At 62.1% G+C, this 114102-nt stretch carries 102 protein-coding genes and 5 pseudogenes (1 of these 107 only partly in view); 41 read left to right on the forward strand and 66 right to left on the reverse strand.

Annotated features, from left to right (window positions below; genetic code table 11):
* Both earP and efp read left to right on the forward strand, forming a co-directional pair.
* A partial coding sequence (gene earP / locus QZ613_RS07205; protein WP_291981895.1) for an elongation factor P maturation arginine rhamnosyltransferase EarP occupies positions 1-334 on the forward strand: 334 nt, incomplete at its 5' end.
* 36 nt (positions 335-370) lie between these two features.
* A complete protein-coding gene (efp, locus tag QZ613_RS07210) occupies positions 371-928 on the forward strand; it encodes an elongation factor P (protein ID WP_043568628.1) in 558 nt (185 codons plus the stop codon).
* Positions 929-995: 67 nt separating this feature from the next.
* Here the strand turns inward: efp and nagZ are convergent.
* From nagZ to rpoE, 13 genes and pseudogenes are all read right to left on the reverse strand, one after another.
* Positions 996-2033: pseudogene (gene nagZ, locus QZ613_RS07215) on the reverse strand (beta-N-acetylhexosaminidase).
* Positions 2030-2415, reverse strand: a pseudogene (gene acpS / locus QZ613_RS07220) (holo-ACP synthase). Before acpS ends, nagZ begins: the two co-directional pseudogenes overlap by 4 nt.
* Positions 2412-3171, reverse strand: a pseudogene (locus tag QZ613_RS07225) (pyridoxine 5'-phosphate synthase). Before QZ613_RS07225 ends, acpS begins: the two co-directional pseudogenes overlap by 4 nt.
* Positions 3168-3884 carry a DNA repair protein RecO gene (recO, locus tag QZ613_RS07230; RefSeq protein WP_043568618.1) on the reverse strand — a complete coding sequence of 239 codons (717 nt, stop codon included), beginning with the start codon at positions 3882-3884 and terminating at the stop codon, positions 3168-3170. The pseudogene QZ613_RS07225 and the gene recO overlap by 4 nt, the downstream one beginning before the upstream one ends.
* A 66-nt stretch (positions 3885-3950) precedes the next feature.
* On the reverse strand, positions 3951-4835 hold the full coding sequence (gene era, locus QZ613_RS07235; RefSeq protein WP_043568616.1) for a GTPase Era: 885 nt from the start codon (positions 4833-4835) through the stop codon (positions 3951-3953).
* On the reverse strand, positions 4832-5503 hold the full coding sequence (rnc, locus tag QZ613_RS07240; protein ID WP_043568611.1) for a ribonuclease III: 672 nt from the start codon (positions 5501-5503) through the stop codon (positions 4832-4834). Before rnc ends, era begins: the two co-directional genes overlap by 4 nt.
* Entirely contained in the window at positions 5500-5871 is a 372-nt protein-coding gene (locus tag QZ613_RS07245; RefSeq protein WP_043568607.1) for a DUF4845 domain-containing protein, read from the reverse strand. Before QZ613_RS07245 ends, rnc begins: the two co-directional genes overlap by 4 nt.
* An 11-nt stretch (positions 5872-5882) precedes the next feature.
* Positions 5883-6671: a signal peptidase I gene (gene lepB, locus QZ613_RS07250; RefSeq protein ID WP_043568603.1), complete on the reverse strand. Its 789-nt coding sequence runs from the start codon at positions 6669-6671 to the stop codon at positions 5883-5885.
* Between the two features lie 14 nt (positions 6672-6685).
* Complete coding sequence (gene lepA, locus QZ613_RS07255) at positions 6686-8476, reverse strand: translation elongation factor 4 (RefSeq protein WP_043568600.1); 1791 nt, start codon at positions 8474-8476, stop codon at positions 6686-6688.
* A gap of 92 nt (positions 8477-8568) precedes the next feature.
* Positions 8569-8820, reverse strand: a complete 252-nt coding sequence (locus QZ613_RS07260) for a glutaredoxin family protein (protein WP_291866513.1) — start codon at positions 8818-8820, stop codon at positions 8569-8571.
* A complete protein-coding gene (locus tag QZ613_RS07265) occupies positions 8817-10277 on the reverse strand; it encodes a DegQ family serine endoprotease (RefSeq protein WP_291866517.1) in 1461 nt (486 codons plus the stop codon). The genes QZ613_RS07260 and QZ613_RS07265 overlap by 4 nt, the downstream gene beginning before the upstream one ends.
* 79 nt (positions 10278-10356) lie before the next feature.
* Complete coding sequence (locus QZ613_RS07270) at positions 10357-10773, reverse strand: SoxR reducing system RseC family protein (RefSeq protein ID WP_291903433.1); 417 nt, start codon at positions 10771-10773, stop codon at positions 10357-10359.
* A gap of 135 nt (positions 10774-10908) precedes the next feature.
* The gene (gene rpoE, locus QZ613_RS07275; RefSeq protein ID WP_291866523.1) at positions 10909-11508 is read right to left on the reverse strand and encodes an RNA polymerase sigma factor RpoE; all 600 of its coding nucleotides are present in this window, start codon (positions 11506-11508) and stop codon (positions 10909-10911) included.
* 194 nt (positions 11509-11702) lie between these two features.
* Between rpoE and nadB the strand changes: the two genes are divergently transcribed.
* Positions 11703-13286, forward strand: coding sequence for an L-aspartate oxidase (gene nadB, locus QZ613_RS07280; RefSeq protein WP_291866526.1), 1584 nt, complete (start codon positions 11703-11705; stop codon positions 13284-13286).
* Here the strand turns inward: nadB and QZ613_RS07285 are convergent.
* The 9 genes from QZ613_RS07285 to QZ613_RS07325 form a co-directional block, all read right to left on the reverse strand.
* Complete coding sequence (locus QZ613_RS07285) at positions 13258-13695, reverse strand: protein YgfX (RefSeq protein ID WP_291922507.1); 438 nt, start codon at positions 13693-13695, stop codon at positions 13258-13260. The two genes, nadB and QZ613_RS07285, sit on opposite strands and share 29 nt — an antisense overlap.
* Before the next feature lie 35 nt (positions 13696-13730).
* Positions 13731-14969, reverse strand: coding sequence for a beta-ketoacyl-ACP synthase II (fabF, locus tag QZ613_RS07290; protein WP_291903427.1), 1239 nt, complete (start codon positions 14967-14969; stop codon positions 13731-13733).
* A gap of 115 nt (positions 14970-15084) precedes the next feature.
* On the reverse strand, positions 15085-15321 hold the full coding sequence (acpP, locus tag QZ613_RS07295; protein WP_042331107.1) for an acyl carrier protein: 237 nt from the start codon (positions 15319-15321) through the stop codon (positions 15085-15087).
* 118 nt (positions 15322-15439) lie between these two features.
* Positions 15440-16186, reverse strand: a complete 747-nt coding sequence (gene fabG / locus QZ613_RS07300) for a 3-oxoacyl-ACP reductase FabG (RefSeq protein ID WP_043568582.1) — start codon at positions 16184-16186, stop codon at positions 15440-15442.
* A gap of 5 nt (positions 16187-16191) precedes the next feature.
* Positions 16192-17133 carry an ACP S-malonyltransferase gene (gene fabD, locus QZ613_RS07305; RefSeq protein ID WP_043568580.1) on the reverse strand — a complete coding sequence of 314 codons (942 nt, stop codon included), beginning with the start codon at positions 17131-17133 and terminating at the stop codon, positions 16192-16194.
* Between the two features lie 17 nt (positions 17134-17150).
* Positions 17151-18110 carry a beta-ketoacyl-ACP synthase III gene (locus QZ613_RS07310; protein WP_043568579.1) on the reverse strand — a complete coding sequence of 320 codons (960 nt, stop codon included), beginning with the start codon at positions 18108-18110 and terminating at the stop codon, positions 17151-17153.
* Position 18111: 1 nt separating this feature from the next.
* The gene (plsX, locus tag QZ613_RS07315; RefSeq protein ID WP_043568886.1) at positions 18112-19128 is read right to left on the reverse strand and encodes a phosphate acyltransferase PlsX; all 1017 of its coding nucleotides are present in this window, start codon (positions 19126-19128) and stop codon (positions 18112-18114) included.
* A 69-nt stretch (positions 19129-19197) separates the two neighbouring features.
* Positions 19198-19377: a 50S ribosomal protein L32 gene (gene rpmF, locus QZ613_RS07320; RefSeq protein ID WP_043568578.1), complete on the reverse strand. Its 180-nt coding sequence runs from the start codon at positions 19375-19377 to the stop codon at positions 19198-19200.
* A 24-nt stretch (positions 19378-19401) separates the two neighbouring features.
* Positions 19402-19893 (reverse strand): YceD family protein, encoded by a 492-nt coding sequence (locus QZ613_RS07325; protein ID WP_043568577.1) that lies wholly within the window; start codon positions 19891-19893, stop codon positions 19402-19404.
* 116 nt (positions 19894-20009) lie between these two features.
* On the opposite strand from QZ613_RS07325, the gene QZ613_RS07330 reads away from it, so the two are divergent.
* Positions 20010-20594, forward strand: a complete 585-nt coding sequence (locus QZ613_RS07330; protein WP_291866540.1) for a Maf family nucleotide pyrophosphatase — start codon at positions 20010-20012, stop codon at positions 20592-20594.
* A 33-nt stretch (positions 20595-20627) separates the two neighbouring features.
* On the forward strand, positions 20628-21338 hold the full coding sequence (locus QZ613_RS07335) for an SAM-dependent methyltransferase (RefSeq protein ID WP_291866542.1): 711 nt from the start codon (positions 20628-20630) through the stop codon (positions 21336-21338).
* 10 nt (positions 21339-21348) lie between these two features.
* Here QZ613_RS07335 and QZ613_RS07340 read toward each other — a convergent pair whose 3' ends face one another.
* From QZ613_RS07340 to QZ613_RS07355, 4 genes are read right to left on the reverse strand one after another with little or no spacing between them, the layout of a single operon-like run.
* The gene (locus tag QZ613_RS07340) at positions 21349-22242 is read right to left on the reverse strand and encodes a S49 family peptidase (RefSeq protein ID WP_291866579.1); all 894 of its coding nucleotides are present in this window, start codon (positions 22240-22242) and stop codon (positions 21349-21351) included.
* Between the two features lie 59 nt (positions 22243-22301).
* A complete protein-coding gene (locus QZ613_RS07345; protein WP_291866545.1) occupies positions 22302-22661 on the reverse strand; it encodes a Rieske 2Fe-2S domain-containing protein in 360 nt (119 codons plus the stop codon).
* Complete coding sequence (locus QZ613_RS07350) at positions 22640-23296, reverse strand: HAD-IA family hydrolase (RefSeq protein ID WP_291866548.1); 657 nt, start codon at positions 23294-23296, stop codon at positions 22640-22642. The genes QZ613_RS07345 and QZ613_RS07350 overlap by 22 nt, the downstream gene beginning before the upstream one ends.
* Positions 23280-24272, reverse strand: coding sequence for an RluA family pseudouridine synthase (locus QZ613_RS07355; RefSeq protein WP_291866551.1), 993 nt, complete (start codon positions 24270-24272; stop codon positions 23280-23282). The genes QZ613_RS07350 and QZ613_RS07355 overlap by 17 nt, the downstream gene beginning before the upstream one ends.
* 407 nt (positions 24273-24679) lie before the next feature.
* Between QZ613_RS07355 and QZ613_RS07360 the strand changes: the two genes are divergently transcribed.
* The 5 genes from QZ613_RS07360 to ppk2 all read left to right on the forward strand — a co-directional run bounded on the left by QZ613_RS07360 (position 24680) and on the right by ppk2 (position 34810).
* A complete protein-coding gene (locus QZ613_RS07360) occupies positions 24680-27526 on the forward strand; it encodes an Rne/Rng family ribonuclease (RefSeq protein ID WP_291981897.1) in 2847 nt (948 codons plus the stop codon).
* 434 nt (positions 27527-27960) lie between these two features.
* A complete protein-coding gene (locus QZ613_RS07365; protein ID WP_291981899.1) occupies positions 27961-29193 on the forward strand; it encodes an efflux RND transporter periplasmic adaptor subunit in 1233 nt (410 codons plus the stop codon).
* A 6-nt stretch (positions 29194-29199) separates the two neighbouring features.
* The gene (locus QZ613_RS07370; RefSeq protein WP_291866560.1) at positions 29200-32418 is read left to right on the forward strand and encodes a multidrug efflux RND transporter permease subunit; all 3219 of its coding nucleotides are present in this window, start codon (positions 29200-29202) and stop codon (positions 32416-32418) included.
* Entirely contained in the window at positions 32411-33853 is a 1443-nt protein-coding gene (locus tag QZ613_RS07375; RefSeq protein ID WP_291866563.1) for an efflux transporter outer membrane subunit, read from the forward strand. The genes QZ613_RS07370 and QZ613_RS07375 overlap by 8 nt, the downstream gene beginning before the upstream one ends.
* A gap of 138 nt (positions 33854-33991) precedes the next feature.
* Positions 33992-34810, forward strand: coding sequence for a polyphosphate kinase 2 (gene ppk2 / locus QZ613_RS07380; RefSeq protein ID WP_291866581.1), 819 nt, complete (start codon positions 33992-33994; stop codon positions 34808-34810).
* A gap of 91 nt (positions 34811-34901) precedes the next feature.
* On the opposite strand, the gene QZ613_RS07385 is transcribed toward ppk2, so the two are convergent.
* Complete coding sequence (locus QZ613_RS07385; protein WP_043568553.1) at positions 34902-35930, reverse strand: hypothetical protein; 1029 nt, start codon at positions 35928-35930, stop codon at positions 34902-34904.
* 347 nt (positions 35931-36277) lie between these two features.
* Between QZ613_RS07385 and QZ613_RS07390 the strand changes: the two genes are divergently transcribed.
* The 3 genes from QZ613_RS07390 (at position 36278) to QZ613_RS07400 (ending at position 39174) form a co-directional block, all read left to right on the forward strand.
* Entirely contained in the window at positions 36278-36769 is a 492-nt protein-coding gene (locus QZ613_RS07390) for a hypothetical protein (RefSeq protein WP_043568549.1), read from the forward strand.
* On the forward strand, positions 36766-38178 hold the full coding sequence (locus QZ613_RS07395; RefSeq protein ID WP_291866567.1) for a DASS family sodium-coupled anion symporter: 1413 nt from the start codon (positions 36766-36768) through the stop codon (positions 38176-38178). The genes QZ613_RS07390 and QZ613_RS07395 overlap by 4 nt, the downstream gene beginning before the upstream one ends.
* 90 nt (positions 38179-38268) lie before the next feature.
* A complete protein-coding gene (locus tag QZ613_RS07400; protein WP_291866571.1) occupies positions 38269-39174 on the forward strand; it encodes a glutamate/aspartate ABC transporter substrate-binding protein in 906 nt (301 codons plus the stop codon).
* A gap of 129 nt (positions 39175-39303) precedes the next feature.
* Here the strand turns inward: QZ613_RS07400 and QZ613_RS07405 are convergent, their stop codons facing one another.
* Positions 39304-39747: a universal stress protein gene (locus tag QZ613_RS07405; protein ID WP_043568546.1), complete on the reverse strand. Its 444-nt coding sequence runs from the start codon at positions 39745-39747 to the stop codon at positions 39304-39306.
* A 642-nt stretch (positions 39748-40389) separates the two neighbouring features.
* Here QZ613_RS07405 and QZ613_RS07410 point away from each other — a divergent pair.
* Positions 40390-41637: a cation:proton antiporter gene (locus QZ613_RS07410; protein ID WP_291981902.1), complete on the forward strand. Its 1248-nt coding sequence runs from the start codon at positions 40390-40392 to the stop codon at positions 41635-41637.
* Between the two features lie 57 nt (positions 41638-41694).
* Here the strand turns inward: QZ613_RS07410 and QZ613_RS07415 are convergent, their stop codons facing one another.
* On the reverse strand, positions 41695-42879 hold the full coding sequence (locus QZ613_RS07415; protein ID WP_291981904.1) for an acetate kinase: 1185 nt from the start codon (positions 42877-42879) through the stop codon (positions 41695-41697).
* 421 nt (positions 42880-43300) lie between these two features.
* Between QZ613_RS07415 and QZ613_RS07420 the strand changes: the two genes are divergently transcribed.
* The 5 genes from QZ613_RS07420 to QZ613_RS07440 all read left to right on the forward strand — a co-directional run bounded on the left by QZ613_RS07420 (position 43301) and on the right by QZ613_RS07440 (position 48030).
* Positions 43301-43870 (forward strand): lipid-binding SYLF domain-containing protein, encoded by a 570-nt coding sequence (locus QZ613_RS07420; RefSeq protein ID WP_291863551.1) that lies wholly within the window; start codon positions 43301-43303, stop codon positions 43868-43870.
* A 121-nt stretch (positions 43871-43991) separates the two neighbouring features.
* A complete protein-coding gene (gene malQ / locus QZ613_RS07425; protein ID WP_043568532.1) occupies positions 43992-45551 on the forward strand; it encodes a 4-alpha-glucanotransferase in 1560 nt (519 codons plus the stop codon).
* Positions 45552-45590: 39 nt separating this feature from the next.
* Positions 45591-46373, forward strand: coding sequence for an EAL domain-containing protein (locus QZ613_RS07430; protein WP_043568528.1), 783 nt, complete (start codon positions 45591-45593; stop codon positions 46371-46373).
* Positions 46374-46472: 99 nt separating this feature from the next.
* Positions 46473-47003: a GNAT family N-acetyltransferase gene (locus tag QZ613_RS07435; protein WP_291981906.1), complete on the forward strand. Its 531-nt coding sequence runs from the start codon at positions 46473-46475 to the stop codon at positions 47001-47003.
* An 85-nt stretch (positions 47004-47088) separates the two neighbouring features.
* Positions 47089-48030, forward strand: a complete 942-nt coding sequence (locus QZ613_RS07440) for a phosphate acetyltransferase (protein WP_291863550.1) — start codon at positions 47089-47091, stop codon at positions 48028-48030.
* 88 nt (positions 48031-48118) lie between these two features.
* Here QZ613_RS07440 and QZ613_RS07445 read toward each other — a convergent pair whose 3' ends face one another.
* From QZ613_RS07445 to QZ613_RS07475, 7 genes are all read right to left on the reverse strand, one after another.
* Positions 48119-50011: a DUF4914 family protein gene (locus tag QZ613_RS07445; RefSeq protein WP_291903399.1), complete on the reverse strand. Its 1893-nt coding sequence runs from the start codon at positions 50009-50011 to the stop codon at positions 48119-48121.
* A gap of 266 nt (positions 50012-50277) precedes the next feature.
* Complete coding sequence (gene trxC, locus QZ613_RS07450; protein ID WP_043568520.1) at positions 50278-50712, reverse strand: thioredoxin TrxC; 435 nt, start codon at positions 50710-50712, stop codon at positions 50278-50280.
* A 127-nt stretch (positions 50713-50839) separates the two neighbouring features.
* Entirely contained in the window at positions 50840-51817 is a 978-nt protein-coding gene (locus QZ613_RS07455) for an MBL fold metallo-hydrolase (protein ID WP_291903396.1), read from the reverse strand.
* 163 nt (positions 51818-51980) lie between these two features.
* Positions 51981-52412 carry an MAPEG family protein gene (locus tag QZ613_RS07460; protein WP_291981909.1) on the reverse strand — a complete coding sequence of 144 codons (432 nt, stop codon included), beginning with the start codon at positions 52410-52412 and terminating at the stop codon, positions 51981-51983.
* 82 nt (positions 52413-52494) lie between these two features.
* A complete protein-coding gene (locus tag QZ613_RS07465; protein ID WP_291981911.1) occupies positions 52495-53367 on the reverse strand; it encodes a methyltransferase domain-containing protein in 873 nt (290 codons plus the stop codon).
* Entirely contained in the window at positions 53367-53888 is a 522-nt protein-coding gene (locus tag QZ613_RS07470; protein ID WP_291981913.1) for an OsmC family protein, read from the reverse strand. The genes QZ613_RS07465 and QZ613_RS07470 overlap by 1 nt, the downstream gene beginning before the upstream one ends.
* A gap of 147 nt (positions 53889-54035) precedes the next feature.
* Positions 54036-55946: a BTAD domain-containing putative transcriptional regulator gene (locus tag QZ613_RS07475; protein ID WP_291981915.1), complete on the reverse strand. Its 1911-nt coding sequence runs from the start codon at positions 55944-55946 to the stop codon at positions 54036-54038.
* Positions 55947-56440: 494 nt separating this feature from the next.
* On the opposite strand from QZ613_RS07475, the gene QZ613_RS07480 reads away from it, so the two are divergent.
* Positions 56441-56719 carry a hypothetical protein gene (locus tag QZ613_RS07480; protein ID WP_291981917.1) on the forward strand — a complete coding sequence of 93 codons (279 nt, stop codon included), beginning with the start codon at positions 56441-56443 and terminating at the stop codon, positions 56717-56719.
* A gap of 233 nt (positions 56720-56952) precedes the next feature.
* Here QZ613_RS07480 and QZ613_RS07485 read toward each other — a convergent pair whose 3' ends face one another.
* Together QZ613_RS07485 and QZ613_RS07490 are read right to left on the reverse strand one after the other, a co-directional pair.
* Positions 56953-58416 carry a PEP-CTERM sorting domain-containing protein gene (locus QZ613_RS07485; protein ID WP_291981919.1) on the reverse strand — a complete coding sequence of 488 codons (1464 nt, stop codon included), beginning with the start codon at positions 58414-58416 and terminating at the stop codon, positions 56953-56955.
* A gap of 408 nt (positions 58417-58824) precedes the next feature.
* Positions 58825-59721 carry a LysR family transcriptional regulator gene (locus QZ613_RS07490; protein WP_043568512.1) on the reverse strand — a complete coding sequence of 299 codons (897 nt, stop codon included), beginning with the start codon at positions 59719-59721 and terminating at the stop codon, positions 58825-58827.
* A gap of 98 nt (positions 59722-59819) precedes the next feature.
* Here QZ613_RS07490 and QZ613_RS07495 point away from each other — a divergent pair, with 98 nt between their 5' ends.
* The 4 genes from QZ613_RS07495 (at position 59820) to QZ613_RS07510 (ending at position 64600) form a co-directional block, all read left to right on the forward strand.
* A complete protein-coding gene (locus QZ613_RS07495) occupies positions 59820-60110 on the forward strand; it encodes a putative quinol monooxygenase (protein WP_291903388.1) in 291 nt (96 codons plus the stop codon).
* Positions 60111-60140: 30 nt separating this feature from the next.
* The gene (locus QZ613_RS07500) at positions 60141-61151 is read left to right on the forward strand and encodes a zinc-binding alcohol dehydrogenase family protein (RefSeq protein ID WP_291981921.1); all 1011 of its coding nucleotides are present in this window, start codon (positions 60141-60143) and stop codon (positions 61149-61151) included.
* A gap of 320 nt (positions 61152-61471) precedes the next feature.
* Positions 61472-62305, forward strand: coding sequence for an enoyl-ACP reductase FabI (gene fabI, locus QZ613_RS07505; protein ID WP_291867936.1), 834 nt, complete (start codon positions 61472-61474; stop codon positions 62303-62305).
* A 15-nt stretch (positions 62306-62320) separates the two neighbouring features.
* Positions 62321-64600, forward strand: coding sequence for an AsmA family protein (locus QZ613_RS07510; protein ID WP_291981923.1), 2280 nt, complete (start codon positions 62321-62323; stop codon positions 64598-64600).
* Between the two features lie 36 nt (positions 64601-64636).
* Here the strand turns inward: QZ613_RS07510 and QZ613_RS07515 are convergent, their stop codons facing one another.
* The 15 genes from QZ613_RS07515 to nosZ form a co-directional block, all read right to left on the reverse strand.
* A complete protein-coding gene (locus QZ613_RS07515) occupies positions 64637-65134 on the reverse strand; it encodes an AsnC family transcriptional regulator (RefSeq protein WP_291862697.1) in 498 nt (165 codons plus the stop codon).
* Positions 65131-65610 carry an AsnC family transcriptional regulator gene (locus QZ613_RS07520; protein ID WP_043568500.1) on the reverse strand — a complete coding sequence of 160 codons (480 nt, stop codon included), beginning with the start codon at positions 65608-65610 and terminating at the stop codon, positions 65131-65133. Before QZ613_RS07520 ends, QZ613_RS07515 begins: the two co-directional genes overlap by 4 nt.
* A complete protein-coding gene (locus QZ613_RS07525) occupies positions 65603-66583 on the reverse strand; it encodes an Lrp/AsnC family transcriptional regulator (RefSeq protein ID WP_291862692.1) in 981 nt (326 codons plus the stop codon). The genes QZ613_RS07520 and QZ613_RS07525 overlap by 8 nt, the downstream gene beginning before the upstream one ends.
* 7 nt (positions 66584-66590) lie before the next feature.
* Complete coding sequence (locus QZ613_RS07530) at positions 66591-67754, reverse strand: cytochrome D1 domain-containing protein (RefSeq protein WP_291982120.1); 1164 nt, start codon at positions 67752-67754, stop codon at positions 66591-66593.
* A gap of 65 nt (positions 67755-67819) precedes the next feature.
* Positions 67820-68320 (reverse strand): TlpA disulfide reductase family protein, encoded by a 501-nt coding sequence (locus QZ613_RS07535; RefSeq protein WP_291862689.1) that lies wholly within the window; start codon positions 68318-68320, stop codon positions 67820-67822.
* 13 nt (positions 68321-68333) lie between these two features.
* Positions 68334-69161 carry an ABC transporter permease subunit gene (locus QZ613_RS07540; RefSeq protein ID WP_291862686.1) on the reverse strand — a complete coding sequence of 276 codons (828 nt, stop codon included), beginning with the start codon at positions 69159-69161 and terminating at the stop codon, positions 68334-68336.
* 10 nt (positions 69162-69171) lie between these two features.
* A complete protein-coding gene (locus QZ613_RS07545; protein ID WP_043568487.1) occupies positions 69172-69645 on the reverse strand; it encodes a protein NosL in 474 nt (157 codons plus the stop codon).
* 13 nt (positions 69646-69658) lie between these two features.
* Entirely contained in the window at positions 69659-70531 is an 873-nt protein-coding gene (locus QZ613_RS07550) for an ABC transporter ATP-binding protein (protein ID WP_291862681.1), read from the reverse strand.
* A gap of 9 nt (positions 70532-70540) precedes the next feature.
* A complete protein-coding gene (locus tag QZ613_RS07555) occupies positions 70541-71503 on the reverse strand; it encodes a NapH/MauN family ferredoxin-type protein (protein WP_291862678.1) in 963 nt (320 codons plus the stop codon).
* Positions 71503-72405 carry a 4Fe-4S dicluster domain-containing protein gene (locus tag QZ613_RS07560; protein ID WP_291862675.1) on the reverse strand — a complete coding sequence of 301 codons (903 nt, stop codon included), beginning with the start codon at positions 72403-72405 and terminating at the stop codon, positions 71503-71505. The genes QZ613_RS07555 and QZ613_RS07560 overlap by 1 nt, the downstream gene beginning before the upstream one ends.
* Positions 72402-73826 carry a nitrous oxide reductase family maturation protein NosD gene (nosD, locus tag QZ613_RS07565; RefSeq protein ID WP_291862672.1) on the reverse strand — a complete coding sequence of 475 codons (1425 nt, stop codon included), beginning with the start codon at positions 73824-73826 and terminating at the stop codon, positions 72402-72404. Before nosD ends, QZ613_RS07560 begins: the two co-directional genes overlap by 4 nt.
* 3 nt (positions 73827-73829) lie before the next feature.
* The gene (locus tag QZ613_RS07570; RefSeq protein ID WP_043568475.1) at positions 73830-74819 is read right to left on the reverse strand and encodes a hypothetical protein; all 990 of its coding nucleotides are present in this window, start codon (positions 74817-74819) and stop codon (positions 73830-73832) included.
* Between the two features lie 194 nt (positions 74820-75013).
* Positions 75014-75745, reverse strand: a complete 732-nt coding sequence (locus QZ613_RS07575) for a c-type cytochrome (RefSeq protein WP_291981926.1) — start codon at positions 75743-75745, stop codon at positions 75014-75016.
* 153 nt (positions 75746-75898) lie between these two features.
* Complete coding sequence (locus tag QZ613_RS07580) at positions 75899-76213, reverse strand: cytochrome c (protein WP_043568870.1); 315 nt, start codon at positions 76211-76213, stop codon at positions 75899-75901.
* A 91-nt stretch (positions 76214-76304) separates the two neighbouring features.
* The gene (gene nosZ / locus QZ613_RS07585; protein ID WP_291862658.1) at positions 76305-78602 is read right to left on the reverse strand and encodes a Sec-dependent nitrous-oxide reductase; all 2298 of its coding nucleotides are present in this window, start codon (positions 78600-78602) and stop codon (positions 76305-76307) included.
* Positions 78603-78878: 276 nt separating this feature from the next.
* Between nosZ and QZ613_RS07590 the strand changes: the two genes are divergently transcribed.
* Genes QZ613_RS07590 through QZ613_RS07600 form a run of 3 tightly spaced genes read left to right on the forward strand, consistent with a single transcriptional unit; the run spans position 78879 to position 80530 of the window.
* A complete protein-coding gene (locus tag QZ613_RS07590) occupies positions 78879-79346 on the forward strand; it encodes a hypothetical protein (RefSeq protein WP_291862655.1) in 468 nt (155 codons plus the stop codon).
* A 13-nt stretch (positions 79347-79359) separates the two neighbouring features.
* The gene (locus QZ613_RS07595; protein ID WP_291862652.1) at positions 79360-79989 is read left to right on the forward strand and encodes an SCO family protein; all 630 of its coding nucleotides are present in this window, start codon (positions 79360-79362) and stop codon (positions 79987-79989) included.
* Between the two features lie 55 nt (positions 79990-80044).
* Positions 80045-80530 carry a copper chaperone PCu(A)C gene (locus QZ613_RS07600; RefSeq protein WP_043570061.1) on the forward strand — a complete coding sequence of 162 codons (486 nt, stop codon included), beginning with the start codon at positions 80045-80047 and terminating at the stop codon, positions 80528-80530.
* Between the two features lie 132 nt (positions 80531-80662).
* On the opposite strand, the gene QZ613_RS07605 is transcribed toward QZ613_RS07600, so the two are convergent.
* From QZ613_RS07605 to QZ613_RS07650, 10 genes are all read right to left on the reverse strand, one after another.
* Complete coding sequence (locus tag QZ613_RS07605; protein WP_291862648.1) at positions 80663-80833, reverse strand: hypothetical protein; 171 nt, start codon at positions 80831-80833, stop codon at positions 80663-80665.
* Between the two features lie 679 nt (positions 80834-81512).
* The gene (locus QZ613_RS07610; RefSeq protein WP_043570059.1) at positions 81513-83021 is read right to left on the reverse strand and encodes an NYN domain-containing protein; all 1509 of its coding nucleotides are present in this window, start codon (positions 83019-83021) and stop codon (positions 81513-81515) included.
* 24 nt (positions 83022-83045) lie between these two features.
* Positions 83046-85088, reverse strand: coding sequence for a protease Lon-related BREX system protein BrxL (gene brxL / locus QZ613_RS07615; protein WP_291982123.1), 2043 nt, complete (start codon positions 85086-85088; stop codon positions 83046-83048).
* A gap of 8 nt (positions 85089-85096) precedes the next feature.
* Positions 85097-87709, reverse strand: a complete 2613-nt coding sequence (gene pglZ / locus QZ613_RS07620; RefSeq protein WP_291981928.1) for a BREX-1 system phosphatase PglZ type A — start codon at positions 87707-87709, stop codon at positions 85097-85099.
* Entirely contained in the window at positions 87706-87915 is a 210-nt protein-coding gene (locus QZ613_RS07625; protein ID WP_291981931.1) for a hypothetical protein, read from the reverse strand. Before QZ613_RS07625 ends, pglZ begins: the two co-directional genes overlap by 4 nt.
* Positions 87912-89060: a PDDEXK nuclease domain-containing protein gene (locus QZ613_RS07630; protein WP_366144434.1), complete on the reverse strand. Its 1149-nt coding sequence runs from the start codon at positions 89058-89060 to the stop codon at positions 87912-87914. Before QZ613_RS07630 ends, QZ613_RS07625 begins: the two co-directional genes overlap by 4 nt.
* Complete coding sequence (gene pglX, locus QZ613_RS07635) at positions 89050-92577, reverse strand: BREX-1 system adenine-specific DNA-methyltransferase PglX (protein WP_291981933.1); 3528 nt, start codon at positions 92575-92577, stop codon at positions 89050-89052. Before pglX ends, QZ613_RS07630 begins: the two co-directional genes overlap by 11 nt.
* 9 nt (positions 92578-92586) lie before the next feature.
* Positions 92587-96201, reverse strand: coding sequence for a BREX system P-loop protein BrxC (brxC, locus tag QZ613_RS07640; RefSeq protein ID WP_291981935.1), 3615 nt, complete (start codon positions 96199-96201; stop codon positions 92587-92589).
* Between the two features lie 25 nt (positions 96202-96226).
* Positions 96227-96805, reverse strand: a complete 579-nt coding sequence (locus tag QZ613_RS07645) for a DUF1788 domain-containing protein (RefSeq protein WP_291981937.1) — start codon at positions 96803-96805, stop codon at positions 96227-96229.
* Positions 96802-97398, reverse strand: coding sequence for a DUF1819 family protein (locus tag QZ613_RS07650; protein WP_291981939.1), 597 nt, complete (start codon positions 97396-97398; stop codon positions 96802-96804). The genes QZ613_RS07645 and QZ613_RS07650 overlap by 4 nt, the downstream gene beginning before the upstream one ends.
* A gap of 1134 nt (positions 97399-98532) precedes the next feature.
* Between QZ613_RS07650 and QZ613_RS07655 the strand changes: the two genes are divergently transcribed.
* The 5 genes from QZ613_RS07655 to QZ613_RS07675 all read left to right on the forward strand — a co-directional run bounded on the left by QZ613_RS07655 (position 98533) and on the right by QZ613_RS07675 (position 101425).
* Entirely contained in the window at positions 98533-99753 is a 1221-nt protein-coding gene (locus QZ613_RS07655; protein ID WP_291981941.1) for a site-specific integrase, read from the forward strand.
* A gap of 2 nt (positions 99754-99755) precedes the next feature.
* A complete protein-coding gene (locus QZ613_RS07660) occupies positions 99756-100013 on the forward strand; it encodes a DUF4160 domain-containing protein (RefSeq protein ID WP_043570042.1) in 258 nt (85 codons plus the stop codon).
* A gap of 4 nt (positions 100014-100017) precedes the next feature.
* Positions 100018-100278 carry a DUF2442 domain-containing protein gene (locus tag QZ613_RS07665; RefSeq protein ID WP_291981944.1) on the forward strand — a complete coding sequence of 87 codons (261 nt, stop codon included), beginning with the start codon at positions 100018-100020 and terminating at the stop codon, positions 100276-100278.
* Positions 100279-100350: 72 nt separating this feature from the next.
* Entirely contained in the window at positions 100351-100581 is a 231-nt protein-coding gene (locus QZ613_RS07670) for a type II toxin-antitoxin system MqsA family antitoxin (protein ID WP_291981946.1), read from the forward strand.
* Positions 100582-100696: 115 nt separating this feature from the next.
* Complete coding sequence (locus QZ613_RS07675; protein WP_291981948.1) at positions 100697-101425, forward strand: hypothetical protein; 729 nt, start codon at positions 100697-100699, stop codon at positions 101423-101425.
* A gap of 99 nt (positions 101426-101524) precedes the next feature.
* Here QZ613_RS07675 and QZ613_RS07680 read toward each other — a convergent pair whose 3' ends face one another.
* From QZ613_RS07680 to istA, 3 genes are all read right to left on the reverse strand, one after another.
* On the reverse strand, positions 101525-101806 hold the full coding sequence (locus QZ613_RS07680; RefSeq protein WP_291866376.1) for a hypothetical protein: 282 nt from the start codon (positions 101804-101806) through the stop codon (positions 101525-101527).
* Between the two features lie 214 nt (positions 101807-102020).
* The gene (istB, locus tag QZ613_RS07685) at positions 102021-102755 is read right to left on the reverse strand and encodes an IS21-like element helper ATPase IstB (protein ID WP_291921499.1); all 735 of its coding nucleotides are present in this window, start codon (positions 102753-102755) and stop codon (positions 102021-102023) included.
* 12 nt (positions 102756-102767) lie between these two features.
* The gene (istA, locus tag QZ613_RS07690; RefSeq protein WP_291981950.1) at positions 102768-104306 is read right to left on the reverse strand and encodes an IS21 family transposase; all 1539 of its coding nucleotides are present in this window, start codon (positions 104304-104306) and stop codon (positions 102768-102770) included.
* 60 nt (positions 104307-104366) lie between these two features.
* On the opposite strand from istA, the gene QZ613_RS07695 reads away from it, so the two are divergent.
* From QZ613_RS07695 to QZ613_RS07735, 9 genes and pseudogenes are all read left to right on the forward strand, one after another.
* On the forward strand, positions 104367-104684 hold the full coding sequence (locus tag QZ613_RS07695; protein ID WP_291981951.1) for a hypothetical protein: 318 nt from the start codon (positions 104367-104369) through the stop codon (positions 104682-104684).
* Between the two features lie 165 nt (positions 104685-104849).
* The gene (locus QZ613_RS07700; RefSeq protein WP_291981953.1) at positions 104850-105068 is read left to right on the forward strand and encodes a helix-turn-helix domain-containing protein; all 219 of its coding nucleotides are present in this window, start codon (positions 104850-104852) and stop codon (positions 105066-105068) included.
* Positions 105069-105078: 10 nt separating this feature from the next.
* The gene (locus tag QZ613_RS07705) at positions 105079-108036 is read left to right on the forward strand and encodes a DUF3987 domain-containing protein (RefSeq protein WP_291981957.1); all 2958 of its coding nucleotides are present in this window, start codon (positions 105079-105081) and stop codon (positions 108034-108036) included.
* A complete protein-coding gene (locus QZ613_RS07710) occupies positions 108033-108674 on the forward strand; it encodes a hypothetical protein (protein WP_291981959.1) in 642 nt (213 codons plus the stop codon). Before QZ613_RS07705 ends, QZ613_RS07710 begins: the two co-directional genes overlap by 4 nt.
* The gene (locus QZ613_RS07715; RefSeq protein WP_291981960.1) at positions 108671-108988 is read left to right on the forward strand and encodes an HGGxSTG domain-containing protein; all 318 of its coding nucleotides are present in this window, start codon (positions 108671-108673) and stop codon (positions 108986-108988) included. Before QZ613_RS07710 ends, QZ613_RS07715 begins: the two co-directional genes overlap by 4 nt.
* A 1349-nt stretch (positions 108989-110337) precedes the next feature.
* Positions 110338-111003, forward strand: a pseudogene (locus tag QZ613_RS07720) (IS5 family transposase); the annotation flags it as partial.
* Positions 111004-111421: 418 nt separating this feature from the next.
* Positions 111422-112624, forward strand: a complete 1203-nt coding sequence (locus QZ613_RS07725) for an IS4 family transposase (protein WP_291982127.1) — start codon at positions 111422-111424, stop codon at positions 112622-112624.
* Between the two features lie 12 nt (positions 112625-112636).
* Positions 112637-113749 carry an IS4 family transposase gene (locus tag QZ613_RS07730; RefSeq protein WP_291981962.1) on the forward strand — a complete coding sequence of 371 codons (1113 nt, stop codon included), beginning with the start codon at positions 112637-112639 and terminating at the stop codon, positions 113747-113749.
* Positions 113750-113774: 25 nt separating this feature from the next.
* Positions 113775-114102, forward strand: a pseudogene (locus QZ613_RS07735) (transposase) (its annotated part continues 2 nt past the right edge of the window); the annotation flags it as partial.

The raw sequence follows: 114102 nt of genomic DNA on the forward strand, positions 1-114102 counted from the left end.
CAACTTCGTCCGCGGCGAGGATTCCTTCGTGCGGGCGCAATGGGCAGCGCGGTCAATGGTCTGGCACATCTACCCGCAGCACGAGAGCGCCCATCTTGCCAAGCTCGACGCTTTCCTGGACCTCTACTGCACCGACCTGCCCGCAGTGAGCGCGACCGCCGTGCGCGAATTCTGGCAGGCGTGGAACGTGGGGCACGTCGACGGCGCGCACTGGCAGAACTTCGCGTTGTGTCTGCCGACGCTGCGCGAGCACGCGCGACGGTGGCAAAAGGCACTCGCCAGAGAGGATGATTTGAGCACTCGCCTGCTGCGCTTTGCCCGTTCCAGGCTATAATTTTGGGTTTTCCCCAACCGTTTTCTGGAATGCGCTATGAAAACAGCACAAGAGCTTCGCGCCGGCAATGTCTTCATGGTCGGCAATGACCCGATGGTGGTTCTGAAGACCGAGTACGTCAAATCCGGTCGCAACGCATCGGTGGTCAAGATGAAGATGAAGAATCTGCTCACCGACTCCCCCAGCGAAACCGTCTATCGCGCCGACGACAAGTTCGACGTCATCCAGCTCGAGCGCAAGGAAGTCAGCTACTCGTACTTCGCCGATCCGCTCTACGTTTTCATGGACGCCGAGTACAACCAGTATGAAATCGAAGCCGACTGCATGAGCGACGCGCTCAACTATCTCGAAGATGGTATGGCCTGCGAGGCAGTCTTCTACAACAACAAGGCGATCTCGGTCGACCTGCCGAGCAGCGTCGTTCGCGAAGTCGTGTATACCGAGCCGGCAGTGAAAGGTGACACCTCGGGGAAGGTCATGAAACCGGCCCGTCTGGCCACCGGTTTCGAGCTGCCGGTCCCCGCTTTCGTCGAGATCGGCGACAAGATCGATATCGACACCCGCTCCAACGAATACCGCTCGCGCGTTCGCTAGCCATCCGCCACGCGGCGACCGCTTGCCATCGGCGAGAGGCCCCCGCCTCGGCTGCCCGTTCTCTTCCTCAGGCCGACAGTTCTCGCGCGGCCTTGATCCCGGCCTGATAAACGTCTTCCTGCTGCAGGCTGGTCCAATCGACGGCCCGGGTCAGCGGGGACAGGCGCTCGACCCGTGCGGCGCGCTGCGGGTCGGCGACCGGTCGCCAGCGGGCCAGCAGGTCGCCGACCGATTCCGGCGTATTGCACACCAGCAACATGTCGCAACCGGCGTCCCAGGCGGCCGTGCAACGCGCGACGATGTCGCCAGCGACGCTGGCCCCGGCCATCGACAGATCATCGCTGAAGATCACCCCGTCGAAACCCAGTTCCTCGCGTAGCAGACGTATCCAGACCGGCGAGAAGCCCGCCGGGCGGGAATCGACCTGCGGGTAGATCACGTGCGCCGGCATCACCGCATCGAGCGGCAAGCGCCGGTACGGTTCGAGGTCGGGCGCCAGCTCGTCCAGCCGACGCGTGTCACGGGCAGGTCGACGTGCGAATCGGCCTCGACCCAGCCGTGCCCGGAAAGTTGCTTGCCACAGGCGGCCATGCCGGCACTGCGCAATCCGGCGATGAACGCCGCCGCCAGCTCGACAACAACCGCCGGGTCGCCATGCAGGGAACGATCACCGATGACGCTGCTTCTCCCCCAGTCGAGATCGAGTACCGGCGTAAACGACAGATCGACGCCGCGCGCACGCAGTTCGCCAGCGAGAACATAAGCCCAGCTCGCCGGCTGCCGTCAGCGCAGCCCGCGGGTCGCGCTCCCACAACTCGCCGAGACGGCGCATCGCCGGCAGGGGCGTGAAGCCGTGCCGGCAGCGCTGCACCCGGCCCCCTTCGTGGTCGATGGCGATCGGCAGTGCCGGTTCGCGCAGGGCGTGGACTTCGCTGGTCAGCTGTTCGAGCTGCTCTGGCGATTGGTAGTTGCGGGAAAAAAGAATCAGACCGCCGACCAGTGGATGACAGAGACGCTGGCGTTCGAGCTCTGACAGGCCAAGCCCGGCAATGTCGATCATCAACGGGCCGAGCGGCCGTTGGATGGGTGAGTTCGTCTCATTCATGGTGTACCCGCCTGCTCCATGATCACAAAGGCAACAGCATAGTCGTTCTCGTCGCTTATCGAGAGGTGGGCGACCAGCCCACGCTGGGCGAGAAGCGTGGCCAGCGGTGCTGCGTACTCGAACAGGGGGCGGCCCAGTGAATCATGAACGACCGCGATGTTCGGCAGCGTCACCGGCGACCTCAGACCGATCCCGAGCGCCTTGGCGAATGCTTCCTTGGCGGCGAAGCGCTTGGCGAGGAAGCGCGCCGGCTGGTGGCACGCGCGAATTCCGTGCATTCCCGCGCCGACAAGAGCTTGGCCAGCGCGCGCTGGCCGTGTCGCTCGTAGAGCCCACCCAGGCGCGCCACGGCGACGATGTCGGTGCCGATACCCGCGATCATGTGGCCGTTGCCTGCGCCTGCGCCTCGCGCAGCAGGCGTTTCATCTCCCGGACCGCCTCGCGCAATCCGACGAAAATCGCCCGGCTGATGATCGCGTGGCCGATGTGCAGCTCGCGGATGCCGACCAACTGCGCCACCGGCTGGACGTTAAAGTAGTTGAGCGCGTGCCCGGCATTGAAACGCATGCCGAGCTCGCGCGCCACCGCCCCGGCGACGCTGATCTTTTCGATCTCGGCCAGGACCGCAGGGCTTCGGGGTCTCGCCCCTGGGTATAGAAAGCGTGTGCATAAGGGCCGGTGTGGATCTCGCAGACGCGCGCACCGATGCGTGCGGCGGCTTCCACCTGCGCCGGGTCGGCGTCGATAAAGACGCTGCTGATGATGCCGGCGTCCGCCAAACGGGCCACCGTCCGGCGCAGCGCGGCTCTTGCGAGAGGACGTCGAGCCCGCCTTCGGTCGTCACTTCGTGCCGACCTTCCGGCACCAGCATCGCCATCTGCGGCTTGACGCGACAGGCGATGGCGATCATTTCCTCGGTCGCCGCCAGTTCAAGGTTGAGCTTGATCTGCGCCAGCTCACGTAGCTTCTCGACGTCGGCGTCCTGGATGTGTCGCCTATCCTCGCGCAGGTGGATGGTGATCCCATCGGCCCCACCGAGGTGCGCTTCGACCGCCGCCCAGACCGGATCGGGCTCGTAGGTACAGCGCGCCTGCCGGATCGTCGCCACGTGGTCGATATTGACGCCAAGTTCGATCATAGTTCCTGTAGCTCCCTGAAGATCCGGCGGCTTGCCAGGGGCCTGCCTCCGGTATAGTGGCCAATCAGCGTGCGCATCAGCTGCTTGGCTTCGGCCAGCGAGCGAGGATCGGAAAAATCCTCCCGCGCCAGGTCGAGCAGCGTCCTGCCGCTCACCGCGAGCAGCGAGTCGCCCGGCCCGGCAAGGCGTACCGGGCCGCGCTCTATCTCGTAGCCGTAGTGCGCGTTGCCCTCTACCATGACACCGTCGGCGTCGGTGTCGAGCATCAGCCCGTAGCCGAGTTCCTGCAGGAGCGCCCGTTCGAAGCAGCGCAGGTCCGCTTCCTGCGCGCCAGCGGCAAAACGGCGCAAAGTCTCCGCATAGACCGAGAAAAGGCGAGCATGCGCATCCTCTCGCGGCAGCAGGTGCATCAATAGTTCGTTGAGGTAGTAGCCGCAAAACAGCGCTTTTCCCGCCAACAGGGGCTGTCCGCCCCGCCACTCGGCTTTCATCAGCGTCAGCACCTCGCCCCGACCCGCCCAGCCGACTTCAAGCGGCTGGAAAGCCAACAACACGCCACGCAAGGCCGAGCGCGGCCGGCGCGCGCCACGCGCGAGCAGCGCCACACGCCCGAAGTCGCGCGAAAAGACATCGACGATGAGGCTCGTTTCGCTGTAAGGGTAGGCATGCAGCACAAACGCCGGCTGTCCATCGACCTTGTGCCGCGGATTCACGTCCCGGCCTGCTCGCCGGCCAGCATCGAGCTCTTCGGCGCGTCTTGCCGCGAGGCACGATGCTTCCTATTCGTAGCCCAGGCTCTTGAGCAATTGCGCATCGTCGGCCCAACCCGAGTTGACCTTGACAAAAACTTCCAGAAAGACTGGCCCGCCAAACATCCGCTCCATGTCCTGTCTCGCCTCGGAGGCAATTCGCTTGACCACTTCGCCACCCTTGCCGATGACAATTGACTTGTGTCCGGCACGGTCGACGACAATCGCCGCGCTGATGCGGCGCAGCTCACCGTCGACGACGAAGCGCTCGACCTCGACGGTGGCGCCGTACGGAAGTTCGTCGCCAATCAGGCGAAAGAGCTTTTCACGAATATACTCGGCAGCCAGGAATTTCTCGCTGCGGTCGGTAATCTCGTCCTCAGCGAAGAGCAGCTCGTCGTTCGGCAAGTGCTTGCGCACTTCGCCAAGCAGCGCATCGAGCTGCGCGCGGCGCGTCGCGCTGACCGGAACGATGGCCGTAAACTCAGCCTCGCCAGCCAGTTGCGTGAGATAAGGCAAGAGCTCGGCCTTGTTCTTGATCTGGTCGATCTTGTTCACCACGATGATCACCGGACAGCCTTCGGGCAGCAGTTTGCGTACCGCGCGATCACGGTCGTCTAAGCGGCAGGCTTCGACGACAAACAGGATGACGTCCACTTCGGCAAGCGCCTGCCTGACGCCACGGTTCATCGCCTGGTTGAGCGCGTTGACGTGCCGGGTCTGGAAACCTGGTGTATCGACGAAGACATACTGCGCATCTGCCGCGGTGAGGATGCCCATAATGCGATGGCGAGTGGTCTGCGCGCGGCGCGAGACGATGCTCACCTTTTCGCCGATCAAAGCGTTGAGCAGCGTCGACTTGCCGACGTTTGGGCGACCGACGATGGCGATCCGTCCGGAGCGGATTTCACTCATCCGCCGGTCACCGCGTCGAGCGCTCGTTCAGCAGCCACCTGTTCTGCCGCACGGCGCGTGCTGCCGCTGCCTTCGCTGCAGACACGCAGGGCGTCGATGGTGCACGTAACCGTGAAGTGCTGCGCGTGCGCTTCGCCCGCAGTATTGGTCAGCGCGTACTGTGGCAAAGCCAGGCGTCGGCCCTGCAGGTACTCCTGCAAGCGCGTCTTGGCATCCTTGATCCCTTCTCCTGGCGCCAGTTGCGCGAGCATGTCCTGGTACAGGCGAAGGATCACTTCGCTGGCCGCGGCGAAACCGGCGTCCAGCCACACGGCGCCAAACAGCGCCTCGAGGGCATCGGCCAGGATCGACGGGCGTCGATGCCCGCCGCTCTTCTGCTCACCCTCTCCAAGCAGCAGGTAGTCGCCCAATGAGAGCGCCAGCGCTTGCTGGTGCAAGCTGTCCTGCCGTACGAGATTGGCCCGCAGCCGCGACAGATCGCCTTCGGGAAGCGTCGGGAATTGTTCGAACAAGCGCCGTGCGATAACCGCATTGAGAACGGCATCACCGAGAAATTCGAAGCGCTCGTTATGCGGAGAAGAGTAGCTGCGATGCGTCAGGGCCGTCTGCAGGAGTTCGCCATCCCGGAAGCTGTAACCGAACGCCTTTTCGAATCCGCGCTCGGTCATTGTCCGGAGTCGCGTGCCGACGACGAGCCGGAGAAATCGATCAGAAGGCTGACATTGCCTACGAGCGGGATACGCCTCTCGTAGGCAAAGCCAACGACCACCTGGTTGTCCTCCTTGAAGACATCCAGATCAGCCGGGCCGAAGGTCTTGATATGCTCGACTTCAGCATAGCGGCCATACGCCTGCCGAATCTCGGGGACGGTCTTACCCGACGACTCAGCGGCTACTACCTTGACCGCGTGCCTAATCTTGAAATACTCGATCACGTCGGGAAGTACTCGGATGACGAGGATGGCGACCAGGCCAATAACGATGCCCCACAGCAGGAGAGCGGAAAGTGCCAAACCACGCTGACGCTTGATAGTCATAGTGTGAGTCCTCAACCGAACGAGCCAATCCGTTTGAAATCACTGAAATTCAACCAGATAAAGAAAGCCTTGCCGACAATATTCTCTTCGGGCACGAAGCCCCAGAAGCGGCTGTCACGACTGTTGTCGCGATTGTCGCCCATCACGAAATACTCGCCCGGCGGCACGGTACAGATCACGCCGACGCTATTGTAGGTGCAATTCCCGCGGTTCGGGAACTGCGCGGGATGGGGAATGAACGCCGGCGCATCCCGATCATTGAGCACTCGATGTCCCTCGTCGCCCAGTTTCTCGATGAATTGCTCCGAGTAGTACAGCCGTTCCGGATGCAGATAATCCTCAACCTCCTCCAGCGGTACGGGCAAACCATTGATCGTCAGCTTCTTGTTCTGGTAGGCGACTTTGTCTCCGGGGATACCGATCACGCGCTTGATGTAGTCGAGCGAGGGATCCTCCGGATAACGAAAGACCATCACGTCACCCCGCTGCGGACTGTTAATGTCGATGATCTTCAGGTTGGCAACCGGCAGACGAATTCCGTACGTATATTTGTTGACGAGAATGAAATCACCGACCAGCAGCGTCGGAATCATCGAGCCGGACGGGATCTTGAATGGCTCGACGATGAACGAGCGCAGCACGAAGACGACCAGAATGACCGGAAAGAAACTTGCCCCATACTCGACCCACCACGGCTCGCTGGCGTCGACCGCCCGGCGCTTGCGAAAAAAGAAGGCATCCGCCGCCCAGACAGCACCGCTGACCAGCAACAGGATCAACAGGATCAATGCAAAATTCACTGGTTCACTCCCCTCTACTTGCCGACACGCAACACAGCAAGGAAAGCCTCCTGTGGAATCTCGACTGACCCGACCTGTTTCATGCGCTTCTTGCCTGCCTTCTGCTTCTCGAGCAGTTTCCTCTTGCGCGAGATATCGCCGCCATAACACTTGGCGGTGACATCCTTGCGCATCGCCTTGACGTTCTCACGGGCAATGATGTTGGCGCCGATGGTGGCCTGAATGGCGACATCGTACATCTGCCGCGGGATCAGCTCACGCATCTTGGCCGCCAGTTCACGCCCGCGATAGATGGCGTTGCTGCGATGCAGAATCACCGACAGGGCGTCGACTTTTTCACCGTTGATCAGAATGTCGAGCTTGACCACGTCGGCCGCACGATACTCTTTGAACTCGTAGTCGAGCGAAGCGTAGCCACGCGAAACCGACTTCAGGCGGTCGAAGAAATCCATCACCACTTCGGCCATCGGCATCTCGTAAACCAGTTGCACCTGACGACCGTGATAGGTCATGTCGACCTGGTTGCCGCGTTTCTGGTTGCACAGCGTAATGACATTGCCCAGGTAGTCCTGCGGCACGAAGACGGTAATGGTGATGATCGGTTCGCGGACTTCCTCGGTCTTCGACAGATCCGGCAGCTTGGCCGGGTTCTCCACCTGAACGACGCCGCCGTCACGCAGCAGTACTTCATAGACGACCGTTGGTGCCGTGGTGATCAGGTCCTGGTCGAACTCGCGCTCAAGACGTTCCTGGACGATCTCCATGTGCAGCAGGCCGAGAAAGCCACAACGAAAACCAAAGCCGAGCGCCTGCGAGACCTCGGGTTCGTAATGCAGCGAGGCATCGTTGAGCGTCAGCTTCTCGAGGGCGTCGCGTAGCGAGTCGTACTGATTGGACTCGACCGGATAGAGGCCGGCGAAGACCTGCGACTTGATTTCCTTGAATCCCGGAAAGGCCTTGGCCGTCGGCCGATCAAACAGGGTCACCGTATCGCCGACCTTGGCGGCCTGCAGTTCCTTGATCCCGGAGATGATGTAGCCGACCTCGCCGGCGCGCAGCGCGTCACGGGGCACCGCTTTCGGGGTGAACACGCCGACCTGATCGCAGAGGTGCGTCGACCCGGTGGCCATCAGGCGTATCCTCTCCTTCGGTCGCAGCGTACCGTCGAAGACGCGCACCAGCATCACCACGCCGACGTAGTTGTCGAACCAAGCGTCGATCAGCAGTGCCTTGAGCGGCGCCTCCGGGTCACCCTTGGGTGCGGGAATGCGCGCAATGATCGCTTCCAGGACGTCTTCGACGCCCTGGCCCGTTTTTGCCGAGGTCAATACCGCTTCGCTGGCGTCGATGCCGATCACATCCTCGATTTCCTGACGCGCCTTGTCCGGCGTCGCTGAAGGCAGATCGATCTTGTTCAGAACCGGCATGACATCGACGCCAAGCTCGATCGCCGTGTAGCAGTTGGCGACGGTCTGGGCTTCGACGCCTTGTGAGGCATCGACGACCAGCAAGGCTCCCTCACAGGCGGAGAGCGAGCGTGACACTTCGTAGGAGAAGTCAACGTGCCCCGGGGTGTCAATGAGGTTCAGGTTGTAGATCTCACCACTGCGCGCCTGGTACTGCAGCGCTGCGGTCTGGGCCTTGATGGTGATCCCGCGCTCGCGTTCGATGGCCATCGAGTCCAGCACCTGCGCCTCCATCTCGCGATCGGAAAGTCCGCCGCAAAGGTGGATGATGCGATCGGCGAGCGTCGACTTGCCATGATCGATGTGGGCGATGATGGAGAAATTGCGGATGTGTTGCATGGACCTCGTGTCGGCGCCGTCTCGGCCGCGCCGCCCCTGAAAAAAAGGGTGCCGGTGGGCACCCTTGGTCGAACTGCCTGAAGGCGCGGATTCTAGCCGATTTCGCTCAAATAATCACGGACTTTGCTGACCTCGAGGAAGTAGTGGCAAAGCTCGCGGCCATCGTGCAGAAGGACCGGCACCAATTCGTCGTAGCGCTTTTCCAGCGCCACGTCGGCGTCGACATCGAGCACCTCGACGGCAAAATCCAACTCCTCCGCAAGGACTGCCAGGGCCGCTTCCATGTCCTGACAAAGATGGCAGTAGCGCCGCGATATCAGCGTCAGGCGGGTCGTCGGCTTCACTCGGCGCGCCTGTCGCTGAGGCCCTTGATGGTGACGAAAGTCTGCATCTCACCGCGCCGCACCAGCAGGGTGACGTTGGCCGATTTGTCAAGCGCTGCCAACAGCTTGTTGAACTGCTCGACGCCGGTCAACTCGGTACTCGTGCCGCGCGAGATGATGGCCAGGATGACGTCGCCGGGCCGTAACTCGGCGCGCGCCGAATTTCCGCGGACATCGTCGATCAACAGGCCGTGGTTGAGCTTGAGCTCGCGCTTCTGCTCCGCGGTCAGTTCGGAGACCAGCAGGCCGAGCCGATTGGCAGCGCGCTCGGCCGGCTTGCCACTTCTGGTCGCGCGACCGGCAAGCTTTTCCTCAGGAATCTCACCGACCACCACGGTCACCTCACGGCTGGCCCCCTTGCGCCACAGCTGAATCTTGACCTTGCTACCCGGCGCGGTCGCGGCGACGATGCGTGGCAGATCGCTGGAGCTATTGACGGTTTTGCCGTCGAATTTCAGGATCACGTCGCCCGCGGCGACACCTGCCTTGTCCGCCGGCCCGCCGCTCTCGACGGCGTTGACCGCGGCGCCCATCGCCTGATTCAAACCGAAGGACTCGGCCAGCTCCTTGCTCACTTCCTGGATGACAACCCCGATGCGGCCGCGGCTGACCTTGCCGGCCGTGCGCAGCTGGGCCTGCACATCCATCGCCACGTCGATCGGAATGGCAAACGAAATGCCCATGAAGCCCCCGGAACGGCTGTAGATCTGGGAGTTGATGCCGACCACCTCGCCCTGGAGATTGAACAGCGGTCCGCCGGAATTGCCCGGATTGACCGCCACATCGGTCTGGATGAAGGGCACGTAGTTCTCCTGTGGCAGCGAGCGCCCCTTGGCACTGACGATTCCGGCAGTCACGCTATTGTCAAAGCCGAACGGCGAACCAATGGCCACGACCCACTCGCCGACCTTGAGCACATTCGGGTCACCAAGACGGACCGTCGGCAGCGATGTCGCCTCAATCTTTATCAGCGCCACGTCGCTACGCTTGTCGGCACCAATGACTCTGGCCTTCAGCTCGCGTTTGTCGGTCAAGCGAACGAGGATCTCGTCTGCGGCATCGACAACGTGCGCATTGGTCAGGATGTAACCATCGGCGCTGACAATGAACCCGGAGCCAAGAGAACGACTCTGGAACTCGCGCGGCTCACCCGGAACGCCCGGCATACCCGGGAAACCGGGCACTCCCGGCTGGCGGGGAATGAAGCGCCGAAAGAACTCGAACATGGGGTCGTCTTCATCAAACGGGAACGGCTGCGCGCCGCGCCCGTTGCTACGTGCCGTCTGGGTGGTACTGATATTCACCACCGCCGGCCCCTGTTTCTCGACCAACTCGGTGAAGTCGGGCAAGCCGCGACTCTGGGCTTGCCCAAACAGCGAAAAAACGCTCAACAAGAAAGCCGCAAACAACTGTTTCATGGCACCAAATACCTCCTGAGTGTCATTGCCGATCAAACCGGCAGCAATACAACGGATCTGGGGACGGCGGAAAGGAAGATCAAGATGTGATCGATGGCTGGCAGCGCGGGTCGGCAGCATCACGCCGTTGCGCACGGCGCAAGCCCAGCCAGCCGACCAGCAAACCGGCAAGCGCACCACCGATGGCACCCAGCTCGCCTGCCCAGGCCGAACCGGCCAGCGCCCCGATCAACAGCGCCAGCAAGGGGAAGACATAGGCAGCAAGGGCACTGCGGCGAAGCGAGCCGGCGCCGATACGCACGCGAACGTGCTCACCCACCGCGCGCCGTTCAGGGTTGGGTACCCGGAAAGTGCGCGGCGTGGCGCAAAACAGCTTGGCAAGATGGTTGCCACCGCAACCGCCGACTTCGCGGCAGCGACCGCAGCCGCTCTCGTCCATGCGTACCAAGGCGTGCTCGCCCTCTACCGCAGACACCGTCCCCCACGCAGCGGCCATTGTCCAATCACCTCCCGCTCACGATGATGCCCGGCACACGTCCACGCTGCCGCCGGGCATCGGGCAAAACGCAATGCACGCAAGATCCGTCGCCAGGCACCCGCGAAAGCCCCGTAAAATGTCTGTTGCGCATGACTACCACCTGCGGTCGGCAGCGGTATCGAGCAGCGGTCGCAACTTCTCGGCTACCGCCTCGCGAGCACGGAAGATACGTGAGCGCACGGTGCCGATCGGACAGCTCATCGCCACCGCAATTTCCTCATAACTCAAGCCGTCGATCTCGCGCAGGACGATCGCACTGCGCAATTCGTCGGGGAGACCGTCCATTGCAGCATTGATCGTCGCGCCGATCTGCTTCGACTGCAAGAGGCTTTCCGGCGTGTTGATGTCGCGCAACTGGCTGGCATCCTCGAAATTTTCGGCGTCCTGGACATCAAATTCGGTCGATGTCGGTGCGCGCCGCCCTTGGGCGACCAGATAGTTCTTCGCCGTATTGATGCCAATTCGATAAAGCCAGGTGTAGAACGCACTATCACCGCGAAACGACGGCAAAGCGCGATAAGCTTTGATGAACGCCTCCTGCGCAACATCGTCGACCTCAGCCGCGTCACGTACGAAACGCGACAACAAGCGTGCGAGCTTGCGCTGGTATTTCGCGACCAAAAGCTCGAAAGCGTGCTTATCGCCGGCCTGTGCGCGTTCGACCAGCAACTGGTCAATCTCGCGTTCACTCATGCTCTCTGCTTATCCTGTCGAAGACAATATCGTTATTTGCGCAAAAGTATAGCGCAAGCGTTCAATTGTCATCGTAACAGTGCGTGAGCAGCGACAGCCGCCCGCGCCTGCCTGGAAATGGCCGGGATGCGCGGAGTTATTGCACCACCACGCACATGCTATAGTTGCACCCCCTTACTGGCAGGATCTCCAGCGTGGCGCTTTGCTCCGACGTTCTCATCATTGGCAGTGGCCTGGCTGGGCAGGCGGCTGCCCTACGGCTGGCACCGTCGCGCAAGGTCACGCTGATCAGCAAGCGCGCACTGGAAGACAGCGCTTCGAGTTGGGCACAGGGCGGAATCGCAGCCGTGCTCGACAATCGCGACTCGATCGAAGCGCACATCCGCGACACGATTACCGCCGGCGCGCTGCTCAACGACCCCCGGGCGACGCGCTTCGTGATCGAGAACGGGCGCCGGTCGGTCGACTGGCTGATCGAACAGGGAGTCCCTTTCACCCGCGACCAGGATGGCTACCACCTGGCCCAGGAGGGCGGCCACAGTGCCCGCCGGGTGATCCACGTCGCCGACGCCACCGGCCTGGCCGTTCAGACCACCCTGACGCACAAGGTTCGTCAACATCCCAATATCACGATTCTCGAACAGCACATCGCCGTCGATCTGATTACCGGTGAAAAACTGGGGCTCAGCGAACGGCGCTGCTACGGCGCCTATGTGCTGGATACCGCCAACGGCGACGTACTGACACTGGCCGCCCGACACACCCTGATCGCCACCGGCGGTGCCGGCAAGGTCTACCTTTATACGACCAATCCAGACACTTCCACCGGCGACGGTATCGCCATGGCCTGGCGTGCCGGCTGCCGCGTCGCAAACATGGAGTTCATCCAGTTTCATCCGACCTGCCTTTACCATCCGCAGGCCAAGTCCTTCCTGATTTCGGAAGCCGTTCGTGGTGAAGGCGGACGGCTGCTGCTCCCTGACGGCAGGCGCTTCATGCCCAGACACGATGCACGCGCCGAACTCGCACCACGTGACGTGGTCGCGCGAGCGATTGATTTCGAAATGAAGAAGCGCGGCCTGGACTGTGTCTATCTCGACATTTCGCACAAGCCAGCCGCCTTCCTCGCCGAGCATTTCCCGAACATCATGGCCCGCTGCCAGGAACTGGGTATAGACATTACCCGCCAGCCAATTCCGGTGGTTCCGGCAGCGCACTATACTTGCGGCGGAGTGCTTACCGACCTGCGCGCACGCACCGATGTCGCCGGCCTGTATGTCGCCGGAGAAGCCTCCTGCACCGGCCTGCACGGCGCCAATCGCCTGGCCAGCAACTCGCTACTCGAATGCCTGGTGTTCGCGGAAGCGGCGGCCAATGACATTCTTGAACAAGCCGAAGCCCCGCTGCCGGAGCTGCCGCCCTGGGACGATAGCCGGGTCAGCGATCCCGATGAAGAAATCGTCATCGCCCACAACTGGTACGAGCTGCGGCGCTTCATGTGGGACTACGTCGGGATCGTGCGGACGACCAAACGCCTGCAGCGCGCCCAGAACCGAATCCGCCTGCTGATCCGGGAAATCGACGATTTCTACTCGCTTTTCCGGGTCAGTCACGATTTGATCGAGTTGCGCAACCTGGTGGTGACCGCTGACCTGATCATTCGCTGCGCCCTGCGGCGGCACGAAAGCCGAGGATTGCACTCCAGCCGCAATTATCCCGCCACGCTGGAGCGCGCGCGCAACACGGTGCTCAGACGCCGCCTTCGGACTGACCGCTAGCGTCCGCCCGCCAACGTAGCCACAGACGCAGCAGACGAAACTGCGCGGCCGGCATGCTGTCCGGCAACAGCACCAGCGTATCAAGCCGATCCGTATCGCTGTCGCGAACGCGCAAGACAACCAACTGGCTGAAGACAACGGTGTCGGGCTGCACGCGTACGGAGTTCTGCTCACCGTTGGCGAATCCACAGGCCAATGCACCGCTTTCCGCCAGACTCAGGCCGATGACTCTCGACGGCCGCCATACCTGCTGCCACAGCGACCAGGCGAGCGGCGCCAACAGCAGCAAACGGACGCTCGGCGGCCACGGCAAGAGCAACACAGAAGCCGCAGCCAGGGCATGCAGCACAAGATTCAGGACAAACAGGAGCCGCGAACGGCGCAAAGCGATGAGCACCGGAAAATGCATGCCATGCGCACGCCGCCCGTCAGGACGCCAGAATCCTAGATCCGCTTGAAGACGACGGTGGCGTTTGTACCGCCGAAGCCGAAGGAGTTCGAAATTGCCGCATCGATCTTGAGTTGACGCGCCTCATTGGCGCAATAGTCGAGATCGCACCCTTCTCCGGGACTGAAGAGGTTGATGGTCGGCGGCGAAATCTGATGGTAGACCGCAAGCACCGAAAACAGCGCCTCGACGCCGCCCGCAGCGCCGAGAAGATGGCCGGTCATCGACTTGGTGGAATTGACGACCAGCTTCTTCGCGTGTTCGCCGAAAGCGCGCTTGACGGCAATGGTTTCCGCCTTGTCGCCCAACGGCGTCGAAGTTCCGTGTGCATTGACGTACTGCACATCATCGGCATTCAGCCCCGCGCTACGCAAGGCATTGGTCATGCAACGCGCTGCGCCCTCACCGTCTTCGCACGGTGCAGTGATGTGGTTGGCATCGGCGCTCATGCCGAAGCCCGCCAGCTCGCAATAAATTCGGGCACCGCGTGCCTTGGCGTGCTCGTATTCTTCCAGCACCACGACGCCCGCGCCTTCACTGAGAACGAAGCCGTCACGGTCCCTGTCCCACGGACGGCTGGCAGTCTGGGGATCGTCGTTGCGCGTGGACAAGGCGCGTGGAGCGCAAAACCCCCCCAGGCCAAGCTTCGACAGGCAACCTTCGGCGCCACCGGCAATCATCACGTCGGCATCGCCGTACTCGATCAGACGGCCAGCATCGCCGATGCTGTGCGTCCCCGTCGAACACGCGCTGACCAGCGAGATGTTGGGGCCCTTGTAGCCATACATGATCGACAGGTTACCGGAGATCATGTTGATGATCGAGCCAGGCACGAAGAACGGCGACACCTTGCGCACGCCACCGGCGGCAAAGTCGTCGCAGGTTCCTTCGATCATCGGCAACCCGCCAATCCCGGAACCAATCGACACCCCAACGCGCTCGGCTTGCGCCGGCTGCGCCTCCAGCCCGGCGTCGCGGATCGCCTGAATGCCGGCCGCCATACCGTAATGGATGAAAACGTCCATGCGCCGCGCTTCCTTGACCGAGAGGTACTGGCCAATGTCGAAGTCGCGCACTTCGCCGGCGATCTGCACGGGAAAGCTGGAAACATCAAAACGGGTGATCCGGTCAATGCCAGAGCGTCCAGCAATGATGTTCTGCCAGGCCGTTTCAACGGAATTGCCAACCGGAGAAAGAATTCCAAGGCCAGTGATAACGACTCTGCGACGTGCCAACTTATGCTCCGAGAGTAGAAAATGCGGAAGCGGGAACGCTCGCCATCGCTCCCTGCCGAGGGAGCCCTTTGCAGAGCCTGACCGCAGGGATCGTGGGTAGCGTCGAGCGGGAGACTTACTTCTTGTGCGAAGTCACGTAGTCGATGGCCTGCTGAACGGTGGTGATCTTCTCGGCTTCGTCATCCGGAATCTCGCACTCGAACTCTTCTTCCAGAGCCATCACCAGTTCGACTGTATCGAGCGAATCAGCGCCAAGATCATCGACGAACGACGATTCATTCTTGATGTCCGCTTCATTGACCCCGAGTTGTTCGGCGACGATCTTCTTGACACGCTGCTCAATATTTTCCATAAAAGTGCTCCTTCTCAGAGTTCATAAGTGAAACAGAAATGCGCCATTCTAGCAAAATGGCCCAAACTTACCAATCATCAGTCCGTCCCACAGGACGCTGTCTCGTCCACAAGCGATATCAGCCGGTGAACATGCCGCCGTTGACGTGAATTGTCGTGCCGGTAACGTAGGCAGCCCCTGCCGACGCCAGGAAACAGACCGCCGCCGCAACTTCCTGCGGCGAGCCAAGTCGACCGAGCGGAACGCCACTGAGCAGCGACGCTTTCTGCTTGTCGTCCAGCGCGCGCGTCATGTCGGTATCGATAAGACCTGGCGCAACGCAATTGACGGTAATGTTGCGACTACCCAACTCGCGCGCCAGTGAGCGGCTCAAGCCAGCGACGCCGGCCTTGGCCGCGCAGTAATTGGCCTGCCCCGGATTGCCGGCATGACCGACGACCGAGGTGACATTGATGATTCGGCCATGCCGGGCCTTCATCATTCCGCGCATCACTGCCCGGCAAAGGCGGAAAACCGCTTTCAGGTTGGTATCGAGCACGCTTTCCCACTCGTCGTCCTTGAGACGCATCGACAGGTTGTCGCGCGTAATTCCCGCGTTATTGACCAGCACCGAAACCGCTCCGTGGGTCTTCTCGACCTGCCTGATCAGCGCCTCGATCTGCTCGCCATCGCGGACCTCAAGGACAGCGCCCTCCCCCTTGCAGCCGGCAGCCGCGAGGGCCGCGGAAATTCTCGCAGCCCCTTCGCCAGTGGTTGCCGTACCGATAACGGTGGCGCCAAGCCGCCCCAGTTCGAGCGCAATCGCCTCGCCGATGCCGCGTGAGGCGCCGGTCACCAGCGCCACTTCCCCGTTGAGCATTGCCATCGTGCCTATCCCAGGTTTTCGACGGCCGCTTCGACAGCCGTCAGATCAGCCAGAGCGACGCCCGCCAGCGTGGCTGCGCAGCGCTTGGTCAAGCCCGCAAGAACCTTGCCAGGCCCACATTCGGCGACCGTCGTCACGTCCATTCCGGCCATTTTCTGGATGGTCTCAACCCAGCGCACGGGCGAGTATGCCTGCCGAACCAGAGCATCCTTGATGCGGACAGGATCCGACTCGATTGCCACATCGACGTTGTTGATCAGCGGAATCTGTGGCGTCGCGAACTCCACTTCGGCGAGCCGGGCTGACAACTTGTCGGCTGCCGGTCGCATCAGCGACGAGTGAAACGGCGCCGAAACCGGCAGCAACAGCGCACGCTTGGCGCCACGCGCCTTGCAGCCTTCGCAGGCAAGCTCGACCGCAGCCTTGCTGCCGGCGATGACCGTCTGTCCCGGGCCATTGAAATTGACCGGTTCGACGACCTGACCACCGCCTGCCGCGGCGACTGCCTCGACGCAGGCCTCGGCAATCTTGTCGTCGTCGAGACCGAGAATCGCAGCCATCGCTCCGGCGCCCACCGGCACGGCTTCCTGCATCGCGGCTGCACGCAGCCGAACCAGCGGTACAGCATCCTTGAAGGCGATGACTCCGGCAGCGACCAGCGCCGAATACTCGCCAAGGCTGTGCCCGGCGACGACGGTCGGCAACTTGCCACCACGGTCGAGCCACAGACGATAGACGGCGATCCCGGCGGTGAGCATCACCGGCTGCGTGTTGACCGTCTGCGCCAAGGCTTCGCTCGGACCATCGGCGAGCAATTGCCAGAGGTCCTGCGAAAGCGCCGCCGATGCTTCGTCGAACGTCGCCCGCAGCACCGGCGAGTCGCCATAGGCGGCCATCATCCCGACCGATTGCGAGCCCTGGCCCGGAAAAACAAACGCAAAACCCATCTTGTACGGTTCCTCTTCTAGAGTTCGAGCAGCACGGCGCCCCAGGTGAAGCCGCCACCGACGCCTTCGAGCATGATTTTCTGGCCCGCCTTGATGCGCCCGTCTCGAACCGCTTCATCGAGGGCCAGTGGAACGGACGCCGCCGAGGTATTGCCATGCCGATCGACGGTGACCACCACCTTGTCCATCGGCATCTTGACGCGTTTCGCGGTCGCTTCGAGGATGCGAACGTTGGCCTGATGAGGAATCAGCCAGTCGATCTCCGACGGCGCGATGCCGGCGGCCTGGCAACACTCGTCCGCGACTTCCGCGAGCACGCGCACGGCAAATTTGAAGACCGCCTGCCCATCCATGCGCAGGAAGGGATCGCCGGTCACCTTGCCACCGCAGACGCTACCGGGAACCGACAGGATCCCGTGATGGGCACCGTCGGCATGCAAGGCAGTGGCCAGAATTCCCGGCTTGTCCGAAGCTTCGAGCACGACCGCCCCGGCACCATCACCGAAGAGCACGCAGGTGCCCCGATCAGACCAATCGAGAATGCGCGAAAACACTTCCGCGCCGACCACCAGAGCCCGTCGATGACTTCCCGAACGAATGAACTTCTCGGCCACCGTCAATCCATACACGAAACCGCTGCAAACCGCCTGGACATCAAACGCGGTCGCGCCACGATTGCCCAGTTTGCCCTGCAGCAAGCACGCCGTGCTCGGGAAAATGAAGTCCGGGGTCGAAGTCGCGACAATGATCAAGTCCAGATCGGTGGCATCCAGGCCGGCGGCGAGAAGCGCCCGTCGACTCGCCTCAAGGGCAAGGTCGCTGGCGTTCTCGCCGTTCGCGGCGAGATGACGAGACTTGATTCCGGTTCGACTGACAATCCACTCATCGCTGGTATCGATACCCCGACCCGCGAGATCGTCGTTGCTGACCGGCGGACCCGGCAGAAAGCTGCCGATACCGGTAATGCGGGAGAACATTCTATGCGATCTCCAGAAGCGGTTGTTGTTGTTGCGCGACGCGCTCACTGATCCGTAGCAGAACGCCACTGCGCGCCTCTTCCGCGGCACGCTGCAGCGCCTGCCCGAAGCTGAAAGCATCGGCCGAACCGTGACTCTTGACGACAATGCCCTTCAAACCGAGCAAGGTGGCGCCGTTGTACTTGCGATGGTCGACGCGGTTCTTGAAGCGGTTGACCACCGGCAAGGCGATCACCGCCGCCAGCTTGGTCAACAGATTGCGGCGGAACTCCTGGCGCAGGAAGGTTGCCAGCAACTGCGCCAGACCTTCCGAGGACTTCAATGCAACATTGCCCACAAAGCCATCGCAGACAACCACGTCAGCCTGTCCCTTGTAGAGACCGTCGCCTTCGATATTTCCAACGAAATTCAGCCCGGAATCCCAGAGTAGTTCGGCTGCGCGCTTGACGACATCGTTACCCTTGATCTCTTCCTGGCCGATGTTCAGGATGCCGACCGTTGGTCGATCGCGATGCTCGACCGCCGAAACCAGCGAAGCGCCCATGATTCCGAACTGCAGCAGGTGTTCAGGGCTGCAATCGACGTTCGCACCAAGGTCAAGCACATGCGTATGCCCATTCATGGTCGGCAGAATGCCGCAGATCGCCGGCCGATCGATGCCGGGCAACATCTTGAGCACGAAACGGGAAATGCCCATCAAGGCGCCGGTGTTGCCCGCCGACACGCAGGCATCGGCCTCGCCGCTCTTGACCAGACTGACCGCCACGCGCATCGACGAATCCTTCTTGGTGCGCAGCGCCACCGATGGCGCCTCGTCCATGGCGACGACCTCACTGGCATGATGAATGACCACACGACCGATGGCCACATCGCCGATCAGAGGGCAGATACGCTCGGCAAGACCGACCAGGATCACACGCACGTCTGGCTGATCACGAACGAACTCGAGCGCTGCAGGAACAGTGACTTGAGGGCCGTGATCCCCGCCCATGCAGTCGATGGCGACGGTAATGGTCATCAGAAGACAGACGAAAGAAAAGGCAGGCAGCTTCCCATCACGGGAACCTGCCTGCCCCATCCGATGGCATCACTCGCCCGCGCCCTTGCCGACTTTCTTGCCGCGATAGTGGCCCGATGGGCTGACGTGGTGGCGCAAATGCACTTCGCCGGTGGTCGGCTCGACGGCCAGCGGCGGGCTGCCCAGGGAGTCGTGCGCGCGATGCATGCCGCGCTTGGACGGGGATTTCTTGTTCTGCTGAACAGCCATGACAAACTCCTAAAATCAAACTCACTAAGCGCGGCCCTTGAGGCCGGCCAAAACTGAAAATGGCGACTCTTTCGTCAACTCGCGCGCACCACCGGGCGGCACACAATCGTCGTGGCGAGGCACCGAGGGAAGCCCAAGAAGAATTTCATCCTCGATCAGAGCGAGCACATCAAGCTCCTTCTCGGCCGGAAGAAAGTCCCTGGAGTCATCCTCCAGTTCCTCCTGCGACAGGTCGCCGTCACTCGCGACAAATTCGAGCAAACTACGCAACGCCAGCGGGTACCGCAACGGCTCCAGACAGCGCTGGCAGCACAGCGACAGCACGCCGTCTACCTGAAGCACCAGCAGCGAGCGGCCACGAGACCCCATACCACCTTCGACCCGATACCTCAGACAACCCGTCGAGTCCGCCAGCAAGTCAGTCAAACGTGCCAGCTTCGCCACGGGCACTTCGCCCTGCAAAGAACCTTTCTCGAGCCCGAAGGCCAGGCTATCAATGAGTACGCGTCGCGACATAAGGGCGGCATGATATTATTTTCGGCTTTTGAAGTCAAAGCGGTGGCGCCGGAAAACAGGCTATTTCGCGATTTCTTCGGTGGCGCCCCGGATTTCATGCCGCGATCGGCCTTCAGATGCCCGGAAAACAGCTCATTCTCGCCTCCACCTCGCCCTTCAGACGCGAACTACTGACTCGCCTCGGAGTGTCATTCGAAAGCGCCGACCCGGCCGTCGACGAAACGCCACTGCCAGGCGAGGCGCCTGAAGCCAGCGCTTTGCGCCTGTCCGAAGCGAAGGCGCGAGCAGTCTGCGCGCTTTTTCCCGACGCCCTGATCATCGGCAGCGACCAGGTAGCGCACCGTGACGGCCAGGTCTTCGGTAAACCGGGAAGCCACGCCAACGCCGTACGGCAGTTGCGAGCCATGCGCGGCCGCAGCGTCAACTTCTTTACCGGCCTCTGCCTCCTGGACGCCAACAGCGGCCGAGCACGGCTGCGCGGCGTAAACACAGTGGTCAGCTTTCGCGAGCTGACAGATGAGGAAATCGAAAACTACCTGCGCAAGGAGCAACCCTACAATTGTGCGGGCAGCGCCAAGTCGGAAGGGCTGGGAATCGCCTTGATCGCCAGGATCGACGGCCACGACCCCAACGCGCTGATCGGCCTGCCCCTGATAGCCCTTTGCGATCTATTGCGCGAAGAGAACATATCTATATTATAATCAGCGTTTTATACGTAAAATGTAAGGTGATCTATGAACATGGGGCGGCTCTATCTGATCCCTGTTCCGCTCGGCCCCACCGCCGTCGCTGCGGTCCTGCCACAATCCGTACTTGCCCGCGCACAAGGACTTCGTCACTTCGTTGCCGAGAACGCCAAATCGGGGCGCGCCTTCCTCAAACTGCTGCCGTCCGACCTGCCAGTGCAGCAGATCTCGATTCAGGAACTCAACGAGCACACGCCGGCCAGCGAGCTGACCGCCCTTCTGGCACCGTTGCTCAACGGCAACGACGTCGGTCTGATCTCTGAAGCGGGATGCCCGGCGGTCGCCGACCCGGGAGCCGCACTGGTCGCCCTGGCGCAACGGGAAGGCATCCAGGTCGTGCCGATGGTCGGTCCGTCATCGATCCTGCTCGCCTTGATGGGCTCCGGGCTGAGCGGCCAGAGCTTCGTCTTTCACGGCTACCTACCGAGCACGCCTGGCGAACGAGAAAAGCGCCTACGCGAACTGGAGAAGGAATCGCGACGGGGGCAGCAGACGCAGATCTTCATCGAAACGCCTTACCGCAACCAGCAATTGCTTGAATCGGTACTCAAGACCTGCGCCCGCGAGACGCGCGTCTGCATCGCCACCGACCTCACGCTGGAAAGCGAGCAGATCACCACCCGCCGGGTCGGCGCGTGGCAGCGCCAGTCGCTACCGAAGATCAATCGCCGACCGACGGTATTCCTGCTGCAGGCCTAGACGCTGCGTGTCAACGCAAGTCCGGCATGCCGATCGCGCCAAGCATAGATCCCACGCCCAGCGTGGCGTCGGCACGCAGGCGCTTGGCGAAACGCTCGGCGATATTTTCCTTGATCGTGAAGTCGACGATTCGCTCGGCCTTGATCACGTCTCGGGCCACCGAGCCGACGGTACCGAAACCGTCTGCCAGCCCCAGTTGAACGCTCTGCGTACCGGTCCACATCAGGCCAGTAAACATCTCCGGCGTTTCCTTCAGCCGCGTACCGCGCCCCTTGCGCACGACCTCGATGAACTGACTGTGGATCTCCCCCAGCAAGACCTGCGCGTGTCGCTTTTGCTCCGCATCCTGCGGCGAGAACGGGTCGAGGAAGCCCTTGTTCACCCCGGCCGTCAGCAAGCGACGCTCGACCCCAAGCTTGTCCATCGTCCCGGTGAAGCCGAAGCCGTCCATGAGCACGCCGATAGACCCGACGATGCTGGCCTTGTCGACGAAGATCTGGTCCGCTGCCACAGCCACGTAATAGCCACCTGAAGCACAAAGATCTTCGACCACTGCGTAAAGCGAAATCTGCGGATGCTTGGTGCGCAGGCGACGAATTTCGTCGTGGACAATTCCCGCCTGCACCGGGCTGCCGCCCGGACTGTTGACGCGCAGCACGACGCCGGCAGTTCCTTTGTCGCCAAACGCAAAGCGCAAAGCTTCGGTGATGCTCTCGGCGCTGGCTTCACCGCCGCTGGCGATCGTGCCACTGAGATTCACGACCGCCGTATGCCGCCGGCCATCGGTAAGCGTCTCGGTATCACCCCAGTCAACCAGCAGGACCAGCACGGCAACCAGATAGGACAAGCCAGCCAATTTGAAGAAAATTCCCCAGCGCCGTTTCACTCGCTGCTCCTGCAGCATCGCCAAGGCCAATTTCTCCAACAACTGCCGCTCCCATTGGGGTTCGTTTTCAGGACTCGTCACGATTCTTGCTCGCTTGGGGTGTAGTAGATGGCGCCATTGCGCTCTTCGATGGGTAGCGGTGTCAGGCCCCTACCGTTACAGCGGCCGCCCAGACAGCGACCGTCTTGCGGTGCGTACAGCGCGCCATGGGTGGCGCAGATCAAGTATAGCTTGGAATCATCGAAGAATTCGCCGGGCTGCCAGTCCAGTTCGACGGCTACGTGGCCACAGCGATTGAGGTAGGCGGCAACACGACCGCGAAAGCGCACGGCAAACGCCGGTTCTTCGACACCCTGCACCGAAACGGTGAAACGAACGCCAGGGCCAGCGTCGATCAAATCGGCAGACCGGCAGATCAGGCGTTCATTCGCAGCCATTGCGCCACCTCCTCTATCGCCTGCAAGCGAGCCAACGGTCCGAGCGCATCCAGCGCCGCCGCCGGGTGCGCGCCGTAGCCCGCGGCCAGGCTGGCTACGCCGGCATTCCTTGCCATCAGCAGGTCGTGTGTCGTATCGCCGATCATCAACGTTCGCTCCGGGTCGACGGACAGCTCAGCCATCAACTCGTCGAGCATCTGTGGATGCGGCTTGGAGAAACACTCGTCGGCGCAGCGCGAGGCATGAAAATAGCCGCCCAAGCCACTGCTTCGCAAGGCGCGATCGAGCCCCAGCCTGCTCTTCCCGGTCGCCACGGCAAGCAGGAAGCCGGCCGTGGCAAGTTCGCAAATCAAGGCTGCCGCACCGTCGAACAACTGCAACTCGTGATCATGCTGGAGATAGTGGTGGCGATAGCGTTCAACCATCAAGGGATAGCGCTCCTCGGGCAGATTCGGCACCGCGTAGCGTAGCGCATCGTGTAGACCGAGCCCGATTACGTGCCGTGCCCGTTCGTCGGCCGGGGTTGGCAGGCCCAGGTCAGAGCACGCCGCCTGGATGGCGGCGACGATGGCCGCGGCCGAATCGAGCAGGGTGCCGTCCCAGTCGAAGACCAGCAGCTCAAATCTGCTCGCCATAGTCCTGCCTCTCCTTTTTTGCAACGCTGCCAATGAACTGCGCCAGTGCGCTCGGCAGGGCGGCTTCGAGTATCAGTTCGCGACCGTCCTGCGGATGCGCCATGGTCATTTTCGCGGCGTGCAGAAACATGCGCCTGAGCCCCTCCCTGGCCAGCGTTCGATTGCGCGCAAAATCGCCGTATTTCTCGTCACCAGCGATGGGAAAGCCGAGGTGCGCGAGATGAACGCGAATCTGGTGCGTCCGCCCCGTTTTCAGTTCTGCCTCGAGAAGACTGAAATGCTCCCAGCGCGCCAGGAGCCGAAACACGGTATGTGCTGCCTTGCCGTCCTCGGCGACACGCACCCGACGTTCGCCCGACGGCAACAGATACTTGAGCAAGGGCAAGCGGACGTTGCGCAAGGGGTCCATCCAGCGCCCGATGACCAATACCTGATAGCGTTTGTCGGCGCCACGCTCGCTGCCCCCGCGGGCACCGGCGCGGAACATCTCGTGCAGGACCAGCAACACTGAACGCTTCTTTCCGATCAGCAGCAAGCCGGAAGTCTCGCGGTCCAAACGGTGTGCCAGCTCGAGGAAGCGTGCCTGTGGCCGCTGCCGGCGCAGCGCCTCGATTACGCCGAAGCTCTCCCCACTCCCCCCGTGCACGGCAAGACCCGCCGGCTTGTCTACGATCAGCAAGCCCTCGTCTTCATAGACCACCGGCAGCTGCGCCTTGAGCGCTGCCCCGTCCACCACTTCCTGCTCGACCTGGGCCGTGCGCATCGGCGGAATGCGCACCACGTCGCCGATTTGCAAGCGATAGGAGACCGCCGTCCGCCGCCCGTTCACGCGTACCTCGCCGCTGCGCACGATCCTGTACACGTGGCTCTTGGGCACCCCCTTGCACTTCTTCAGCAGCAGGTTGTCCAAACGCTGTCCGTGTTCGTTCTCGGTGATCAGCTCCTGAATCACGGAGCTTTTGCTAACTTCGGCCATTTTGAATATACTTCTCTCGTTTTGCGTCTAGAGTTGAAAGAGGCGCTGACCCGTGAGACCGTCCAGCGGCGCCGATTCTAAAGCAATTGCGACGCACTTTCCGGCAGGCAGCAGCCGCCTCGCTTGCGCCAATCTGCGCAAGATCACTCAACGCGATTCACCTGGTTAAGTACGCTCACCACTAAGTAGCGATACTACTTGAACTGCGCGCGCCCAGCACCTGCGAACCGCCCCAGGCAGATTCCGGAGTCCTTGAATTTCAAAGGCCAGACGACTAAGCAAGTCGGCGAGCTAGCCCTATTAGTTGCCCTATCGGAGAGCCCCTCAAGCAACCCACCAAACAACTAATCCGTCGCTGCCTGGAGCAGGCAATTCCCCCGTGAGAGCGCGTGGGAGCCCAATTTATTATGAAACGCATGCTTTTTAACGCGACACAGGCCGAGGAACTGCGTGTCGCCATTGTCGACGGTCAGAAACTCATTGATCTGGACATTGAATCGGCCGCCAAGGAACAGAAAAAGAGCAACATTTATAAAGCAGTCATTACCCGCATCGAGCCCAGCCTGGAAGCGGCGTTTGTCGATTACGGCTCCGAACGGCACGGCTTTCTGTCGTTCAAGGAAGTATCCCGCGCCTTCTTCCAGCCGGGTGTCGAAGCAAGCCGCGCGACAATCAAGGAAGCGCTTCGCGAAGGCCAGGAGCTGATCGTCCAGGTCGACAAGGACGAGCGCGGCAACAAGGGTGCGGCGCTGACGACCTTCGTCAGTCTCGCCGGCCGCTATCTGGTCCTGATGCCGAACAACCCCCGCGGCGGCGGCGTCTCGCGCCGTGTCGAGGGTAACGAGCGCGCCGAGCTGCGCGAGGTAATGGATCAGCTGGAAGTTCCGCCCGGCATGAGCCTGATTGCCCGTACGGCGGCAATCGGCCGTAACGCCGAAGAACTGCAATGGGATCTCAACTACCTGTTGCAGCTGTGGAAAGCGATCGAAGGCGCCGCTCAACAGCAGAAGGGAGCCTTCCTGATCTATCAGGAGGGCAGCCTGGTGATCCGCGCCATTCGCGACTACTTCCAGCCGGATATCGGCGAAATCCTGATCGATACCGACGACGTATTCGAACAGGCGGGTCAGTTCATGGCCCACGTGATGCCCGGGACGGTCAACCGCATCAAGCGCTATCACGACGACGTGCCGCTCTTCTCGCGCTTCCAGATCGAGCATCAGATCGAATCCGCCTACTCGCGCCAGGTCAGCCTGCCGTCAGGTGGCGCCATCGTCATCGACCATACCGAAGCGCTGGTGTCCATCGACGTCAACTCCGGACGCTCGACGCGCGGCGCCGACATCGAAGAAACCGCGCTGAAGACCAACCTCGAAGCCGCAGAAGAAGTGGCCCGCCAGCTGCGCCTGCGCGATCTCGGTGGCCTGATCATTATTGACTTCATCGACATGGAAAGTCAGCGCAATCAGCGTGACGTCGAAAACCGCGTCCGCGAAGCGCTGCGCTTTGACCGTGCGCGCGTTCAAACGGGCAAGATCAGCCGCTTCGGCCTGCTCGAACTGTCGCGCCAGCGCCTGCGCCCGGCACTCGCCGAAACCAGCTACATCGCCTGCCCGCGCTGCTCGGGGACTGGGCACATCCGCAGTACCGAATCAGCGGCCCTGCACATTCTGCGCATCCTCGAAGAAGAGGCGATGAAGGACAACACGGCGGCGGTGCACACACAGGTACCGGTTGACGTCGCCACCTTCCTGCTCAACGAGAAGCGCACCGACGTCCAGGCGGTCGAGCAGCGGCACAAGGTCAGTATCCTGCTGATTCCCAACATGCACCTCGAAACGCCACAGCACACCATCGTCCGCGTTCGCCAGGACGAACTGGTCAACGACGAACAGCAGCAGCCTTCGTACCGCATGGTCGAAATGCCAACGGTTGACGACGGTAGCGCGACGGCCATCGCCGACGCCCGGGCGACCCGCCCTGAGGCGGCGATCAAGGGCATTACGGCGGCGCAGCCAGCACCGATGCGCGCTGAACTACCAACGCCCGTGGCCGAGAAGCCGGCCGGCCCGGCGAGCGGCTTCCTGAACAGAATCATTTCCTGGTTCCAGCACAAGCCTGCACCGGCGGCAGCCGAACCGGCACCTGCACCGGCAAGACCGGCTCGTTCCGGCAGCTCGCCGCGTGACCCGCAGCGCGACCCCCGTCGCGGCAACGCTCGCAACAATCGCCGCGACGAGACGCGTGAAGCGCCTGCCCCGCGCGGCACTCGCGAGCAGAACGAAGCGACGACGCAACAGAACGCGCCACAGCCCCGCCCGGAACCCCCGCGAACGCGCGAACCGAGAGAACCGCGCGAGCCCCGTCGCGGGCGCAACGAAGCACGCGGCGAGCGCAAGGACCAGACCACCGCACCAGCCGCAGAAGCCAGCAACGCGCTTGCGCCAACGCCCCCGCAACAGACCAACGGCCCGGCACCCGAACAGGCAGCAGGCGAGAACACCAACGCCCCTCGTCGTCGTGGGCGTCGTGGTGGTCGACGCGAACGCGGCGAGAAAACCGAGAACCAGCTCGACCTTCTGAGTACTGAAGGGTCAGCAAACGGCGCGCCGACGGCAAGCACCGCGCCCGCGTCAACCGAGGAGCGGCAGGCCACAAGCGTGCCGGTCGTCACCGAGCCGACACCGCAGACGCCTGCCGACGTCGCCACTCCACCGCTGACGACCACCGAGATCGCCACCCCGCCGGCTGCCCCGGCCCTGGTTACCGAGCTTGTAGAAACGCCTGCGCCGACTAGTTCCGGTCCGGCCGAGGTCGCTGCCATCGTTGCCCCGCCTGCGCCGGTCGAGGCCCCAGGCACAGGCCAGGACGGAGCGCCTGCGGTGCAAGCGGCGAGCGAAGTCGCAATGGCAAACGCAGCCGAATCACCCGTGCCGGCCAAAACGCCAGCCGCGACCGAAGCGCCGATCGTGATCGAAACGGCTGCCGTCGCTGAAGTGCCAGCGGACGCCGAGCCCGCCCCGGCAATCGCTAGCCCGGCGGCAGATGTCGTTGAGTCAGTGGCGCAGGCACCCGCCGCACCGGCAGCGGACCAGCGTAGTGAGCTGGTGATGATCGAAACGAGCACCGACAAGGTCCAGTCGCGGCAAACCGAAGACGTGACCGAAACGGCACCGGCCAGCACGCCACGCCGCAAGCGCGCGTCCGTGGTCGTTGCCGACGAGCCGCTGGTGATGGTCGAAACCCAGAAGTAAACGCGTCGTCGGACAGCGCTTACCGTTAAGGGCCGGCGCTTCTCTTGGCCAGGGTACACCAACCCTGCTTTGAGGAGGGCCGGCCCGAACCTCGCACGAAGCAAGCCAGACCCAAACAAGCAGGCACTCGCCTGGCCAACGCTCTCGGGAACCGCCGCCTGGACCAAAGCTTCCTCGCTCCCCCATCTGGCTGGGCAACACCCCCCTCCCCATCACCCCCACCGCTTCGGAGGTCAAGAGACTACTGGAGCGCATTGGCAAGCCCGCATTCGGCATAATTTGTCACTTATACTGACGCCTTTCTCGCGCCCTTACCCTTTCCCCCAACAGGAAGGAGAAGTAGACGCGTCTGGCCCTATCGATCACTCTCGTCGACTTCGGGAAGTTCCTGAGCAGCAGCACACCACTCCAACTGTTCCCACGCAGGAGCCGTCATGACCTTTTTTACCCCATCGCTCTTTTCGTCCGCACGTCGTCGTGCACTCGGCTACACAGCTGCCGGCCTGGCCAGCGCGGCACTGCTGCTCAGCGCCGGCTGTGGCAAGAAAGGAGAGACCGCGCCGCCAGGGCCACCGACCGTTGAAGTGACTACCGTGATCCAGAAGGACGTACCGATCTACCGGGAGTGGATCGGCTCGCTGGACGGCGATGTCAATGCCGTCATCCGTCCTCAGGTCACCGGCTACCTCGTCAAGCAAAACTACACCGAAGGCGACTGGGTCAAGAAGGGGCAGTTGCTTTTCCAGATCGACCCGCGCACTTTCGAAGCTGCGGTCGATCAGGCGCAGGGGATGCGTGCCCAACAAAGGGCTCTCTACCAGACCGCGAAGGCGAATCTGGCGCGGGTCAAGCCTCTGGCTGCCAAGAACGCCCTCAGCCAGAAGGATCTGGACGATACCACCGGCGCCGAGTTGTCGGCCAAGGCCTCGCTCGAGGCCGCCGAGGCGTCGCTGCAGACCGCCAAACTGAACCTCAGCTTCACCCGCATCACGTCCCCCATCGACGGCATTGCCGGCATCGCCAAGGCTCAGATCGGCGATCTGCTCAGCCCGAGCATGGCAACGGAACTGACCACGGTCTCGACCGTCGATCCGATCAAGGTGTATTTCAATATCAGCGAGCGCGAGTATCTTCCCCTTGCCCGAGCAGTCATCGCCAACGACGGAAAGCGCCAGGTGGTACCCCTCGAGCTGATCCTGGTAGACGGCTCTGCCTACCCGCACAACGGTGAGTTCTCGCTCCTCGACCGACAGGTCGACCCGACAACCGGCACCTTCAAAGGTGCCGCCGTCTTTCCGAACCCTGACCGACTGCTCCGCCCCGGCCAGTACGGCCGCATCAGGGCGACGATGTCGGTCCAGAAAGGAGCGCTGCTGGTGCCGCAGCGAGCGGTCACCGAAATTCAGGGCAAATACCTGCTGGCCGTCGTCGGCGCCGACAACAAGGTCGCCATACGTCCGGTGACGGTTGGCGAGCGAATCGGTTCGGACTGGATCATCGCCAGTGGCCTGCAGCCTGGCGAAAAGGTGATCGCCGAAGGCACCCAGAAGGTCAAGGACGGGAGCATGGTCAATCCGAAGCCCTTCGAGCCGGCGCCGCCGGCTGCCGGCAAGGCAGCCACGTCAGGGGACAAACCCGCGGCGCCTGCGCCCGAAAGCAAGAGGTAAGCCGCCATGGCCAAGTTCTTCATCAATCGGCCAATCGTCGCCATGGTCCTCTCGATCCTGATGACCTTGATCGGTCTGGTCGCCATGGCCGGGCTTCCCGTTGCGCAGTTCCCGAATATCGTGCCACCGGAAATCAAGGTCAACGCCACCTACACCGGCGCCGACGCGCTGACCGTCGAACAGGCGGTGTCAACCCCGATCGAGCAGCAGATGTCGGGCGTGGACAACATGAACTACATGTACTCGATCAACGCCAACAACGGCCAGGCGTCGCTCACCGTCAACTTCGACATTGCCACCGACGTCAACACCGACCAGATTCTGACCCAGATGCGGTCAAACCAAGCCGACTCGCAACTGCCGGCGGACGTGCGCAACTTCGGCGTCACTGTGCAGAAGTCGACCGCCTCGCCGCTGGTGATGTTCGCGCTCTACTCGCCGAACGACACCTACGACGGCGTCTTCCTTTCCAACTACGCGTTCATCAACATCAACGACCAGATGACGCGCGTCAAGGGCATCGCCAGCGTCACCGTCTTCGGTGCCGGCCAGTATGCCATGCGCCTGTGGGTCAAGCCCGACCAGCTGGCCAAGCTGAACATCACCATTCCCGAAATCATCAACGCGGTCAAAGCGCAGAACACCGTCAATCCGGCGGGAACGGTCGGTGCCGAACCGGCCCCGGCGGGGCAGGAATTCACCTACGCGGTACGTGCACAGGGGCGGCTGGAAAATGAAGAGCAGTTCGGCAACGTCGTGCTGCGCGCCAACCCGGACGGCTCGATCGTCCGCGTTCGCGATGTCGCACGCATCGAACTCGGCGCCCAGACCTACAACATGGAAGGCCGGCTCAACGGCAAGGCGGCGACGCTGATCGCACTCTACCAGATGCCCGGCGCAAACGCTCTCGAAGCGGCAGACGGCGCCAAGGCACTGATGGAAACCATCAAGAAGAGTTTCCCTCCTGACCTCGATTACGTCGTCGCCCTCGATACCACGCTCTCGGTCACCGAAGGCATCACCGCCATCCAGCACACGCTGTTCGAGGCCATCGTCCTGGTGATCATCGTCGTCTTCGCCTTCCTGCAAGGCTGGCGCGCGACGCTGATCCCGCTGCTCGCCGTGCCGGTCTCGCTGGTCGGCACCTTCATGCTCTTTCCGGTCTTCGGATTCTCGATCAACACGCTGTCGCTGTTCGGTCTGGTCCTGGCCATCGGTCTGGTCGTCGACGACGCGATCGTCGTCGTCGAAGCCGTCGAGCACCATATCGAGAAAGGCTTGTCGCCCAAGGAGGCGACGATGAAGGCGATGGACGAAGTCACCGGGCCGGTGATCGCCATCGCCGTCATCCTGTCGGCGGTGTTCGTACCGACAGCGATGATTCCCGGTATCACCGGCCAGCTCTATCAGCAGTTTGCGGTCACCATTGCGCTGTCGGTGATCATTTCCGCGTTCAACGCACTGACGCTCAGTCCGGCGCTCTGCGCGCTGCTTCTCAAACCAAAGGTCAGGGGAACGGGCCCGGTCCAGAAGTTCTACGACTGGTTCAACAACGGCTTCAACCGGCTGACCGGCGGCTACGTCGGAACCTGCCGGCTGGCCATCCGCAAGAGCGCGGTCAGCCTTTTCTTTCTCCTTGCCATCGCCGTCGCGGCCGGGTTCCTCGGCAAGATGACCCCCGTCGGCTTCCTTCCCGATGAAGATCAGGGCTACGTCTACGCCGGCATCCAGCTCCCCGACGCGGCTTCCCTGCAGCGCACCCGGGAAATCGCCAAACAGGCCGAAGAACTGATCATGGCGGTTCCGGGCGTCAAGTACACGACGACGGTCATCGGCTACAACATGCTCAGCCAGGTACAGAACACCTACAGTGCCTTCTTCTTCATCACCCTCGAGGAATGGGCCGAACGCAAGACGCCGGAACTGCAATACGAAGCGATCAAGGCGGCGCTGACGAAGAAGCTCGGCGGCCTTCCCGGGGCCATCGGCTTCTCGTTCCCGCCGCCGGCAATTCCCGGCGTGGGAACCTCGGGCGGCGCGACGTTCATCCTCCAGGACCGCGCAGGAAAGGACATCGCCTTCCTCGCCGAGAACACCACCAAGTTCGTCGAAGCGGCCAGAAAGCGTCCCGAACTGGCGAGCGTGTCGACCACATTCCGGCCCACCGTGCCGCAGCTCTTCGTCGACGTCGACCGCGACAAGGTCCTCAAGCAAGGGGTCAATATCGACGATGTGTACAAGACGCTGCAAAGCTTCCTGGGTAGCGGCTTCATCAATTACTTCAACCGCTTTGGGCGCCAGTGGCAGGTCTATCTGCAGGCCGAGGGCGATTACCGTACCAATATCGACGGCATCGGCCAGTTCTATGTGCGCAACAAGGACGGACAACCCGTACCGCTGTCGGCGCTGACCTCGGTGCGCAACATCGCCGGACCGGAGTTCACGATGCGCTACAACCTCTACCGGAGCGCCCAGATCAACGCCTCGCCGGCCCCCGGCTACAGCTCCGATCAGGTCATGAAGGCACTCGAGGAAGTGTTCGCCCAGACCATGCCCAGCGACATGGGCTACGACTACATGGGCATGTCCTACCAGGAGAAGCGCGCACAGCAAGGGGTCTCGCCAATGGTCATCTTCGGCTTCTCGCTGCTCTGCGTCTTCCTGATCCTGGCAGCACAATACGAGAGCTGGTCGCTGCCGTTTTCGGTCCTTCTCGGTACACCGATCGCCGTCGCCGGCGCGTTCGCAGCACTGCTGCTGCGCGGCCAGGAGAACAACATCTATGCACAGATCGGCCTGGTGATGCTCATCGGCCTGGCCGCCAAGAACGCCATCCTGATCGTCGAATTTGCCAAGATGGAGTACGAAAAAGGCGAGCTGTCGCTGGCCGACGCGACGCTCAAGGGCGCGCAGCTCCGCCTTCGGCCAATCCTGATGACCTCCTTCGCCTTCATCTTCGGCCTCGTGCCGCTGGCCCTGTCGACCGGTGCCGGTGCGATTTCACGGCAGGTCATGGGTGGAGCGGTAATCGGCGGCATGCTGGCGGCGACCTGCATTGCCATCTTCATCGTCCCGGTGTGCTTCTACGTCGTCGAGAAGCTCGCGCACAAGGGCCATACGGGCCCCTATCAACACCCTGACGGCGATGCTGGCGGGCATGGCCACGCTCCTGCGGCCAAGCTCCCGCCGCCCAGCGCAGGAAAGGAGGGCGAGAATCATGCGTAAATCCCTGCTCGCGGCCCTGCTGGCGCTGCTCGCCAGCGGCTGCATGATCGGCCCCGACTACCTTCGCCCACAGGTCGAGACACCGCCCGCCTGGCGCCTCAGCGACACGGCCGCCAATGACCTCGCCAACACCGCCTGGTGGAAGCAGTTCGATGACCCGGTACTCGACGACCTGGTGAACACCGCCTTGCGCAACAACCACGATCTGCTGATCGCCACCGCGCGCATCGACGAGTTCGCCGGACGCTACGGCATCGTCCGCGCCGAGCTTTTCCCGCAGGTGGGCGCCGGCTACGAGGCCAGTCGACAGCGCAATACACTTCCCGGCGCGAGCAGCGCGTCCACCTACAACAGTTACCAGGCAGTGATCGCCGCCAGCTGGGAAATCGACATCTGGGGGAGAATCCGCCGCCTCAACGAAGCCGCCAAGGCACAGTTGCTGGCCAGTGAAGATGCCCGCCGGGCGGTGGTTCTGTCGCTGGTCGGCCGCGTCGCCGCCGCCTACATCAACCTTCGCGACCTCGATCGCCAGCTGGAAATTGCGCAGGCGACGGCACGAAGCCGCGGCGAGTCCTACGACGTTTTCCAGGAGCGCTACCTGGGCGGCGTCATTTCGACGCTCGAACTGAGCCAGAACAAGTCGCAGTACGACGAAGCGCTGGCCAGCATCCCGCCGATCGAAAAGGCGATCGCCCAGCAAGAGAACGGCCTCAGCGTCTTGCTCGGTCGCAATCCCGGGCCCATCGCCCGGGGCAAGGACATCGATCAACTCACGCTGCCGACGATCCCCGCCGGCCTGCCCTCCGATCTACTCGAACGCCGGCCCGACATCCAGTTGGCCGAGCAGAACCTGATCGCCGCCAACGCGTTGATCGGCGCCGCCAAGGCCGCCTACTTCCCCACCATCTCGCTGACCGGTCTCCTCGGCTATGCCAGCAACGGACTGAGCCAGCTGTTCAACAGCCAATCGAAGGTCTGGCAATACTCGGCGCCGATCACCATGCCTATTTTCACGGCCGGCGCCATCGCCGGTCAGGTACAGGAAGCCGAGGCGGCACAGAAGCAAGCGCTGTTCGCCTACCAGCGAACGATCCAGGAAGCTTTTCGGGAGGTCAACGACGCGCTGATCAACCAGGACCGCACACGCCAACAGCTGCGCGCTCAGAAGCAGCAGGTGCAAGCGCTGCAGCAGTATTCAGCGACCGCCCGGCTGCGCTACGACAACGGCTACACCAGCTACATCGAAGTGCTCGACGCCGAGCGCAGCCTGTTCAACGTTCAGCTGCAATACACGCAGACGCAGCAGACGCAGTTCCAGGCGATGATCAACCTCTACCTGGCAATGGGCGGCGGCTGGGTGAACGAGGCTGCAGGAGTGGCCGATGCCGTGACCGCCGGCGATGCTGCGCAAGATCCGGGCGCCACGACTCGTTAGGCCGTTCCCGGCGCCACCCACCCTTGCAGCATTGACCCCGGGCACAACCGCCCCACTGACAACCACCAGGAGAAACCGATGAGCAAGAAATCCAAATCAGCAAAGAAAACCAAGTCCGCGCAAGCCTCCAACCCGGCGATGCAGGCACAACCGGCCGGCGGCGAAACCGCGGCGCCGGCGAAAAAGATGTCCAACAAGACCTACCTGAAGGAGCTCGAGAAGCTCGAGGCCGAGTTGGTCCACCTCCAGCAATGGGTGGTCAGCAAGGGACTCAAGGTGATCATCGTCTTCGAAGGCCGCGACGGAGCCGGCAAGGGCGGGACGATCAAGGCGATCACCGGCCGCGTCAGCCCGCGCGTTTTTCGTGTCGTCGCCCTGCCCGCACCGACGGAACGCGAGAAGAGCCAGATGTACCTGCAACGCTACCTGCCGCACTTTCCGGCGGCCGGCGAAGTGGTGATCTTCGACCGCAGCTGGTACAACCGTGCGGGTGTCGAACGCGTCATGGGTTTCGCCAGCGACGAGCAGGTGCAGGACTTCCTCAAGGGGGCTCCGCTGTTCGAAAAACTCATGGTCAGCAAGAACGACATCATCCTGCTCAAGTACTGGCTGGAAGTCGACATGGACGAGCAGACACGCCGCCTCGAAGCGCGCATCACCGACCCGCGCAAACATTGGAAGCTGTCCCCGATGGACCTCAAGTCGTACAGCCGCTGGTACGACTACTCGCAAGCGCGCGACGACATGTTCGCGGCAACCGATAGCGAGTGGGCGCCATGGTTCGCGGCGCGTTCGGACGACAAGAAGCGCGTGCGGCTGAACATCATCAGGCACCTCCTGAAGAGCATCCCCTACGAAGTTCCGAAGCCGCCGAAAGTCACCCTGCCCAAACGGCAAAGCGCCGGAAAGTACCAGGAAAGCGACCATCCCGTGAAGTACGTTCCGGAGGTGTTCTGAAGCATCGCTCGGCGGCCCGGTTCCCGACCGGAAACCGGCTCCGTCTTTTCCCTGCCCACCGGCACACAGCCCCCCGGGGACGCTCTACCCGTCAGAGGTAGCGGCTCGCATCGGCAAAATTGATCGTCTGCGGCGGGGGCACTTCGCTGCGCGCGACGCGCGCCAGGACGAAGGCTCTCTGCATTGGCGGCGAGCCGCGCAGCTCCGCAAAGCAAAAATCGACGTCAGCAGCAGCCTCCGTACTCGCCTCATCGAGCACGACGTTCATCTTGCTGAGCCGCAAGTGCCGCGGCTCGACGTGCAGATAGCGCTGCGGGTTGTCGAGTAGCGCCTTCAGGCATTCGAGTTCCGCTTCCAGGACTGACTCACTGCCCCCCATCACCTCGAGTTGTCGCTCGTTTTCCAGCAGCTGAGCCTGCAGGCCGGCCTGCTCGCTGGCTGCGGCCGGAGCATCGCCGAACATCGACCCCAGGCCCGGACCGTGTTGCTGAAGCAATCTCAGGCGTGCCCGGATCAGCGAACGACTTGCCTGCAGTTCCTGCCTTTCGACACGCTCCTCGCCGATCTCCGACAGGGCCTGGGCAAGCAGGTATTCGTAAACCCCGACCCCCACGACGCGGCGCAGGCGCGAATCGTCGCCACCGCAGAAGCGTGCCCGGTGATCAGAGAAGCTGACACTGGTCTGAGCCACGTCGCGCTGCACCATCCCTCCGTGCAGCGCGATTCCGAAGACCCGCTGTTCCTTGAGCGCCATGCCGAGGACGAGATAGGCTTCGTCAAGGCCCGGAAACTTGTCGAACAGCGTGCGCAGATTGTCCGAACTGCCAAGCACGGCCGGAATATCCGACGGCGAGACGAAGAACGCCCGCAAAGCCGGATCGGAAGCCCAGACGGCCGACGAAAGCGGTCGCGCGGCCGGCAGCGACTGGACCAGCGCGCGCAGAAATTCGATGGTCGTCTCGACCGACGGCGTCAGGCGCTTGTGGCAATGCGGCAGCAGCTTGAGACGCGGGTTGGTCAAGGCGATCGCCTTGTCCACTGCCCCACGAATCATCTCGTCAGACACGCGGTCTGGGTCGAATTGGGCCGGTCGGTTCTTGAACCAGTCGAGAATACCCATGGCATTTCACTCCGTCACTGCGATGAACGCATCTTACGACATCAGCACCTCCTCGACGCAGTCAAGGGCGCCACAAGAAAACTTCGCCGTGCACAAAGCAAAGTGCTAATCTCGGATCCAGAATCCCGAAGGCGCGGGGCCACCTGCCGACGTGTTGGCGAAGCGAAGGCCTGCCTTTTGCCGCTTCTTTTTTCTTAGGAGGCACGATCATGCGTTTACCCGGCGGATCATCGACACGCCATTGCGGGCGAAGTATCGCCTTGCTCAGCATTCTCCTGGTAACAGCCTGTGGCCAGGCGGACGCTCCGCCTGCGGCAACTGCGACCACAGCGACGACTACGCCTGCGATGACTGCGACGACTGCGGCGCCGATGGCGACAGACGACAAGCGCACCTTCACCGGCACCTGGACCACCATAGGCAGTCGCCATGCGCTAGACCTCGGACCGGGCCAGCAGGCCAGCGTCTTCCAGCTCAGCGGGTCGCTGTTACTGAGCGGCAAGGAGCGAATAAATCGCGGTTTTCAAGCCCAGGTCATCGCCTTTTCCGACACCACCACCGGCATGCAGGGGCGCAGTGTATGGACTGACGAGCATGGCGAAAAGGTCTTCAGCGAGTTGAGCGGAGAAGGCCTGGGCCCCGGCCAGCTGATCGAAGGAAAATTCATTGGCGGCACCGGTCGCTACGCCGGGATAAGCGGCGAATACAACTTCAAATGGAAGCGCCTCGGTGCTATCGAAGGCAACGAACTGACCGGTCGGGTCGTCGGTCTGAATGGCTGGGCGCGCCTTGGCTCGCCCCATGCGGTTGCTCCCACCCCTGCAGGAGGTCAAAAATGAGTACAGCCGCTTTCGCAACGGGAAAGATCGTGAAGTTGGCGGGTCTGCTGATCCTCTTCTTTGGCCTCTGGTTCGCGCCGGTTCCCGAAGGGCTGACCGTTGAGGCCTGGCACCTCTTTGCCATCTTCGCCTCGGCGATCACCTCCGTGGTCCTCAATGTTTTCCCGCTGTTCACCTCGGCTCTGCTCGCCTGTTCGATCGTGGTGTTGACCAACACGCTGACTCCGGCCAAGGCCTACGGCGCCTTCGCCAACGCCATCGTCCTTCTGGTGGTGACGGCTTTCCTGGTTTCACAAGCGGTGGTCAAGAGCGGACTCGGCAAGCGGATCAGTCTGCGGGTGATCACGGTATTCGGGAAATCTACCCTCGGTCTGGCGTGCAGCATCTTCATCACCGATACCCTCATTGCTCCCGGCTTCCCGAGCAATACCGCGCGCGGCGGTGTTCTTTTCCCGATCATCCTGGCGCTGGCGCAGAACAGCGGCTCGACCCCCGATGACGAGAACAAGCGCCGCCTCGGCGGCTACCTGATGTTCTGCGGCATGGCCAGCCTGGCCATCACGTCGGCGCTGTGGTTCACCGCCACCTCGGGCAATCCGGTCGGAGCGTCGCTGGCCGCCGAACAGGGGCTTAAAGTCGACTTTGGCTCGTGGCTGCTCGCCTCCTCCGTGCCGTGTCTGCTGGTGATCGCCCTGCTGCCGCTGCTGCTCTATCGCCTGTTCCCGCCCGGAATCACCAGCACCCCGGACGCGCCAGAGCACGCACGCAAGGAGCTGCAGGCAATGGGACCGATGTCACGCCACGAGTGGATCACGGCGATCACCTTCGCGATCATGGTCACCGGCTGGATACTGGCCGCTCCCTACAAGCTGAACCTGACGGCAATTGCCCTCGCCGGTCTGGCCACGCTGATGATCACCGGCGTTCTGACCATGGATGACATGAGCAAGCAGGGCGGCACACTGGTTACTTTCATCTGGCTGGCGGTGCTTTTTGGCATGAGCGGGCAACTCAACGAAATGGGCTTCATGGGCTACGTCGGCGAGCGCCTGGCCGTCGGGCTCGAAGGCCTCGCCTGGCCGGTCGCCTACGTCGCCTTGCTGGTCATCTACGTCTTGCTGCACTTTGGTTTCGTCAGTCAGAATGCGCAGGTTCTGGCACTGCTCGGGGTTTTTCTCGACGTCGGGGTGAAGTCAGGTGTTCCGGTCGCCCTGATGGCCTATGCGCTCCTCTTCGCGAGCAGCTACTTTTCGGTGATCACTCCGCAAGGCGGCAGCCAGAACATCATCTTCGTCGCCAGCGGTTATCTCAAGCAGAGCGAACTCTATCGCCTGGGCTTGGCGACAACCGGTTTCTGCACCCTGGTGTTTCTGGTCATTGGCACCCCGTGGATTCTCTGGGTCGGCTAGCCAGGACACCGCGAGACGCTCCGCACACGCTCGCCGCCGTCGTTCCGACCAACGGCGACCAATTTTCCGATAGCAAAGGAGACAGAGACGATGTTCACCATTTCGCGGCGCTTCGCCATTGCGGCAACGCTTGCCACTTCCCTGATGTCGGCGCCGGTCCTGGCGCAGGAATTGACCGGGACGCTGAAGAAAATCAAGGATAGCGGAGTCATCACTCTCGGCCATCGCGAGTCGTCGATCCCCTTCTCCTACTACGACGACAAGCAGCAGGTGGTCGGCTACTCGCAGGACATGATGCTCAAGGCGGTGGCGGCAATCAAGGCCGAATTGAAGCTCACCAAGCTCGACATCAAGCTGCTGCCGGTGACCTCCGAGAATCGCATCACGCTCGTCGAAAACGGATCGGTCGACCTGGAATGCGGTTCAACGACGAACACCAGCGAACGGCAGAAACAGGTCGCCTTCTCGAACAGCATCTTCGTCGTCGGGACCCGCCTGATGACCAGGACCAACTCGGCGATCAAGGATTTCCCCGACCTGGCCGGCAAGACTGTCGTGACCACGGCCGGCACGACGTCCGAAAGCCTGCTGCGCAAGATGAACGAAAGCAGCAACATGAAGATGAAGATCATCAGCGCGAAGGATCACGGGGAAGCGTTCCTGACCCTGGAAAGCGGCCGCGCGGCGGCCTTTGTAATGGACGAGGTGCTGCTCTACGGGGAACTGGCAAAAGCCAGGAACGCCCGCGACTGGGCGGTGGTCGGAACGCCGCAATCGTATGAAGCCTACGGCTGCATGTTGCGCAAGGACGACCCGGCGTTCAAGAAAGTCGTCGATGAGGCGCTGGCCAAGGTGATGACCTCGGGCGAAGCGGAGAAGCTCTACGCCAGGTGGTTCCTGCAACCGATCCCGCCGAAGGGCCTGAACCTCAACTTCGCCCTCTCGTATGCGCTCAAGAAGCTGTACAAATCGCCCAACGACAGGGCCTACGATTAGGTACGAACTAGCTACGATCAGGCTTCGAGCCAGGGGGAAAAGCGCTCCGGCAGGCTGTGGTCATCCGACGCCCAGGCGTAGACGCAAACGCTGCCGGGACGAGGCAGCCTCCGCGACGGATCGTCGCCGTTAGCGGTAGACGATCACCGGCACCGTCGAGTGTGACAGCACCTTGTGCGTGACGCTGCCGAGGAGCAGTTTCTTGAATTCGCTGCGCCCGCGCGAGGCCATGAAGACAGCGTCGCAGTGCTTCTTCTTCGTTGCCTCGATGATCCCCTCGTACGCCGACGCCGGCTTGCTGATCAGCCCCGTGTACTCGACCCCGGCAGCCGCAGCGGCCTGAGCGATCTCGTCGAGGTACTTCTCGCCCGTGGCCCGGGCCAGCCGGTCAAGCGTTTTCACCACATTCTTCTCGATGAGATCGCCGTCGCCGTAGACAGACGGCGGCAACATCACGATCCCGTAGTAACCGGTGACCTTCGCGCCGAGCGCCTGCGCCAGCTTGATGCCCGCCTTGATGGCCTTGCGTGACACCGCCGAACCATCGGTGGGAATGAGAATATTCTTGAACATCTTGTGTTCTCCGAGTAATTGGCACACTGCGAGGGGACGTACCCCGCCTCTCTTGCAGGAGCGGGGAAACCGCCAAACCACCACCTTGACGCCAGCCCTCCCGATAGCGAACGGAAGAAGAAACCGTGCCCTCAGGCACCTTCCCTCCACCTCAGAGATCCCGGCCGTCCGGCAGGCATGCGCCACGCCAAGGGGATCCGCAAGCCCACGATTTTGAAAGCAGTATATGGGCGTCGATGAATCGCGGTCAATCGCGTGGACGAGCGACCCTCCCCGCCTTGTTCGGCAAGGGCAAACGCAGGATCGGTGTTGGTCGCCAAGGCCGCTGATTGCCGTAGCGGTAGCCGTCGCCAAGGCTGCCCGCGTTCGACCATGATGATTTCCGCATCCTCGTCCAGCGTGCGCAGGCGTGCTGCACACGACGCGCCGCCTGACTGACCCCGTGCGGCCTCAGTGCCGCCGCCAAAACGAGCGTGCACCGCTGAGCGGAGAAGCGCTTCCGGCCCGGCGCGGACCGTGACAAATGAATGCCAATCGCTGCTTGACGGCCACGAACGGGCAGATCAGAATCAATCCCGTTTTACGTCGCGTGCAGACCGTCAGCGCCCGCTTGATGGCTGTTCGCCTCGACAATACGCCCACATGTCGATCGCCGCTGCCTTCATCGTCCTGGTCTTCAGCTACAGTCTGATATCGCGCAAGCTGGCGAGCACGCTGATCACCGCGCCAATACTCTTCACCGCCGCCGGCGCGCTGATGCTGCTCTTCCCCGAAGCGTCCAGGGAACTGTCCCTCGACCGCAAGGCCCTCCTCTTGATCGCGGAAGTGGGGCTGGTAATGACCCTGTTTACCGATGCTTCGCACATCAGCCGGCGAGCGTTGCAGGACAACCACAGCTTGCCGGTGCGCCTGCTCAGCGCCGGCATGCTGCTCACCATCCTGCTCGGGGCAGCGACGGCGATGGCCTGCTTTACCGACCTTTCGTGGTGGGAGGCCGGCATCCTCGCAGCGATCCTCGCGCCGACCGACGCCGGCCTGGGGCAGGTCATCGTCAACAGCCCGCAGGTACCGGCGCGCATACGCCAGGCACTGAACGTCGAGGCCGGGCTCAACGACGGGCTGGCCGTTCCCTTCCTGATGCTCTTCATCGCTCTCGCCGCAGCGATCGAGGAAGGCGCCGGTACGCGTGGCGTACTCGCGCATTTTCTCGTCGAACAGATTGGCTACGGAACGGCCATCGGGCTGGCCATCGGGCTCGGCGGCGGCCTGCTCATGGGACTCGCACAACGCCGACAGTGGATGACGCCCGAGCTTGGCCAGCTTGGCGTGGTGGCGATGCCGCTGCTGTGCATACTCGCCGCCGAGGAGTCCGGAGCGAGCATGTTCATCGCCGCCTTCGTCTCCGGGCTGGCGGCGCAGGTCGGCTTCCCGAAGGTCGGGCGGCACAGCGTCGAATTCACCGAAGGCTGGGGACAGCTGTTCAACTTCTTTGTGTTTTTCCTGTTCGGTTTGCTCTTCGCGCGCAGCTGGCACGATTTCACGCCGGCCATCATGCTCTATGCGCTGCTCAGCCTGACGGTGGTGCGCATGCTGCCCGTAAGCGTCGCGGTTGCCGGCATCGGACTCAGTCGAGCGAGCGTACTCTTCCTCGGCTGGTTCGGCCCGCGCGGCCTGGCGTCGATCGTGCTGGGCCTGGTGTACCTGGAGCAGCAGCCCAACCTTCCGGGCGAAACCACCATCCGTCTGGCGGTCATGGCCACGGTGCTGATGAGCATCGTCGCGCATGGTCTGAGTGCCAAGCCGGGCATCGAACGCTACGCGCGCAGCAACGAAGCGCTGCCACCCGACGCACCGGAACACGCGGCCGTCGTGGTCCCCGCGACGCACTAGGCATCGCCACCCGGACGGCTCTCGCAGCGCCCGGCGCCCGCTGGCTTGCGGCCGTGATTACAAGCCGAGCAGCTGCCGCGTGTGACGCGCAATCATCAATTCCTCGTTGGTCGGCACCACCCACGCCGATACCCTGCTGCCGACGCTGCTGATGCGCGCAACGGACTGCTCGTTGGCCAGCGGGTCGAGGTCGATTCCCAGCCATTGCGCCTGTTGGCAAACCAGTCGGCGAATCAAGGCGCTGTTTTCGCCGATCCCGGCGGTGAACACGAGGGCGTCGAGGCCGCCGAGCACGGCCGCCAGCCCGCCGAGTTCGCGGCTGATGCGATAGACAAAGTGATCGATCGCCAGCCGAGCGCGCGGCGAGTCACTTTCCTGCAGGACGCGCATGTCGTTACCGATACCGGACAGGCCGAGTAGACCGGAACGCTTGTAGAGCAGGTCCTCGATCTCTTTCGCGCTCATGCCCTCCTGCTGCAACAGGTAGAGGACGATGCCCGGATCCAGGTTGCCCGGTCGCGTGCCCATCATCAGCCCGTCGAGCGCGGTAAAGCCCATCGAACTGCCGACGCTGCGGCCGTTGTGCATCGCGCACATGCTGGCGCCGCTGCCGAGATGGGCGACTACGACACGCCCGCCGGCAATTTCCGGAGCGACCTCGGGAAGGGTCGCAGCGATGTACTCGTACGAGAGCCCGTGGAAACCGTAGCGTCGGATACCGCGTTCGTAGAACTCGTAGGGCAAGCCATAGAGCTGCGCGACCTCGTTCTGGGTGCGATGAAAAGCGGTATCGAAGCAGGCGACTTGCGGCAAGCCGGGTCTCGCCTGCTCGACGGCGCGGATGGCCGCGAGATTGTGCGGCTGATGCAGCGGCGCCAGCGGCACGAAAGCCGCAAGCTCTTGCATGGCCTGGGGCGTGATCAGCAACGGCGCGGAATACTCCGGACCACCGTGCACCACGCGATGGCCGACCCCCACCAGCTTCGTGCCGACGAAGCGGGAACCCAGGAGCGCGGCGATATCCTGCAATGCCTGCGCGTGATTGCCGATTTCCGTCGTGCTCCGTCGCTCATCAAGAATTACTTGGCCATCGGGGCCCTTGGCCTTGAGGCGCGGTGCCGTTCCAAGTCCCTCGACCTGGCCGACGGCGACGGCGCTGAGGACGCCAGGAGCGCCGGCGTCAAAAAGCGAGAATTTCAGGCTCGATGAACCGGCATTGAGGACCAGAATCGCGCTCCCCATCTCAGCCTCCCGCTCGCGTCGCGCGCGACGCCGTGGCGACAATGGCCCTTGGCAAGGCGGCCACAGCGGGTGAAGGAAGATTGGCGCGCCGGCTTTCGGCACAGCTGGCAAGGGTGATCGAAACGGTCATGATGTAGTCGTGCACTCGTTATGGTCGGACAGTGGCGTTGCAGCGGCGAAAAAACTACGCTCGCGTCGAAGTTCACGCGAAAACCGCGGCGACAGCGGCTTGGCTCGGCGTCGCACGCGAATAGCCATTCTAGCGTATCGTTGCGCAACCGCGAACGGCTTGGGCAAGCCATGGCGGCGGGACGAGATCGCGTCGTCGCGGCAAGCCGCAAGGGCAGACTTTGGCTTATGATCACGCTTCGACACGCCGCGTACACGAACTTTCCACAACCACCTCCGCCGGGATAGCGCCATGAACAGAACATTTTTGTCACAATTCTCGTCATCATGCCGTTGGCTGCTGCTTGCCGCCATGAGCGCGACGCTGGCCTCCACGGTCACCCTCGCCGCAGACCATTCGGCACTCGAACGAGACGCGCGCAAGGCCTATCAGAAGCTGATCGCCAAGCAGCCCGTCGCCAAGGCCTTGTCCAGGGACGCGGTCGCCGTCCTCGTCTTTCCGAAGATCACCAAGGCTGGTCTCATCGTCGGCGGGCAATACGGAGACGGCGTGCTTTTCACAGACGGCAAAGCCACTGGCTACTACAACACATCCGGCGCATCGTATGGACTGCAAGCTGGAGCGCAGCAGTACGGTTATGCCATGTTCTTCATGAACGACCGCGCGCTCAAGGCCCTCGGCGAGAACGAAGGCTTCGAAGTCGGCGTCGGCCCCTCCATTGTGGTGGTCGACCAGGGCATGGCCAAATCACTGACCTCGACAACGGCCAGGGACGACATCTACGCGCTGATCTTTGGCCAAAGCGGGCTGATGGCCGGGATTGGCCTGCAGGGAAACAAGATTACGCGACTGCCCGATTGATCATCGTCTTTTCTGCCCATCTCGGCCGCCAGAAGACCGCGGCACCGACCAACGCACCCAATGGCCGTCATCGGTCGCTCACCAGAGCGCAACGGCCCTCGCCTAGATAAAAAGGACCCGGATGAACTCACCCCCCCGCCAAAGCGGCATTCTCCTGCACCCGACGTCTCTCCCCGGAGAGCACGGCTCAGGCGACCTTGGCGCTGCGGCATTTCACTTCGTCGACTGGCTGGTCGCCGGTGGGCAGACTTTGTGGCAGCTGCTGCCGCTGACCGGCCTCGGGCCGGGAAACTCGCCCTATTCCAGCCCGTCGGCTTTCGCCGGTAACGAACTGCTGATCAACCTCGAAAGCCTGCGGGAAGCCGGCTGGCTGAGCGCAGCCGACCTCGCCGAAGCGCCGGCTTTTCCCGAGCAGCGCATCGATTATGCCGGCGTACGGCCGTTCCGGATGGGCCAGTTGCGGCGTGCCGCCGGCCGCTTCTTCGCCGGCAGCAAGACGCGCGAGCACGCGGCTTACGACAGGTTCTGCACCGATTCGCGCGCCTGGCTCGACGACTACGCACTGTTCATGGCCCTGGATATCGCCCACCAGGGCGAAAATGGCACTCTGTGGCAGGAATGGCCGGCAGCGCTCGCGCACCGCGAAGCGGCTGCGCTGCGCGAAGCGGAAGTCACGCACGGCGAAGAGATCAACTTCTGGAAATTCTCGCAGTGGTGCTTTTTCACGCAGTGGGCGAAGCTCAAGGCCTACGCCAACGCCAATCGCGTCGAGATCGTCGGCGACCTGCCGATCTTCGTCGCCGGGCACAGCGCCGATGTTTGGGCCAACCCGGGGCTCTTCGACCTCGACCAGAGCGGTCATCCGCGCGTCGTCGCCGGCGTACCGCCGGACTACTTCAGCGAAACCGGGCAGCGCTGGGGCAACCCGCTCTACCTCTGGTCGGCGCATGCTGCCGAGGGCTACCGCTGGTGGATAGAACGCATGCGGCAGACGATGAAGCTGTGCGACATCGTGCGCATCGACCATTTCCGCGGCTTCGAATCGTACTGGGAAATCCCGGCCGCCGCCGAAACGGCGATCGACGGCGTCTGGCAACCGGCGCCAGGCGAAGCGGTCTTCGCCGCCATGCGTCGCGAACTGGCCGACGAGAACGGCAGGCTGAAGATCATCGCCGAAGACCTCGGCATCATCACCGACAAGGTCAGAAAGCTGCGCCAGGACGTCGGCCTGCCAGGCATGCGCATCCTCCACTTCGCCTTCGGTGACGATGCAAGGAACCCCTACCTGCCGCACAATTACGACGCCAATACCGTCGTCTACACCGGCACGCACGACAACGACACCACCTGCGGCTGGTGGGAATCGCTCGAACAGAAGGAGAAGGAGCGCGTGCACGCCTATCTCGGCGTGGGCAGTGAAAACAGCGAAGAGCTGTGCTGGTATCTGATCCGTCTCGCTTTCTCCTCGGTGGCCCAGTTCTGCGTCATACCGATGCAGGATGCGCTGGCCCTCGATACCGCGCACCGCATGAACCAGCCGAGTGTCGGCGAGGGATCGTGGGAATGGCGTTATCGCTGGGATCAGGTCAAGGCATGGCACGCCGAACGCCTGGCCGATCTGACCGTCCTCTACGGCCGCGACTACGAGAGCCAACACCCCGTTGAAGAGGACGAAAGCTGATCGCCGCCGGAACATGACCCCTGCCAGGACCGTCAGCGCATGACCCTAGCCTCGACCGAGCTGAACGCGATTCGCGATGGCCTGAACAAGGGGGAGTTCTTCATCGAGTACCTGCCCATCGTTTGCCTCGGCGATCAGACCTGCCTCGGGGCGGAGGCGCTCATCCGCTGGCGGCGCCCTGATGGCGCCGTCGTCCTTCCCGCCGGTTTCATCCCGCAGGCGGAGAACACCCCGCTCTCCGGGCTGATCACCTACTGGCTGATCGACACCCTGGCCGTGGAAGTCGGTGGCTGGCTACGAACACACCCCGAGGCACACCTCAGCCTCAATGTACCGCCCGAAATCCTCGGTCGCGGCGGCCTGGAGTACGCCGCCGGCAAGTCCGGTCTCGGCGAGTTTCGCTCGCAGCTGATTCTCGAAGTGACCGAGCGCGGAATTCCCGACCGACTCGGTTTGATGGCCCTGAACAGCATGCATCGCGGCGGCATCCAGCTGGCCCTCGACGACGTGACGATGAGCGGCACCAATCTGGCGCTCATTTCGCGCTGCGACTTCCATATCATCAAGCTTGACCGCCTGCTGACCGCCCAGGTTACCGCCGAGTGCCCGCACCCGGACTGGTTGCGCAGCCTGGCCGGACTCCTGCAGGCCAGCGATCTGGTCGTCGTCGCCGAAGGCATCGAAACCGACGCCCAGTTGCAGGCGCTGCGCGCCGCCGGCGTGCAATGGGGTCAGGGCTACCACTTCTCGCCGCCGCTGGCCGTCGGCGACTTCATCGCCTGGTACGCGAGAACCGGAAAAACCGGCACCGGGCAGCGCTGACCCCTTGCCGCCGATGGTATGATGCGCCTGGGCACGCAAGCGGCCGGATGACGCCGCCGCTGGCTGCAGCACGTCCGCCTGGATCGGGAGCTTGCGACGATGAACGACACTTTCGCCCCCTTCGACGCCACCCTGCGCGACGGACGCAGCGTGCACCTGCGTGCCATCAGCCCCTCCGACGAATCGGAACTCCTGCAGGCCTTCGCGCGCATGAGCGCGGATGCCCGCTACATGCGCTTCATGCGCAGCGTGAGTGAACCGAATGTCGAGCGGTTGCGCAAGGCGCTCGCCACAATCCCGGAGCATGGGATCGGCATCGTGGCGACGGTTCGGGCGCCCGACGGGATCGACATCGTTGGAACCTGCATCGCCATGATCGGGAACGATCCATCGCGCTGCGAGTTCGCCATCACCGTTGCCGCCGACCACGGCCGCAGCGGGCTCGGGCGCGTGCTGATGACCGCGCTGATCGAGGCGGCCAGACGACGCGGGCTGTACGAGATGGAAGGCTTCGTACTCGCCGTTAACCAGCCGATGCTGCGGCTCGCGGCCGGCCTCGGTTTCACGATCAGCAACGACCCGGACGACTTCAGCGTTCGCCTTTGCCGGCTGCGCCTAGCAGCGAGCTGAGCGACGCTGGCCAGTGCTTGGCGGCGGCGAGCAATCCGACTGACACCAGCCAGCCAACGACCAACATCGCAGGGGAGAACCCACCATGGAACATAAGCACGAGAAGTACCAGCGCCTGATCGACGCATGCAAGGCGCTGCCGCCGACGCCGACGGCGGTCGCCCACCCTTGCGACGAGAGCTCGCTACGGGGCGCCATCGACGCGGCACAGATGGGCTTGATCGCGCCGATCCTGGTCGGCCCACAGGCGCGGATCGAAGCCATCGCCAGGGGACATGGCATCGACATTTCTGGGCTGCCGATCGTTGACACCCCGCACAGCGAGGCCTCCGCCGAAATGGCCGTGGCGCTGGTTCGCGAGGGCAAGGCCGAGGCGCTGATGAAAGGCAGCCTGCACACCGACGAACTGATGGCTGCCGTCGTCGCGCGCAACATCGGGCTGCGCACGGCGAGCCGGGTCAGTCATTGCTTCGTCATGGATGTTCCGAGCTACGCGGAAACCCTGATTGTCACTGACGCCGCCATCAACATCGCGCCGAGCATGGAAGACAAGGTACACATCATCCAGAATGCCATCGACCTCGCGCACGCGCTGTACATTCCCGAGGTGCGCGTGGCCATTCTGTCGGCGATGGAGACGGTCAACCCGAAGGTGCCGTCGACCGTCGAAGCTGGCGCGCTGTGCAAGATGGCAGATCGGGGCCAGATCACCGGAGCCATCCTCGATGGTCCATTGGCGCTCGACAACGCCATCAGCCTGGAATCGGTCGCCATCAAGAAGATCAAGTCGCCGGTGGCCGGCCGTGCCAATGTGCTCGTGGTCCCCGATCTCGAAGCAGGCAACATGCTCGCCAAGAGCCTGTCCTTCCTCGCCGGTGCCGACGCAGCCGGCATCGTGCTCGGCGCGAAGGTGCCGATCATCCTGACCAGCCGCGCGGACTCGGTGATGACCCGGCTGGCCTCGTGCGCCGTGGCGGTAATGGTCGCCGCTGCCCGGCGCGAGAGCGTCGGCATGGCGGTTAGCTGAAACAAGCGACGGCGCGTGCGGTCGTGAGACTGCACGCGCGCCCAGGGGTCGGAATCTTCAGCTTCGTCGGATTTTCCGGACTCCTGCGTCAATCGTCCTCTTCGAGAACCTGGATCGGCAACAGGGCCACGTAGTCTTCGACCGAACCGCCCGCCAGGCAACACTCGATAATCTTGCGGCCCAGAGGATTGATGTCGTCTTGCAGGAACTGCCTCAGCTCATCATGAAAGAAGTCGGTCAGTTGCTTGGCGCCCGCATCATAAGTCTCGTTGCCGACCTCCGGCTGTTTCTCGACCTGCAGCATGATCCCGGGAATGGTCTGTCCCTCGACCACCACGCTCTTCATCGCAAAGCCGAGCAGCGGACAGCGCGACGGAGTGACCTGCTCTGGCGCGAAGCGCGCGCCACCGCGACGAGCGAGATATTCGCGGGCGATCCATTGCGGCATGAAACCGGTCTCCCACGCGCCAACGTGCTGATTCGGGCACAGGATGTACTTCATGCGCGGGGTGGCGACGATCTGGTCGAGCAGCAGGTTGGCCTGGTCCACCATGCGTCCGGTAGCGAAGGGCCAGTACGAACCCACGCCCTCAGAAGTCATGCCTTCGGTGGCCACGATGCTCGGATTGGCATGCCCACGCGGTGCGACCAGCCGCCACAACCACGCCAGCGCCGGTGGCAGCAGATGGAACATGCCAACGATACCGTAGGTCGGGTTTTCGCTGGTGTTCGGCGGACAGCGCACACCGAAGCTGCGAATGTCTACACTGACGGCGCCTTGATAGACGCCCGGCACCGCCTTGCGCGGAATGACGACGCGCGGGTTTGGACACGGCTTGCCGGGCTCGTCCTCGATATGCTCCCAGATCAGCGCCGTGCTACCCGGGTGGGCGTCGATGTTGAGAAACAACATCGGCTCGCTGGGATGGATGGTCATCTTCTCGAGGTTGGGGTCGGTGCCGTAGCGGGTAATGTGATTGACGCGCACAAACCAGCCCTGTTCGGCATCGATCAACGCCAGGCGCCCGTCGTTCTTGCCCAGCGAGGGATGGCACAATGCCATATCGTCGGTCACCGCGCGCAGTTCGCAGTTGTGCGGCAGCACCAGGGTGCGGCGTTCGCCCGACAGGACGTTGGTGCCGAGCAACAGCGCCCCGTCCTTCTGGCGATGCACCTGCTCCAATATTTCGCTCTTGCCACCGCCGCTGGCACCCTCGTGCATGATGCACAGCTTGTTCGCATAGGGGGTGATGACCTGCACCGTCGCACAGTGCGCGGTCAGCCAGTGCTCGCGTTCACCGAGGGCGAGCAGTACGCCGTAGATGCCTTTCTTGGCACTCGGGCCCGGATAGAGATTGTAGCTGAACAATTCGTGCCGACCGGGACGGCGGTTGTGCACCACCATCTGCTTGCCCTTGAAATGGGTATGGCGGAACGGCGGCGCGACGAAGATCACGGCCTTCGGGTCAAAGTCCGCCGACAAGGCCTTCTCGTCCATGATCCCCTGCAGCAAGGCCAGCCCGAGGGCGAAGAAGCCGGCGTTGGCCGGAGCCACCACCAGAGCATCCATACCCATGCCGGGAACTCCCGCGATAAACGGAAACAGCGCCAGCTCCTGGGTCTTCAGCCAGGCAAAGGTTTCGCCGCGCAGTGGCTCGAAAGATTCGCCGTACTGGTCCTCGAAGCGCGGCTTGTCGGTCGGCAGGTCGTCGGCGATGACCATGCAATCGGGATCGCGGCGGCGCATGTAGGGCTCGACGTAATTGGCCGCAATGCCGTTCTTGACCCGGCACACGTTGGCCTCTAGCACCCGGCCCCGGCCAGGCACTTCGTAGGCCACCTCATGGACGCCGTTCACGGCGTCGCGCGTCGCCAGCTCGTACAACTCCTGCCAGGTACTGGCCACGGTAAATTTCGGACATGCTTCCAGAATTTCCTGCACCGACAAGGGGATCTGAAAGCCCACATCAACTTCGTTCATGACAACCTGCTCCCGGTAAAAAAATCCAACAAACGCAACAGAACGGGAACGATTGTAGCAGGCCGACCACCCGGGAAATATGTCAGACAACCAGTAAAAACTTGCTTTTGTTCAAAGCTTTATCTGATTGACGAAAGGCATCGGCGGGGCTTGCCGAAAGGCGCGCCGCAGCGCTTGCAGGCGGTCGGCGCGATGCGCCAGGCAGGCAAGCGCATGCTTGGCCGAAGACCGCGGAAATGCTTCTTACCCGGGCAAGAGAACAGCCGTCAGTGCAGCGACCGCAACCAGCGAACAATGCTCGCCGTATCCATCGCCCCGGCCTGACGGGCGATTTCCCGGCCGTTCCGGAAAACGACCAGCGTCGGAATCGAACGGATGCCAAAGCGGGCGGCAAGCCCCTGCTCTTCCTCGGTATTGACCTTGGCCAGGCGCGCGGCGGGTTCGAGTTGCCTTGCAGCCGCCGCGAACGCCGGCGCCATGGCCCGACAGGGGCCGCACCACGGTGCCCAGAAGTCGACCAGGATCGGCAGTTCCGAGCGTTCGACATGGCGGTCGAAACTGGCTGCATTCAGCGCGGTTGGCGTCCCGTCAAAGAGCGGCGATTGACAGTGACCGCATTGGCCGCCATCGCCTAGACGCTCTTCAGGCACCCGGTTCGGGCGGTGGCAATGCGGGCAGACAACTATTTTCGGGGTACTCATGGCGGCAGCGGAGGCTCCAGGATCGATATCACCTACATGGTGCCATTGGCCCCGCCTTCAAGCCTCCGTTCGGTCGCCGCGACAAGCTTTTCTCCAGCACTTGGCGAGCAAGCACGGGCAACTCCGCTCAACAGCCCGCCACGCACGTTCCCTTGCCGTCGAAGGCCATCGTCACCCCGCTAAGCGGCAGGTGCGTCGGCACTTTGCTCGCCGTCCTGAACGCCGCGGCCTTGGTGTCCGGCCGCAGCTTGCCATCCCGGGTCGACGCCTCGTTGGCGTGTGAGACGATGACCGAGTTCGGCTTGACGAGTTCATTGATGACGTGCGCGGCCTCCATCGGGCCCGTGGTAAACACGTCGCCGATGTTGATCACCACAAGATTCGCCTTGTAGTAGCCGCGCACCACCAGATCCTGCTCGGCGGTGATTCCAGTGTCGCCGGAGAGATAGGCGACGAGACCGTTGCTGAAGCGCAGCACGTAGCCGGTCGGCGGCCCGACGTAGGCGGTAAGCCCGTTCCTGCTCAGCGCGTCGCGATGCGCCGGGTCAAGGAATGCCGGCTGCAGGCCGTTGCTGTGCGCGGCCGGAACCGTCGTCACCTGCACGCCGCCGACCTTCGCGCTGGCGCCGAAGCGCACCAGTTGCACCTGCTTCGGGTCGCCGCCCAATTCCTTTATCCGGCTGGCGAAAAAACTGCCCATCTCCGAACCGACCAGCAGGCTGGCCTTCTTCGCCACGACGATGTTCGCCGTATTCGAATTCGGTGTGACCTTGACCGAGAAATCCGGCTTGCCGCATTCCCCCGCGTTCGCAGACGGCTGGATCAAGTCGCCCAGATGGTCGCCATGGACATGGCTCAGGAGCAGTGCATCGATCCTGCCGAGGCGTGGATCGTCGGGACCGCGAACGGTGCGCCCGGCGTCATAAAGGATGCGCGTTCCGTCCGGATCTTCGAAGACGATCGCCCGGTCCAGGCTGCAGAACTCGCCGTCGTGACTGCCCAGGGGCGTCACTTTCACCACTCCGCCCGCTGCCTGCGCCAAGCCAACCGTGCTGACCACGGTGGCGAGCGTCAGCGCAGCACGCACAAGACCTGCCTTTCTCATTCTCCTCTCCTCATTCCGGGTGGGTGACGCGACCCTGCCGTGCCGGCCGCAGCCTGTCCGACTCTCAGCGCGTGAATTCGTTGCGCGCGGCAAAAACTCCTCGCGGCACTGCTCGGCCGGGTGCCAGACAGCTTCGCGCCCCGACCTGCGCCGCAGGCGCCGGTTACACGCCCCCGCCCAGCCTGGCGACGAGGATCCCAATCAACGCCAGATAGCCGACAATCTGCACCAGAAAGAAGGCGAAGCGGAGCGCTGTCACGGTGTCGGTCTGGACGAAACAGACGTGCACCAGCGATTGCATCACGCGGGCCACGAGAATCGCCGCTGCCAGCCCATCGACAAGCGTGCCGCCGACGTTACCAACGTGCAGCGCAACGACGATGGCGCCGAAAACCGGAAGATTCTCGATGCAGTTTGCGTGTGCCCGCATCGCGCGTTTGTAGCGATCTGATCCCTCGACCTGATCGGCCCGGAAACTGCTTATCGGTACGCGACCCGCCAGAATCAGACTCCAGCGATAGACGCCAACCGTGCTCAACAACAACAGCACGGTCCACGCGGCAAATCCAAGCAACATCCACACGGGTAGGCTCATGGCGCTGGCTCCCAACGCAAGCGCTCTGACCTGTCGGCCTTGTTTTCCCCGGTGATCCGGCAAGCGGAAATTGTCTTCGCGGTCATGGCGTCGCCCCCTTCCGGCGAACTTTCAGCACTGGCTGACTTCCGGCCGCCGCCGCTTTGACACCGTAGCCGATAAGAAACTCGCCTGGAATCGCATAGCCCTCGCCGAGTCTGCAGGATTCGAGCGAGCGCAGATACTCGGCGCGTACCGCTGCGCGGGTCGGCGCATCGAAGCGCGAGTAGGCCAGGGCGACCGGCCCCCCGAGAAAGGCCGCGTCGCAGGCTTCGGCGGCGCTGCCATAGCGCAGAAGCACGGATAGACGTTCGCTCGCCACCCCGCTCAGGCCGGCAGCGTGGAGCGCGTGATGCAGGGTATCGCCGCTGCCGGTGCGAAAGAACAGTGGGCAAACCTCGGACTCGACGCGCGCGTCGACGATGGAAAAGATCTCCGCCCAGGCGCAATGACTGCGTTGCCCCCAGACCGATACCGCCAGCTGGGCGCCGGGCGCGAGCCTCCGTGCCATCACCGCGAGCGCTTGCTCCGGATCCGGCATGTACATCAGCCCGAGACCGCACAGGATGACGTCGAAACCACCCTCCGGATCGGGTGGCGCCTCGCCGTCACCGCGTTCGAAGCGACAGTTGTCGAGACCGAGAGCCGAAGCGGCGGCACGCGCGGCGTCTACCATCTTCCCCGACAGATCGATTCCGATCACTGAGCCATCGTTGCCGACCGCGGTCGCCGCCGCAATCGCCAGGACGCCCGTTCCGCACGCCACGTCGAGGACGCGATCGCCCGGCTCGATGGCTGCGCGCTCGAGCACGCCCTGCGTCGCGGGCAGCACCTGGCTCATCCAGTGCTGGTCATAGAAATCGACGGCGTGGTCCCAGCCGTAGCGCTGGATACGGCGTTGCAGGCGCGCGTCCATCACGCGACCGCCGTCGTCCGCAGGACGCGCATCTCGCGGCTCAGACTCTGGGCTTTTCTGAACAGCTGCAGGTCCGGACTGCGCGCGTCGGCCTCGTCGATAACCCGCTGCAGGTCGCTTTCAGGCGCGTCGCTGTCGAAGGTGACGAGATAGGCGAGAGAACGATAGTTCGGCACTTCGGCCTGACCGCAAAACAGGCCGCGAATGTCCGCCTCGGCGCGCAGCTCGACCTCGACGCCGCGAATCGGGACGCCGAGGTAGGCGGCGCGCATCGAATAGCCGATCGCCAGGCAGGTGCTCAGCGCGGCGCGCACAAAGGTGCTCGGCGTCGGTCCGCTGGCGGTGCCGCCAATGGGCTCGGGCATGTCGGCGACGAAGGTCCAGTCGTCTTCGCTGAATTCACAGCGCATGCCGTCGCGGACGGTCGCCCGCGCAATCGTGCTCATCTGCGCCGTTGCCGGATGTTTCGAAAAAACGTGCTCGGCGCGTTGCAGCGCGACTTGCATGGCTTGCTGGTTCATTTGTCTTCTCCTTACGGGTTGTCGATCGACCGGTGAGCGCTTGCTGCCGGTCCGGGGCTCGTAAGGAGTTTCTTGCGGGGGCGTCAATCGCGCGTCCCGGAAAGCGTCAAACGGTCGTCAATTCGCCGTCAAATGCCGCGCGATCTTTCAGCATCCGGACGAGATGGCGAGGCGGTCGAGGGCGCTGCCGACAAAGCGCCGCATTTCGGCCGGCGTGAGTTGCGGACGTATGCGCCTTGCCTCGGCGAGCGCCCTGACCGCCTCGCCATCCTTGCCGAGCTTGCTCAGGACCATGGCCAGGACAATTCGCGCCGGATAGAATCTTGCGTCCGCCCGGCAAGCGCCATTCGCCGCATCGAGCGCTTCGTCGAGCCGGTTGAGGCGGACCAGGCCACTGGCCAGCGCCGTCAGCCAAACCGAGCGACGGTAGTCGGTCGGACTGGTGCGCAGACCGCGGCGCAGTGCCTCGACGGCAGTTTCGAACTGCATTTGCAGCAGCCGCGTCGCGCCGAGCGCTGCCCAGGCCTGCGCATTGTTCGGGTTCTCCTCGATCGCCCGCTCCAGCAACGGCACCGCGCGCGCCGGATCGCCGAGGTGGGCAATGGCGCATGCCGCCATGCCGAGAACTTCGGAGCGCGTCGGTTCCAGCTCCAGCGCCTTTTCCGCGGCGGCGAACGCCTCCTCCCGGGCCTGCACGCCGTGCAGCAATCCCCAGTCGTGGGCGAAGGCGATGATCATCGCCTTGTGCGCACGCGCCAGCGCAAGTCCGGGATCGAGCGCGATCGCCTCCCGATAGAAGCGCACGGCGGCGTCCACCGCGGCTTCCGACCACCCGGCCGAGAACAGGGCACTCGCCCCCTGGTGCGTCTTGTGCCAGGCCTCCTGCCGGTCGCCGTGAGCAGCGCCCGCTGCGGCCTCGGCGAGGCTGAGCTGCTGTTCGATCCTGGCCGCGGTCGCGGCAACGAAGTCGTCGACCTCGGAACTGGTCCCGCACGACGCCAGATCGTGTTGCAGGCTCCACAGGTACTGAGCCTTTTCCCCGTCGACGATCTGCAGCGCAACGCGCAGACACCCGCTCTCGGGCCGGCGCAGGCTGCCGGTGACCAGATAGCTTGCACCCAAGACCCGCGCGAGTTGAACCAGATCGTCCGGATTCGGCTGCATCGCCGCAACGACCGCTGGCTGCACGACGACCCTGAACCCCGGTGTGCGCGACAGCTGTCGGCTCAGCTCATCGGCCATCGACGCGGCAAGCGACTCGAGTTCGGGCGCGCGCGCGACATTGGCAAACGGCAGGACGGCAAGGACCGGTTGCCCGCGGCCTTCGCCGCCGCGCAACGTGCCGCTGTCCTGACGCATGGCCTCGTGCAGCGCCTGCGTTGCGTCGTCGGGTTCGATCTGCAGTTCCTTCCGCAACAGATCCCTGCACAGCTTGTACTGGGAAAGTGCTTCGCTGCGCCTGCCCAGGGCATCCAGCGCGCGCATCAGGGCGCGCTGGGCGCCCTCGTTCACGGGATCGTCGGCGAGCAGCCGGCGCAGCAGCCGTACGGCGTTCTCATGCTCCATTTTCCCCGCATGGTGTGCGGCCAGCCGCATCATCGCGTCCGCCGCCACCTTCGCCAGCCGCGTGCGCTCGGCGCACAGCCAGTCCTCGAACGCCTCCTCTTTCGTCGCCAGTCCGTCGACAAGAGGCCCGCCGTGGAGCGTCAACGCTTGCGCAAGTTCCGCGCCGTCCGTACTCACCGCGAGCGCCGCGAATTCGGCCAGGTCGGACGAGCACACACGCGTATCCAGGCGGAGTGTCTCGCCGCCGGCCTCGACAATCGGCGCATCCCGCCGCAGGGCCGTAAGCACCTGACGCAGGCTGTGACGAGCGCGCTCTTCCGCGAGATCACCCCAGAAGATCGCCGCGATGCGTTCGCGCGTGACGGCAGCAGGACTGTGGGCGGCGAGAACGGCAAGCATGCCCTGCGCCTTGCGCGAGGCGACGGCCATTTCCCGGCCGTCCTCGTCGTCGAGGCGAAAGCCGCCGAGCAGCGTCAGACGGAATTTCGGCATGGCCCTGGACGCCTTGGCAATTGAATGGGACGCTCAATGATAGGCCAAGGCCCGGCCGACCGTGGAAAACCTGGCTGCCGGTGCGTAGCGGCGGGCGCCAGCCGCTGCTTGTGCGAGGCTTCCCAAGGCGGCGGCAAATCTTGACGGCCGCCCCGTGCCTTCCCTCCCCTGGACGGCTGCGCCAGACCTGGATCCCGGTGCAGTCCGGGCCAGCCCCTCACGCCCACAGACAGCGGCCATTTTCCGCACCCGTCTTGGCCGCGATCGTCCGACCAATCGCGACGCAGGAAAAGTACGCGCAACTCCTCCCGGTAGGAGCCCGATTCATCGGGCGATGGCGAGCCTGTGTACTGTTGCACGCAGTATGGAACTTGTTAACTCCAGCGACGACATGGTTTCAAATTGCCGTCCAGCTTGCTGAAAGTGTCGTCGGAAAGGCGCATGATCGGCCTGTGTCCGTGCGTGGGCGGCGGGCGGTCCAGAAGGGAGCGGGTATGACCACCAGAATCAAGATAGCCGCGGCCGAAGTCCGGCTCGGCGATTTAATCTACAACGGTCTCGGCACCAGCAAACACCCCACCGATACTTGGGAAACGATCACCCAGGTTAATGTGGTGGAGGGTCTGATCTTGCTGATTACCGGCCGTCTCAGTGGTCCCCATGGCGAGTTCTGGTACGAGCCTGACGAACTCGTGGCGGTGGTTCGCCACCCGCCCGCGGAGCCCGAGCCGATGGTTGCCAAGCCCCACAACAAGCGCTCGCGCGGACGCTAAACTGCGGTTGCGTCGGGAAGCATTTTCAGCCACTGGCCACTACCGCCTGGTTGAACATCCGGGCAACTGCTGCTCAGGCGCAAATCGCGACTTCACGGTCAACCGGCGACAGAGCACGTGAACAGTCTGCCGCGGGCCATGCTCCGGATGGGGGCGGGCTTGACACGCGCCCCGCCCGACCTTTGCTCGGCTCTGCTGCAGACCATCAGCGCACAACGAAGGGAAGCCGCCGATCACCCATGGTGCAGCGCGGCGCGGCGCCGCACAGCGAACCCGGACAGTCCGGCGAGCAGCAGCGCCAGTGTCCCCGGCTCAGGGACAGCGACGCCATTGTTCCGTGCAACGAGCGTCATGGCGCCATTGTCGCTGGTAACGGCATATTCGAACCCGGGCTGCAGTCCCGAATATTGATAAGTCGCACCGACGTTGGTCAGGAGGCTACCCGGACCCACCTGAAGGAAGTTGAACGACGTCCCGGCCGTCGGGGCGTAGCCATCGATAAACAGAAACTCGATCAAGACGTTATTCAGCGACGCAAAGCCGTCCACGTCGACGATGTCGAAGTCTGTTGCATTCGCGATCTGTATCTCTAACACGCCTCCGGTCTGGGTGAAATCACCGGCAATTTTCAGCGTACCGGGACTGTTGCCCGGGGCCACGGTGCCCGTGCTCGTCACATTGCCGGTAATGGTTCCGTTACCCCGGAGCGTGCCACCGGCACCCATGGACACATTCGCCACGACCTCGCCACCATTGCGCACGTTGAGCGTTCCAGTACCGTGGTTGGGGCTATTGAAGTCCGGCACGGGCAGGGCGCCAAAGTCGCCACCGGGGAAAGGTCCCAATCCCACACCCAGCAAGATCTGGTTTGCCGTGAGCTTGGACCCAGCGCCGTCTACCAGGATGCTGGAAGTTCCGGCGGGATCTGACGTCGAGCCGAAGATGGTACTCAAAGCCCTCGATCCAAGCACCTGCCCGCCGTCCAGAACGCTGAGGCTTCCCGAGCCGCTCCTTCCCACACTGATGTGGCCACCGTTACTCGTCTGAATCGCGCCATTGCCCGCATTCACATTCAACTCGGACCCTGCGCCAGCCACCGTAACCGTCCCCGTGCTGCCAGCCCCGCGCCCGATGTTGACTGCAGCATAACCAGGTATTGGCCCACTGGAACCACTGTCAAGCGTCGCGGTGACCTTGCCTCCGCCGGAAATGCTCGCCGTGCCGGTCGAGGCGGGGCGCCCGAAATCGTTGCCCACGATGAGGATTGGGGTGGTGACCGAGCCGCCATTGACGTTCAGCGTTCCCGCGGAACCTCCCGATACCCCGAGCAGTACGCTGTTGTCCACCGGCCGGAAAGTGGGTGCACCAATCGTACCGGGGAGATAGTTGAGGGAAATCGACCCCCCGGCGTTCACATTGAGCGTACCGCTCACTGGCCCGGTGTTCGGTGGTGAGGGCGGCGTAATACCCGGCTCTGAGGCGACAACGCCGAGACCGACGAAGTTGTACGGCCCCGCGGTCGTGTTCAACGTCTGCGTGTCCGTTCCGTCAACACCGATGTAGCAGGAATTGAATGCGGCCACCGTGCAAGGATCCGTGACTACCACCACAGCACCGACGGTGGAAGCGAAGCCGGTGGCAAGACCTGCGGCAGCCAGCATCGCAGCGCGACGCAAAAACCTATTCGTTATGGTCATTGGGGTTCCCAGAAGTGAAGATCTGAACTGAAAAAAGGGGGACGCCAGAGTTTGCAAACCGCACGAGGGAAAGCATGCGTCTGCCTACCCATCGCCACCCAATCTTCTGGCAACCACGAAATTGCATTGCGCACGAGCCAGGCCGGCTGTCGCCGGCCACGAATCACAAAAGCAAAATTTATGCCGATATTTTTAATGTTCTAATTTATATACGTTTTCGTTCGCCGGACGCGCCGCCGACTGGCCTGGCGCGACGACAACTGTAAAATGTTTCGACACGCCGTAGCCGGCGCGAAAAAATTGCGCTGCCCGAACGGCAGGTAACTCCTCAGAGACCGGCCGCTCGGCCCGACTCCCGGAATACCCTGTCCTGGTAACCGACGCCGACCACACGCGGGAAGCCATGGCTCAGCTTTCCCACGCTCCCTGCAGCCTTAGGGCGAGCCGGTCGGCAAGTGCGCGCACGCGCCTTGGCTGAGCCCGGCTGGGGGGAAACAGCATTTGCAGGGGTGAGGCGGGCTGAGCGTGGTCGGCAAGAAGCTCGAGCAGCCTGCCAGCCCTGATATCCGGCACGACATCGAGTTCCGACTTGAGCATGATCCCGTGACCCGCAAGGCACCACTGGCGCACGAGCGCCCCGTCATTGGCCACCCGGTCGCCGCGCACCGTGACGAACTGCGGCTTCGTGTCGGGACCGAAGCGCCAGACGTTGTCGAGATTCTGGCCAAATCGCATGACAAGACAATTGTGATCCTTCAGGTCTACGGGTTTTTGCGGGATACCCCGTGCTGCAAGATAGGTCGGCGCGGCGCAAAGAACGCGCCGTTTCTGACCCAGGCTCCGAACGCGCAACGAGCTGTCGGTGACCGACCCGAAGCGCAGTGCCATATCAAAACCCTGGCCCACAATATCGACGTAGGCGTCGGAAAGCAGAAGCTCGATCGAGATGGCCGGGTGTTCTGCCAGGAAGCGGCTGATCTCGGCCGCAACCAGGGTCCGCCCGACATCGCTTGGAGCGCTGATGCGGATCGGACCGGAGAGGGTTTGCGCACCCAGGCGGATGCGCGCTCCCAGATCCTCGAGCTCCTCGAGAACCCGTTTGCCGCCGTCGACCAGCGTGCGCCCCTCCTCGGTCAGGCTGATCGCGCGTGTCGTGCGGTTCAGGAGGACAACGCCAAAATGAGCCTCGAGGGCAGAAAGCCGCTCGGATACGGTGGTCGACGAAAGCCCGGCTTCACGACCAGCGGCGGCCAGGCCACCCTTCTCGACGATTTGCAGGAACAGGGCGATGTTGTTGAACAGCATTGTACGGGTTTTCCGGATTATCTTTTCGTATCCTGCCAGTTTATCCGGTCTTTGCAAACAGCTATAGTGCTCCCACCACGGATAAAGGAGTGAAGGAAATGACCAAACTGACCATCGTCGCCAACATCCACGCCAACCCCGATCGGATTGACCTGGTCAAGGCAGAGCTGGAAAAGCTCCTGCCGATCACGCGCGCCGAACAGGGCTGCCTGCAGTATGACCTGCACCGCGACAACGACCATCCGGCGCATTTCATGGTCTTTGAAAACTGGGAGTCGCGCGAGCTGTGGCAGAGGCACATGAATGCCCCGCACCTTGCCGCCTATCTGCAAGCCACCGACGGCGCCGTCGCGCAATTCACGCTCAACGAAATGACCCACATCGGCTGAGCGCAAGCTTGGCCATCAGGAGATTCACGAATGAAAGCTGTCGCTCTTACCCATTACCTTCCGGTCGACAACCCGAAAGCCTTCCTTGACGTCGAGTTGCCCAAGCCCTCGGCAGCCGGTCGCGACCTTCTCGTCTCGGTCAGGGCCATATCGGTCAACCCGGTCGACACCAAGGTTCGCAGCCCCAAGGAAAAGATCGAAGATTCCCCCCGCGTCCTTGGCTGGGATGCCAGCGGGATTGTCGAGGCGGCAGGCCCGGAGGTCACCCTGTTCAAACCCGGCGATGAAGTCTATTACGCCGGCGACATCACCCGCTCGGGTTCCAATGCCGAGTTTCAACTGGTTGATGAGCGCATTGTCGGATTCAAGCCGAAGAGCCTCAGCTTCGCCGAAGCGGCGGCGCTGCCGCTGACGACGATCACCGCCTACGAGGCTTTCTTTGACCGTCTGGGCATTGATCGCGATGGTGCGGACGCGGGACAGTCGGTGCTCATCATCGGTGCCGGCGGAGGTGTCGGTTCGATCGCCATTCAACTGGCCAAGGCGGCCGGGCTGGTCGTCATCGCCACGGCGTCGCGCCCGGAGACGGAAAGCTGGGTCAGAGAGCTTGGCGCGGATCATGTCGTCAATCACCGCCAGCCGATGGTTGAACAGGTGCGTGCGCTCGGCTTTGACCATGTCGATCACGTCGCTATCTTCAACGACATGCGCCATTGGGAAACGGCGGTCGAGCTGATCCGGCCGCAAGGTGCGATTGTCACGATCGATGACACCGACCTGCCGATGCCGATGGCCGGGATGAAGATGAAGGCCGCCAGCCTGCGCTGGGAGTTCATGTTCGCCCGCGCCATGTTCCAGACAGCGGACATGATCGAGCAGCACAGGCTGCTGACCCATGTGGCGAATGAGATCGACGCCGGGCGCATACGCACGACGCTCGACAAGGTCCTGAGCCCGATCAACGCCGAAAACATCCGCGCCGCGCACGCGCTCATCGAGACCGGGCAGGCCAAGGGCAAGATCGTCGTTCAATCCTTCTGAAATCGCAACCCGCCTGTTCTGGCTGGAAATCAACGCCCCGTTCGGCGCTCATTGAGGCCAAACGGGGTCCTTGCAGCGGCGGGATTTCGTCGGCGTTTCACCGCGAAGCGGCCCGTGGCTGCTTCGCGGCGAAGGACCCTGGCGAAGCATCGAATACGCCTGGCGGACATCGGCCACTGCCGGCGCCCCGGTTGCCGCTTGCTGGCGAACTGCAGCGCGACCGCTGGCAGTGTTACGATCATGGCTGCTACCCACCCCGACCAGCGATGCACGATCCGTCATACGCATAACGAATTTATGGAAACAGGAAGGAGCCAGCAATGACCGACAAAGAGACCAACACCCGACTGCTCGACAGGCTGCGCACTCAGCGCGAGCTTGGCCAACAGCCACTGGCCGGCAAGAAAGGAATCGTCCTCGGCATCGCCAACGACCAGTCGATCGCCTGGGGCTGCGCGCAGGCCTTTCGTGGCCTCGGCGCCGAGCTGTGCATCACCTATCTGAACGAAAAATCGCGGCGATTCACCGAGCCGCTGGCGCAGGCGCTCGACGTCCCGCCGGCCCTCTATCTGCCCTGCGATGTGCGCGAGGAAGGACAACTGGAAGCCGTCTTCGCAGCCGTCGAAAAGCAGTGGGGCGTGCTCGACTTCGCCCTGCATTCGATTGCCTTTGCGCCGCGCGAGGATCTGCATGGCCGCGTGACCGACTGCTCTCGCGAGGGCTTCCTGATGGCCATGGACGTCTCCTGCCACTCGTTCATCCACATGGCCAGGCTCGCCGAACCGCTGATGAAGAACGGCGGCACACTGTTCACCATGAGCTACTTCGGCGCCGAGAAGGTGGTCGAGAACTACAACGTGATGGGGCCGGTAAAAGCAGCGCTCGAAGCGACGTCGCGCTACCTGGCCGCGGAACTGGGTCCGAAGGGAATTCGCGTCAACCCCATCTCGCCGGGACCCATCGCGACGCGCGCGGCATCGGGTATCGGCCGTTTCGACGAACTGATGGAGAAAGCGGCCGAGCGCGCGCCGTCGCGCGCACTGGTGACCATCGAGGACGTGGGTATGGCGACCGCATTCCTGGCCACCGACTATGCCAAGCTGATCACCGGCGACACGACCTACGTCGACGGCGGCTACCACGTGCTTGGCTGAGCCAAGGAACGGGCGTTGAGCGCCGAGCGCGGCACTGAGGCACGCGCGCAGCCACCGACAAGCCGCTGGCGCCACCGCCTGCTGATCATCAGCGCCGCCGCTGCGGCGCTCCTGGTGCTGGCCGTTTCCCTGGCCGTCGCTCTGTTCGATGTCAATCGCTACAAGGCGGAGATCGAAGACGCGGTCAGCACGCACAGCGGGCGCAGGCTGCACCTGAACGGCGATCTTGGGCTGTCGATCTATCCGACGCTGGCCATCGACCTGCCGGCGAGCAGCTTGTCGGCCGCGGACGGCGAAGCGGAGTTCCTCAGCTTCGCGTCGGCACGCATGGAAATTGCGCTGCTCCCCCTGCTGCGCCAGGAAATCGTCATCGAGTCGATGCACCTGCGGCAAGCGCGGGCAACAGTGACCCTGCGGCGGGAGAACGAGGCGCCCGCACTGCCCCCGGGAGGCGCAGCGCCTGACGCATCGGACATAGCGGACATAGCGGACATAGCGGAGACAGCGGAGACAACGGAGACAGCGGAGACAGCGGAGACAGCGAACACCGCGGCGGCACCAGCCGCCGGCACAGCAGAACATCGCAGGGCCGGCGGCGAGACAAACTGGGAAATCGGGCACCTGGTGCTCAGCGACGCCGCGATCACGGTGCACGATGCCGCCAGCGGAAAGACGCTCGTGCTATCGGCGATCACGCTCGAAACCGGCCGTTTGTCGCGCCAGGGCGAAACGATCACTGCCGCGCAGCTCGAACTGCACGCCGATGGCCAGCACGCCGCCGACGCCTGGACTCTGGCGGCTAGCGCGGAAGAGATTGCGCTCGACAGGCAAAAGCTGAGCAGCGGCGCCATCGTGCTCAGTGCGTCGCGGGCCGGCACGCAGCCGTTCAATGCCCAGCTCAAGCTCGACAGCATTTCTGGCCCAAGGTCGTCACTGGTCGCCGAGAACTTCCTGCTCACGGCGACACGGCGCGATGGTCCGGCAAGCATGCATGCGCGCGTCGGCGGTCCGCTCAACGCCAATCTCGAAGAACAGACGCTGACCCTGGCGCAGCTCGACGGCGAACTTGCGCTCACCGACCCGGCGTTGCCCGCAGGACAGGCAGAGCTGCCTTTTTCCGGCGCCATGACGCTCGACGCCAGGCGGCAACACGCCACCCTCGAGCTCGCCTCCAGCGCCAGCGACGCCAGTTTCAAGGCGAGCATCGAGCTGGCGAACTTCGCGCGACCGGAAATCGCCTTCGCCCTGAACGCCGAGCGGCTCAATCTCGATTCCTACCTGGCGCCAGCCCGGCCCGTCACGCTGGAGGCTGCCAGGCAAGAACCGGCACCCGCCGCGCAAGCGGCGAGCAGCAAGCGCGGCAAGAACAGCGCCGCAGCCGAGCACATCGTTCGCATTTCAACGGCCGTACCCGTAGCCGTGCCGGCGGAGCCCGCCTTCGACCTGACACCCTTGCGCGAGCTGCGCCTCGACGGAACACTGCAGATCGCGCAGTTGCAGGCACGCGGAATCAAGGCCGCGTCCGTACACGCGAGCGTCCATAGCGCAGCCGGCCGCGCCACGCTCGCGCCGGTGAGCGCTCAACTGTACGGCGGCCGGGCCGACGGCGATTTCAGCCTCGACGCCCAAGTCCCGCAGCTGTCCCTGAACCTGGCGTTCAACGATGTCGACTTCGGCGCACTGGCCCGCGACGCACTCGCCCGCAACGATCTCAGCGGCCGCGGCAATGTAGACCTGGCGTTGTCGAGCAGCGGCCGTTCACGCGCCGAGCTGACGCGTGCCGCGCAGGGAACGCTGCGCTTCGCACTGCGCGATGTCGCGCTGGTCGGTATCGACCTTTCGGCGGTCCTCGGCCAGCTGAAGGAAATCCTTCGTGACGGCGGCAAGCAGTCCGGACGGTTCGACCGCTCCCAACGCACCCTGCTGTCGCACCTGGACGGCACCGTCAAGCTGGCGGACGGTGTTGCGCGCAATGACGATCTCGACGGTGCGGCGCCAAGACTCGCACTCGGCGGTTACGGCCAGGTCGACCTGCTGTCGAAGACGCTCGATTACACGCTGCGCGTCATGATGGCCGCGAATCCTGCAGAAGGCTCGAAGCTGCTGCGGGCGCTGGAGGGGCTCCCGGTGCCGGTGCAGGTGAGCGGGCCAGCCGACGAGCTGCGCTACTCGGTCAGCCTGCGCGATGTCGCCAGCGACGCCCTCACCCGTCGCGGCGCCGACATCGGCGCCGCCCTGGTCGAAGAAGCGGAGCGCTTTCTCGGCAAGCTCTTTGGCGGCGACGAGCGCAAGTGAGACGGGGACGCGCCGGAATCGGTAGGAGGCCTGCCTTCAGGCGCCGATTCTGAGTCCCGTCTTCTTGAGAATGCTGGTCGAAAAAAGGACGTCGTAGGCGCGGCATTCGGCACCCAGGAGCTCGGCGATTTCGGCGACCTTGGCCTGCACTTCGGCGCGCGAGCTGCCATGGACCATGGCGAACAGGCTGTAGGGCCATTCCGGCAACCTGCGCGGACGGTGATAGCAGTGGGTCACGAAATCGAGTGCGCCGATGCGCGCGCCCAGTTCGTCGATACGCTCGTCGGCGACGTCCCAGACGCTCATGCCGTTGGCGGTGTAGCCGATGGCGTAGTGGTTGGGCACGGCGCCGATGCGGCGGATGATGCCGCTGTCGAGCATTCTCGTCAGCCGCGCCATGACCTCTTCCGGCGCAATGCCCACTTGCTCGGCGAGCTGGTGGTACGGCCGGACGACCAGCGGCAGCCCGCTCTGCGTCGCCACGATCAGGCGGCGATCGATGGCGTCGACCGAGCGCGCCGGCACACCGCTCATGTGCGCACCGCCAGCTTCATCTCGACAAAGTATTCCTGCAACTTGGGGAAGGGAAAAACCGGCAGACCGCTCGCTTCCTCGATGCTGCGCACCGCGGCAGCAATCCCGTCGGCACTTTCGGTGGCCAGAACGAACCACATGTTGAAGTCGCAGTTCCGCTCGCTTTCGCGGCGGTAGTTGTGCGCCACCTGCGGGAAGGCATTGACCACTTCGAGCACCCGCTGCCAGTCTGCTTCGGGAACGCGCATCGCGGCGAGGACGAAGGCCCCCCCCATGCGCTCGACCTGAAACATCGGCCCGAAACGGGTCAGGACGCGCGCGTCGAGCATGGCCTGCAAGCGGCCGAGCAATTGCTCCTCGCTGATTGCCAAGCGCGCGGCGACTTCGGCGTAGGGCCGCTCGCAGATCGGAAAACCTCCCTGCAAGCCATCGATGATCGCCCGATCGATGGCGTCGATGCTCGCCGCTTCACGCATAGCGCGCGCCGCTCTGCTTGAAGCGGGTGAGCGAGAAGAGAATGGCGTGCGCGTAGTCCTCGAGGTGCAGGCGGGCGCGCAACTCGACGATCCGGGCCTCGACTTCGGCGCGAACCTGGCCGTGAATCATGCAGAACAGGTTGTAGCGCCACTCCGGAAGCACCCGCGGACGCTGATAGCAGAGCGTCACTCCCGCTTCCCGGGCGAGGATTTCTCCCGTCTCGGCGACCGCTTCGTCGGGAATGTCGTGGACCAGCATGGCGTTGGCCCGGTAGCCAAGCTCGTGATGCCGGACGATCACTCCGAAGCGCTTGATGATGCCCTCGGCGCACCAGCGACGGATGCGTTCGAGGACCTCACTCTCGTCGCAGCCAACGCGACTGGCAAGCACCGAGAACGGCCTGATGAACAAGGGCAAGCCTTCCTGCAAGGCTATCACCAGCCGACGCTCGAATTCGTCGAGCGGCCGGGGCGCCACGAACGTCTGCCTGCGCACCGGAGCCGTCAACGGTTTCTTGCCGTTGCCGTCGAGCGAAAAGCCGAGGTCGATGTGGTATTCCTGCAGCAAGGGCAGGCGCAGGAGCGGGCAGCCGGCCGCCTGCTCGATGGCCCCCAGCGCCGCCTGCAGGCGGCCTTCCGAACCGGCGGTGACGACGAACCAGAGGTTGTAGTGATGCTCGCGCTCGTAGTTGTGGTTCACCTCCGGAAAGCGATTCACCGTCTCGGCGAGCGCAGCAAGCTTCTCCGGCGGCACGGCCATCGCCGCCAGCGTGCTGGCGCCGATACGCTTGGGTGCGAAGACGGCCCCGACCCGCGCGATCTTGCCCTGGCGGCGCAGCGACTCGAGCAGCCGCAATACAGCGCCTTCAGCAACGCCAAGGCGCGCCGCCAACTCGGCGAACGGCGCCGGGCAGAGCGGAAAGTCCCTCTGGAAGTCGTTCAGCAAACGAAAATCGATCGCCTCGTCAGTCATTGCTTTCTCAGAATCCCGTGCGCTGCGCGCGGCTGGTGAAGAAAATGCCGCTCGGCGCCTGGGCGGCAAACTCGCCAACCTTGGCCAGCGTCGCGGTATCGTAGATCACCACCTTGTTGTCGTCACGGGCGGAAAGCCAGACCTGCTCGCCACGCGGCGTGAACTCCATGTGCAGAATCGCCTTGCCCGGCTCGAGCGTGTGCACCACCTTGCCGCTCAGCGTGTCGATCACCTGCACCCAACCGTTGTCAGGAAAGGCGAAATTGACCCACACCTGCCGACCATCAGGGCGCGCCATGACGAACACCGGTTGTCCCTTGACGGCGATGCGGCCAACTTCCTGCCAGTTGCTGCCCGAAACGACGAGCACTTCGTGCCGACCAATGGCCGGCAGGTAGGCATTTCCCTGCGCCATTGACCAGCCGCGCAGGTGCGGCATCTTGAAGACCGGCAGTTTCTCTTCGCCGCGCCCGTAATTGTTCAGAATCCGCCGCGTTCCCTTCTCCGGCGTCCAGGTGTCGAGCAGGGCGACACCGTCCTCGCCGAACAGCCCGGCCAGGTAATGGCGCCCGTCGGGCGTCACCAAGCCGTCGTAAGGTTGTCGGCCGGCGGGGTAGCGTTGGGTGGTCGGATGGCGCGGATCGGAGAAATCGCTGACCCAGATTTCGCCGCCATCGAAGAGCGCGTAGGCAAAGCGGTTGCCGGAAAGATCGGCCAGACCGACCACTTTCGAGAAGCTCCCCGGCGCGTATTCGGCCGGCACTTCGGAGAGCAGTTCGAGGGTCTCCGAATCGAACGCCTTGATCCCGCCCGGCTTGTAATTCTGTGCGACGACGATGCGACCGTCCTGCGAAATCGAGCCGCCGATGGCGTTGCCCGACTGCAGCACACGCTTGACGATCCGCGCTTCAAGCAAATCGACCTTGCTAAGCCCGCCGTCACGGCCGAAGACGTAGGCGTAGCGTCCGTCACGCGAGTAGACGACCGACGCGTGCGAGAGATCGCCGAGTCCACCAACGGTGGCGTACGGCTTGCCCTGGCTGGTATCGACGAGGCTGACCTGGCCACTGGCGCGTTCGATCACCAGCCCGAGGTCGCCCGTGCCGCGCAAAGGTGGCGCCGCACAGCCGGCAAGCACGACGATCGCCAACAGGGAGAACAGTTTTCTCATCATGGTCTTCACTTTAACCGCGCCATCGGCGCATAAAAAAAGGACAGTGCCCGCCGCTCGACCCCTCAAAGAATCGGCCTGACGGCGTCTTCCATCTCCGCTTGATCCATGGCGCCGAGTTCGCTGCTGCGGATGCGGCCTGCACGGTCGATGACGATCGTAAACGGCAGGCCCGCATTGCCATTACCCAGCGCCTTCATCAGTTCTATGCTCTCCTCGCTGCCGCCGATCAGCGAAGTGTAGTTCATCTCGTAGGCGCGGCCGAATTCGCGCAACTGCTCGCGCTTGTCGGCATCCTCGACAGCTATGCCAACCACCCGCAGCCCCCGGCCTCGGTATTTCGCCTGCAGCGCGGCCAGATCGGGAATCTCCTTGCGGCAGGGGCCACACCAGCGCGCCCAGAAATTGACCAGCAGCGGCTTGCCCCTGAACGACTCCAGCGCCACCGAGGGCCCGTCAAGCGCGGGCAGGGTCAAGGCAAAGAACGGCGCTGTCGACGGCGGCTCGGCGGCAGCCGCTGAAAAGGCTTGCGCAGCGAGCAAAAGGATAAGCAGCAGGCGCTTCATCGCTGTCTCGCGCTCAAGGCAGGTCACTGCGACGGAAGGTCAGAAAACCGGCCAGCGCGGCCAGCGAACCGATGGCCAGCGGGTAGAGCAAGGCGTAGAAGCGGTAGCCGCTGCTGCCGAAGAGGTCGAGGATGACGTAAGCCGACGGCCCGAGGACGATCAGTTGTGGATCGAACATGGCCAGCGAAGCGGTACGAAAGACCTGCAGCGGGTTGAGCAAGGCGATGCCGACGGCGACTTCGGGGGCGACCCGGCCCTGGATCATCACCCCGAGCAGGATCAGGTCGAGGAACAGCAGCATGCTCAGCCAGACGACGAACGCTGCACCCTGCGCGACGTCAGTGCTGCGCGCCAGCGTCGAGATCAGCATGCCAATGCCGAGAAAGCACCAGGCCATGGCCGCCAGCAGGCCGGTGTAATAGAAGAACATTTCCCAGGGCACTTCGATGGCCTTCAACTGCGCCCAAAGAACGGCCCCTAGCATGGCCACGAAAACGGGCAGGAAGATGGTCACGTAGCGCCCGAGGATCTTTCCCCAGAACCACGCCGACAGCGACACCGGCAGCGAGAGCAGGTATTCGAAGACGCCGGCTTCGCGGTCACCGGCCACCGAACGCACGGTGGTGATGAGCACGAAGATCGGCAGGATGGCCATGGTCAGCTGGATATAGGTCACCAGCAGCCGCGACAAGCCGATGAAGCCCAGCACCCGCGACTCGGTCAGGCCGAAGGCGAAGAGCAGAGCAACGATGCCACCGAAAACCAGGCTGTAGAGCAGGAACCAGCGCGCACGCAGCGATTCGACGATGTCCAGCCGGGCAGTCAGAAGAAGTGAATTCATGGGCGTCGCTTCATTGGCCGCGCGCCAGAATGCGCTCTTTCATTTCCCGGTACGAGACCGCATCCGCCTCCGGACGAGCGACAGCGCCAAACTGGTAGCCCATCGGACTTTTTTTCCCGGGTAGATAATGCGCCTGGCGGGCGTCGATCCAGCCGCCCATGCGATAGTCGGCGACCCAGAACTCGGTGTTCGGCGTTTCCTCGTTGAACGGCCTTTGCGAGAGCCAGAAGATCGCGCAACCGATGTCGTCGAATTTCCACGCCTTGCCCTGAGGATCACGAATCTGCGCCGCGAAACGCTTGTCGCTGATGATCATTCCGCAACGCGGGTCGGCGTCTCTGTCCCATTTGACCTGGATCGGGCCGCTGCTCGGCTCGCCACTGCAGGCGGCCAGCGACCAGCCAGCCGCGACGCCCACCAGCGGCCTGCAACAGGGGCCAAGAGTTACTGCCGGAAGAATTTCGAGAAAGCGCCGTCGTTTCATTGCTGTCTGTGCCTCACTGCAGGACGACCGCCGCGTCGACTTCCTTCATCTCGATACGCGACAACAGTCCGACGTAGCGCGACACCGTCCCCATGAAGCGCAGGCGGTCGGGCCCGGAAACCGTGCCGTGCCACTCGACGCCGGCGCCGCGGTCGGCAAACTGCCAGGCGCTCAGCGTCTTGGCGATGGCCGCGTCGGCGCGAGCCAGCGTCAGGTGCACCTGGAACAGGGCCGAGAGCTTGGAATCCTCGGCAACGCGATCGTCAAGGACGATCCTGCCGGTGTCCATCTCGACCACCCGATTGACCAGTGGCGCGACCTCGTCGAGGCGGTGGCTGGAGATGATCATCGTCGTGTTCTCGAGTCGCTCGGCAAGCAGGGAAAAGAAGATGTGCCGCGCCTCGGGGTCGAGGTTGGCGGCCGGCTCATCCATCACCAGCACCTGCGCGTCACGGCCAAGGGCGATGGCAATCAACAACTTCTGCTTCATCCCCCCCGACAGGCGGTTGAATGGCCGTGTCAGGATCGGTGCGACGTCCAGCCCGAGACGCCTGGCGACCGCGAAGATTCGCTTGCTGTCGGAGCGACAGACAGCGGCCGCAAAACTGACCAGCTGTCCGACCGGCATCTTCAGCGGCGGTGGCAACTGCGGCACGAAACCGACCTTGCCAAGCACCTGCGTGCGCTCGGCGCGCGGCTGCTGGCCGTCGATGGTCACCTTGCCCTGGTGTGTGTACTCGCCGAGCAGACAGCGGATCAAGGTCGTCTTGCCGGCGCCATTCGAGCCGATCAGGGCGATTCGTTCGCCAAGCGCGATATCGAGTTCGACGCCGTCGAGTACGCGGACCTTCCTGAAGTCCTTACCGACGTTTTCAAAACGGATCATTGACAACCTTCAGAGCAGCTTGCTCAAGCCCTTGACGTCAAAGACCAGCGCGCCACTCGGGCAAACGTCGACACACAGCCCGCAGCGCGTGCAGTCGGGTCCGATCGGGGTGGTCATCTCGGCGGCCCGGCCCTTGATCACCACGTCGAGGACGTGCGGCACCAGGCAGACCTTGCGGCAATCACCTTCGTGAAAGCACTTGTCCAGCCGGTACTCGACGCGCACCGGCGAAACGGCGCCCACGATACCATAGGTCAGGCCGATCGGGCAGACGTAACGGCACCAGGCGCGGCGCGAGTAAACGACTTCGAAAACAAGCAGCAGCAGGACCCAGCCGAGCGCCAGCGAGGGACCGTAGATCAGCGCTCGCGACAGGATTCCGGTCGGCGAAATGGTCTCGAAGACCGTGTAGCCGCTGACCACCGCCAGCAAGGCAAAGACGACCCAGAAAACGGTGCGCGTACCGCGATGAAACTCGTGGTCGCTGACCAGTTTCTTGCTCACCAGCTTCAGGTGCAGCCACTCGAACCACTCGGCGAGGAGATGGTAGGGGCACACCCAGGAGCAGAACGAACGCCCGCCGAGCACGGCCCAGAGGACGAAGACCGTCGCCGTGCCGATGAACAGATTGACGATGATGTGCTTGTGCGCCAGCATCACCTGCAAGGCCGAGTTGAGGTCGATGAGGTGAAAACCAACGAAGCGCGAGGCGGTCAGCGCGCCTTCGAGAACCTGGATATCGAGCCAGAACGAGAAGGTGAACAAGAGGTTGGCGAGAATGAGGACGGCCCAGCGGCGGTTGCGCCATTTGTGGGTCACCAGTTCATGGTCGCGCGCGTGCTGCTTGATGGCCTCGAAGTCGGCCTTGGTCATGCGCTTCAGGCTGTGCACCTGTTTCGCTTCCGGGGTCACGACGGCGGGTTTCTCCGGCGCCGCGCCGAACATTACCCGAATACGTTCAAGGTGGCTCATCACGCACTCCAGGGCTGGCGTTGATCGACGACGATCGCCGCCGGTTCGACCGGGCAGATCATCTCGCAGACACCGCAGCCGACGCACTGCTCGAGCACCTCGGGCCGGTACTGCTTGCTGCCGTCGGCGGCGATCGTCTCTTTCATGTGGATGGCGTCCCTGATCGGACACTCGGTGACACAGAGGTCGCAGAGATCGCGCTGGTAGGGGTGGTCGCGTACCGGCACCGGCTTCCAGCGGTCGACCGCCACGTAGCGCAGGTGGCCGCGAAAACCCGCGCCGCGCGCCTGCCCACTGAAGCCCTTGCCCTGTACCGCCAGGCACGACTCGGGGTGTGCCAGGCGGGCGACGCCGATGCGCTCGCTGAGGTTCAGAGTCGGCTCGGGGTCGTTTTCCTTGGCCTTGAGCACCGGCGCCTGCGCCAGCGGCATGCCGGCGCGGATTTCCAGAGCCGGCGGCTTGGTATAGGTCAGCGAACCGGTCGGGCACGCCAGAATGCACTGCACGGCGTCACAGGAAAAGTCGCAGGCCTGCTCGCGGGCATCGATATACGGCACGCCGACGCCGAAGCCCTGGTCGATGTCGTCAAGCTTGATCGCCGCCACCGGACAGACCTGGACGCACTGGCCGCACTTGATGCACGAGGACAGGAAATCCCTTTCCTCGAGTGCGCCGGGGGGGCGCAGACGTGACTTCCTGGCACTGGCCACCGGGATGTAGCCGAGCATCGCCAGGCCGAGCACCCCGCCGATCATCACCGCCGAGCGAATGAACTTGCGCCGGTTGGCCTGCTTGCGGACCGGCGCCCTGGCGCGCCGGTTGTTGACCACCGGAGCGGCTTCACCCGCGGGCGAAAGGGGCGCGGCTTCAGATGCGGCTTCAGTTTCCCTCTTGTCGTTCATTTGACGGACCTCTTGCTGGTCTCCGGCGGCTTGTTGAAAACCGGCTGCTCGTCGCGCAGCAACATCACCGGGGTCGAAAACGGCGCCAGGCGTTCGAGGAAATCGAGCGTTTCCATCATTGGCGCGTTGCGGAAGAAGCGGGCGTAAGGCACCTCCATCCACAGCTGATCGGTATAGGCGTAGAGTTCGTGCGGGCGGTCGCCGACGCCGTCCTGGTCGCGGTCGAAGCCCTGATAGTCGTCCCAGTAGTTGCCGCGCCAGAGGTTGCGGCTGGCGCTGCCGGTGTCGCCCATGGCCACCTGCGTCAGATTTCCCTCGAAGACGTTGTGCTCGATGATGGTGCCCTTCTTGTCGGACAGGAAGCTGACCCCGATGCCGTTGTAGGCGATGCGGTTGCCACGAATGGTGATCGTCGTGTCCGGCTCGAATGGCGACATGTCGAGACCGACCCCGACCGCGCAGTAGACGATCTCGTTACCCTCGACAAGCACGTTGGAAGCCTCCTTGAAGCCGACCGCCATGCCGGTAGGGCCATTGGCATGCGAAAAGAGGTTGTTGCGGATCGCCCCGCCCCCCGAATACATCACGTTGACGCCGACCGCGTTGTCGTAGAAGCGATTGCCTTCGACGAGATTGTCGGCGGCAAACATGAAATGGATCGAATAGCGACTGCGCCGCGCAACGTTGTTCAGGTAGTGGTTCGCATTCGAGTACCAGGCGACCATGTCACGGGAATCCTCGATGACGTTGTCGGCGACCAGGTTGCGGTGGCTGTACCAAAGGCGCAGGCTGTCGCCGCGCGTGCCGAGATCGAAAGGCTTCGAACGAATGCGGTTGCCGCGCAGGACGTTCTCATTCGACATTTTCAGATCGATGCCGAACAGACAATCGTCGATGCGCAGATTCTCGATGACGTTGCGGTCGCCGCGCACGTTCAGGCAGGCGTCATCCGAATCATGTGAAACGCCGGAATTGGTCAACTGCAGGTCGCGCAGAACGGCGTCATTGGCCTGCAGGACAAAGACGGTGCCTTTGCCCCCGCCATCGACCGTCGCCGCGCCGCCGCCATCGATGGTCAAGGTCTTGTCCACGACCACCGGGCCAGAGTATCTGCCCGGCTTGAGCTTGAGCACCGACCCCGCAGGCGCCTGGTTGATCAGCTCCTGCAGGAACGGAAGGCCGCTGACCCGCGCCTCGGTCGGGATCGGCGCCTTCTCGTTGAGCCCGCCCCAAGCGGCTGCGGCGGGCTCGGCCATCGCGCCCAGGCGACTATCGTCAGGCTCGGCGACGAGCGCAGCCCCGCTCCCGACAGTGCCGGTACGACGCAACGCCGTGAGCGCGTCCTCGGCGCCGCCGGGTGACGGGAAGAGAACCACAGCCAGCCCGCAGGCGACTCCGGCGACGAGCAAACGGCCAAGCATCGGCTACTCCGCGGAGCCCTCGCGCATCTGCTTGCGCCGGATCAGCAGGGCGAGCAAGAGGCAGACCATGACGCCCAGCAGCAGCCCGTAGCCCCAATACGGATACGAGTAGGTCGAGAACTGCGCGACCTTGCCCTCGCCGAAGACGGTCGGCATGAAGGGCTTGACCGTGAAAGCTCCCCAGGGATGCATGTTGTGGCCGAAGAACCACAGCCAGCCGGCGTAGGTGATGAGAAAGAAGACCGGCAACAGCGCCGGAATCAACGCCAGCAGCAGCGAAAAACTGGGCAGGCGAGCGACGCCGGCGAGGACCACCAGCATCGCCAGCAGCGTGCCGGCGATCACCACATGCGTGATGGTGGTCACGTTTTCGCCCCATCCCTGGATCTTCTCGGGCTCGTTGAAGAAAGTCGCCGTTTCGCTGACGTAGTGCGCGACGTGCGCTTCCAGACCGCCGAGTACGTACTGGTCGACAATGATCCATGCGGCGACCGCAGCAAAGCCGGCAGCGAGCACCAGCAAGCGCGGCTTGCGGCGCGGCACCATGAAGCCCACGAGCATCACCGTGAAGAAGGCGAAGAAGAACTTGGCCAGCGGCTTCTCGACCGGCGCGCCGGTGGCGATCGGGAACATCCCCACGTAGTGGTTGATGGTGTTCATTTCGTGTACGCAGTCGAGGCCTTGAGCACCCTTGTTGACGTCCTTGTTCTTGTCGGTGATCGGGTTGTAGCGCTCGTCGTCGTGCGCAAGCTCTTTCTGGATGATCTCGCTATCCATACGCGTCCCCTTGCCCGCCGCCTTGCAGCCGTTGTAGACCCCGTCGAAGTGGAAATGGATGCGAATGCCGTCGGGGAAGGCGTCGGGTGGATAGTTCGGTGCGGTCAGGGAGACCCACCAGATCGGGGCAAAGAAAGCGGCGATCATCAAAGCCGTGGCCAGCGCGGTAAGCGCGGCGACGACCAAATTCTGCTTGCTGGGTGCTGCGGCTGACATTGTTCAATCCTCGTTCAGAGCGCTTGTACCGTGCGCTAGCGGCGACGCCGGTGTCGATCCTTGCCGTGCAGCGGCGGTCTGCAGAATATTATTCATTACTTATATTTTCGGGAAGCAAAGCCCGCCACAGGACCTGCGGACGGGCTTTGGCAGCGACAGAACGCGCTCCTTACTGCTTGGCGAAGCCTTGCTTGCTACTTCTTGGCCGCGGCCTTCGGCTTGCACATATTGCCCGGCATGACCAAGCTGGACTGATAGGCCGAAATGGCGACCAGTTGCTTGTCGTCATACTTCTTGATGACCTTGACCATGTCCGGGTTAGCGTTGCGGCGGTGCCCGTCGCGGATTTCGGTCATCTGGCGCAGCAGGTACTTGTAATGCTGGCCGGCGATCACCGGGTAAAACTTGTCCTTGACACCCTCACCGTTCGCACCGTGACACTCCTTGCATTCCTTCTCGTAAAGGCCCTTGCCGGTGGCCAGCTGTGTTGCCGCATCCGGACCCTCGTACTTGCCGTGCTCGGTCGGGATGCACAGCGATTCGATGTACACTGCCACGTCCGCCAGTTCCTGCGGATCGATCAGCGTCGCGGCAAAGGGGTACATCGTCGGGTTGTCGCGCAGACCGGCACGGATGTCGGCCATCTGCTTGATCAGCACGGTGGTGTGCTGACCGGCCAGCTGCGGGAAGGTGCCGTCGGGACGACCGGCGCCGGACGGCAGGTGGCAGGCGCCGCAGACCTCGTAGCCCTCCTCGCCGCGCGTCTTGTCGCCCTTGAGCTTCAAGGCCTCCATTTTCTCGCCCTCCTGGGCGTTCCACTTGTAGGTCTTGTCCTCGATGCCGTGCGCCTTGGGTGGTGGCGGTCCGGCATGCGCAGCACCCGCCGCGACCATCGCCAGCGAAACGGCCAGAATCAGTTTCTTCATTTGCTCACTCCCTCGTATTTGAGAATCCACAGCTGCCAATCTACCAAGCAGCCAGACGTTTGGCGTTGATACTAATCAAGTCACGCCTGCAACCGAAACCCGCGCCCCGTCAGCGCGCGATTCGACCCGCAGGCGACGTTGTGGCGGCAGGACTCAGGGCTTGAGCTTCGAGAGATATTCGGCCAGGACCTTGATCTGCTCGTCGCTGACCAGCGGCATCACACCTTTCATCGCCGCCGAGTTGCCGTTCGCCCGCGCCCCGCTCTTGATGTCGAGCATCTGTCTTTCGAGATACTTGGCGTTCTGTCCGGCGATTTTCGGGTAGTCGGGCATCAGGGTCTTGTTGCCCGTCGGCCCGTGACACGCGCCGCAGGTCTTCTCCGCATACAGCTTGGCGCCGTCATCAGCCGCCAGTACCGGCGAGGCCGCCAGCGTCGCCATCGCCACTACAGCCATCAGCTTCTTCATGGTCATTCCTTTTCGCATAAGAAAACGGGGAACAGAGTAACTCCGCTCCCCGCTGAGTTGCCTTGAGTCAGATCAACGCGACCTGCCCGACCTACTTGGCCTTCTTGGCACCGTTCTGCTCAAGATAGGTCTTGGCACGCAGGCCGAGATCGGCCGCCTTGACCTGGTACTGCCAGATTTGCTCGGTCCACAGCGTGGCGTTGTTCCAGTCCTTCTTGCCAGCAGCCTCGTCAGCCTTGGCCTTGGCATCCTTGATCTTGCCCAGCTGATCGACGGCGTCGTCCATCATCGCGACGACATCCGGGAAGTCCTTGTAATTGACGCCGGTGATGTAGCCAACCACCGAGTCGATCACCGCCTGCGTATCGACAACCTTCTTCAGCTGGGCCTTGTAATCCGCTTCGCTGTAGTTGGTTCCGGCAGACATCGCGGTCTTGGTCGGCTTCCAGCCTTTCGGCTTGACCAGCAGATAACCCTGCATCTCGAGGTGCAGCGCCGAGCAGAACTCCGTGCAGTAGTACGGATAGACGCCTTCCTTGTCAGCCTTGAACTTGACCTGCACGGTCTTGCCCGGCTCGATCGACGCATGCACGTTGTAGGTCGACACCGCAAAGCCGTGCGTTTCGTCCTGCGCGCGCTCAAGGTTGGTCAGGTTGATGATGATCTCGTCGCCAACTTCCGCCTCGATCGTTTCCGGCGTGATGTGCGAACGAATCAGCGTACCGAAGACTTCAACCTTGTTGCCGGTGCGGACGGTTTTCTCCTCGCCTGCCCGGACGGCACCGGCGTGCTTCTTGTCGGTGCGGCTGTCGGTACCGACCTTGTAACGGACGCCAGGCTTCAGCTTGCTCGCTTCGATGGCCACCACGTAATGCGGCTCGCCCAGCGGCAGCGGCATGTCGTAGAGCAGCTGCATCTTGTCGTCGCTGATGTCGATCAACTGGTGGTTCTGCGGATGCAGCGGACCGACGGGAGCAAAACGGTCGATCGACAGCTTGTTCAGCGCCACCAGGTAGCGGCCCTTGGGATCCATGGAATCGCCTTCCATGGTCATCAGGTGACCAATGTTGTAGTGCACGCTGATCTTGTCGAGCACCTTGCCTTCGCAGTAGTTCCACTTGGCGACCTGCGAGTCAACGTACAGCGAGGTGTATGCCACGCAGGGCTTGGAGTCGTACTGCGTATGCAGCGGGCCAAGGCCGAGCTGGACCTGCGTATGCAGCGCGTCCTGCATGTTGATCACCGGCAGACCGTAGGGATCCTTCGATTCGAACTTTCCGGCCTTGATCGCGGCCATGATCTTCTCGAAGGAGTAGACCGAAACGTGCGTGTCGAGCTTGCCGGAAACGGTGATCAGCTTGCCGTCCGGAGTGACGTCAACGCCGTGCGGCGATTTCGGCTCCGGAACCAGGAAGACAATGCCTTCCTTGACCGAAACATCCAGCGGCAGGACATTGTGGCCGTTGATCTTCTTGGCCTTTCCGGCAGCCACCAGCTCGGCGGCTTTCTTCCAGTTGATCACGTGCATGTAGTCGGTGTCTTTGGCCGAGCAACCCGCTTCATAGGGAGGGCGACCCTTTTCGATACCGCCAACGTAACGCTCGGTACAGAAGGAGTTGGTGAACGACCAGCCGTCGGACGGCCCCTTGCCGGCATCCGACAGGTCCTGGCTGTACGGCGGCAACTCGATCGAGAACGACTGCGCCGGATCGATGCGCCCTTCCTTGCGATCGAACTTCCAGTAGGTGACGCCGCCGCGGTATTTCTCGTTGAACTCTTCGAGCGGCTCGAACTTCTTGTTCGCCAGCGGCGTCGCATACTGCGCAGCCTCGATCACGTACTCGGTGTTGGGCGTGACGAAGGCGCCGCCATGCTCGGACTTGTAGATCGGGTTGACGACGATCTGCTTGGTTTCGAAATCGCGCAGGTCGATCACCGCCAGGCGTGGGTTGGCCTTGTCGTTGATGAACAGGAACTGGCCATCGTACTGACCCTGGGTCTCCGACATCGCCGGGTGGTGCGTGTCACCCCAGGTAATGTCCTTGCCGTCGATCTTGCCTTGGGCAAGGACCGCCTTCGAGCTTTCGTCAAAGCCGTAGCCCTGCCAGGGTTCCGGCGTGAACACACCGATGTACTTGAGGATGCGCATCGACGGCACACCATAGACGATGACCTGTCCCGACTGGCCACCGGACGAGAAGGCGATGAACTCGTCGCGCTTTCCGGTCGGCACATAGGTCTTGGCGGCGGCGAGCAGGTCCTGCTGTGACAGGCTCCGACGCTTCATCACATCCTGGAGTGATTCGGCAGCAAAGGTGCTGCCGGAAGCTACGAAGCCGAGCCCTGCTGCGAGCAGCATCGACGCGACTTGCTTCGTGCGAAATTCCATTCTTTCTCTCCCTTTGAGCAATTGCGGTTTAGCTTTCCCGTCCGTATTGCCCGGCGCCATGGCGCCACTGCGGCAATATGTCGCACATTGTGCGGACAAGCGCTGCGCGATAATTTGAGGTGAATCAATTTTCGCCGCGCCTCGCCTTTGCACAATCACGGGCTTGCCATCTCGTCGCGGTACGCTCGCGCTGGCTCCGGGCCCTTGCTTCCCCGGAGGCCGCGGCAGCTGCCCGATCGACCTGCAACAAACAGCCACCGAGCCGACACTTCCCAGATGACCAAGAACCTGCTGCTCGACGCCGCGATCCTGCTCGGCCTGGCGATCCTCGGCGTCATCGGCTACAAGCTGGCGCCGTTGCTCAGCCCGAAGGCCGACATCGCGCTCGCGCTGTCGAGCTGCGATCTGAACCAGCGGTCGTGTGCGGCAGCCTTGCCTGACGGCGGCCAACTCGAGTTCTCCATCGAACCACGCCCTGTCCCATCACTGAAACCCCTGCAATTGCGGGCGACCGTCACCGGCAGCGAGGTGCGCAGGGTCGAGGTCGATTTTGCCGGCAGCGAAATGAAAATGGGCTATAACCGGCCGCAGCTGGCGAGCGAGCCGGGCGAAAAGCAGCGCTTTTCTGGGCAGGCCAGTCTGCCGGTATGCATCACCGGGAGCATGCAATGGGATGTGACGGTACTGGTCGATACCGGCAAGGCGCTGGTTGCCGCGCCATTCCGCCTCCAGACGAGCAACTGACGCGGGCGGGCGCATGAGAAGCCGCCTGCCGTTGATCGCCCTGATTGTCGTGCTGAGCGCGACGCTGGTTTTCGTGACCGCCTTCTGGGATCCGCGCCCGCCGGCGACCGTCATGGCTGTTCAGAATGCGCGCCTGGCAGCAGCGAAGCCAGCGGGAGGTGACTTCATGCTGCAGGGGCCGCAAGGACCGGTCGCCCTTGCCGACTATCGCGGCAAGGTCGTCCTGCTCTACTTCGGCTATACCTACTGCCCCGACGTTTGCCCGACCGCGCTGGCGCTGATCGCCCAGGCGCTGTCCGGATTGGAAGCCAGCGAGCAGCCGCAGGTGCAAGCCCTGTTCATCTCGGTGGACCCGCAACGCGATAGCGCTGACCGCCTGCAGGAGTACGCACCCTACTTTCACCCGAAGCTGATCGGCCTGAGCGGTACGCAGGACGAGATTGCCAGCGTCGCCGCGCGCTATGGTGCCCGCTACGAAGCGCAGTCGCCGAATGATCAGGGGCAATACAGCGTCGACCACTCGTCCGCAACCTACCTGATCGACACTCAGGGAAAACTGGCACTGACCCTGCCCCACGCCTCGACGCCGGCACAGATCCTCGCCGCCATCCGCCAACACCTGCCGCCGGTGGTGGCCAAATGAAGGCGGCCAAAGCCCCCTCGATCACTGACTTGTACTGACAGGAGAAATCCCCGCCATGCGTTTGCAGCCCACCCTTTTCGTCCTTGCGGCAGCGATTACGCTGCCCTTGCCGGCCCTGGCCAGCGAAACCGACCTGACCATCGCCGACGCCTACGTGCGCATGGTGCCGCCGGGAACGCCCAACACTGCCGCTTTCATGACCATCGTCAATAACGGCACCAGCGACCGCAAGCTAATCAAGGCAGAAAGCCCGCTGGCCAGGAGGGGCGAGTTGCATACGCACCTCAACGACCAGGGCATGATGCGCATGCGCCAGGTCGCGGAGATCGAGATCAAGGCTGCGACGCAGACGGAACTCAAGCCCGGCGGCTACCACGTCATGCTGCTCGACCTTCAGCAGCCACTGCGCGAGGGCGAAACCGTGCCCCTCACCCTTCGCTTCGACGACAACAGCACAAAGCTGCTTGACGCACCGGTCAAAAAACCGCAAACGGTCATGAAAACCGAGAACCCGCCCGAGCACGGCGCGATGAAGCACTGAGCGAGGGAGCATCTGCGCCGGCCGCCGTCGTTCGCGCCAACGCCCGGCGCGGGTGAGGGCCCGGCACCTGGGGCAGCACATCGGGCCAGTGCGTACGGCTGCCGCAGATGGGCACCACGGGCCATTCCGCAGCTACCGCCGCGTGCCGTAGATTCTGGACTTCCTGCGCCAGCAGGCCGGTTTCTGCAAAGCCGCGATATCCACCCGCGGTGTCGCAAAGATCTCCTGCGCAACAGCCCAGCGATTCGTCTCCGCCTGATAGACACCGGCGATCTGCTCAAACAACTTCTGAATGCGATTCATGGTCAGTCCCTCCTCCGTCGAGTCCAATCGAAACCCACTGCAACGGAACAAAGCGTAACCGGAAACTGTATGCATGTACAGTTGTTTTTTGACAAGAGGCGGCCCGCAGCGTCGCTACAATCGAGTAGACGACTCGAGAGTCGCGCCTGCCGTACCAGCAATGGCAGAGCAGCAGCCGCTCGCCCTGGCTTCCCGCCAAGAATCTGATAAAAAGCCTTGGAAAATCCGGCTCGTCCGTGTCGAGTTTGACGAGCGCGCCGCCGTTTCAGGCGGACGGTCTCAGCAACTCCTCTTTCTGTCTTCTGCAAAAAGCGTCATGTTGAGGTGGTGATTATCCTCTAGCCAGCTTTCGTCAGTCTCGACGCACAAGGCGCGTCGGGAAAAGGCGACGCCGCCAGAGTTCTACGAAAATTCGCCGCCACCAACACTCGTGGCCGAACCGCCGCATCGGCGAGTTGTTGCCCATCAGACTGCCTGCCTGACCTGCACGCGGAGAGGTGGGTGCGCTGCACGCTTACAGCCTTGAGTGCCAAAAGACCGCAAAAACGGCTTTGAACCTCGTCTGTCGTCCCGCATCGCGAAAACCATGCCGCCGCGCGGGCGGAGTCCGACGTCCCAGACAGCCGTGCGGCTCCGCCAAGCGTCCTGAATACGGGACTTCTTCGACCACGACCTGCCGTCACTGAGAAGCTCCAGCGGATATCCAGTTGTCGATCGAACTGACCATTGCGGCATCGAGCATGATCTCCTCGCGCAGACAGAGTGAACGAATACTGTCCGCCAGCTTCCTGCACAGGGTAGGCGCATCATTGGTGCCCTCCTCGAAGGAGTGGCCGCGCATCAACAAGCCCCGCAAGACATGATTCACGTCCGCACGACTGACCGGCAACCCGGAATCGCGGCATCGGTCGCGAACGCGCTTGCCGGTCTCCATGAAATTAAAAGGGCTGCTGAGCAGATCGCTTGCGATCATTTCCATCAGGTTTCGGTATCTCTTTGGGGATAGCAGAGGCACATCGGTGAGTTCATGAATGTGTCTGGCGACTCCGTACAGCTCTTTGTCTGTCCATTCCGCTCCCGGTTCAGAGGCAACCACAGAGTCAACCTCAAAGGACACGGCATGACGGCTCGGGTCGAAAGCCACGCCGCCCGAACCATTCCAGTTGAGCTGGACTGGCTCTACGTTCAGCGATTCGACAAACTTGCGAAATGTTCCCTTGCCGGCCCAGTCTGCAGCCAGAGAGCTGTCCTGTCCGAGGATCAGAGTTGCCAATCGCCCGCAGGGTACCGGCTGCAAGGCCCTGGCGATCTCGGCTCTGATCAATTCCTCGATCTTGACCTGTCCACCGTTGTGCTTGCCGACGATTGCTGCAACGCCATTGGTCGTTGAGGGCGAATGGCGCTCGGAGTCGTAGATCGTCCCGCCTCCCTCCCAAGTGACGGCCAGGGGCGTGAGGTCCAAGGAATCAATCAAGGCGCGAAAACTGCCAAAACCACCCCATGACGACGCGTCGAGGTCTTCGATCGTCCGCAGCAGTGCCGAAGCTAATTTGGCGAGGGGGACCGGGGCCGGAGCTTCTCTTACCGCTTGGCGGATCAGCGCCAGGGCTGATGATGCCAACTCGGGGGTTGCGCTGATTTCTACTGGCGGCGGTTCAGTGAGAGCCTCCCCGAAGGTCAGTGCCTTCCGCACAAAGTCATCCTGATCAATCAACAGGTCAGCCGATGCCCGGTAGGCCGCTGAGGAGAAGCCAATGGCCAGCACTGTCGTTCGCCGGTCCCAGCGCCGCAGTTTGCGCAGCACCGGAGTGAAATCGGCGTCAGCAGAAAAGACAATGAACTCGTCGTAGTGGGTTTCCTGCTGAAGCAGATCGACTATGTCGAGAACCATGTGGATGTCGGTGCTCGTCTTGCCCTCGCTGGTCATTGGCGGGCAATCAACGATTTCAAATCCAGCCAGATTGAACGAGGGGCGGAACCGTTGATACGCCTGCGGATTCAGATAGCAGCGCCGCACGAGGATACGGCGCTTAGCACCGGGCCGCGCTGGAGTCGGCAGTTCCAGCGACTCAACCAGCCAATTCATCCAGGCCGACGGCATGCGTGCGAACTGGTCGGCGGTTCCCTGATCAAGACGACGCAGGCCGGAATAGACATTGTCAAAATCGACAAACAAAGCGCTTTTCATGAACTGCCTTCCTCAAGACTCACCTCACTCCACCCCAATCGCCTTGAATGCCGCATCCACTGGATCGGAATAGAAACTTGTCTGGAACTTGGCGAACAGTTCCCCCGGAACGCTCGGAATGTCGCCAACGCTGGACATCGGCAACAGTATCTTCTTTGCCCCGGCGTCAAACGCAAGCTGCAAGCTTTCCGCAAGATTGCGCACCTGCACCACCGTTCCACCCAGGCTCATGTCGCCCATGATCGCCATCTGCGACTGGACCGGGCGGCCCAGCGCTGCCGAGCACAGGGCGATGAAGCTGGCGAGTGTGAATGACTGCGGCGCGCCGGCATTCTTTAGCTCGACAAGCTGCAGGTGGAAATCGTGTTCGCCTGGCTTGATCGATGCACTGACGCGCGCAGAATTGGCCTTGAAGTAGTCGAAGGCAACCCGCACCGGCTCGCGCGGTGCGGCACCCGAGGCAGAGACTTTTCCACCGCCGGCAATGGTTTGAATTTCAATACGGTAGATCCCCGGCATTTCGGATGTGCCCATACTGATCGTATGCAGTGCGCCAGGTGCCAGGCGGCCATCCGGGATCAAGGCACCACTCGACTGTTCAGGAACGGAAACAAAACGCTCCTGGCTATCCTCAAGATCGATGTAGGAGAAGTGGACGTCGTAGAACTCCATGCCGCCGATCTTCTTGAGCTGCTCCTTCACGCGCCGGCGAACTTCCAGCGCGTACTCAAGGCACTTGCGTACGATCTCCTTGTCGTAATCGCCGGCTGGACAGATCAGCTTCAGCAGGCCCGACACCGTCCTACGCACGGCAATGGTGTCGCGCTGATTCAGGTTGTTGCCGAGCTTGAACCACTTGTCGATGGCGTCGGCGAAGTTGACCTTGCGCATTTCGCGCAGGTACTCGGCCAGGTAATCGACGATCAACCCGTACTGGTTCGTGAAAAACTCCGGACGCATTTTCGGGATTTCCCAGCCGGGCACATAGGCGTGGAAGCGATCAAAGAACGCCGAGTCGATCATCACCTCGGGGAAGGGTCTGAACAGGTGGCTCGTCTTGACCAGCGACTCGACAGTCTGCCCTTGCGGGAGGTTTCCGACGAAGACCATCGCCGCGTTCGCGCTGATCGCCTCGCGTCCCCGCGAGAATGATCCGCTGGCCATGAAATCCTTCATGATCTGGACGCCGTCCTGATCCTTGAAGTTGATTCCGGCCACCTCATCGAAGGCCACCACGTCCCACAGCCCGACCAGCCCAACCTTGCGCGCCGCCATGTTGTAGAACAGGTTGGCGACAGTGGTCTGCCCACCCGAAACCAGGATGCTGTTCGGGCTAATCTCTTTGTAGATGTGGCTCTTGCCCGTACCGCGCGGGCCAAGCTCACAGAAGTTGTAGTTGTTCTCGACCAGCGGAATCATCCGGGCCAGCAGATGCCACTTCACCCGATCCTTGAAGCAGGACGGCTCCATGCCCGTTGAACGGATCAGTGCGTCAATCCAGAGCGCTTCTGTGAATGCCTTGCGCCCTTCAAACAGCCCCGGCATGTCCATGTTGGGCATCTGAATCGGTTTGAGGTCGCTGACCAGGAAAGGCGAGCCCTTCTGGTTCTCCTCGAATCGGTAGTGGAGCGTGACGATGCACCAGATGCCACCGACCAGCAGCTTCTCGAACTGGCGAACGTAGGCATCGGAAATCTCGGCATTCTTGACCCCGAGATTCGATAGCAGCGCTTCATAGACATCGCGCTTTTCATTCAGCCTGACCGTCACCTTGTCGATGACCTTGTAACTGCCGCTCTCGCGAATCTTCGACTTGACCTTCTCGGCCTCGTCGGGTCGAACGTAGTTCTCGCTGAGAATCCGCTTTACATTGACCAGTCCGGCATCGATGGTCGCCTGATCATCGGACGCGCAGTACATCCCGAGCAGATATTCGAGGACGTAGACGGGAACATTGGCGCCTTCCTTGATGAGCTTGGTCAGATCCTTGCGCACCACCTTGCCGGCGAATTGCCGATTCAGCAGGGCATCGAGATTGCTGTCGTTCTCGGGGAGTTGTTCAGTCATCATCGGTTTTAGAAGTCGTTGGCGAAAGCCAGGTCCACCTTGACCGGAATCCGGACCACTTCGACCCTGGTTTGGGTGTCACGGGCAATCAGGAAATGGTCTTTGCTCTTGTCGTATTGACCGGACTTGATGGTCAGGATCACCGAGCGCTTGCGCTCGTCCATCAGGCCCGAGCTGCTGTCGAAAGTCAGCGACTGTTCGTCGCTGATCATGGTCTCGCCGTCACGCAGAGAGACCAGCACCGATCTTGCCAACACCCGTTCCGAAACCGGTTCGGTCTGGATGAATTCGAAGCGCTGCTTGTTGGTGACCACCTTGTTCGACGAGCCCAGCAAGCTGAATTCCACCGCGCGCGTCTTGGCCGACTGGTTTTCACTTTCGCGCAGGGTGATCACCGGAATCACGATCTCCTGCGGCATGGCGCTGCCATGAACGAAACGGGCGCCGCCGGAAAAATGAAAGCGAGCCGCTCCTTTGGGCACCCAGAAATCCATGCTGCCTTCACCCGCTGTCGTCCCCGCCGTGACGGCCGTGTTGCCACACCACGCCTGGCCGCTTTCGCCGATCCCTTGCCCCAGCAGATAGCGCTTCTTCGCCCGTAGCGTTCCTGCCGGCTTGTCAATGAGCGTCGATTTATCCGCCTTGTCGAGCGCAGATTCCTGGTAAAGAAAGCCGTGATCGGCGGTGATCAACACCAGTGACGCATTGAGGCTATTGACGAGAAAACTCGCGATCTGATTGAGTTCCGCCAGCGTCTGGGCAACGGCGTCGAAGGTCTGCCCCTCCGAGCCTTGCTTGTCCCCCAGCATGTCGATCCTGTCGTGATAGACGTAGATCACGCGATGATCGCGAACAAAGTCCCGGCCCTTGTCCTTGCCCATCGACAGCAGCTCATCGGCCTTGACGGCAACCCCCTGATATCTGCCCAGATGTGCGCTGCGCTGCTCAAGCGTCGAAACCACCGCGGCGTCGGCCATCACGTCGAGATTGCTGTTCGTCCTGTAGGCCAGCGTATGGTGCGGCAACAGCGACGCCATGCCGAGCGCGGTGTAACTGGGTAGCACGCCGAGCATGGGTGTCAGGGCCGCCTTGAAGCGGCTCTTGCCATTGATGTCGCGAACCAGTTCTTCCGCCACCTCGTAGCGGAATGCATCGGAGATAACGACAAACGCCCGGCGGATCCCCGCATCCAGATGCGCCATGACGTGCGTTTCGAAGAAGTCCGGCTGATTGACCCAGGCAGCGACCTTCCAGCTCGACAACAGACCGTCCTTGCCTTCCAGCACCTTGCTCCAGGCAGACCCCAGCTGCGGAACGAACCAGCCCGAATAGGCGCTCTCGATGCGTTCACGAAGCTCGTGCAGCAAGGCCCAACCCATCGGCTCCACGCCATCGGCAGCGTGGTTGATCTGGCGATAGAGTTGATCGAAGCGGAACAGCTCGGTCTGGTACGCCGCCAATCCGGCCTCGGCTGTGGCGAAACCGAAGCCGGCGTTGAATCTCTCTTTCAACTCGAAGAAAGCAGCCGCTGCTTCCAGCGCGTCGTAACACGATGCCAGCGCGCGTGTCGTGGCGCTGGAATGCGCCAATAGCTTGTTGGCCCAATGGCCGTCACGACGCCGGGCGATCAATCCGCGCAAGGTATCCATGTCGGCGCCGGCGCCGGCGATAATCCGGCCCTTGACGTCCTGGATGATGCGCCGCTCGACTTCCTCGAAAGTCATCGTTTCCGCCAATGACTCGGCAGATAGACCGGCAATCACACCGTTCAGACCCAGTACGCGAGCCACGGTCCCCGACAAGGCATCGTAGCTGGCAAAGTGCTGCATGTGCGAGCGCCATCCGGCAACGAAGACCGAGGCGTTTGCCGCGCGTGCCTTGTCACCGATGACAAAATGCGACAGCTGCGCCGGACAAGCACCGCCGACGGTCCGTGAAAGATCCGTCACCAGGATCCGGAAGAGGAAATCCCTCAGGTTCGGCGAGGCGTCGCTATATCCCATTTCCTGCTCAACCAGGACCCAGAACGAATCCATAAGGTCATTGGCGACGATGTCGGACCACGCTTTCGGTTCGGCATCGAGATTGGCGACGCCGTCCTGCACCAGGGCAGAAAATAGACGCAGAAGGATTCCCGGGAGATCAGGTTGCTCGGTTGTTGCCAAAACCGCGATCATCTTGCGGTCGAGATCCCCGGCATCATCGTTGGGGGAGACCCAGCGCTTGAGGCGGTCGACACGGTCCCTGGACTTGAGGAATTTGGCGCGTTCTTTCAGGTGCGCTCGCAGTTGCTGCGAGTTCAGGCCGAGATCCTCCAGCAGGATCGACGCGTTGTCAGCGTGGAAGCTCTTGCTGCGCAGCCGGATGTCCAGCAGCCAGTCGTCGGCAAGCTCAGGGACCGGTTTGGCGCTGTAGAGGAGGAAGCGGGCCAGCGGCGCTGCGCGCTCGAGTTGGAGCTTGATGGCCAGGGCCGGTAGATCGTCGAGATAGAGCAACTCGACTGCGTCGGGCAACAGATTCTTGACGGAAAAAGAGAACTCGCCGTCGGCGTCGTGCCAAAAGACAATCGGATGACTGGCGAACGCGGTAGTCAGCGCGTCGGTGATGCGTTGCTCGCTCATGCTGGCTCTTGATCAGTCTGGTTGGAAACTTGTGCAACAGCCTGTTGCACTATTTGTGCAAGCGCCACTTGCACAAAGCAGAGGCAAGCTCGTTTCATTTTCCAGAATTCCTGCCTGAGCTTTCCATCAATCCCGCGCCCGTTGTCGAACCCGTCTGGCACATAGGTCAAAAGCAGGCTATCTGCCTGTTTTGAAATCTTGATCATTGACTACCACCGTTGCTATTGCCGTCGTCCACTTCTTGCAACTGCTGCAAGTCATTCTCGATTTCCTCTACCGTCGGCATTGCGCCCTTCAGATTGTCTGGCAAGGTTTCCACCAGGGTGTATTCGCTCACGCCCATGGGTTTGTTCATATCGCGCAGGGCAAACTCCACCTCGATGTTGTTCTTGTCTCGGCACAGCAGCAAACCAATGGTGGGCTGGTCGTCCTCGCGTTTGAGAAGGCTGTCTACCGCCGACAGGTAGAAATTGAGCTTGCCCGCGTACTCGGGAATGAATTTGCGGTTCTTGAGCTCGACTACCACGTAACACTTCAGCGTGACGTGATAGAACAACAGGTCAATGTAATAATCGTTAGCGGCGATTTCCAGGTGGTACTGGCGGCCGATGAAGGCAAAACCCTTGCCCAACTCCAACAGAAATTGGGTGATGTGCTGGGTGAGTTGCCGCTCGACATCCCGCTCGTTGTACGGGGCCGTCATCGCCATGAAGTCAAAGCTGTAAGGGTCTTTGAGGGTTTGCTGGGCGAGGTCGGACTGTGGCAATGGCAAGGCGCGGGAAAAGTTGGTCACCGCCCTCCCAGTGCGGGCATACAGATTTGACTTGAGTTGCAGTGCCAGCACATCACGGCTCCAGCCTTGCTCAAGGGTTTGGGTAATATAGAAACCGGCTTCGGCCACACTGCTGCACTTGGTAAAAATCAGGATGTTGTGGCCCCAGGGGATTTCCATCAGCGACGCAGAAAGCTGGCTTTCAGACCCTGCCCAAGGCGTCTCGCGTAATTTGGCAACAGCCTGTTGCCAAATTGCAGGATCGCAGTAGAAACGAAAGAAAGCCCGGCAGTAGCGCAGATTCTTGGATGAAAAGCCGCCGATCTCCGGGAAGGCTTGTCTCAAGTCGCGACTGAATGCGTCGATGAATCCGCTTCCCCATTGGGCATGGGCTTCCCGATCAGCAATTTGCGCCCCGATTTCGTAGTAGAGCGAAATCAACTCCCCATTGGCGGCCAACGCGACTTTCATTCGTGTCGCATGGATTCTCTGCTTGATGGTCTTGAGCCAGTCCTGGTAGTCGGCCAGCACAGCGGGCGGGAGAGCCAAGGGGCTTGTCATGGCGGGGTCAGTCATCATTCACACCTCCCGTCACCGCCTTCACCTCCGCCAGCAGATCACCGAACTTACCGTAATTGAGCTTCACCCCATCGTCCAGATCGAGACTGATGCGCATGTCAGCGTAGTGGCGGAGTTTTTCGTCGTAGGCGAGGAGTTCGACGTGCTTCTTCTGCAGCGACTCGATCTGCTTGGCGATCTTGTTGCGGGCAGCGGTTGAGCTGGCTGTGTCGCGGTCTTTTTCGAGCATTTCGATGCGCGACACCATCTTGCCCGTGAGCGGCACGACGTACTCGGCGCGCATGCGGGCGAGCGTGCCTTCGTGGTAGCGGTGCAGGTAGACCAGGGCCTGGAAGCCACCCTGTTTGCCGCTGGAAAAGAGCCAGTAGATCGGGCGCTTCTTGTAGGTTTGGAGGTGGTCCTTGAAGAACTTGTCGGCGAGGTAGCGGCGGATGGTCTCGATCACGGCTTCGCTGGCCTTGGCGCCCAGGTTGTCGGCGAGGAAGACCATGTTCTGGTCGAGCTTCTCGGCGCCCCAGGTGGCGAGCAGGAATTCGCGCACGCGGTTGGCGGCGTCGTCCTCGAACCAGAGCTCGTCGGTGATCGGCACGATGCCGTCGGCGTCGGCGGGGAAGGTCTGGTAGCGCGTGGCGTCGAAGCCGACGTTGCCGGCGTCGGCGTAGATCAGGCCGGGCGCGTCCAGGCTGTAGCGGCCCATCATGCAGCCGATGGCGTAGGAGACCAGTTCCTCCATGCTGTCCTGGCGGAAACGGGTCCACTGCTCGTCCTCGGTGAGCTTGCCGCCGTAGCGGTAGGCGGGGTTTACCGTGAGGGTGATCTGCTCGATCGGGACGTCGGGGGTGAGCTCGTCCGCCAGGCCGTAGGCGTCGATGAAGAGGCGGTTGTTCTCCTCTTCGAGGCGCTTCATCTCGGCTATGGTGGCGCGGTTCTGGGTGATCCACGCGGTGTAGCTGGATTCGAGGGTGGGGGCGAGGTCGGTGGAGGCCGTCAGGAGGGGGAGGGATTGGAAGCCCCAAGAGCGCTCATATGCGCTCCAGTCTTCATTTGACAATTCGATTAGAGGCCACGCGCTTTTTTCGCTCAGAGACACCGTCGAAATGTAGGGGATGGCCTTAACATCAATCGTGTTGAGGCAGAACGTCGGATTCAAGATCCTCAGATACGATTTGCCAACAACAGAATTGGCCATCAAGAGTACACGAGTCAGGTCTTCATCCTTTCGGAAAAAGAGCGCCAGACCCTTCGTGTCAAACGTCGTATCCCGAGGAAGAAATCGAAAACCCGTTCCTAGGGACGAAATCACAGTCCAAGTAATTCCTTCTAGATACCAATAGGCTTCGTCGATAATACGAGAGGAGTGGTTTATCCTGTAGAAAGAGCGCGCCTGCTCGCTCCAGTTGCACACGTACTCGATATTCCCAGACCATTTCCTATAATCGCCGCCCTTGGCATACAACAGCCACTTCTTGCTCCTTCCGACTTCTCGCTCCGACACCTCCCACCAAAGGCGCAAAAACCTGTCGTTGTCGGCAGTTACATTCTTGCCTTCACCCTTTGTCAGTGAACCAATCTTTGGGAGCGTGAATCTATCGAGGAATTGCGATGAAACCCAATAGGCAACGGGGGAACCTGGGATCTTTTTGAATTCGCCGTTCGGGACACTGAAGCGTGGATTAGCGTGAAATCGCTTCTTAAGGTCTTCATTGCTCGCAACGCTTCCCTGCTTATCGAATAGTCGGAGAAAACGGCCGCCAAAGGCGGAGGGGAGAGAGCGACGTAGGACGTATGCACAGCTACCGAAGTCTGACCCCCAAACTCCCCGGCCGTTGTGCACGAGGCTTGACATTGGTGCATGTTCAAAGACATGCGTTCTTAGTTGTTCGAACGAGGAAAGGAACAACCAGCTAGGAATGGTGATCATTCCAACGTGGCCATCCTTCTTAGCCAACTGAATGTTGCGAAGAGTGAAGGCGCCATAGAGGTCCGCCTTGCCTGCTTTGTAGTTGGTACTTAGTAGGTCCTTCAACAGGGGGCAGTAATACCCGCTTCCCATATAGGGCGGATTGGCCACCACCGCGTCGTACTGAGCCGCCAAGAGCTCAGCCTGCTGCACCACTGGCGCCAATCGCTTAAGCGCCTCCGACACGAAGATATCCTGGCTGCTCGCCTCGCTCAGCTGCTTCAGCCCCGGCAACTTCTCCGCCAGCCCCTCCGGCACCTGAATCAACGACCCAAACGTCGTCGCATGCTCGAACAACCGTTTCAGTTCCGCGAGATCGCCCGGCTTCAGCCCGTAGTCCCCGAGCACCACCCCTTTCGCCAGCCCCTCCGCATCGAACCCCGCGCTATCCACCAGGGCCATCACATTGAGCTTCACCCCCCGCTCAAACAGCCGCCGGTCATCCGCCCGCCCCTTCATCATCAGCGCAAAGCCCGTCAGCTGCGCCGCACGCTCGTCAATATCGAGGCCGAAGAGGTTCTTTTCGAGGATCAACCGCGCCACATCGCGTTGCCGATAACCGCGCTCCAGGTAGATGGCCTTGAAGAGCTCATAGGCTTCCACGAGGATGTGCCCGGAGCCACAGGCCGGGTCGATGAGCGTCAGCTCCTCGGGGTCGAGCTGGCTCGGCGTGATGGCCGCGAGCTGTACCTTGACCTCGTCGGTCTGCTCGGCCGGCTCGATGTAATACTCCATCTGCCCTGCAAGCAGCGACTGGGGATAGGTCGCCAGCCACTGCGCCCCCAGCGAGTTCTGGACCATGTACTTCACGATCCAGTTGGGCGTGAAGAGCTGGGTCGCCGCTGGAATGTCTTCCGAGGCCACCACCTTGCCGATGACCTGGTCCTTCTTCTCCGAGATGTAGAACTGGTAGAGCCAGCCGATGATCTCGATGTCGGCCCAGTCGGCTTCCGGGATTTCATCGACCAGCGAAGCGATCAGTGAATCGGTGCGGATGAGGTTATCGGGCAGCAACAGTTCGGATTCGTCGTCGATGCGCTCGAAGAGGAAGGTCATGGCGCTGGAGAGCGCGTTGCATTGCGCGACCAACAAGAGCCGATAGAGGTCACCATCCTTGTTGCCAGCCAGCTTGAGGTCGGCGATCTGGGCAGCGTTCAGGCCCGGTAGCACACCGACGAGTTCGGTGGCGTGGGCGAGGATTTCCGGCAGACCGCCTTCCCGGCTCGACAGCGCCCGGTAGCCATGGTCCAGATAGTCGTGGATCTCCATGTAGCGCAGCGCGGCAAAACGATTGAACCAGGTGTAGGCCACCGCCTCGATGGTGTGCGCAAAGCCGTCCTCGTTGATGCGCTGAATCAGGCGATCGCGCTGCTGATGCACCTTGCCGGGCCATGCCTGCCCGGCGATGACGACGATGTCGCCCTTTTGCTCGCTGGGGGCGATGTCGAGCTTGCCGCCTTTCACCGATAGTCCGAGCAGGTTGGCGCGAGCCTGAACGGCGGCAATGAAATCCTTGCGGGCTTGCGGGGCGTAGGACTTGAGCTTGGCGGTGTTCATGGCTTCTTCTTATTGGATGCGTGCGCGCTGGCCGGCTTTGATGGTGGCGAGAAGCTCGGCCTTGAGTTTGGCGACGTAGCTTTCGACCTCGGCTTCGGTTTCCAGATAGATCGTCGGTGAAAGCTCTGCGGCCCAAATGACCCTGGAGGGTTTCGGCGCTGCCGTGTGGGCACCGGTCGTCAACACCTTTTCCGTGGTCGTGCCTCCGGAATCCTCCAGCACCGTTGCGCGCTTCTGGCTGGCCGATTCGATGATGAGCATCGCATCGTCAAGCAGGTTGCCGCCTTGATCCTGAAAATAGAGGATCTTCGGAATACTCGACAGAGCAGCGACCTTCGTCTTTAGCTCCTGCAAAGGCTGCAAAGCCTTGTTACGCAGAGCCGCTGCTGCCTGAACCTGATCGAGAGATTTCATGATCTCGCCGATTTTGGCGTCGATCGAGTTGAGGGCGCGTTCGCGGCGCTGTTGCGCCGCGGTTTCGTTGGCGGCCTCAACCGTCTTGATCAGCGTCTCAACGCGCGGGATCTGGCCGTAGGGCGTCGGATTGTCGCGTATCGACTCCAGGTCGGCCAGTGCGGTGGCGACAGCGGGAAGCTTGAGCAAGACGTCGCGGTTTTCGGCAAAGTCGGTCAGCGCTTCGAGCAGCTTGCGCCAGGTCGGGAGCTGCGTTTTGTAGAAGCTGACGACATCATGGATATCTTCGCTGGTGTCCAGCCAGTCGCTTTTCGCGCTCAACATGGTTTCGATGAACTCGAAGGCGTCACGGATCGCGAGTTGTTTGCCGATGCGGGTAGTGGCCGCGTCGATCACGGCCTTGCCAGGATGGTGCTTGATTGCTGCGGTCTGGGCGTAGCCCTTGAGGTCGGACTGCCAGTTGCCAAGGGCCGCACGGTAATCGGCCACCAGCCCGTCCGCGTCGTCGCGAGCGATCCTGGCGAAGATGTCCTTGTAGAGATCCCGCGCCCGCTTGAGAGACTCGGCAGGCGGTATCTTTTTCTTGAGGATCGAGACCTGCTTGAAACGGACCGACTTGGTCAAGGGATCGCCGGCGCTCTTCGGGTCGAGATCGTCGCCTCCGCACATCAGTTTGATCTCGCCGGCCATGAACAGTCGGGCGATCAGCAGCACTACTTCCCATTCGGGCTTCCAGCCCCAGGGGATGCCGGTAAAGCGATCGACGACGTCGGCGAGCAGCACGCGCTCAGCGCTGGCCTTGAGGTGAAGGTACTCGCGCAGCTCATTGAGGGCGAGGTGGTTGCCTTCTTCGCCGTCGAGGCCGAGCCCCTGTTGGCCAATGGTATCGGCGGCCAGGACGGCCTTGATCTCGGCGATGGGGTCAGCCTGACGCAGCTTGAGGTACGTGAGCTTGGTGTAGGTGTTGGTGATCAGGTAATTGACCAGCTCGTCGAGCAACGTGGTCGGGCCGGCGGCCTTGATCTGCAGTTTCTGGCCGAGTGCATAGAAGTCGCCGCTAACCATGAGATCGCCCAACTGGGCGAGGATGCGGCGACGGCGTTCGCGGTTCTCGTCCTTGCGGTCTGACAAAATGCGCTTGAGCGAGGCGGCAGCCATGCTGGCCTTGGGGCTGTCGATGTACTTTTCGATCTGGACGTAGAGGCTCAGCTCGATGTCGAGCCGATCACCTTCGGCGGTCCGTATCAGAGAACGCCCGCCCGATTCCGAGCTGCGCAGAATGCATCTGGCTTCGCTGAGTAGTTCGTAGTCATCGCCGAGCGGCGTGGCGATTTCAAGGCTGAGCGGATGACTGGCGTTCTTCCATGGTGCTCCGTCGAGCAGCCGGTTGAATTCGTAGTCGGCCTTGGTGAGCTTGTGGCGTACCTTCGTCTGTCCACCGAGGATGTCGTCGTAGATCAGTTCGCTGAGCAGCCGCCATTTTTCGTTGGCGGACACTTCAACATGGCCGATCTCGCGGGCCACGTCGCGTTCTTCGTTGGTCAGGAAAAACCAGCGGTCGCCATTGCGGCTGACGAGTCGCTGCTTTTCGAGTCGGGCAAGGCTTTCCTGGATGCGGCGCTTTAGTGCCAGCTTGTCGGCGTCGATTTCGTTGACGCAAAGCGTGGCGAGGTTGTCGATATTCGGTTTGACGATGTCCGGAATGTAACGGATCAGGAACATCGCTTTCAGAAGGTCGGCGTCGTAGGGGTCGAGCGCGCTGTTGCCCGGCGCTTCGTCGATCGAGCGCTTGGCCGTGGTGTCGATGAAGCTCTCGATCGACGGATAGAAGTCGTAGAGCGGCACCAACGCATCGATCCCCCGGTCGGCATTGCGAACGGCGGCGGATTGGAAAGCGTCGAGCAGCGAGCGCTCGCCTTTGGAAAGGTGCTTGCCGGTTGCACCGACCTTGCGGATCGATTCGAAGATCTTCTGGAGCAGCGTGAACTGATACGGGGCGAACGGGTAACAGGCGACGAACTCCGCTGAATCCTTGTAGCTCTTCATCGTGACCGAGTTACCGACGAAGGCGAGCTGGTTGTTGATGATGTCGCCTTTCTTTTCGAAGCGGTCGCGCAGGGCGACATGAGCGGCTTCGGTCTTAGCGAGGAGACGCTCGCCGATGACCTCGTCGGTGTTTGAACTGGCCAGCGACAGGCGTGTGTGGAAGCGTCCCTGAATCTTCGAGAAGTCCTGCGACCTGGCCTTGTTGGCTTCGCCGATTGCCGCGTCGATGTCTTCCTGGCTGGTAACGATGACCCATGCCCGGCCCTGGCACAGGGTTCCCAGTTGCTCGGCAATGGTCTGCAAGTTCAGCATCAGCTGTGTGTTGTTACCGATGAACTGACCAACTTCATCGACCAGGAAAACAATCCGGTGCCCCGCCGGCTTGCTGTCGAGATAGTCACGAATCAGCCTGGCGAGCCCTTCGATATTGATTCGATAGGTTTCCCGAGCGCTGTCGAACCAGGCGCCGGCGGATTCCTCGCTCTGCTTGAGGGCCTTGGCCAGCGCAAAAACCACCTCATCGCGAAGGAAGCCGGCGGCGTCGCGTTGGTCGTCCCAGGTTGAACCGCTCTTCTCGGCGAAGGCGGCCTTGAACGTTTCGTATGCTCCCTTGCTGACCAGGTGACGTTCCATTTCAGCCACATGCGGGGCGTCGCCGCTGTAGCCGAGCTTTTCGTTGAAGACGCGCAGGAAGACTTGCAGGATGACATCGCGCTCATCCTTGCTGTCCGCCTTGGCGTCGATGTTGAACAGGATCACATCGGAGCTGCCTTGCACCGCACGCTGAACGTCAGCAAGCAGCATTGCGTCCTTGATCTTGTGTTCGTCGAAGAACGCTGCAGCCCGCTTGGTCGTGCCGTCCGCCGGGTTCACTGCTTCGATGTTCTCCAGCAGGTAGGACAGGATCTTGATGAAGTGCGACTTGCCGGATCCGAAGAATCCCGAGACCCAGACGGCCATGCGCGCCGAAAGCACCGGGTCTTTCGGGTTGTCGGCAGCCGCCAGGAAGGCGTCGAAGAAGCGGCGGAGGTATTCGGTAAGCTGCTTGGTGACCACATACTCGTCGAGTTCCTGCCAGATGCTCTCGGCGTCCCGCTGATCGGCCTTGATAACGCCATTTATCGGGCGGTCAATCGGCTTGGTGAAGAGGTCCCTGATTTTCATTGTTGTTTGTTCCGGGGAGAGGGTTTCAGGAGACGAGGCGGAAGGCGCGGTAGTAGTGGTCGTCTTTCAAGCGGCTGAAGAGGCGTAGGGAATAGCCGTCGTACTTGCCCGGGTAGAACATCACCAGCGGCTTATCCTGCATGTGGGCATGCAGCGCCGAGAGCAGCGTATGGGTGCGGAGCATGGGATAGACCGCGCCGACATTCCAGAGAATGAGCAGGTCAAGGCCGGCGATGTCGTTCTTGGTCACTAGCCGCTTGGCGAGCTTGTCTTCCTTGAGTACTCCGCGCAGCTCTTTGAGTGTCTTGGCATCACCCTGCGTGCGCTGCATCTCGATGACCTTGTCGAGCAGCTTGCGCTCTTCGAGCAGGCCGATCACCAGGTCAAAGAGATTGATCGCCGTCGCTCTGATCGCCGGCTGATGCCTGGCCAGGGCCGGCAGCACGGAACCCTGGAGGAAAGCCCGCACGGCCATTTCGTCCTCCGGCGGATAGTCGAAGATCCAGAAGCCGATCTCGCCGCCTGAGCCCTTATTGGCCAACACGTCAGGGGAAGTCAGCCTGGGTAGGATCTGGTTGAGCCGCTCGTCAAGTTTCTGACTCATCTGGTCATGTCCATGATGGCAAGCACCGAAGTTTCACCGTGGCGTTCAAGGTAGCTCACCACATCGGGATTCAGATGGGGAGGGGTGAGCCTCAGGGTCCTGGTGGAGTCGAGATAGTGGGCTTCGGCGAGAACGCGAATGATGACCTGCAGCACCTTGGCTTTGGTGGAGTCGCTGAAATTCGCAAGTTCGGGATCGCGCCGTACGCATTCCGCCAGGAAGCCTTCCCACTCTTTGCCGGGAGACAGGTTTTGCTCCAGCCGGCGCAGGTTTCCGGCATACACGTCACGCACGAAGTCGGCGAAGATACGGCTGTGCTTGATCGCTGCCGCGAACAACAACTGTGTCGCGACCTCGTGCGAACCGGTGGCAACCAGCGTCAAGCCTTCTTCCTCTAGCGTTTCGAGCCGTTTACGGATCAACTGAGCTAGCCGGCGGGCCGTAGCAGGCGTCTTCTTCTGCAGCAGGTTGTCGAGCTTGAGGGCATCGAGCCACTGTTCCGGGGAAGGACCGGTCAGGAGCAAACGAGCGATCCTCCGGCTTTCCGGCAACATCAAGGAACCTGCGGAGATTTCCGCGTTGTAGATTCCCATTAGATTTCCATTCGGCAGGTCCCTCAGCCCCAATAATGGCTTTTGCATGGCCTTACTCGGCATTGTACGGGAACCGGCCGAGGCACCGGCTCGCACTTGATGAAAAGCCAGGAAATGCATGAGAGCCTCATGCGACATGCGAGCCAGACACGGGTCTATCTGACCAACTCGTGACAGTCACGAAGCATAAGAGAAGGCGATGTCCAACAAGTCCGGTGGCGGTCAAGAAACGAGGCAGGCCACCCAAGGGCGAGCAGCCGATGACTTACAGCGAGCGTAAGCGCGCCCAGAGAACTCGCGACAGGCGGGCGACCATAGACGCCATTAGCGACGAGAAGAACGCATCGCTGCGGGCGCTTCTGGCACTTCTCGCGCGCGTTGACCCGTCGGAACCGCCAAGGCAGTCAGCACGCCGTGCCTGGGCTGAAATTGGCCGTCGTTACGGATTCGTGACCATCACGAAGTGAGATGAGAGCATGGAAACGATTGAAGGAGCGAGCTTGGGCAACTCCGCAGTGATTCCATTGCAGATATGCTTAGTGACTGCGGCGGCAAGGGTCGAGCGCGACCCGCCACCAGAAATTCTTCGAGCCGCCTAGGCCGTGGCCGTCTCACGGCGAGACTTGGAGAGGCCGCAATCGAGCGGTTGCTTACCGAAACGAACCTTACCAGCGAGCTTACCAGCCATGCCGTGACCGTCAGCGCTGAACGGGCGCGCCCGGGACGGAGTTGCTGTAGGGGAATTGCTCGACAGAATTCAAAATCTGGAACGGGTGGCTGCTCGCCAATGCCGCTGAAGTACGCGCAGCTTGGGTAACGGCGCCCCGTCGAAGATAGCGAAGAAGCCGGCTTGGTTGCGGCAAACGTAACCCCGGCGTAACCCCAACAAAAAGCCCGACCTTGTGAGTCGGGCTAAGCGTTTGATTTACTGGTGCCGCTGGACGGAATCGAACTGTCGACCTTCGCATTACGAATGCGTGATTCCCGGCAAACCTACGCATTATCGAACCTTAACAAACCTATACACAGCAATATGTTAGTGATAGACTCATCTTAACGGGCTAGCGCCAAATGTGACGTAATTTGATAGCCCGTGCTAGCCCGGTGATAGCCCGATTTATGCGAGGTGGAAAAATGGCACAGATCAAGTTCGGCAAGATCGCCCTGCAGGGGCTTGAACTTCCGCCGGCTGGCAAGCGGCTGACGGTCTACGACACCAAGGTGCCGAAGCTGGCCCTGCGAATAACTTCAGCGGGTGCGAAAACCTTCTATGTGGTGAAGCGGGCCGGCGCATCAATGGCCTGGGTCAAGCTGGGCACCTTCCCCGACATGACAGTAGAGAAGGCGCAAGCCGAGGCCGAAAGGATTCTTGGCGAGTTTGCCAGCGGTGCGAACCCGGCCGAGGCGCGACGAACCTTCAAGGCTGAACCGACGCTGGCGGAGTTTTTCATTGAGTACGGCACCCGGCACGGTGAAAAGCTGACCGTGTGGCGCGACATGCAGCAACGATTCCGGGACTATCTGCAAAAGCCCCTCGGCGATCGGAAGTTGACGAGCATCACCAGGGCGATGATTGCCCGTGCCCTTTCCGATGTTGAGAAGGCCGGCAAGGCGGCGGCGACGGTCAAGCTTGTCCGGGCGTTGGCGTCTGGCATCTTCGGCAAAGCGATTGAATGGGGCTACCTCGAAACGAACCCGGCGCAAGGCGTCAAGGTGGCGGGCCGCACGGTAAGCCGTGACCGTTTTTTGCAAGCAGACGAACTTCCCCGTTTTTTTCAATCCCTGGCGGAAGAACCGAGCACTACTATGCGTGACTTCATTTTGTTGGCGCTACTTACTGGCGCGCGGCGGGCCAATCTGTGCGCAATGCGCTGGACAGAAATCAAGCTGGCTGATTTCGTCTGGCGCGTCCCCGACACGAAGAACGCCACCCCGCAGAACGTGACCCTATCGCCTGAAGCGGTGGAGATTCTCAAGGCACGGCAGGAAGCGAGCGCAGGCGAGTTCGTATTCCCTGGGCCTGGCGCAAGCGGTCACATGGTGGAACCGAAGAAAGCCGTTATCCGAGTCATGGAGCGGGCCGGTATCCCCTACGGCAGAAATGACCCGAACGGCGTAACCCTGCATGATCTGCGGCGTACGCTGGGAAGTTGGCAGGCTAGAACTGGCGCATCGCTGGCCATCATCGGCAAGAGCTTGAACCACAAGAGCCAGCAGGCGACAGCAATTTATGCCCGTCTCGACCTTGACCCGGTGCGGGCATCCGTCAACACGGCTACCGCGGCTATGATGGAGGCTGGCGGAATGAAAGAGGCGGCGGAGGTGGTGACCATGCCGAAGCGGGGAACTGCCTAATCATGCCTGAAATCTCCCGTTTTTTCGGCATCGTCATTTACATGAACTGGCGAGAGCATCCGCCAATGCACTTTCATGCCGTCTACGGCGAACACGAAGCACTGATGACCATGGACGGCAAGGTGTACGCCGGTTCGCTACCGGGCCGGGCGCTGTCGATGGTTCGCGAATGGATGGCGCTACATCGGAACGAAATTGAAGCCGACTGGAATCTTGCGCAGCAGAAAAAGCCGCTGAATCCAATTGATCCTCTGGAGTAACGACATGATCCTGCACACCACGGAAGTAGCCCCCCTGCCCGACTATCGCCTTTTCCTGCGCTTCAACAACGGCGAAGCCGGCGAAGTGGATTTGTCCGCTGAACTCGACGGCGAAGTGTTTGAGGCGCTACGCGACCCCGACGTGTTCGCCACAGCAAGCCAGCACCCGCTGATGCGCACGGCGGCTTGGGCAAACGGGGCGGACCTTGCGCCCGAATTCCTGCTCGATCTGATGCGCGCGCAGCAAAAGGACCGGGCCGCGTGATCGAAGATTAGCCGACCAATAAGCGCTACCCGACGGCCTATGGCTGGCGGATCTGGCTACCAGGAACAACCCATGAAATGCCCTATCTGCCGGCACGGCGAAACCCGTTCGGGCGCTGTCACTGCTCCACTTGAACGCTGCAATGTGGTGATCATTTTCCGCAAGGTGCCGGCGCTGGTGTGCGAAAACAGCGGCGAAGCTTTCCATGACGAGGCCGTTACTGCTGCCTTGCTGAAGCAGGCCGAACAGGCAGCGGCGGCGGGCGTGGAAATCGACGTTCGGCGCTTCGCGGTGGCCGCGTGACCTGAGAAAACCTGAGGTTTGCTGCGCCTAGTTCGAGGCTGATCCCCGAGGGCGCAAATTGGACTTTCCTAGCGATGCCTCAGAGCAAACGACCAACCATGAAAGTAGCGTAATAGTGAGCGTACTGTTCAAACTGCGGGAATGGCTGACGGTCGCCGAAGCTGCGAAGCATCTGACTATCCTGTTCGGCGAGGATGTAACCGAAGCGGACGTTCTGCGATTAGCGCTTGATGGGCACTTGCGAATATCGATCTACTTTGTAAACAGCATGCGGGCAGAGCGAGGAGCAGTGGTGCCCATTGAGAAAGCCCAATTCAGAGAGATGTCATTGCCGGAGATCGCGCTGATGGAAGAGTGGAGGAGCCTTGAGTTTGAGGTTCCGTGTCCATTCCCCTACTACCCGCGCGTGCTAGTCGGAAGCTACTTCAGCGACCGCGTGGTTTTTCAACCTGAAGGAGGCCCACAACTCTTCAAGGGTATTTTCGATCTTTTGTTGATTGACGATGGCAGGCAGGGTGTGGAGGCTAGGTACCAGTCGCTAACCGGCGGAGCTAAGGTCGACATGGAGTTTTTTATTGACTCGGCGCTGCTTCTTCATGACCCGGACAGCGGAGCAAGCTTGCTTCTATGCCACGAGCCCCGAAAGTCACGACGTTACGGTAGAGGCGATCCGCTGCCGAACGATTCAAGGCTCGTAGTTCGTACCGCAGCACTACGAGAGCTTGAAGCATCGATAAACGCCGCTTCGGAAAGCCCGGCACAGCCGATGGCAACGACCAACCGTGTGTATTCCACGCAAACTGGACACCGATTCCACGGCAAACTGGACACTCATTCCACGTGAATCTGGACAGTCGGAGCGTAGCGACGCGGGGTTGAAAGGTTTTACTCTGAGGCTCGTATTGTGGTCAAGTTTTTGGCCCAAAAAGACAACCGTTGGGCGTTACTGCGTAACGGATTCTTTGGCCAATAGAAGGCGCTTTTCGTAGTAGTCCGTCTCTCCATTGTGCACCCGCGCCGCGCGGCCCAAAGCGACGTTGTTCGCCTCGCGAAGCAGGCCTTCAAGGACCTCGCGTTGCGTTACTGCGTAACAAGCCGCCAGGCGCTCCAGGGCACGCTTGGCGTGAAGATTGACCAGCAGATTCAGCCGTTCGGCCTGGCCGTCCTCATCTTTCAAGTGACGAGCGCGATAGTCCGATTGCCGTTGAGCATTGGTTTTTGCCATGGTGATGTTCCTGTTGAGCGTTACGCAGTAACGGTTTGATGGAGGGGTTGGCGTGCCAGCGACGCTGCAATTGAGGGCGCAGGCCGTGGGGCGCTTTGGGCGCAACGAGTGACGCCGCGCAGAGTTATCCACGGCCGCCCGCCAGGCTGCGCTCCCTCTATAGCAGGCGGGCTGGCGGGCGGCGGTGGGTAACTTGTCGGGCTGGCTGAGGCGGTCATACCGGTTTCTCGGGCTTGCGCAACGATTCCCCGTCGAGGTCCAGCGTATGCGCCTGATGGACCAGCCGGTCCATGATCGCGTCGGCCAGCGTCGGGTCGCCGATCGACGCATGCCAATGCTCGACTTGCAGCTGGCTGGTGATGATCGTCGAGCGCGTCCCATGGCGGTCGTCGAAGATCTCCAGGAGATCCCGACGGCTGTCGTCGGAAAGCGGCGCCAGCGCCCATTCGTCGATCACCAGCACCGCGGTCTTGGCCAACTGCGCCAGCAGCTTCAAGTAACTGCCATCGCCACGGCCGATCGCCAGTGCCGGCAAGAGACGCGTCAAACGCACATAGAGCACCGAATGCCCCTGCCGACACGCCTGGTTGGCCAAGGCGCACGCCAGATACGTCTTGCCGATCCCCGTCGGCCCGCAGATCAGCACGTTCTGGTGATCGCTCACCCAGCGCCCGGTCATCAAGCGGGCGAACAGTCCCCGGTCGAGTTGGCGCGGATGCCGGAAATTGACATCTTCTGGCGTCGCCGCCTGTTTCAGCCCGGCGCGTTTCAGACGCGCCGTATTCTGCCGTGACTCGCGTTCGGCCGCCTCGCAGTCGACCAGCAGCCCGAGGCGCTCCTCGAACGACAACTGGCCGATCTCCGGGCTTTGCGCCTGGCTGGCCAGCGCCCGGGCCATGCCCGGAAGGCGCAGTTGGTGGAGTCTCTCGACGGTCGGATGATTCAGCATGGCAAAGCTCCTTCAGTGGTAGTAACCGGGGCCACGCACATTGGCGTGTTCCGGGGGTAAATGGGTCTGGCCCGGGGGGCTCACACGCTGCCTGTCCAAGCCGTTCTTCAAGATCGATTTCAGGCTGCTGTAGGACGTCGCGCCGATAGCGATGGCCCGCTCGCAGGCCGCTTCCAGGCGATCATCCCCGTAGGCCTTGCCCAGGCGCAGGATGCCCAGGCACGCCCGATAGGCCTGTTGCGGATGGCGGCGCTGATGCAGCAGGCTCTGCACCACGCCTTGGGCATGCGGCCCAATACGCCCGGCCCAGTCGAGTAGGCGCGGCGCATTCCAGCCCTGTACCGCCTGATGGGCCGGTGTCATGTGCGCATCGACGGTGGTGTGCCGGCCGCGGCTGTCGTTGCGCACATGACTGGCGATACGCGTGCCGCGATGGAAGAGCTCGACGGTGCTCGCCGTCAGCCGGCTATCGACCTGCTCGCGGGCGAAGCGGTAGGGCACCGAGTAGTAGTGGCCGACGACTTCAACGTGGTAATCGATGCCGACCCTGACGACCTTCCATTCGGCGAACTCGTAACGGGTCACCGGCAAGGGCAGTAACGCCGGCCGATCGAGTTCGACGAAGGCCGATTGGCGGCAACCGGGCAACTTCTTGAACGGCCGGTGATTGAGCCAGTTCATCAGTTCGGCGATGCTCCGGTTGAGCTCGGCCAGGCTGAAGAAACGCTGGTGGCGCAGACGCGCGAGGACCCAGCGCTCGACCAGAAGCACCCCCGCCTCGGCCTTGGCCTTGTCTTTCGGGCGACGGGGCCGGGCGGGGAGAACCGCCGTGCCGTAATGCGTGGCCAGGTCGCGGTAGGTCGGGTTGAGTTCGGGCTCGTAGTAGCAGGCGGTGGTGACGCCGCTCTTGAGGTTGTCGGGCACGACCAGGGCGGTGACGCCGCCGAGGTGTTCGAAGGTGCGCGCATGGCTGCCGATCCAGTCCGGCAGACTCTGGCTCCAGGTGGCCTCGCTGTAGGTGTAGTTGGAGGCGCCGAGCACCGCGACGAAGATGGCGGCGGGCCGCATTTCGCCGCTCATCGGGTCGGTGATCGGCACCGTCTGGCCGGCGTAGTCGACGAACAGTTTCTCGCCCGGGGTATGCGTCTGGCGCAGGCTCAGCGAGAGCCGCCCGACCCACTGACGGTAGAGAGCGCAGAAGCCGCTGTAGCGATAGCCGGCCGGTTGTTCGGTCTTGTATTCCTGCCACAGGAGGTCGAGGGTGACGCCCTTGCGCCGCAGTTCGCGGTGCACGACCGGCCAGTCGGGTTCGGGGCGGGTCTGGTTCGACGGTGCCGCCGGCGGGTACAGCTGCGCCTCCAGCTGTGGCTCGCTCATTCCCGCCGGTAGTGGCCAGGTGATGCCGTAGAGCTTCGCGCGGCGGAGGAGATCGCCGACGGTCGTCGGGGAGGCGTGGATCGCCCGGGCGATCTCGCGGTGGCTGCGACCGCCTTCAAGCGACAGCCGTAAAACGTCAAGAATCTTGCGCATGGATAGCCTGCTATTCGCCATGTGGGCCTCGGCAAATCTCCCGAGGGTGCCACGGTTATCCCGCGCGCTACGATATTACATATGACTGTCCAGTTTGCTCTGGAATCGGTGTCCAGTTTGCCGTGGAATCACTGTCCAGTTTGCTCTGGAATCCGTGTCCAGTTTGGTGTGGAATACGCAACCAACCGTGACCACGTTTCCGACAAACTCGCTTTCTTGAATCAAGCCGCGGCGATTTTTTGGGCGAATAAAACTCGGGAAGAAAGGAGTAAGCACCCGAAAAATGCCGATGTGGTGGCGTGGCTGATCCAGCGCGAATATTCACAGAGTCTTGCCCAAAAGGCTGTGAGCATCATTCGCCCCGAGTGGGCACCGACGGGCCGCAAACCGGAAGAATAGCGACCCCATCGGAAGGCAGCAACGGCAAGCCTTTGACGAAGTGTGACACCCTTAACGGGGAACCCCTTTCCGTTTTTTTCTCGTTCTCCTGTCCCTATCGTTCGCTTCATGAACTGCGCTGTGCGGTTCTGAACTGCACTACGCAGTTCCACATTGGAGTGAGTGATGAGTATTAAAAGCATTATTGGGACAGCCCGCGATCTTCTCGACGAGAAAGAAGCGGCGCACTTCCTGGACACCTCCCCCGGCACACTATCTGTCTGGCGTAGCACCGGGCGCTACAACCTGCCCTTCATCAAGATCGGACGCAACGTGCGTTACCGCCGTGCGGACCTTATCGCCTGGCTGGAAAAGCGCACCCGCGAACCCGGCGCAACGGCATAGGAGGCGAACTGTGAACGCACCCTATCCCAGCTCGCAAGCCGACACGACAGCCATTCTCCACGCGCTGGAGGCGATGTTCCAGGCCGACGACGTGATCGAGATTCGCTCCTTCACCAAGGGCCGCAAGCGCACCGATGCAGGATACTTCGACGGCGAACACCGGCAGGCCCTTGCAGAACACGCGGCGCGGCTGAACGCTGACGGCGCGGCGGTCTATGCAACCCTCAACGCGATTGACCCGCAATTGCTGAGCCGCTACGCCAATCGGATCGAGCGCGGCGCGGCGGCAACGACGACCGATGCACAAGTCATCCGGCGGCGCTGGCTGTTGCTCGATTTCGATCCAGCCAGACCGACCGACACAAGTGCAACCGATGCGCAACTTGAGGCGGCCAAGACGGTGGCGCGGACGTGCTACGAGTCATTGCGCGCTGACGGCTGGCCGGACCCTCTCACGGCTGAATCGGGCAACGGCTTTCACTTGCTCTATCCGCTTGATCTCCCCAATGACACCGAGAGCCGGGATCTGGTCAAGGGCGTCTTGGTCGCGCTGTCGGCGAGGTTTGACACCGATCAGGTGAAGGTGGACCAAAGTGTCTTCAATGCGAGCCGAATTACCAAGCTGTACGGGACCGTAGCAACCAAGGGCGACAACACGCCGCTTGCACCGTGGCGACTGTCGCGGCTGGTACTGACGCCAAAGCGCGGTGCGGCGGTGACAGTCGATCAACTGCGGGCATGCCTGGCGGAACCGACTGTGAAGCCGGTTGCGCTATCCGCCGGCGATCAACGCGGCATTGGGCAGGCCAGCGCTTTCGACCTGGGCGACTTCCTGGAGCGCATGGGCATCGCTACCGAGCAAGACATCCACGAAGGAAGCGAGCGCTTCAAGCTGGCGCACTGCCCGTTCAACCCGGCGCACGGCAGGGGCGAGGCGGCGATCTTCCGGAAAGCTAGCGGCGCTTTGGGTTTCAAGTGTCAGCACAATTCATGCGCTGCCAAGTCTTGGGCGGATGTTCGAGCGCTGATTGACGGGCCACGCGAGCTACGGCAAGGGACGCAAGTCGATTTCTCTGGCGTGATGATGCAAGAGCAAGGGGGGGCAACTGAAAGCGCCCTGAGCGACGACGGGCGCAAGCTGCGCGGTGCTCTGGCAGCAATCCCGGTCAATGCCAAGTCCGGGAAGCACTCGGCATCGAATCTCATCGGCATGGCCCTTCGTCATTCGCTGTCGGGAATCGACGAGGGCGAAGGCGCGGCATTGTGTGGCGAGTGGGACCGACTGCATGGCGGCGCATCGCTGGCGGTATTTCAGAAGTCGAACCCTGACTACAGCGCAACACAACCGCTGACGATAGCGAGCGTCTTTGATCTGGCCAGAACGCATGGATGGAAGGACCAGCAAGCGGCACAAGATCATTCTGCCGACGCTCATCGAAACGCGCCCAAGCCTAACCCAACGATGCTGTATGGGCTGGTGGGCGATGTTGGACTGGCGGCGGCGGCAACCACGGAAGCGAACCGCTACGCTGCCGCTGCCGCGCATATCGCGTTGCTGTCGGCGGGCGTAGGTCGAAACGTCTTCCTGCCTGTCGGCAACGTCAAACACCATGCGCGGATCTTCATGCTGCACGTCGGGCGCAGCGGGCGAGGCCGCAAAGGTGAGGCGACTGCTCTGACGAAGCGTATCAGGGGTGCAATCGAGAAGCAGCACAACGAGGACAGCGGCAATGTCGCTGATCCATTGTGCGGGCAGATGCACGACGGCGGCTTGAGCACGCGGGAAGGACTGGCGCTGTTGATCCACGACGGCTACAAGGCCGGAAAAGAAGACGTCTTGGCGATTGAAGACAAACGGCTATGGGTTATCGAATCGGAGTTTGCCAACGTGCTGCACCAGGCCAAGCGCGACGGGAACACTCTGAGCGCGGCGCTACGTGATTCGTGGGACGGGGTAAGCATCAGGCCGGCAACAAAGACATCACGGCTATGGGCAAGCCATCCGCACATTTCGCTGACGGGCAACATCACGCCATCAGAGTTGCTTGGCCTGATGGAGTCGCGCGAACTGTCCAACGGCTTCGCGAATCGCTTCCTGATCTTTTGGGCGGAGCGCGAGCGCAGTGAGCCCTTCCCCCTGCCGACACCGCGGGCGGTGGTCACTGACTTGGCAGAGCGCACGAAAGCAGCGATTCGCTTCGCGACCGAAGGTTACCCGGAAAGCAAGGACAGCAGACCGATGGAATTGTCTGCTGACGCAAAAGAAGAATATGCGCGGCTCTATCGCGGCGAGTTGTCCAGAACGGCGGATGGCGAGAAAGTTGCGGCTCTGATCGAGCGGCGAGCACCGATGCTGCTACGGCTGGCAATGCTGTTCGCGCTGACCGATCACACGCTGACAATTGAAGTACAGCACATCCACGCGGCGCTGGCCTGGGTCCGCTTTCACCGCGATTCAGTGCGGTTCATTTTCAACGACGCTGCCGGCGAATTGGCGGCGCGTGAATCTTCGGCTGGTGCCGCAAGAATTCTCAACTACCTGCAACAGAACGGCCAGACAAGCCGCGCCGAGCTGTCGAAGAAATGCTTCTCGGGCCATTTGTCGGCCAAGCTGATCGACGATGCGCTGGACAGCTTGTTGATGAACGCCCCGCCATCGATTGAGGTTCTGGAGGGTGAGAAAGACGAGAAGAGCGGCAAGCGGACGAAGTTCTATCACTGCTGCGAAACTGGCGAAACTGGCGCAGTTGCCCATTCGGCAAGAAATCTGGCGGGTGCGCGAAGCTGCGAAACTGGCGAACCAGGCGAAATTGGGATTGCTGCGAAGAATCCAATTCCGCCAGTTTCGCCAAGTTCGCAAGGGTGCCAATCTGGCGGAAAGCTTGCAGGTAGGCCAAGTTCGCCAATTTCGCCAAGTTCGCACCGTGCGATAGCTACACTGGTTGATCTGGTTGAGGCAGAGATATGACCGCGGCGGAAATCCTGAGAGACTCCGCGGCGGCGGGCGTCACCCTCAAGCTGTCGGCTACGGGGAGTATCAAAGCGACTGGCACTCAGGCGGCGGTATCTCGCTGGCTGGAGCCGATCAGAGCGAACAAGGCCGGCATCGTCGCGCTGCTGTCCGAAGACGCCAACGAAAAACCCCGCACCGCTTCGCGCTGGCTAATCCACTTTGCCGACCGCGAGCCGCTGGAGGTGGCGTTGTCGCCAGCAGTCAGTCATGCCGAGACTCTTGCATCCTACCCGGAAGCACTGGCGGCGGAACCGATCGAGCCGGGCCGGCGGCAACCTGACGCGCTGCTGACGGCGCGGCAAGAGGGCATGATCCGGGCTTGGCTGGGGCAGATTGACGAGACTGACGGCGAGATCGTTGCCAGCGTGCTACAGCAATGTCGGCATGACGAGGATGCACGAGCGTACTACCTTGACCGGGCGCTTGACGCGGTGACGGATGACTTTGACGACCGGCGAAGCTGTCACCAGTGCAGCAACCTACGGTGTGGTGTCTGTATCGTCGCCGAACCCGGCGGGCGAGTGCCGGCGATACGCGGTCACACGCCCGTGGCGCCGGCGATGCTTCGCCGCTGCGGCGGGTACGCGCCATGAATCCATCGACCCCGGGCAAGCGGCGACGACTGCGGCAGCATTACGATTTGTGCGCTGCTATTCATCGGCAATGGCAGGAAGGCGGCTACCAGCACCCACCACCGACGAGGCCAGCGTATCCGGATGATCTGATCGGGCTGGCCTGTAGCGCAAAGACCAAAGCGGGGACGCCCTGCAAGCTGACATCGATCTACGCGAACGGGCGCTGCAAGTGGCATGGAGGCTGCTCGACCGGTCCGAAGACTGAGGCGGGCAAAGAGCAAGCACGTATCAATGGGCGACGTGGAGGCAGGCCCAAAAAACCGGAGTCGTAGTGGCTGAAAAATGCTTAGCCGTGGAGCTGCTCGTCGTTGGCGCAGGAACCGGACTTGTGAGAGATGCGAAACCTTCATATTGAGCAGGTTGCGAAACCCGGAAGAACTGCCGTATGAAATGGCACTCCTACTGCCTCGGCGTGAGGTTCAGCAGCGCAGTCCGACGGAATTGGAGGCTTGGGACTTTATATTCAACTGGGGCCGGCCCTGAAAATGTTGAGCACATTGTCCAAAATGAACAGAACAATCAGTAACAAGACAAGTAGGCCAAACCAAAGAGGTATTGAAAGGAATGTGAGCCACAAAAGCAGCGGGTTAGACCAAGGCATTTCCGCGACAAAATCCAGGAATGCTGATAGGAACCGCATCTCTTTGAATCCAGGGCTCTGCTTGAAAGAGAGTGACTTCTTAGCCATGTTTGTGCGCCTCCCCTCAACTTCGTTATTATCAGGTAGTGCTGCGCCACCACTAAGCTACCTAATTCATGACTTGGCGTCATGCGACACACTGCAACGCGGGCGCTTGCCGTACGATTGCTGCTTCCCCAGTGCCAAATCGTGTGCCGAGGCACGTCGCAAAGTGGGGCGATAGGATGAACTTGGAGCACCCTACAACGACCGCGCCGCTACCCGCCTCGTTCATTATTCCCGGCAGCGCTGCGCCCTCCGCCCAACGCACCAAGAACGTCTGACTTCTCGACAAGCTGGCCCCGCTAGCGCCGCAGGATTCAGGACTCCACGCTACTTGACGATAGCAGGAAGACGCAAGATTGACAACATCGACAGTCTTCTCAATAAGACGTTTCTGAAGAAAGGGGGGAAACCATGGGGCTGCTTGGCAGGCTCAAGGTGGTTGTTTCACCAGAGCATGCCGAGTTTACACAGCGACTTATCGCGAAGCGAGAAAGACTCACGAACAGTAGTGTGATGGCAGGACTTGCTATCTCCGGCTCCCCCATGTACGACCTTCGGCAGGCCGGCTTTGGAACTGTAGAGTATGCGGTAACCCCGAGACGACGATTGTTCGCGTCCTGGAGAAGTACTGGGAAACCTATTCGTTCTCCTCTCACGCTTACTCTGAGGTGCGATTGTCGCAGCATGTTGCGACAGAGGAGAAAGCGGAGAAGCCGGCCGAAGGCTTTCAAAGGCATCTTGACCGCATTGTATATCTCCTGACGAAGCAGCCCGACGCTGCCGTGTACGTGCCGCAGGAAATAAGTCCCGTTGACTACGTCAAATACTGTATTGCAGTTGAGCATGCCAATAACACTTACCCTAGGGAAACGCTGATTTAATCGCCGTATATACCCATGGTATAATTGGCTGATCAATCCTGCGCGAGCCACCCCGATGAAGCAGATCAGTTTTTCCCAGGCCGAGTTTCAACGTAAGAAGCGACGGACGCGACGCGAGGTGTTTCTTGACGAGATGGAGCGGGTCATGCCGTGGGCAGAAGTGTTCGCGGTGGTCGAACCGCATTACCCGAAGGGCGAGCGAGGCCGACCGCCGGTTGGACTGGAGCGGATGCTGCGGATGTACTTCGTACAGCAGTGGAACGGTTTCTCGGACGAAGGCGTTGAAGACGCCATCACCGACAGTCAGGCGCTACAGAAATTCGTCGGAATCGACCTCTCCCGAGAAGCTGCTCCGGACGCGACCACCGTGCTGCAGTTCCGGCACCTGCTGGAGCAGCATGGTCTGACGAAGAAGCTGTTCGACGTGGTCAACGGGACGCTGGGTGCAGCGGGCCTGATGATGCGCGAAGGGACCATCGTCGACGCCACGATCATCGCCGCCCCGCCATCGGTCAAGAACAAAGCGAATGCCCGTGATCCCGACATGCACCAGACCAAGAAAGGCAACCAGTGGTACTTCGGCATGAAGGCCCATATTGGCGTCGATGCCGAGAGCGGGCTGGTGCACACCGTCGTCGGCACCGCGGCAAACGAGGCGGACGTCACGCAAACCGAGCATTTGCTGCACGGCGAAGAGAAGGACGTCTTCCTGGATGCGGGCCAATCCTCGTAACTTAGCATAATTGCATAGACTGGACGGGCGCTTGAACGTCGCCCATTTTCCTTGCATAATGTCGCTGTAACACATTGTTTATAAAGGGTAATTGCATGACGCCCTTCATATGCGAAAGTAATTGGCGCGCTCTCCAACTATCTGTTTTCACAGGAGTTCTTGGAAAGCGCCCGTCTCAAGCCGAAACATTTCACGCGCGAGCGCACGCTCAGCTTCCCAACCGTTCTCACTTTCTTGTTGTCCGGTGTGCAGGCAATCCTCTCAACTTAGCATAAATGCATAGCGGCGATCGTGGCTTGAATGGCGTTCATTTTCATTGCATAATTGAGGTGTAACGTATTGTTTATAAAGGGTAATTGCATGACGCCCTTCATATGCGAAAGTAATTAACGGGCTTGCCAACTATCTGTTTTCACAGGAGTTATTGGAAGGCGCCCGTCTCAAGCCGAAGTATTTCACCCGCAACCGCACGCTCAGCTTCCCAACCGTCCTGACCTTTTTGCTATCGGGCGTACAGGGCGCGGTCCAGGCTGAACTGGACCAGTTCTTTGCCAACCTGAGAAATCGTGCGGACTCGGTCCGCTTGGTGAGCGCCCAGGCTTTCTGCAAGGCGCGCTACAAGATTAGTGCTTTGGTGTTCGGTGACGTCAATCGAAAGTTGATGGACCTGGTCGAGGAGCATCTGCCGGTGCCGCGATGGCAGGGCCTGCGGATAGTGGCTAGCGATACCGCGGCGGTCCGGCTGACGACGATGAAAGAAGGTGTACGTTCGATCGTCACGGGCGTGGCGTTTGGCCTGTACTTGCCGGGAATTGAGATGTTCCTTCACTTCGCGTTGCAGCAGGGCGCGTGTGACGAGCGCCAGATGCTCTTCGAGGTGATCGAGCGGCTGCAGGTCGACGACCTGCTGGTCCTCGACCGCGGCTTTCCTTGCCGCTGGCTGGCGGCAGCACTCACCGCGCGCGGGATCCCTTTCTGTATTCGCTGTGACATTTCCCGTGGATTCAGGGTGGTACGCGAGTTCATGCGCTCGGGGCAGAGCGAGCAGCTGGTGAGCCTGCGTGCGCCGAATGCGCGCGATGCGCAGGACTACGAGTGCCCGGCGACGCCGACAACGGTTCGCTTGGTGCGGGTGACCACGCCGAACGGGCGGCAACATGTGGTGATGACTTCGCTGCTTGACGCCGTGGCTTTCCCGGCGGCCGTCTTTGGCGCCTTGTACCACGGCCGTTGGCGGATCGAAGAAGCGTTTCGCCGGCTCAAGCATCGCTTGGGGCTCGAACATACCTCCGGCTTGTCCTGGCAAGCGGCCAATCAGGATTTCGGTGCCAAGGCCGTCTTCGACAACCTCAATGCCCTGGCTGCCTACGTCGCCACCGACGCGCATCTGGACGCCGATTCGCCATGGAAGATCAACCGTACCTTGGCGATCGACAAGATCAAGCGCCAGATCGGCCGTTGGTTGCTCGCCGCCGGTGCGACGACGCGGCGATTGAAGCCCCTCATTCACGAGATTGCCGCCAACCTTCAGAAGTTTGTCGCTGGCCGCTCCAAGCCTCGAACGCCGCAGCGAAAACCGCACCGCTACCACGCCTACAAGCCGGTATGACGGAATGCTAAGTTGAGAGGATTGGGTGTGCAGGGGGCAGTCCAGTCTGAACTGGACCAGTTCTTCGCCAACCTGAGGAATCGCGCCGACTCGGTGCGCACAGTGAGCGCCCAGGCTTTCTGCAAAGCGCGCTACAAGATCAGTGCCCTGGTGTTCGGTGATCTCAATCAGAAACTGATGGCACTGGTCGAGGAACATCTGCCGGTGCCGCGATGGCAGGGCTTGCGGGTGGTGTCCGGTGATGGCACGGCGGTTCGCCTGACGACGATGAGGGACGGGGTCCGTTCGATCGTGACGGGTGTGGCGTTTGGCTTGTACTTGCCGGGAATGGAGTTGTTCCTTCACTTCGCGCTGCAGGAAGGGGCGTGTGACGAGCGTCAGATGCTCTTCGAGGCGATCGAGCACTTGCGGGCCGATGACCTGCTGGTGCTCGACCGGGGCTTTCCGTGCCGCTGGCTGGCGGCCGCACTGACCGCGCGCGGCATCGCTTTCTGCATTCGTTGCGATACCTCTCGTGGATTCAGGGTGGTACGCCAGTTCATGCACTCGGGACAAGGCGAACAGCTGGTACGACTGCGGGCACCGAATGCCCGCGATGCGGCGGATTACGAATGTCCGGCGACGCCGACGACGGTTCGCCTGGTGCGGGTGGTAACACCGAACGGGCGGGTGCATGTGGTAATGACCTCGCTGCTGGACAGCGGGGCTTTCCCCGCCACCGGGTTTGGTGCCTTGTATCACGGTCGCTGGCGGGTCGAGGAGGCGTTTCGCCGGCTCAAGCATCGCTTGGGGCTTGAGCACACGTCGGGCTTGTCCTGGCATGCGGCAAATCAGGATTTCGGCGCCAAGGCGGTGTTCGACAACCTCAATGCGCTGGCTGCCTACGTCGCCACCGAGACGCAGCTGGCGCCGGACTCGTGCTGGAAGATCAACCGCACACTGATGATCGACAAGATCAAGCGCCAGATCGGCCGTTGGTTGCTCGCCGCCGGGGCGACGACGCGTCGATTGAAGCCCCTCATCCAAGAGATCGCTGCCAATCTGCAGAAATTCGTCGCCGGGCGATCGAAACCTCGAACACCCCAGCGAAAACCGCATCGATCTCATGCTTACAAGCCCATATGATGACATGCTAAGTTACGAGGATTGGGATGCGGGCTATATCGGCGCCGACAAACGAGAAGAACTGAAGGACCGGGACGTCAACTGGCAGATCGCCATGAAACGCGGCAAGCTCAAAGCCGTCTCGGAAGAGAGCGGGTTTGGTCAGCTACTGCGCAAACTGGAATCGCTGAAAGCCAGCATCCGGTCCAAGGTCGAGCATCCTTTCCATATCGTGAAGAACCTCTTCCACTACAAGAAAGTGCGCTACAAGGGGCTGGAAAAGAACACCGCACAGCTGCACACACTGTTCGCTTTGGCCAATCTGATGATTGCGAAGCGAAAGCTATTGGCGCTTAGCAGCCAAGTTGCGTCTT

The sequence above is a fragment of the Candidatus Accumulibacter sp. ACC005 genome (genome assembly GCF_907163215.1).
In the GTDB taxonomy this organism is placed as follows: domain Bacteria; phylum Pseudomonadota; class Gammaproteobacteria; order Burkholderiales; family Rhodocyclaceae; genus Accumulibacter; species Accumulibacter regalis.

Bases quoted from the DNA above. Each gene is read 5' to 3' on its own strand.
- QZ613_RS07480 (WP_291981917.1), top strand. From the start codon at position 56,441: ATGACCACCAGAATCAAGATAGCCGCGGCCGAAGTCCGGCTCGGCGAT.
- QZ613_RS07460 (WP_291981909.1), bottom strand. From the start codon at position 52,412: ATGAGCCTACCCGTGTGGATGTTGCTTGGATTTGCCGCGTGGACCGTG.
- QZ613_RS07395 (WP_291866567.1), top strand. From the start codon at position 36,766: ATGAGTACAGCCGCTTTCGCAACGGGAAAGATCGTGAAGTTGGCGGGT.
- QZ613_RS07415 (WP_291981904.1), bottom strand. From the start codon at position 42,879: ATGGGGAGCGCGATTCTGGTCCTCAATGCCGGTTCATCGAGCCTGAAA.
- QZ613_RS07645 (WP_291981937.1), bottom strand. From the start codon at position 96,805: ATGAGTCAGAAACTTGACGAGCGGCTCAACCAGATCCTACCCAGGCTG.
- QZ613_RS07570 (WP_043568475.1), bottom strand. From the start codon at position 74,819: ATGTCAGCCGCAGCACCCAGCAAGCAGAATTTGGTCGTCGCCGCGCTT.
- QZ613_RS07375 (WP_291866563.1), top strand. From the start codon at position 32,411: ATGCGTAAATCCCTGCTCGCGGCCCTGCTGGCGCTGCTCGCCAGCGGC.
- QZ613_RS07715 (WP_291981960.1), top strand. From the start codon at position 108,671: ATGAATCCATCGACCCCGGGCAAGCGGCGACGACTGCGGCAGCATTAC.
- QZ613_RS07400 (WP_291866571.1), top strand. From the start codon at position 38,269: ATGTTCACCATTTCGCGGCGCTTCGCCATTGCGGCAACGCTTGCCACT.
- fabG (WP_043568582.1), bottom strand. From the start codon at position 16,186: ATGGCAATGCTCAACGGGGAAGTGGCGCTGGTGACCGGCGCCTCACGC.
- QZ613_RS07710 (WP_291981959.1), top strand. From the start codon at position 108,033: ATGACCGCGGCGGAAATCCTGAGAGACTCCGCGGCGGCGGGCGTCACC.
- QZ613_RS07365 (WP_291981899.1), top strand. From the start codon at position 27,961: ATGACCTTTTTTACCCCATCGCTCTTTTCGTCCGCACGTCGTCGTGCA.
- QZ613_RS07630 (WP_366144434.1), bottom strand. From the start codon at position 89,060: ATGATGACTGACCCCGCCATGACAAGCCCCTTGGCTCTCCCGCCCGCT.
- rnc (WP_043568611.1), bottom strand. From the start codon at position 5,503: ATGACCGAGCGCGGATTCGAAAAGGCGTTCGGTTACAGCTTCCGGGAT.
- QZ613_RS07485 (WP_291981919.1), bottom strand. From the start codon at position 58,416: ATGACCATAACGAATAGGTTTTTGCGTCGCGCTGCGATGCTGGCTGCC.
- era (WP_043568616.1), bottom strand. From the start codon at position 4,835: ATGAGTGAAATCCGCTCCGGACGGATCGCCATCGTCGGTCGCCCAAAC.
- QZ613_RS07695 (WP_291981951.1), top strand. From the start codon at position 104,367: ATGACTGTCCAGTTTGCTCTGGAATCGGTGTCCAGTTTGCCGTGGAAT.
- QZ613_RS07535 (WP_291862689.1), bottom strand. From the start codon at position 68,320: ATGAAGCGCCTGCTGCTTATCCTTTTGCTCGCTGCGCAAGCCTTTTCA.
- pglZ (WP_291981928.1), bottom strand. From the start codon at position 87,709: ATGAGCGAGCAACGCATCACCGACGCGCTGACTACCGCGTTCGCCAGT.
- nosD (WP_291862672.1), bottom strand. From the start codon at position 73,826: ATGCTTGGCCGTTTGCTCGTCGCCGGAGTCGCCTGCGGGCTGGCTGTG.
- rpoE (WP_291866523.1), bottom strand. From the start codon at position 11,508: ATGAGTGAACGCGAGATTGACCAGTTGCTGGTCGAACGCGCACAGGCC.
- QZ613_RS07520 (WP_043568500.1), bottom strand. From the start codon at position 65,610: ATGCGTGAAGCGGCGAGCATCGACGCCATCGATCGGGCGATCATCGAT.
- fabD (WP_043568580.1), bottom strand. From the start codon at position 17,133: ATGGGTTTTGCGTTTGTTTTTCCGGGCCAGGGCTCGCAATCGGTCGGG.
- QZ613_RS07590 (WP_291862655.1), top strand. From the start codon at position 78,879: ATGACCAAGAACCTGCTGCTCGACGCCGCGATCCTGCTCGGCCTGGCG.
- QZ613_RS07650 (WP_291981939.1), bottom strand. From the start codon at position 97,398: ATGGGAATCTACAACGCGGAAATCTCCGCAGGTTCCTTGATGTTGCCG.
- nosZ (WP_291862658.1), bottom strand. From the start codon at position 78,602: ATGGAATTTCGCACGAAGCAAGTCGCGTCGATGCTGCTCGCAGCAGGG.
- QZ613_RS07465 (WP_291981911.1), bottom strand. From the start codon at position 53,367: ATGGACGCGCGCCTGCAACGCCGTATCCAGCGCTACGGCTGGGACCAC.
- QZ613_RS07435 (WP_291981906.1), top strand. From the start codon at position 46,473: ATGAACGACACTTTCGCCCCCTTCGACGCCACCCTGCGCGACGGACGC.
- fabI (WP_291867936.1), top strand. From the start codon at position 61,472: ATGACCGACAAAGAGACCAACACCCGACTGCTCGACAGGCTGCGCACT.
- QZ613_RS07495 (WP_291903388.1), top strand. From the start codon at position 59,820: ATGACCAAACTGACCATCGTCGCCAACATCCACGCCAACCCCGATCGG.
- QZ613_RS07525 (WP_291862692.1), bottom strand. From the start codon at position 66,583: ATGACTGACGAGGCGATCGATTTTCGTTTGCTGAACGACTTCCAGAGG.
- QZ613_RS07350 (WP_291866548.1), bottom strand. From the start codon at position 23,296: ATGGCGAGCAGATTTGAGCTGCTGGTCTTCGACTGGGACGGCACCCTG.
- QZ613_RS07445 (WP_291903399.1), bottom strand. From the start codon at position 50,011: ATGAACGAAGTTGATGTGGGCTTTCAGATCCCCTTGTCGGTGCAGGAA.
- QZ613_RS07655 (WP_291981941.1), top strand. From the start codon at position 98,533: ATGGCACAGATCAAGTTCGGCAAGATCGCCCTGCAGGGGCTTGAACTT.
- brxC (WP_291981935.1), bottom strand. From the start codon at position 96,201: ATGAAAATCAGGGACCTCTTCACCAAGCCGATTGACCGCCCGATAAAT.
- QZ613_RS07265 (WP_291866517.1), bottom strand. From the start codon at position 10,277: ATGAAACAGTTGTTTGCGGCTTTCTTGTTGAGCGTTTTTTCGCTGTTT.
- istB (WP_291921499.1), bottom strand. From the start codon at position 102,755: ATGCTGAATCATCCGACCGTCGAGAGACTCCACCAACTGCGCCTTCCG.
- QZ613_RS07355 (WP_291866551.1), bottom strand. From the start codon at position 24,272: ATGGCCGAAGTTAGCAAAAGCTCCGTGATTCAGGAGCTGATCACCGAG.
- QZ613_RS07490 (WP_043568512.1), bottom strand. From the start codon at position 59,721: ATGCTGTTCAACAACATCGCCCTGTTCCTGCAAATCGTCGAGAAGGGT.
- lepA (WP_043568600.1), bottom strand. From the start codon at position 8,476: ATGCAACACATCCGCAATTTCTCCATCATCGCCCACATCGATCATGGC.
- QZ613_RS07470 (WP_291981913.1), bottom strand. From the start codon at position 53,888: ATGAACCAGCAAGCCATGCAAGTCGCGCTGCAACGCGCCGAGCACGTT.
- QZ613_RS07335 (WP_291866542.1), top strand. From the start codon at position 20,628: ATGAACATGGGGCGGCTCTATCTGATCCCTGTTCCGCTCGGCCCCACC.
- plsX (WP_043568886.1), bottom strand. From the start codon at position 19,128: ATGACCATTACCGTCGCCATCGACTGCATGGGCGGGGATCACGGCCCT.
- QZ613_RS07325 (WP_043568577.1), bottom strand. From the start codon at position 19,893: ATGTCGCGACGCGTACTCATTGATAGCCTGGCCTTCGGGCTCGAGAAA.
- QZ613_RS07310 (WP_043568579.1), bottom strand. From the start codon at position 18,110: ATGTTCTCCCGCATTACCGGTATCGGCAGCTTTCTGCCGGGTCCGCCG.
- QZ613_RS07540 (WP_291862686.1), bottom strand. From the start codon at position 69,161: ATGAATTCACTTCTTCTGACTGCCCGGCTGGACATCGTCGAATCGCTG.
- QZ613_RS07390 (WP_043568549.1), top strand. From the start codon at position 36,278: ATGACTGCGACGACTGCGGCGCCGATGGCGACAGACGACAAGCGCACC.
- QZ613_RS07610 (WP_043570059.1), bottom strand. From the start codon at position 83,021: ATGAAAAGCGCTTTGTTTGTCGATTTTGACAATGTCTATTCCGGCCTG.
- QZ613_RS07420 (WP_291863551.1), top strand. From the start codon at position 43,301: ATGAACAGAACATTTTTGTCACAATTCTCGTCATCATGCCGTTGGCTG.
- QZ613_RS07245 (WP_043568607.1), bottom strand. From the start codon at position 5,871: ATGACTATCAAGCGTCAGCGTGGTTTGGCACTTTCCGCTCTCCTGCTG.
- QZ613_RS07455 (WP_291903396.1), bottom strand. From the start codon at position 51,817: ATGAGAAAGGCAGGTCTTGTGCGTGCTGCGCTGACGCTCGCCACCGTG.
- QZ613_RS07405 (WP_043568546.1), bottom strand. From the start codon at position 39,747: ATGTTCAAGAATATTCTCATTCCCACCGATGGTTCGGCGGTGTCACGC.
- acpP (WP_042331107.1), bottom strand. From the start codon at position 15,321: ATGGAAAATATTGAGCAGCGTGTCAAGAAGATCGTCGCCGAACAACTC.
- QZ613_RS07600 (WP_043570061.1), top strand. From the start codon at position 80,045: ATGCGTTTGCAGCCCACCCTTTTCGTCCTTGCGGCAGCGATTACGCTG.
- QZ613_RS07575 (WP_291981926.1), bottom strand. From the start codon at position 75,745: ATGAAGAAACTGATTCTGGCCGTTTCGCTGGCGATGGTCGCGGCGGGT.
- ppk2 (WP_291866581.1), top strand. From the start codon at position 33,992: ATGCAGGCACAACCGGCCGGCGGCGAAACCGCGGCGCCGGCGAAAAAG.
- QZ613_RS07580 (WP_043568870.1), bottom strand. From the start codon at position 76,213: ATGAAGAAGCTGATGGCTGTAGTGGCGATGGCGACGCTGGCGGCCTCG.
- istA (WP_291981950.1), bottom strand. From the start codon at position 104,306: ATGGCGAATAGCAGGCTATCCATGCGCAAGATTCTTGACGTTTTACGG.
- QZ613_RS07665 (WP_291981944.1), top strand. From the start codon at position 100,018: ATGATCCTGCACACCACGGAAGTAGCCCCCCTGCCCGACTATCGCCTT.
- malQ (WP_043568532.1), top strand. From the start codon at position 43,992: ATGAACTCACCCCCCCGCCAAAGCGGCATTCTCCTGCACCCGACGTCT.
- QZ613_RS07345 (WP_291866545.1), bottom strand. From the start codon at position 22,661: ATGGCTGCGAATGAACGCCTGATCTGCCGGTCTGCCGATTTGATCGAC.
- QZ613_RS07385 (WP_043568553.1), bottom strand. From the start codon at position 35,930: ATGGGTATTCTCGACTGGTTCAAGAACCGACCGGCCCAATTCGACCCA.
- trxC (WP_043568520.1), bottom strand. From the start codon at position 50,712: ATGAGTACCCCGAAAATAGTTGTCTGCCCGCATTGCCACCGCCCGAAC.
- QZ613_RS07625 (WP_291981931.1), bottom strand. From the start codon at position 87,915: ATGATCAAGATTTCAAAACAGGCAGATAGCCTGCTTTTGACCTATGTG.
- QZ613_RS07440 (WP_291863550.1), top strand. From the start codon at position 47,089: ATGGAACATAAGCACGAGAAGTACCAGCGCCTGATCGACGCATGCAAG.
- QZ613_RS07285 (WP_291922507.1), bottom strand. From the start codon at position 13,695: ATGCATTTTCCGGTGCTCATCGCTTTGCGCCGTTCGCGGCTCCTGTTT.
- QZ613_RS07530 (WP_291982120.1), bottom strand. From the start codon at position 67,754: ATGAGAAAACTGTTCTCCCTGTTGGCGATCGTCGTGCTTGCCGGCTGT.
- QZ613_RS07500 (WP_291981921.1), top strand. From the start codon at position 60,141: ATGAAAGCTGTCGCTCTTACCCATTACCTTCCGGTCGACAACCCGAAA.
- QZ613_RS07700 (WP_291981953.1), top strand. From the start codon at position 104,850: ATGAGTATTAAAAGCATTATTGGGACAGCCCGCGATCTTCTCGACGAG.
- QZ613_RS07370 (WP_291866560.1), top strand. From the start codon at position 29,200: ATGGCCAAGTTCTTCATCAATCGGCCAATCGTCGCCATGGTCCTCTCG.
- QZ613_RS07560 (WP_291862675.1), bottom strand. From the start codon at position 72,405: ATGAACGACAAGAGGGAAACTGAAGCCGCATCTGAAGCCGCGCCCCTT.
- QZ613_RS07595 (WP_291862652.1), top strand. From the start codon at position 79,360: ATGAGAAGCCGCCTGCCGTTGATCGCCCTGATTGTCGTGCTGAGCGCG.
- QZ613_RS07555 (WP_291862678.1), bottom strand. From the start codon at position 71,503: ATGAGCCACCTTGAACGTATTCGGGTAATGTTCGGCGCGGCGCCGGAG.
- QZ613_RS07660 (WP_043570042.1), top strand. From the start codon at position 99,756: ATGCCTGAAATCTCCCGTTTTTTCGGCATCGTCATTTACATGAACTGG.
- QZ613_RS07270 (WP_291903433.1), bottom strand. From the start codon at position 10,773: ATGGCCGCTGCGTGGGGGACGGTGTCTGCGGTAGAGGGCGAGCACGCC.
- QZ613_RS07605 (WP_291862648.1), bottom strand. From the start codon at position 80,833: ATGAATCGCATTCAGAAGTTGTTTGAGCAGATCGCCGGTGTCTATCAG.
- brxL (WP_291982123.1), bottom strand. From the start codon at position 85,088: ATGACTGAACAACTCCCCGAGAACGACAGCAATCTCGATGCCCTGCTG.
- QZ613_RS07360 (WP_291981897.1), top strand. From the start codon at position 24,680: ATGAAACGCATGCTTTTTAACGCGACACAGGCCGAGGAACTGCGTGTC.
- QZ613_RS07670 (WP_291981946.1), top strand. From the start codon at position 100,351: ATGAAATGCCCTATCTGCCGGCACGGCGAAACCCGTTCGGGCGCTGTC.
- QZ613_RS07545 (WP_043568487.1), bottom strand. From the start codon at position 69,645: ATGAAACGACGGCGCTTTCTCGAAATTCTTCCGGCAGTAACTCTTGGC.
- QZ613_RS07430 (WP_043568528.1), top strand. From the start codon at position 45,591: ATGACCCTAGCCTCGACCGAGCTGAACGCGATTCGCGATGGCCTGAAC.
- QZ613_RS07515 (WP_291862697.1), bottom strand. From the start codon at position 65,134: ATGAGCGGTGTGCCGGCGCGCTCGGTCGACGCCATCGATCGCCGCCTG.
- QZ613_RS07410 (WP_291981902.1), top strand. From the start codon at position 40,390: ATGTCGATCGCCGCTGCCTTCATCGTCCTGGTCTTCAGCTACAGTCTG.
- QZ613_RS07340 (WP_291866579.1), bottom strand. From the start codon at position 22,242: ATGCTGCAGGAGCAGCGAGTGAAACGGCGCTGGGGAATTTTCTTCAAA.
- QZ613_RS07550 (WP_291862681.1), bottom strand. From the start codon at position 70,531: ATGATCCGTTTTGAAAACGTCGGTAAGGACTTCAGGAAGGTCCGCGTA.
- QZ613_RS07475 (WP_291981915.1), bottom strand. From the start codon at position 55,946: ATGCCGAAATTCCGTCTGACGCTGCTCGGCGGCTTTCGCCTCGACGAC.
- pglX (WP_291981933.1), bottom strand. From the start codon at position 92,577: ATGAACACCGCCAAGCTCAAGTCCTACGCCCCGCAAGCCCGCAAGGAT.
- QZ613_RS07680 (WP_291866376.1), bottom strand. From the start codon at position 101,806: ATGGCAAAAACCAATGCTCAACGGCAATCGGACTATCGCGCTCGTCAC.
- efp (WP_043568628.1), top strand. From the start codon at position 371: ATGAAAACAGCACAAGAGCTTCGCGCCGGCAATGTCTTCATGGTCGGC.
- rpmF (WP_043568578.1), bottom strand. From the start codon at position 19,377: ATGGCTGTTCAGCAGAACAAGAAATCCCCGTCCAAGCGCGGCATGCAT.
- QZ613_RS07330 (WP_291866540.1), top strand. From the start codon at position 20,010: ATGCCCGGAAAACAGCTCATTCTCGCCTCCACCTCGCCCTTCAGACGC.